At 58.9% G+C, this 90,213-nt stretch carries 78 protein-coding genes, 6 tRNA genes, 1 pseudogene and 2 riboswitches; of the genes and pseudogenes, 28 read left to right on the top strand and 57 right to left on the bottom strand.

Annotated features, from left to right (window positions below):
- The first annotated feature begins 463 nt into the window (after nucleotides 1–463).
- The 3 genes from AAAX77_RS06030 (at nucleotide 464) to AAAX77_RS06020 (ending at nucleotide 3,634) form a co-directional block, all read left to right on the top strand.
- On the top strand, nucleotides 464–1,036 hold the full coding sequence (locus AAAX77_RS06030; protein ID WP_349105283.1) for a hypothetical protein: 573 nt from the start codon (nucleotides 464–466) through the stop codon (nucleotides 1,034–1,036).
- A gap of 107 nt (nucleotides 1,037–1,143) precedes the next feature.
- Complete coding sequence (locus AAAX77_RS06025; protein ID WP_349105282.1) at nucleotides 1,144–2,895, top strand: energy-coupling factor transporter ATPase; 1,752 nt, start codon at nucleotides 1,144–1,146, stop codon at nucleotides 2,893–2,895.
- Nucleotides 2,888–3,634 carry an energy-coupling factor transporter transmembrane component T gene (locus tag AAAX77_RS06020; protein WP_349105280.1) on the top strand — a complete coding sequence of 249 codons (747 nt, stop codon included), beginning with the start codon at nucleotides 2,888–2,890 and terminating at the stop codon, nucleotides 3,632–3,634. Before AAAX77_RS06025 ends, AAAX77_RS06020 begins: the two co-directional genes overlap by 8 nt.
- Nucleotides 3,635–3,759: 125 nt before the next feature.
- On the opposite strand, the gene AAAX77_RS06015 is transcribed toward AAAX77_RS06020, so the two are convergent.
- Both AAAX77_RS06015 and AAAX77_RS06010 read right to left on the bottom strand, forming a co-directional pair.
- Nucleotides 3,760–4,506, bottom strand: coding sequence for an aspartate/glutamate racemase family protein (locus AAAX77_RS06015; RefSeq protein ID WP_349105278.1), 747 nt, complete (start codon nucleotides 4,504–4,506; stop codon nucleotides 3,760–3,762).
- A gap of 84 nt (nucleotides 4,507–4,590) precedes the next feature.
- Nucleotides 4,591–5,847: an ATP-grasp domain-containing protein gene (locus AAAX77_RS06010; protein ID WP_349105277.1), complete on the bottom strand. Its 1,257-nt coding sequence runs from the start codon at nucleotides 5,845–5,847 to the stop codon at nucleotides 4,591–4,593.
- A gap of 234 nt (nucleotides 5,848–6,081) precedes the next feature.
- On the opposite strand from AAAX77_RS06010, the gene AAAX77_RS06005 reads away from it, so the two are divergent.
- A complete protein-coding gene (locus AAAX77_RS06005) occupies nucleotides 6,082–6,714 on the top strand; it encodes an MOSC domain-containing protein (protein ID WP_349105275.1) in 633 nt (210 codons plus the stop codon).
- A 234-nt stretch (nucleotides 6,715–6,948) separates the two neighbouring features.
- Nucleotides 6,949–8,082: a hypothetical protein gene (locus AAAX77_RS06000; protein WP_349105273.1), complete on the top strand. Its 1,134-nt coding sequence runs from the start codon at nucleotides 6,949–6,951 to the stop codon at nucleotides 8,080–8,082.
- A gap of 37 nt (nucleotides 8,083–8,119) precedes the next feature.
- Here AAAX77_RS06000 and AAAX77_RS05995 read toward each other — a convergent pair whose 3' ends face one another.
- From AAAX77_RS05995 to AAAX77_RS05965, 7 genes are all read right to left on the bottom strand, one after another.
- Nucleotides 8,120–9,499: a protein kinase gene (locus AAAX77_RS05995; protein WP_349105271.1), complete on the bottom strand. Its 1,380-nt coding sequence runs from the start codon at nucleotides 9,497–9,499 to the stop codon at nucleotides 8,120–8,122.
- Between the two features lie 98 nt (nucleotides 9,500–9,597).
- Nucleotides 9,598–10,020, bottom strand: coding sequence for an XRE family transcriptional regulator (locus AAAX77_RS05990; protein ID WP_217107740.1), 423 nt, complete (start codon nucleotides 10,018–10,020; stop codon nucleotides 9,598–9,600).
- A 32-nt stretch (nucleotides 10,021–10,052) separates the two neighbouring features.
- Nucleotides 10,053–10,496: an FxLYD domain-containing protein gene (locus AAAX77_RS05985; RefSeq protein ID WP_349105269.1), complete on the bottom strand. Its 444-nt coding sequence runs from the start codon at nucleotides 10,494–10,496 to the stop codon at nucleotides 10,053–10,055.
- Between the two features lie 164 nt (nucleotides 10,497–10,660).
- Nucleotides 10,661–10,984: a hypothetical protein gene (locus tag AAAX77_RS05980; protein ID WP_349105266.1), complete on the bottom strand. Its 324-nt coding sequence runs from the start codon at nucleotides 10,982–10,984 to the stop codon at nucleotides 10,661–10,663.
- 29 nt (nucleotides 10,985–11,013) lie between these two features.
- Entirely contained in the window at nucleotides 11,014–11,355 is a 342-nt protein-coding gene (locus tag AAAX77_RS05975) for a HigA family addiction module antitoxin (RefSeq protein ID WP_055309779.1), read from the bottom strand.
- Nucleotides 11,327–11,608, bottom strand: a complete 282-nt coding sequence (locus AAAX77_RS05970; RefSeq protein WP_006234335.1) for a type II toxin-antitoxin system RelE/ParE family toxin — start codon at nucleotides 11,606–11,608, stop codon at nucleotides 11,327–11,329. Before AAAX77_RS05970 ends, AAAX77_RS05975 begins: the two co-directional genes overlap by 29 nt.
- Before the next feature lie 102 nt (nucleotides 11,609–11,710).
- Nucleotides 11,711–12,898, bottom strand: a complete 1,188-nt coding sequence (locus AAAX77_RS05965) for an N-acetyldiaminopimelate deacetylase (RefSeq protein WP_349105265.1) — start codon at nucleotides 12,896–12,898, stop codon at nucleotides 11,711–11,713.
- A 144-nt stretch (nucleotides 12,899–13,042) separates the two neighbouring features.
- Nucleotides 13,043–13,211, top strand: a riboswitch (Lysine riboswitch).
- Between the two features lie 65 nt (nucleotides 13,212–13,276).
- Between AAAX77_RS05965 and dapA the strand changes: the two genes are divergently transcribed.
- From dapA to dapD, 3 genes are read left to right on the top strand one after another with little or no spacing between them, the layout of a single operon-like run.
- On the top strand, nucleotides 13,277–15,586 hold the full coding sequence (dapA, locus tag AAAX77_RS05960; protein WP_349105264.1) for a 4-hydroxy-tetrahydrodipicolinate synthase: 2,310 nt from the start codon (nucleotides 13,277–13,279) through the stop codon (nucleotides 15,584–15,586).
- Nucleotides 15,579–16,319 carry a 4-hydroxy-tetrahydrodipicolinate reductase gene (gene dapB, locus AAAX77_RS05955; protein ID WP_349105263.1) on the top strand — a complete coding sequence of 247 codons (741 nt, stop codon included), beginning with the start codon at nucleotides 15,579–15,581 and terminating at the stop codon, nucleotides 16,317–16,319. Before dapA ends, dapB begins: the two co-directional genes overlap by 8 nt.
- Before the next feature lie 39 nt (nucleotides 16,320–16,358).
- A complete protein-coding gene (gene dapD / locus AAAX77_RS05950) occupies nucleotides 16,359–17,078 on the top strand; it encodes a 2,3,4,5-tetrahydropyridine-2,6-dicarboxylate N-acetyltransferase (protein ID WP_230317452.1) in 720 nt (239 codons plus the stop codon).
- 145 nt (nucleotides 17,079–17,223) lie between these two features.
- Here dapD and AAAX77_RS05945 read toward each other — a convergent pair.
- The 6 genes and pseudogenes from AAAX77_RS05945 to AAAX77_RS05920 all read right to left on the bottom strand — a co-directional run bounded on the left by AAAX77_RS05945 (nucleotide 17,224) and on the right by AAAX77_RS05920 (nucleotide 25,389).
- Nucleotides 17,224–18,341: pseudogene (locus AAAX77_RS05945) on the bottom strand (IS1249 family transposase).
- 231 nt (nucleotides 18,342–18,572) lie between these two features.
- Nucleotides 18,573–19,577, bottom strand: coding sequence for a nucleoid-associated protein (locus tag AAAX77_RS05940; RefSeq protein WP_349105261.1), 1,005 nt, complete (start codon nucleotides 19,575–19,577; stop codon nucleotides 18,573–18,575).
- A gap of 110 nt (nucleotides 19,578–19,687) precedes the next feature.
- The gene (locus tag AAAX77_RS05935) at nucleotides 19,688–20,848 is read right to left on the bottom strand and encodes an Mbeg1-like protein (RefSeq protein ID WP_195503304.1); all 1,161 of its coding nucleotides are present in this window, start codon (nucleotides 20,846–20,848) and stop codon (nucleotides 19,688–19,690) included.
- A 127-nt stretch (nucleotides 20,849–20,975) separates the two neighbouring features.
- On the bottom strand, nucleotides 20,976–21,926 hold the full coding sequence (locus AAAX77_RS05930; protein ID WP_022094138.1) for an L-lactate dehydrogenase: 951 nt from the start codon (nucleotides 21,924–21,926) through the stop codon (nucleotides 20,976–20,978).
- 201 nt (nucleotides 21,927–22,127) lie between these two features.
- On the bottom strand, nucleotides 22,128–23,291 hold the full coding sequence (locus AAAX77_RS05925; RefSeq protein ID WP_006234344.1) for an aminotransferase class I/II-fold pyridoxal phosphate-dependent enzyme: 1,164 nt from the start codon (nucleotides 23,289–23,291) through the stop codon (nucleotides 22,128–22,130).
- Nucleotides 23,292–23,409: 118 nt separating this feature from the next.
- Nucleotides 23,410–25,389 (bottom strand): NAD(+) synthase, encoded by a 1,980-nt coding sequence (locus tag AAAX77_RS05920; RefSeq protein ID WP_349105259.1) that lies wholly within the window; start codon nucleotides 25,387–25,389, stop codon nucleotides 23,410–23,412.
- Nucleotides 25,390–25,592: 203 nt separating this feature from the next.
- Here AAAX77_RS05920 and AAAX77_RS05915 point away from each other — a divergent pair, with 203 nt between their 5' ends.
- Together AAAX77_RS05915 and AAAX77_RS05910 are read left to right on the top strand one after the other, a co-directional pair.
- Nucleotides 25,593–26,555 carry a hypothetical protein gene (locus AAAX77_RS05915; RefSeq protein WP_349105258.1) on the top strand — a complete coding sequence of 321 codons (963 nt, stop codon included), beginning with the start codon at nucleotides 25,593–25,595 and terminating at the stop codon, nucleotides 26,553–26,555.
- A 140-nt stretch (nucleotides 26,556–26,695) separates the two neighbouring features.
- On the top strand, nucleotides 26,696–27,997 hold the full coding sequence (locus tag AAAX77_RS05910; RefSeq protein ID WP_349105257.1) for a hypothetical protein: 1,302 nt from the start codon (nucleotides 26,696–26,698) through the stop codon (nucleotides 27,995–27,997).
- 60 nt (nucleotides 27,998–28,057) lie between these two features.
- On the opposite strand, the gene ettA is transcribed toward AAAX77_RS05910, so the two are convergent.
- The 3 genes from ettA to AAAX77_RS05895 form a co-directional block, all read right to left on the bottom strand.
- A complete protein-coding gene (gene ettA / locus AAAX77_RS05905; RefSeq protein ID WP_055251458.1) occupies nucleotides 28,058–29,737 on the bottom strand; it encodes an energy-dependent translational throttle protein EttA in 1,680 nt (559 codons plus the stop codon).
- A 184-nt stretch (nucleotides 29,738–29,921) separates the two neighbouring features.
- Nucleotides 29,922–30,626 (bottom strand): SdpI family protein, encoded by a 705-nt coding sequence (locus AAAX77_RS05900; RefSeq protein WP_349105256.1) that lies wholly within the window; start codon nucleotides 30,624–30,626, stop codon nucleotides 29,922–29,924.
- A complete protein-coding gene (locus AAAX77_RS05895; protein WP_022094448.1) occupies nucleotides 30,619–30,897 on the bottom strand; it encodes an autorepressor SdpR family transcription factor in 279 nt (92 codons plus the stop codon). The genes AAAX77_RS05900 and AAAX77_RS05895 overlap by 8 nt, the downstream gene beginning before the upstream one ends.
- 179 nt (nucleotides 30,898–31,076) lie before the next feature.
- On the opposite strand from AAAX77_RS05895, the gene AAAX77_RS05890 reads away from it, so the two are divergent.
- Both AAAX77_RS05890 and AAAX77_RS05885 read left to right on the top strand, forming a co-directional pair.
- Nucleotides 31,077–31,874 carry a tRNA threonylcarbamoyladenosine dehydratase gene (locus AAAX77_RS05890; RefSeq protein ID WP_349090809.1) on the top strand — a complete coding sequence of 266 codons (798 nt, stop codon included), beginning with the start codon at nucleotides 31,077–31,079 and terminating at the stop codon, nucleotides 31,872–31,874.
- Nucleotides 31,875–31,888: 14 nt separating this feature from the next.
- Complete coding sequence (locus AAAX77_RS05885; RefSeq protein ID WP_349105255.1) at nucleotides 31,889–32,671, top strand: TatD family hydrolase; 783 nt, start codon at nucleotides 31,889–31,891, stop codon at nucleotides 32,669–32,671.
- Nucleotides 32,672–32,950: 279 nt separating this feature from the next.
- On the opposite strand, the gene AAAX77_RS05880 is transcribed toward AAAX77_RS05885, so the two are convergent.
- The 8 genes from AAAX77_RS05880 to AAAX77_RS05845 form a co-directional block, all read right to left on the bottom strand.
- Entirely contained in the window at nucleotides 32,951–33,814 is an 864-nt protein-coding gene (locus AAAX77_RS05880) for a PfkB family carbohydrate kinase (protein ID WP_006234359.1), read from the bottom strand.
- A gap of 14 nt (nucleotides 33,815–33,828) precedes the next feature.
- Entirely contained in the window at nucleotides 33,829–34,797 is a 969-nt protein-coding gene (locus tag AAAX77_RS05875) for an SIS domain-containing protein (protein WP_117800382.1), read from the bottom strand.
- A 61-nt stretch (nucleotides 34,798–34,858) separates the two neighbouring features.
- Nucleotides 34,859–35,710, bottom strand: coding sequence for a sugar phosphate isomerase/epimerase family protein (locus AAAX77_RS05870; protein WP_117629752.1), 852 nt, complete (start codon nucleotides 35,708–35,710; stop codon nucleotides 34,859–34,861).
- Nucleotide 35,711: 1 nt separating this feature from the next.
- On the bottom strand, nucleotides 35,712–37,295 hold the full coding sequence (locus AAAX77_RS05865; RefSeq protein WP_349105254.1) for an amidohydrolase family protein: 1,584 nt from the start codon (nucleotides 37,293–37,295) through the stop codon (nucleotides 35,712–35,714).
- 9 nt (nucleotides 37,296–37,304) lie between these two features.
- Nucleotides 37,305–38,768, bottom strand: a complete 1,464-nt coding sequence (locus AAAX77_RS05860; protein ID WP_195239145.1) for a putative basic amino acid antiporter YfcC — start codon at nucleotides 38,766–38,768, stop codon at nucleotides 37,305–37,307.
- A gap of 218 nt (nucleotides 38,769–38,986) precedes the next feature.
- Nucleotides 38,987–39,730 carry a GntR family transcriptional regulator gene (locus tag AAAX77_RS05855; RefSeq protein WP_349105253.1) on the bottom strand — a complete coding sequence of 248 codons (744 nt, stop codon included), beginning with the start codon at nucleotides 39,728–39,730 and terminating at the stop codon, nucleotides 38,987–38,989.
- A gap of 150 nt (nucleotides 39,731–39,880) precedes the next feature.
- Complete coding sequence (locus tag AAAX77_RS05850) at nucleotides 39,881–40,540, bottom strand: HAD family phosphatase (protein WP_040358370.1); 660 nt, start codon at nucleotides 40,538–40,540, stop codon at nucleotides 39,881–39,883.
- 63 nt (nucleotides 40,541–40,603) lie between these two features.
- Nucleotides 40,604–41,446, bottom strand: coding sequence for a Cof-type HAD-IIB family hydrolase (locus AAAX77_RS05845; protein ID WP_349105251.1), 843 nt, complete (start codon nucleotides 41,444–41,446; stop codon nucleotides 40,604–40,606).
- A 489-nt stretch (nucleotides 41,447–41,935) separates the two neighbouring features.
- Between AAAX77_RS05845 and AAAX77_RS05840 the strand changes: the two genes are divergently transcribed.
- The 3 genes from AAAX77_RS05840 (at nucleotide 41,936) to AAAX77_RS05830 (ending at nucleotide 44,804) form a co-directional block, all read left to right on the top strand.
- On the top strand, nucleotides 41,936–42,826 hold the full coding sequence (locus tag AAAX77_RS05840; protein ID WP_349105249.1) for a hypothetical protein: 891 nt from the start codon (nucleotides 41,936–41,938) through the stop codon (nucleotides 42,824–42,826).
- A gap of 63 nt (nucleotides 42,827–42,889) precedes the next feature.
- Nucleotides 42,890–43,507: an ATP-dependent Clp protease proteolytic subunit gene (locus tag AAAX77_RS05835; RefSeq protein ID WP_022094432.1), complete on the top strand. Its 618-nt coding sequence runs from the start codon at nucleotides 42,890–42,892 to the stop codon at nucleotides 43,505–43,507.
- Complete coding sequence (locus tag AAAX77_RS05830) at nucleotides 43,500–44,804, top strand: VirD4-like conjugal transfer protein, CD1115 family (protein WP_349105248.1); 1,305 nt, start codon at nucleotides 43,500–43,502, stop codon at nucleotides 44,802–44,804. Before AAAX77_RS05835 ends, AAAX77_RS05830 begins: the two co-directional genes overlap by 8 nt.
- A 141-nt stretch (nucleotides 44,805–44,945) precedes the next feature.
- Here the strand turns inward: AAAX77_RS05830 and pgi are convergent, their stop codons facing one another.
- Together pgi and AAAX77_RS05820 are read right to left on the bottom strand one after the other, a co-directional pair.
- A complete protein-coding gene (pgi, locus tag AAAX77_RS05825; protein WP_006234371.1) occupies nucleotides 44,946–46,640 on the bottom strand; it encodes a glucose-6-phosphate isomerase in 1,695 nt (564 codons plus the stop codon).
- A 199-nt stretch (nucleotides 46,641–46,839) separates the two neighbouring features.
- Complete coding sequence (locus AAAX77_RS05820; RefSeq protein WP_349105284.1) at nucleotides 46,840–47,364, bottom strand: iron-containing alcohol dehydrogenase; 525 nt, start codon at nucleotides 47,362–47,364, stop codon at nucleotides 46,840–46,842.
- Between the two features lie 223 nt (nucleotides 47,365–47,587).
- On the opposite strand from AAAX77_RS05820, the gene AAAX77_RS05815 reads away from it, so the two are divergent.
- Both AAAX77_RS05815 and AAAX77_RS05810 read left to right on the top strand, forming a co-directional pair.
- Entirely contained in the window at nucleotides 47,588–49,105 is a 1,518-nt protein-coding gene (locus AAAX77_RS05815) for a DNA repair protein (RefSeq protein WP_349105246.1), read from the top strand.
- Nucleotides 49,098–49,523: a hypothetical protein gene (locus AAAX77_RS05810; protein WP_349105244.1), complete on the top strand. Its 426-nt coding sequence runs from the start codon at nucleotides 49,098–49,100 to the stop codon at nucleotides 49,521–49,523. Before AAAX77_RS05815 ends, AAAX77_RS05810 begins: the two co-directional genes overlap by 8 nt.
- On the opposite strand, the gene AAAX77_RS05805 is transcribed toward AAAX77_RS05810, so the two are convergent.
- Nucleotides 49,520–52,072, bottom strand: coding sequence for a hypothetical protein (locus tag AAAX77_RS05805; protein WP_349105242.1), 2,553 nt, complete (start codon nucleotides 52,070–52,072; stop codon nucleotides 49,520–49,522). The genes AAAX77_RS05810 and AAAX77_RS05805 overlap by 4 nt on opposite strands.
- A gap of 261 nt (nucleotides 52,073–52,333) precedes the next feature.
- The gene (locus AAAX77_RS05800; RefSeq protein WP_349105240.1) at nucleotides 52,334–52,717 is read right to left on the bottom strand and encodes a cation transporter; all 384 of its coding nucleotides are present in this window, start codon (nucleotides 52,715–52,717) and stop codon (nucleotides 52,334–52,336) included.
- Between the two features lie 174 nt (nucleotides 52,718–52,891).
- On the opposite strand from AAAX77_RS05800, the gene AAAX77_RS05795 reads away from it, so the two are divergent.
- Both AAAX77_RS05795 and AAAX77_RS05790 read left to right on the top strand, forming a co-directional pair.
- A complete protein-coding gene (locus AAAX77_RS05795; protein WP_349105238.1) occupies nucleotides 52,892–53,596 on the top strand; it encodes a DUF3793 family protein in 705 nt (234 codons plus the stop codon).
- A 46-nt stretch (nucleotides 53,597–53,642) separates the two neighbouring features.
- Nucleotides 53,643–54,062, top strand: coding sequence for a flavodoxin (locus AAAX77_RS05790; protein ID WP_349105237.1), 420 nt, complete (start codon nucleotides 53,643–53,645; stop codon nucleotides 54,060–54,062).
- Nucleotides 54,063–54,201: 139 nt separating this feature from the next.
- Here the strand turns inward: AAAX77_RS05790 and AAAX77_RS05785 are convergent, their stop codons facing one another.
- The 7 genes from AAAX77_RS05785 to AAAX77_RS05755 form a co-directional block, all read right to left on the bottom strand.
- On the bottom strand, nucleotides 54,202–58,752 hold the full coding sequence (locus AAAX77_RS05785) for a prenyltransferase/squalene oxidase repeat-containing protein (RefSeq protein WP_349105236.1): 4,551 nt from the start codon (nucleotides 58,750–58,752) through the stop codon (nucleotides 54,202–54,204).
- A 193-nt stretch (nucleotides 58,753–58,945) separates the two neighbouring features.
- A riboswitch (cobalamin riboswitch) is annotated at nucleotides 58,946–59,073 on the bottom strand.
- 199 nt (nucleotides 59,074–59,272) lie between these two features.
- A complete protein-coding gene (locus AAAX77_RS05780) occupies nucleotides 59,273–60,025 on the bottom strand; it encodes an amino acid ABC transporter ATP-binding protein (protein ID WP_022094423.1) in 753 nt (250 codons plus the stop codon).
- 12 nt (nucleotides 60,026–60,037) lie between these two features.
- Nucleotides 60,038–61,399 (bottom strand): amino acid ABC transporter permease, encoded by a 1,362-nt coding sequence (locus AAAX77_RS05775; protein ID WP_349105234.1) that lies wholly within the window; start codon nucleotides 61,397–61,399, stop codon nucleotides 60,038–60,040.
- 117 nt (nucleotides 61,400–61,516) lie between these two features.
- A complete protein-coding gene (locus AAAX77_RS05770) occupies nucleotides 61,517–62,377 on the bottom strand; it encodes an ABC transporter substrate-binding protein (RefSeq protein WP_349105233.1) in 861 nt (286 codons plus the stop codon).
- 147 nt (nucleotides 62,378–62,524) lie between these two features.
- Nucleotides 62,525–63,391: a deoxyribonuclease IV gene (locus AAAX77_RS05765; protein ID WP_349105232.1), complete on the bottom strand. Its 867-nt coding sequence runs from the start codon at nucleotides 63,389–63,391 to the stop codon at nucleotides 62,525–62,527.
- Between the two features lie 172 nt (nucleotides 63,392–63,563).
- The gene (locus AAAX77_RS05760) at nucleotides 63,564–64,583 is read right to left on the bottom strand and encodes a Gfo/Idh/MocA family oxidoreductase (RefSeq protein WP_349105230.1); all 1,020 of its coding nucleotides are present in this window, start codon (nucleotides 64,581–64,583) and stop codon (nucleotides 63,564–63,566) included.
- 90 nt (nucleotides 64,584–64,673) lie between these two features.
- Complete coding sequence (locus AAAX77_RS05755; protein WP_349105229.1) at nucleotides 64,674–65,864, bottom strand: aldo/keto reductase; 1,191 nt, start codon at nucleotides 65,862–65,864, stop codon at nucleotides 64,674–64,676.
- 163 nt (nucleotides 65,865–66,027) lie between these two features.
- Here AAAX77_RS05755 and AAAX77_RS05750 point away from each other — a divergent pair, with 163 nt between their 5' ends.
- Together AAAX77_RS05750 and AAAX77_RS05745 are read left to right on the top strand one after the other, a co-directional pair.
- Nucleotides 66,028–66,222 (top strand): hypothetical protein, encoded by a 195-nt coding sequence (locus AAAX77_RS05750; RefSeq protein ID WP_349105227.1) that lies wholly within the window; start codon nucleotides 66,028–66,030, stop codon nucleotides 66,220–66,222.
- A gap of 116 nt (nucleotides 66,223–66,338) precedes the next feature.
- Complete coding sequence (locus AAAX77_RS05745; RefSeq protein ID WP_349105226.1) at nucleotides 66,339–67,253, top strand: ketopantoate reductase family protein; 915 nt, start codon at nucleotides 66,339–66,341, stop codon at nucleotides 67,251–67,253.
- A 109-nt stretch (nucleotides 67,254–67,362) separates the two neighbouring features.
- Here the strand turns inward: AAAX77_RS05745 and AAAX77_RS05740 are convergent, their stop codons facing one another.
- From AAAX77_RS05740 to AAAX77_RS05730, 3 genes are all read right to left on the bottom strand, one after another.
- Nucleotides 67,363–67,569, bottom strand: coding sequence for a hypothetical protein (locus AAAX77_RS05740; RefSeq protein ID WP_349105223.1), 207 nt, complete (start codon nucleotides 67,567–67,569; stop codon nucleotides 67,363–67,365).
- A gap of 187 nt (nucleotides 67,570–67,756) precedes the next feature.
- Nucleotides 67,757–68,533 carry a hypothetical protein gene (locus AAAX77_RS05735; protein ID WP_349105222.1) on the bottom strand — a complete coding sequence of 259 codons (777 nt, stop codon included), beginning with the start codon at nucleotides 68,531–68,533 and terminating at the stop codon, nucleotides 67,757–67,759.
- 311 nt (nucleotides 68,534–68,844) lie between these two features.
- Nucleotides 68,845–70,155 (bottom strand): O-acetylhomoserine aminocarboxypropyltransferase/cysteine synthase family protein, encoded by a 1,311-nt coding sequence (locus tag AAAX77_RS05730; protein ID WP_349105219.1) that lies wholly within the window; start codon nucleotides 70,153–70,155, stop codon nucleotides 68,845–68,847.
- A gap of 273 nt (nucleotides 70,156–70,428) precedes the next feature.
- On the opposite strand from AAAX77_RS05730, the gene AAAX77_RS05725 reads away from it, so the two are divergent.
- The 5 genes from AAAX77_RS05725 to AAAX77_RS05705 all read left to right on the top strand — a co-directional run bounded on the left by AAAX77_RS05725 (nucleotide 70,429) and on the right by AAAX77_RS05705 (nucleotide 73,953).
- Nucleotides 70,429–71,331, top strand: a complete 903-nt coding sequence (locus AAAX77_RS05725) for a LysR family transcriptional regulator (RefSeq protein ID WP_117757381.1) — start codon at nucleotides 70,429–70,431, stop codon at nucleotides 71,329–71,331.
- Between the two features lie 48 nt (nucleotides 71,332–71,379).
- Nucleotides 71,380–71,916: a ribonuclease HI gene (gene rnhA, locus AAAX77_RS05720; protein WP_349105217.1), complete on the top strand. Its 537-nt coding sequence runs from the start codon at nucleotides 71,380–71,382 to the stop codon at nucleotides 71,914–71,916.
- 75 nt (nucleotides 71,917–71,991) lie between these two features.
- Entirely contained in the window at nucleotides 71,992–73,098 is a 1,107-nt protein-coding gene (locus tag AAAX77_RS05715; protein WP_349105215.1) for a Gfo/Idh/MocA family oxidoreductase, read from the top strand.
- Nucleotides 73,099–73,100: 2 nt separating this feature from the next.
- Nucleotides 73,101–73,511 carry an acylphosphatase gene (locus AAAX77_RS05710; protein WP_349105214.1) on the top strand — a complete coding sequence of 137 codons (411 nt, stop codon included), beginning with the start codon at nucleotides 73,101–73,103 and terminating at the stop codon, nucleotides 73,509–73,511.
- Nucleotides 73,512–73,572: 61 nt separating this feature from the next.
- Entirely contained in the window at nucleotides 73,573–73,953 is a 381-nt protein-coding gene (locus AAAX77_RS05705) for a transcriptional repressor (RefSeq protein ID WP_172676337.1), read from the top strand.
- A 76-nt stretch (nucleotides 73,954–74,029) separates the two neighbouring features.
- On the opposite strand, the gene AAAX77_RS05700 is transcribed toward AAAX77_RS05705, so the two are convergent.
- From AAAX77_RS05700 to AAAX77_RS05690, 3 genes are all read right to left on the bottom strand, one after another.
- On the bottom strand, nucleotides 74,030–74,827 hold the full coding sequence (locus AAAX77_RS05700) for an HAD family hydrolase (protein ID WP_349105212.1): 798 nt from the start codon (nucleotides 74,825–74,827) through the stop codon (nucleotides 74,030–74,032).
- 83 nt (nucleotides 74,828–74,910) lie between these two features.
- Complete coding sequence (locus AAAX77_RS05695) at nucleotides 74,911–75,489, bottom strand: hypothetical protein (protein WP_055286914.1); 579 nt, start codon at nucleotides 75,487–75,489, stop codon at nucleotides 74,911–74,913.
- A gap of 3 nt (nucleotides 75,490–75,492) precedes the next feature.
- Entirely contained in the window at nucleotides 75,493–75,921 is a 429-nt protein-coding gene (locus AAAX77_RS05690; RefSeq protein ID WP_035138874.1) for a peptidylprolyl isomerase, read from the bottom strand.
- A 120-nt stretch (nucleotides 75,922–76,041) separates the two neighbouring features.
- On the opposite strand from AAAX77_RS05690, the gene AAAX77_RS05685 reads away from it, so the two are divergent.
- Nucleotides 76,042–77,055 carry a membrane dipeptidase gene (locus tag AAAX77_RS05685; RefSeq protein WP_349105210.1) on the top strand — a complete coding sequence of 338 codons (1,014 nt, stop codon included), beginning with the start codon at nucleotides 76,042–76,044 and terminating at the stop codon, nucleotides 77,053–77,055.
- 74 nt (nucleotides 77,056–77,129) lie between these two features.
- On the top strand, nucleotides 77,130–77,906 hold the full coding sequence (locus AAAX77_RS05680) for a SprT family zinc-dependent metalloprotease (protein WP_349105208.1): 777 nt from the start codon (nucleotides 77,130–77,132) through the stop codon (nucleotides 77,904–77,906).
- 6 nt (nucleotides 77,907–77,912) lie between these two features.
- Here AAAX77_RS05680 and folB read toward each other — a convergent pair whose 3' ends face one another.
- From folB to AAAX77_RS05610, 14 genes are all read right to left on the bottom strand, one after another.
- Nucleotides 77,913–78,398 (bottom strand): dihydroneopterin aldolase, encoded by a 486-nt coding sequence (gene folB, locus AAAX77_RS05675; RefSeq protein WP_055286920.1) that lies wholly within the window; start codon nucleotides 78,396–78,398, stop codon nucleotides 77,913–77,915.
- A 43-nt stretch (nucleotides 78,399–78,441) separates the two neighbouring features.
- Complete coding sequence (locus tag AAAX77_RS05670; protein WP_171021502.1) at nucleotides 78,442–79,023, bottom strand: HD domain-containing protein; 582 nt, start codon at nucleotides 79,021–79,023, stop codon at nucleotides 78,442–78,444.
- Between the two features lies 1 nt (nucleotide 79,024).
- A complete protein-coding gene (gene folE / locus AAAX77_RS05665; protein WP_022094399.1) occupies nucleotides 79,025–79,582 on the bottom strand; it encodes a GTP cyclohydrolase I FolE in 558 nt (185 codons plus the stop codon).
- 66 nt (nucleotides 79,583–79,648) lie between these two features.
- A complete protein-coding gene (nrdG, locus tag AAAX77_RS05660; protein WP_349105206.1) occupies nucleotides 79,649–80,230 on the bottom strand; it encodes an anaerobic ribonucleoside-triphosphate reductase activating protein in 582 nt (193 codons plus the stop codon).
- Between the two features lie 427 nt (nucleotides 80,231–80,657).
- Nucleotides 80,658–82,880: an anaerobic ribonucleoside-triphosphate reductase gene (nrdD, locus tag AAAX77_RS05655; RefSeq protein WP_349105204.1), complete on the bottom strand. Its 2,223-nt coding sequence runs from the start codon at nucleotides 82,878–82,880 to the stop codon at nucleotides 80,658–80,660.
- Between the two features lie 633 nt (nucleotides 82,881–83,513).
- A tRNA-Val gene (locus tag AAAX77_RS05650) sits at nucleotides 83,514–83,588 on the bottom strand.
- Nucleotides 83,589–83,591: 3 nt separating this feature from the next.
- A tRNA-Gly gene (locus AAAX77_RS05645) sits at nucleotides 83,592–83,667 on the bottom strand.
- A gap of 141 nt (nucleotides 83,668–83,808) precedes the next feature.
- Nucleotides 83,809–85,542, bottom strand: a complete 1,734-nt coding sequence (locus AAAX77_RS05640) for a glycoside hydrolase family 13 protein (protein WP_349105202.1) — start codon at nucleotides 85,540–85,542, stop codon at nucleotides 83,809–83,811.
- Between the two features lie 336 nt (nucleotides 85,543–85,878).
- Nucleotides 85,879–85,954 (bottom strand) — tRNA-Gly (locus AAAX77_RS05635).
- Nucleotides 85,955–85,996: 42 nt separating this feature from the next.
- Nucleotides 85,997–86,070: transfer RNA gene (locus tag AAAX77_RS05630), tRNA-Cys, on the bottom strand.
- A 34-nt stretch (nucleotides 86,071–86,104) separates the two neighbouring features.
- A tRNA-Gly gene (locus AAAX77_RS05625) sits at nucleotides 86,105–86,180 on the bottom strand.
- Nucleotides 86,181–86,285: 105 nt separating this feature from the next.
- On the bottom strand, nucleotides 86,286–87,032 hold the full coding sequence (locus AAAX77_RS05620; protein ID WP_349105200.1) for an anti-sigma factor antagonist: 747 nt from the start codon (nucleotides 87,030–87,032) through the stop codon (nucleotides 86,286–86,288).
- Nucleotides 87,033–87,110: 78 nt separating this feature from the next.
- Nucleotides 87,111–89,456 carry a SpoIIE family protein phosphatase gene (locus AAAX77_RS05615; protein ID WP_349105198.1) on the bottom strand — a complete coding sequence of 782 codons (2,346 nt, stop codon included), beginning with the start codon at nucleotides 89,454–89,456 and terminating at the stop codon, nucleotides 87,111–87,113.
- A 59-nt stretch (nucleotides 89,457–89,515) separates the two neighbouring features.
- A tRNA-Leu gene (locus AAAX77_RS05610) sits at nucleotides 89,516–89,605 on the bottom strand.
- Between the last annotated feature and the right edge of the window lie 608 nt (nucleotides 89,606–90,213).

The raw sequence follows: 90,213 nt of genomic DNA, 5'->3' as shown, positions 1-90,213 counted from the left end.
TCCGGACATGCCGTCCTCCGATCTCCCGGGGCCGGCCGGTCCGGCCCTCAGGGTATCGGGTTCCCACATTCATCCGCACATGTGCGGATGAATGTGGGAGGTGTTCGGATGAAGTTGATAATCAAGGCGGGAAACCCGCCTGAAATCTTTTCAAAAAAGATTTCCCCGCACACACTTCGCTGTGCTATAGTGCAGCGCAACAGCAACTAGGTGCGACCGCGCCACGGCATCACGAAAGGAGCCACCAACATGAAGAACACGATGAACTCTCTCAACAACTGGTGGTGGCGTGATGCGAATACGATCGGTCGACAGTGAGTCCCTCACGCCTGTTTTTGCGCTCTAGGTGATTGAAAGGCCTCCGGTTTCGACCGGGGGCCTTTTTTCTATCTCGAGCCCGATCGCATTCGCATCACGCGCCTCCGCTTTTCTCTTGCACTCCCCTTCCGAAAGGATTTTCACCATGTCTCAGAACACCACCGCCGCCCAGCCCCGCACCATCCAGACCGCCGACCGCGGCAAACTCGACGTCCGTGCTCTCGTCCTGCTCGCCATCCTGCTCGCCGCCGGCTTCATCCTCAACTTCACCGTCGGCAAGGCCATCTCGGGCATCTCGGGCGGCATGATCAGCCCCGAGTTCATCATCTCGGCCTTCTGCCTCACCATCCTGGTCGTTCGCCCCAACATCGGCCAGGCGCTCGTCATTGGCCTCATCTCAGCTGCCGTGATCCAGATCACCACCACTTCGCCTTTCGTCGATTTTGCCGCCGAGGGCATCGCCGCCATGCTCATGGCCGGCATCGTCAACGCCGCCGGCAAGAACGGTCAGGTCAAGCCCGCCATCGCCATTGTTGCAACCTTCCTGACCACCTTTGTCTCCGGCGTCATCTTCATGATCATCAAGATGGCCATGCTCGGCGTGGTCGGCGAGCTCGCCGCCGCCATGCTGCCCGTCGTCGCCATGACCGCCGTCTTTAACGCCATTCTGGTCGGCGCCCTCTACTTGCCCATCCAGAAGGCCCTGAAGCTCAACTAACTCATCGCTGCCCCACCAGCAAAGACTGTCCCAAACGACTAGCTTTTGGGGACGTTCTTAAACGACTGGTCATGTAAGAACGTCCCCAATGACTATGAAAGGTATCCATGGAAACGATCATCAACGTCGACGATGTCTCGTTCTCCTATGGCACGCAGACCGAGCAGGCGCTCAGCCACATCTCGCTCAGCGTAAACAAGGGAGATTTCATCGGCATCATCGGGCCCTCGGGCGCCGGCAAGTCCACGCTTGCCGCCTGTCTGTCGGGTGCCGTGCCCCACCACTACACCGGCACGTTCTTTGGGTCCGTCATGGTCGACGGCCACGACACCTGCGAAGTCTCGCTCACCGACGTGTCGCAAATCGTCGGCAGTGTGCTGCAGGATATCGACACGCAGATGGTCGCTTCGGTCGTCGAGGACGAGATGCTCTTTGGCCTCGAGAACTTTGGCGTTCCCCACGACCAGATCAAGCAGCGCGTGAGCGAAACGCTCGAGACCGTCGGCATCAGCGACCTGCGCGACCGCGAGATCGCCACGCTCTCGGGCGGACAGAAGCAAAAGGTAGCCATCGCCGCCATCCTCGCCATGCGCCCGCACGTCTTGGTTCTCGACGAGCCCACCGCGGCACTCGACCCCGCCAGCTCCACGTTGGTCTTCGAGACGCTGCGTGAGGCAAACCGCGCACTTGGAATCACCATCGTCGTCGTTGAGCAAAAGGTCGCCCTGCTCTCGGAGTACTGCAACCGCGTGCTCGTGCTCAACCATGGCGAAATTGCGCTGCAGGGCGAGCCACACGAGGTCTTCGCGCATACCGACGAGCTCCGTGCCATCGGCGTCGACTGCCCTCGCGTCACGCGTATCTTCAATAGCCTCGAGGCCGATGGCATGGTAAGCGGTACCCCCTGCTTGGATGTCGATGAGGCCGAGCGCCTGATTTCGGGCATCGTCGACCCCGCACGCGCGGCTATCGAAGCCCAGGCGCCCGCCGGTTCCCCGCATGCACCGTCGTTGCGCCCTCATGCCAAGGACGCCGAACCCGTACTCACCTTCGACCATGTTGAGTTTGCCTATCCCAATGGCGGCGCCGCCGTACACGACCTTAGCCTGACGCTCTATCCTGGCGAGCTCGTGGGCATCGTCGGCCAAAACGGCGCCGGCAAGACCACGCTCACCAAACTGCTCACAGGCCTGCTTAAGCCCGCCTCGGGCAGCGTGCGCGTCACGGGACTGGATACCGCAGCCGTTCCCACGAGCCGCATCGCTCGCGAGGTCGCGACCCTCTTCCAAAACCCCGACCGCCAGATCTGCAAGGACACCGTGCTCGACGAGGTCGCCTTTGGCCTGGAGCTTACCGGCATCGACCGTGCCGAGGCGCTGCGTCGCGCCCAGCTCGTCATCGACCGCTTTGGCTTGCCGGCCGACGAGGCGCCCTTCTCGCTCTCGCGCGGCCAGCGACAAATGGTGGCGCTTGCCTCCGTCGTAGTGGTTGAGCCCAAGATCGTCGTGCTCGACGAGCCCACGAGCGGCCTTGATTACCGCGAGTGCATGACCGTCATGGAAACGGTGCGCACCATGGCCGAGCGCGGTTGCGCCGTTATCATGGTCTGCCACGATATGGAAGTCGTCTCGGATTTTGCCGAGCGCATTGTGGTAATGGCCGACGGTCGCATCCTCGACCGCGGCCGCACGCACGAGCTATTCTCGAACATCGATCTCATGCGGCGTGCCTACGTGGAGCCTCCCCAGGTTATTGAACTCTCGCGCCGTCTGGCATCTTCCGTCTCGCCCGCTTTTGCGCAGGTGAGCGAGGTCACCGATGTCGTTCGAATTACCAAGGAGATGGTCCACCGTGGTTAACGTCATCGACTACATGCCGGGCGATACGCTGCTGCATCGCCTGAATCCCGTCGTCAAACTGGGCCTCGCTGCCGCCATCATCGTCGGCATCTTCTTGTCCGACACCTACGTGGCGCTGCTGGGCTTTTTGGCACTCACCCTTGCGCTGGGTGCCTATGCCGGCGTCGTCGACCGTCTGTTCTCGCTGCTCAAGTTGCTGATTCCGCTCGCGCTTATCATGCTGGTGCTCCAGCTGGCCTTTATGCGCGATGGCAACGTGGTATGGGGTTTTATCACCGACACGGGCCTCATCACAGGATCGAAGGCCTGCCTGCGCCTGCTGGGTGTGGCGTTACCACTCATCCTCATGCTCATGGTGACCAAGCTCAACGACCTTGCCAACGCCTGCGTCGAGGTGCTGCACGTACCGTATCGCTATGCCTTCACCTTTACCACGGCGCTGCGCTTTGTGCCGGTGTTTGGTCAGGAGATGAACGCCATCATGGAGGCGCAGACCGCACGCGGCGTCGAGTACGACACCAAAAACCCCATCAAGAAGCTTAAGCTCATGTTGCCACTGTGCGTGCCGCTGCTCATCTCGAGCGTGGGCAAGACCGATGCCACAGCCTTGGCGGCAGAACAGCGCGGCTTCTATCTGCGTACGCGCGCCAGCTCGTACAAGCGCTACCCCATCAAGGGCCTGGACATCGCCGTGCTCATCGTCAGCATCGTCCTCATCGCCATCGGCTTCCTGTTCTAGTTCACCACCGACAGCAACCGCCCAACGCAAAAGGCCTCGGCTCGCACCAAACGAGCCGAGGCCTTTACTGTTTCACCAGATAAAACCTACCAAAATTAACCTGTCCCTTTTTGGCAGGTCGGAAGCTAGAGGCGATAGAGAGCGCCGCTGCGGATGATGGATTCGCGCACCAGGACATCCATGGCGTCGAGGGTGATCTCGGGCATCTCTCGGTACTTCTGCAGCACCGATAGCTCGGTGCAGGCCAGAATGACACGGTCGCAGCCGCTACGGGCGAACTCCCACATCACGCGGTCGAACTTATCCATATCGGGCTCACGTCCGGCCTTCACATCATCGTAGATAAGCGACATCACATCGTTCTGACGTTTCTCGCTGGGATAGACAACCTCAACACCCGCAGCCTTACATTCGCGGCCGTAGACGCCCGCGCCCACGGTTCCGTCGGTGCCCATGATGCCAATCTTGTGCACTGGCTCGGCCGGCATACTCAGGTTGGGGTCGAACTCGCACTCCCCCATCACCGCACCGGCCAGAGCATAGCGCACCGACTCACGCGGCATATGGATAATCGGCACCTTCGTAAACGACTGGATCTGGTCGTAGAAGTAGTGCGACGTGTTGCAGGGAATGGCAATGTGCGCACAGCCCAGCGACTCGAGTGCCTGGGCACACTCTTTCATGGTCGCCAGCAGCTTGGCATGCTCGCCGGTCTTAATGGCCAACGTGCGGTCGGGCATGGTCGACTTGGAGAGCACCACCATGTCGATATGTTCCTGATCGCAGGCAGCAGCCGTATGACGCACCACCTGGTCGTAGTAATACGACGTGGCCTCGGCGCCCATGCCGCCGATAACTCCCAGCTTTTCCATCGCCGCCTCCTTGGTGACGCTTGCGCAATTGCGCGTATCATACCCGCGCCCGCCCGATGCAAACCGGACGGGCGCCGCGCTCATCTACTTGTAATACGTCTTGAACAGCTTAAAGTGGCGCAGCTTGGTGTGCCACATGCGCAGCCAGCGGTTAAAGACAAAGTCGCCCTTCATAAACGAAGGGTCGGCGCCCTTACCTTCCCTGTCCAGGCGATGCACCTTCGCACGCAACTCGGGATCCTTGACGTACTTGTCGACGACGCCCATGGGGACGACCATCCACAGGGCCTCGTCCTGAGCCGTCACAAACTCCGGCTCAAACGGACGGTTGAACACATACTCGTCCACCACATACTTGGCAACGTTAAAGCCGCTGTTGGTAACGTAGTAGTTGCTGCGGCCCTGGCGCGTGTTGAAATCGAAGAACTTAAACGAGCCGTCGCGCTCGTCGTACTTAACGTCAAAGTTGGAATAGCCCACAAAGTGAAGGTCCTCGAGCAACTTGCGCACGCCGCCCATGAGCTCGTCGTTGGGCTCGGTAATGATACAGGCATGGTTGCCAACACCGTGGGGCTGATGCTCCTCGAGCAGCACATGGCCCAGGCACATCATGCGCACCTTGCCGTTGCGGTCGGAATAGCTGGTGAGCACGCGCATGTACTCGTCGTTGCCGGGCACGCGGTCCTGCAAGATCAGATCGTCGGTGTAGCCGCTGGCATACGAATCGCGAATGACCTGTTCCAGCTCGGCGCGGTCGGCAATCTCATAGGCCTTCTTCTGACCCTCGAACTCATGCTGCCACCACATGATGCCGTCAGAAGGCTTCAGAATCATCGGGTAAGGAAAATCGATCTGGTCGAGCACTTCGGCAGGCGCCTCACCCTGGGCATTAAGCATCGCCTTGGTAAAGGTAAACGTGTGCGGATAGGGCACACCATGCTTCTCGCACAGCTCGTAGAAGATCTCCTTCTTCTGGCACTGCTCGAGCATGCTGTAGGGCGCGTAGGGAGCGACGATGTTATCCGCCAGCTCATGAGCATCTTTGGCTTGAGCCACGAGAGCGACATAGTTGTCGCCACAACCCACAAGGACAATCGTCTTGTCGGCATGCGCTTGGGCAATGCCGTTGACGGTTTTGAGCATCACGGGCATGGTGTCGATATCCACGTTGGGCGTGTAGTCGATAATCTGGCTGCGGTACGCGGGACCCGTCTGATACTTGCCAAAGACCAGACTCTTGACCTGGTACTCCTCGTAGAAGGCGCGCGCCACCGAATAGGCGTTGATGTCGCCACCAAGCAGCACGGGAATGAACTCGCGCTCTGTAAATTGCAATGCCATGGAAACTTCCTATCATGAACTGCCCACACAACGGGCGGTCTTTGCGCAACTGATTTATTCTAGCGTGCCAAGCCGCCGGCGCCCAAAGCTCCACCGTATCTATGGCAATCGACGTAATCGTCCAGCACGAAGGCCAGCACGAAGACGGCGCTCACCGTTGTATGACAATGGGCAATGAACCTACCATTGTTGTAGGATTCAGCGTATTGACATCCTCAAACGAAAGGCGCACACGTGCCCCAAGACCATCCGACCGATAATCCTATCCTCAATGCCGCGAAGCGCGAGCTGGCGGAACGTGCGAAAGCGACCGCTCCCCTGTGCACGGCAAACGACGCCTACAACGGACCCGCCCGCATCGTCTCGATCAACACGTCGGCACACAAGGGCACGCGCAAGTCGCCCGTCGCCGATGGACACGACACCGTTATAGAGCAATTTGGCCTCGCCTCCGACGCACACGCCGGGCATTGGCACCGTCAGGTTTCCTTTTTGGCCGCAGAGTCCATCCAGACGGCGCAGGCCCGCGGACTCGATGTGCGCAAGGGTGACTTCGGAGAGAACTTCACAACCCGGGGCATCAACCTGCTCTCGCTCCCCTTGGGCACACAGCTCAAGCTTGGCAGCGAGGTGCTTGTCGAAATCAGCCAAATCGGCAAGGTCTGCCACACACGCTGTGCCATCTACTATCTCGCCGGCGACTGCATCTTTCCCCACGAGGGCGTTTTTGGCGTGGTACTAAAGGGCGGAGAGGTCTACGCCGGCGACGATATCCAGGTAATCAAACTCGGCGACGGCACCTGTTCGTTCACCCCCGCCGAGGCCCTCGAAGAGATTGAGCAGGCTCGCCAGAAGGGCACGCTGTAGTTATAAAACCCCACGTTGAGATGGCTTTTACAGCCCAAAACCCCTCTCAAACAGAGCTCTGTAACGTTAAAGTTGAACTCTATGGTTTCTCAACAATTCATCATAACTGCAGGTCAAAGCCAAAGCCTCAAGTTCAACTTGACCCTTTGGAACCTTTAAGGTTCAAGTTGGGGTCGAAAGCAGTAGTAGAATACCGTTCGAACCATAACCTACGATTGATTGCAGAGGGACTGGATGCAGCATTCGAATCATCGCACCGCAGCGCTCATTGCGTCGAAGCCGGCTCGTATCATCACGAGCGCCGTGCTCGCCGTTGCGCTGACGGCCACGCCGATGCTCTCCCCCGTTGCGGCGTATGCCGCCTCGCAGGCAACGCAGGACCAGCTTTCCGCAGCCCAGCAGAAGATTGAAGCCGCCACGAGCGCCTACAACGACGCCCGCACCAAACTCGATGACCTGCAAAAGCAGATTGATTCCAATGAGGCAAGCATCGAGGAAATCGAGGCTAAGCTTCCCGAGCAGCAGGCCAAGGCAAGCTCCGCCATGCGCGATCTGTACAAGTATCAGAAGGGCACCAATCCTATCGTGAGCTTCCTGGTCAATGCGCAGAGCCTGGGCGAGTTCATCACGACTTGCAAATACACCAACCAGATCACGAGCTCGAGCGTCGACGAGATCGAAGAGCTCAATAACATGCAAACCGAACTCGAGCAGAACAAGGCTGAGCTCCAGCAGGCCAAGTCTCAGCTTGAGGCAGAGCAGAAAAACGCCGAGGATGCGCTGGCGCAGGCCCAGCAGCTCCGCAGCGAGGCACAGGCAAAAGCCGAGCAGGAAAATGCCGCCGAGCTTGCCAAGCTTGAGGCCGATAAGGCCGCTGCCGCCGAGAAGCTCTCGGGCGAGGGCGTAAGCGGCAGCAATTCCAGCAGCCAGGCCACCAACACCAACACCACCATCGACACCACGGTGAACAGCTCCAATACTGGTAGCTCCGATTACGATTCGTTCATTAATGAGTGGACAGGCCGCATCGACAATTATCTCGCCGGCTCCCCCATGGCAGGCCAAGGCTATAACTTTGCCGTCGCCGCTTGGAATACCGGTGTCGACCCCCGTTGGTCCCCCGCCATCGCCTGCATCGAGAGCACCAAGGGTGCTTATTGCGCCAATTCTTACAACGCCTGGGGCTGGAGTGCACGTGGCGGCGGTTGGCGCAGCTTTGGCAGCTGGAGCGAGGGCATCTCCGCTCACGTTGCCTATCTGGGCGCCAACTACGGCTCCACCCTTACCCCGGCAGCGGCCAAAAAGTACTGCCCGCCCACGTGGCAGGACTGGTACAACAAAGTCGCCGCTCAGATGAACCGCATCTAAGTGCAACTGCAAAGGGCCCCAATGGGGTCCTTTTCTTTTAGGTGGCGGAAGTATCGACGACGCCGGTCGCATTGGCAACCGCGACTATGACAATCATGCATAGGAGCAGCACACCCAATGCCTTGAGCCAGAGTTTCGCGAGTTTCTTGCCGCGATAGCTGTCGAGCAGTGCGAATCGCCGACGAAGACGGCGCTTATCGAGCAGCGCAAAATGCATAAGCACCATAAGGCCATCGACAAAGAAAAAATACTCGATTATGAGAAGCCACGTCGGGTAGCTTTGGTTTGCTCCGGTGGGGTGAAAGACGGCAAAGTGACTTCCGGCAAAGAACACAAGCAGCGAGAAGAAGACGAGCGTATTCCAAATGCGCCCCAGAGACTCCGGAACGCGAGAGAGCAGACCGCATGCAGTGGAGGCGGCAGGCCTAGGAAGCCCTGTGGGGTTCTGGAGCCCTTGGGGCGTCAACACCGTCTCCGAGGCCGGAGTACGGACAAGCACAGGCGCAGGAGGCCGCACGGGGCGACTTAGATCGTATGCCGCGCGCGTCGCCCGTCCCAACGCTTCCGCGCTCGCAAAACGCTTGGCCGGGTCGAGCGCCATCGACATGCAGACGGCATCGGCAAGTGGAGTGGGAATGCCGCATGCCTCGCATTGCTCACGCATGTCGAGCCCTGGTTTAGGGTCGACTCCCGTCAAGCAGAAGAACAACAGAGCGCCAAGTGCGTAGACGTCGCTGCGCACACTCGTCTGCCCAAACCCATACTGCTCGGGCGGCGCATAGGGTCGCGTGCCAAACTTGACGGTGTCAGCATCGGCGCCATCGCGCCATACGCGCGCGATCCCCAGGTCGATAATCACCAGCGATGAAAATGCCAGGCCGTCATCAGGCGTATAGTTGGCACCTGTCACGATGATATTCGACGGCTTGAGGTCGCGATGGATCACCGGCGCCGACGTCTCCCCCGCCATTGCAAAACCGGCATGGAGCTCGCCCACGGCATCGCATAGGGCAGGATACAATTCACGCGCATAATCGGGGGTGGCTCCCAGACGGTCCACCAGCGCCCCGAGTGTCTCCCCTTCGATGTATTCCATAACCACGTTGAGCTCGTCGCCCACACGACGACAATCGACGATTCTGGGCAGGTGCTCAAAACGCCTGCCTGCCCGCTGAGCGGCAAACAGACGCTCGTATGCCCCGCCGATTTGAGCCGAAGCATCGATGCGTTTACGAACAAAGGGACCGAGCGAACCACCGCCGGTTCCTTCAAAGTACACGAGCTCGGTTGTTTCGACGGACGAGCGCTTAAGTACACGCTCCACGCGATAGCTGTCGTCGCGATCGAGCGACGCCAGGTGCTCGGCAAGCGCTGCGGTCAGCTCGTCATCGGAATATGTTGGGCTCTGAGTATCCATAGCCTCCATCATAGCGCAGGGCGCAGACACCCCATGGCATCTGCGCCCCGTTCGCTTGCATCGTTGTTCGGCAGCTCCGCCGGCTCAGATATCAGCCGCTAACTCACCGTCTCCTCGCCAAAGCGATACAGCTCCTCGTTGACCTTTTGGAGGCTGCACCCGCGATCGATGCAAAAAATGATAATCGCATCGCGGCGGTCCTTGCAGTTAAGGACGCTTACCCCGGCAGCCGTCAGCGCACGGTTGGTCTCTTTGAGCGTCAGCGCCATCGCAAAGGCAATCTGCAGCACCTTATTGCGGCTCGGATGCCGCGCACCGGTAAAGATCTGATAGCCAAAGGTCTCATTGAGATCGGCCATACGAACCACGCGCGAGCGCTCCAAGCCCTTTTCCTGCAGTAGCTGCTTCAGGTAGTCCGAAAGCGACGGGGCGGCAAAGTCGTGTTCTTTGATATAGCCATCGATGTTTGGCGCGTCGAGAAGCTCATTGAGTAACTCGTCAGTCAGCTTTTTATCGGGCATACGACTTCACCTCCCCCAGTGCATACAACATGCTAGAAACCGCTTACGTCCGAACGCTCCCAACTGGCGACCTGATCGGGAGACACCGTGCCCAGCGCCTCGAACTTCCAGGAGCCGCCCGCCTTCAGATGATTGGTGTTTGCAAGAGCCGTTCCAACCTGGTTGCCATCAGCATCATACAGAACATACTCAATCTGAATGTAGCTCTTTTCCTTGTCCGTGTTATTGGTCAGCGTCCCCGTGATCTTATAGGCAAACTGATTGGAAGTGTCTTCAGCCTCGTCAGCAATGGTATACGGTTCTTGCGGTTCTTTTTGCTCCTCAGCCTGCTGTGTCGTCTCGGCAGGTTTTGCCGAATCGCTCGCAGACGAATCGGTTGAGTTGCCGCCCATAGAGCCCACGGCACCGACAATAACCAGCACCACAATGATGCCTAGGACAATCTTGCCGATCGGCTTCTTTCCCTCTTTTGCCATTATTCATCCTTCCTACGATCCGGCTACCGTGCCGGCACACAGCACATCGTAGGAAGGATTGAACTTGAATTCATTAGCTGAGAGCTAAGGTTGCGATAAACGGCCAATGCAGTTATCCAAACGCCGAGCAAACGCACTTTGCGCGACCGTCTGCCGGCAGCGCATCAACCCACCGTGACGGATTCCCCGGTAAAGGCACTGACCATCAACAGGACAAAGAACACCAGGTAGCTGACACTCAGCGGGTACGCAATGACCAGGAATACAACCCAGCCGACATTGGCTTTACCGCCGGCACGGCGTCGCTCGCGATTGCGGCAGAGCCAAATCGTCACGCCGATGGCAGTGATAAACAGTACGAGTGCCGCCGCAGCCAGCCCAGCAAGCGCAAACATCACGCCAATGCTCACAGCAATAACCGGAAGCAACAACAAGCCGCATCCACACCCACCGGGACTATAAACGGCAGACTGTCGGCGTCGTTCCATCGTCACTCCAACCTCAATATCTTTGAGCACTACAACGCAGCGGCCTGCTGGACAGGAACGATCTTATTCAGCTCCGGTTCGATCCGCCTTTTCTCGGCCTCAAGGTCAAACGCCACCTGAGCGCGCAGCCAATAACCATCCGTCAGGCCAAAATAACGGCAAAGACGGAGGTCGGTGTCGGCCGTCACGCGACGTTTTCCCAAGACAATCTGCCCGATACGCTGAGCCGGAATCCCAGTCTCTTTCGCAAGGCGATATTGAGAAATGCCCATGGGAACAAGAAACTCCTCTTTGAGAAGCTCACCAGGAGTCACCGGCGACAGCAAATCGGCCGAAGTCTCATCACTTGTGATAATCGACGATTTCGACATTCCAAGCCATCTCCTGTCTCCACTCAAAACAGACCCGATAGCGCTCGTTAACACGGATGCTATATTGACCGGCACGATCGCCCTTCAAAGCTTCCAGGCGGTTGCCCGGTGGAACGCGAAGATCATCAAGCGAAGCACAAACCTGCAGTTGGCGAATCTTCCTCAACGCAACACGCTCAAAGGGCACGAACCTCCTGACCCGCACACCCATGGCAAAGCGTTCGGTATCCTCATCTTTATACGATGCAATCATAGTATCGCCTTACGTTAGTAACGTCAAACGTTTCTATAGACTTACATCTCTATTATATCGTACGTTTGTTCGTGTTTTCTAGAACAAATAGTCCTTTGCGCCTTAGTCAAGCAAAAGCAATCGTTTGTAGACATCGAGGCCTTTGAGAAGGATTTCCTCGTCGAAGAGCATGCTATCGGTATGCAGAGCGCTTGTGGCATAGGCGGGACAGCCATCCGAATCACTCGGGTTGTCTTGGTCCTCTGGCATACCCGTGCCCAGCAGGAAAAACACGCCCGGCAGATGGCGTTGATAGAACGCGAAATCCTCGGCGATCAGCAGCGGTTCCTCCACAAGCTGCAGCCCGGGCAAGGCAGGCGCGACGCTGGCAAACAACTCGGGGTCGTTGTCGACCGGCGGATAGCCCTCGGCAAAGTCGAGATCATACGTGCAGCCCGTTGCGGCACAGGCATCGTCCAGCACGCGGCGCACGCCTTCGCGCGCCCGGTCGAACATGTCGTCCGTAAACACACGCAGGCTGCCGGCAACATGGGCCTCCCCCGCCACCGCATTGCAGACGGCGCCGGCCTGCAGCAGGCCGAACTTACCAATGCAGGGCTCGTCGGCACCCAGCTCATCCATCAGTTCGCGCTCGGCAACCAAGAACTTGGCAGCCGCCAGCGCCGCATCGTGCGACTCCTCGACCGGAACGCCATAGGTCTTAGCGATATGGATGCTCGTCCCGTGAATATGGATATGCGTCTCACTCGAACGCGCCAGCAACGGACCGGGGCAGCTCGCCAACGTGCCGGCGGGCAGATCGGGCCACACGTGGAAGCCGAAGATGCGATCCGCCCCGTAGCGCTCGAACACGCCGCTCTCGCATACCGTCTTGGCACCACCGGTCGTTTCCTCGGCCGGCTGGAACACAAAGAGAACGTTGCGCCTAATGGCGCCCGGTTGCTCGCGAATCGTACGGTCGACATACGTCGCGGCCGCAAGCGCCATGGCCATGTGTCCGTCATGTCCGCAAGCGTGCATCTTGCCGGGATGGGTCGAGGCAAAGGCCGCTCCCGTCGCCTCCGCGATGGGCAGCGCATCCATATCGGCGCGAATCGCCGTGGCACGCGCGGCACCAACGCCAGCGTCGAAGAAAGCGCAGACGCAGCTGGGACACGGATGGGTCACCTCGCATGCGAGCGGCGCCAACACGCCCTCGATATAGGCGATAGTCTGCGGAAGATCGAAATCGAGCTCCGGAATACAATGGAGATCGCGGCGATAGCGACGGAGTTCTTGGAGCTCGGTCATAGAGAATCCCTTCGTAAGGCACATCTGTTGCAACTTATTGTGATACAGGATTGTGGCGCACATGTTTCCAGCATATCCCTGCATTTTTTAAACGTTATATACGAATACTCTTGTTTGGTAAAGTGTAACGTGATAGGGTCTTTACCACTTGATAGAGGCGCGGGCACGAAGATCCGCGGGCGAGCCGGCAGGCTTTGACCCCGTGGGGAGGCGAAACCCGCCGAACTGGGTTTTTCGGGCACGAACAACCTGGTGGGCCTGTGGGAAACACCCACAGGACTGTCTGCAGCAATGCGGGAGCGCTATCCGGACATTGGGTCCACGCTATGCGGATTCGATGCGCAGATGGCGCCGTCTGGATAGCGAGGTTTACGGGACATGGCATTGACCCCCAACGAGGCATATGCGGCCAAGCAGCCGTTTGTGGACAAGGAGACACTCGAGCATATCGTCGAGCAGTTCCCCACGCCGTTTCATCTATACGACGAGGCGGGCATCCGCCGCAACATGCAAGAAGTACGCGACGCCTTTGCATGGAACCCGGGCTTTAAGGAATACTTTGCCGTCAAGGCCAACCCCAACCCGGCGCTCATCTCCATTCTCAACGAATACGGCTGCGGCTGCGATTGCTCGAGCTATACCGAGCTTATGATCGCCCGCTCACTGGGTATCACGGGACACGACATCATGTTCTCGTCCAACGACACGCCGGCTGCCGACTTTAAGCTCGCCGACAAGCTGGGTGCCATCGTCAACTTTGACGACATCAGCCACATCGAGTTCTTTGAGTGCGTTGCGGGGCCCATCCCCAAGACGGTCAGCTGCCGCTTTAATCCAGGCGGTCTGTTCCAGCTCTCCAACGGCATCATGGACAACCCGGGCGACTCCAAATATGGCATGACCACCGAGCAGCTCTTTGAGGCCTTCCGCATGCTCAAGGCCAAGGGCGCCGAGAATTTTGGCATCCATGCCTTCCTTGCCAGTAACACCGTCACTAACGACTACTATCCCAAACTCGCACGCATCCTCTTTAAACTTGCCGTGCGCCTGGAGCGCGAGACCGGCGCACATGTCGCCTTTATCAATCTGTCCGGCGGTGTGGGTATCCCCTACCTGCCCGAGCAGCAGGCTAACGACATTCACGCCATCGGTGAGGGCGTACACGCAGCCTACGACGAGATTCTGGTCCCCGCCGGCATGGGCGATGTGGCGATCTGCACCGAGATGGGTCGCTTTATGATGGGCCCCTACGGATGCCTGGTCACCAAGGCCATCCACGAGAAGCAGATCTACAAGGACTATATCGGCGTGGACGCCAGTGCCGTCGATCTGATTCGTCCTGCCATGTATGGCGCTTACCACCACATTACGGTGATGGGCCAGCCGGGTGGCGACGACAAGACCACAGCGCCCGTCACTGACACCTACGACATCACGGGCAATCTGTGCGAGAACAACGACAAGTTCGCCATCGATCGCGAGCTGCCGCATATCGACATGGGCGACCTGCTTGTGATCCACGATACCGGCGCGCATGGCTACTCCATGGGCTACAACTACAATGGACGCCTGCGCTCCGCCGAGGTCCTGTTGCGCCCCGATGGCTCGGCCGACCTCATCCGCCGCGCCGAGCGCCCGGGCGATTACTTTGCCACGCTCGACGTGCTGCCGAGCGGCCGAGAGCTGTTGGCCAAGTCGCGCGCCGAAAGTGCCCGCCGTCGCGCCCAAGACGAGCGCCTGGCAGTCGCCGCCCAATGGAACAAACGCATCCAAATCGCGGACGCGAAGGAGAAGAACATGGACATCCGCAATCTCGAGGGCTCAATCGTCGCCCTCGTCACGCCGTTTAAAAAGGATGGCAGTGTCGACTTTGACGCACTCGAGCGCCTTATCGATTTCCACCTGCAAAACGGCACCGACGCCATCCTCACCCTGGGCACCACCGGCGAGAGCGCCACGATGACCGACGACGAGGATAACTCCGTCGTCGCCGCCGTGGTCAAGAATGTTGCAGGACGCGTCCCCGTCATTGCCGGCTCGGGCTCCAACTCCACGCAGACCATGCTCACCAAGTCGCTTACTTACCAGGGCTTGGGAGCCGACGGCCTGCTGCTCATTACCCCCTACTACAACAAGTCCAACGAAGAGGGTATCTATCAGCACTTTAAGACCGTCGCCGATGCCGTGGACATCCCCTGCATCCTGTACAACATCCCCGGCCGCTGTGGCTGCGGCATCAGCGAGCGCAACGTAGAACGCCTGGCCGCGCACCCCAACATCATGGGTATTAAGGAGGCCTCGGGCAACGTCGCCTACGCGGCCAAGATCGCCCACCTGCTGTCAGACGACTTCCGCATGTACTCGGGCGAGGACGCGCTTACCGTACCGCTCATGAGCCTGGGCGCCTCGGGCGCCATCAGCGTGTGGGCAGACGTTCAGCCGCAGCTCGTGCACGACATGTGCCGCGCCTATCTGGACGGTGACGTGGCACGCGCCCGCGATATCCAGATTGCCGGCCAGCCGCTCATCAATGCCCTCTTTAGCGAGGTCAACCCCATCCCCGTCAAGGAAGCGCTCGCCCAGATGGGCATGATTGAGGCAAACTACCGTATGCCGCTGTGCCCCATGGCAGATGACACGCGAGCCGCACTTACCGATGCTCTGAAGGGAGCTGGTCTGCTTGATTAAGACCGTCATTATGGGAACGGGCCGCATGGGCTCGCTCATCCGCACCACCGCCGAGGGCGTTGTCGACGCCGGCGGGCAGCCCGTTTTTGATATCGTCGCCCAGATCGGTTTTGATCTGTCCGAGCTCGAGAGCGCCCCGGCGGCCGACGTTATCATCGACTTCTCGAACGTCGTGACCTTCGATGCCGTCGTCGCCTATGTCGAGCGCACGGGCGCCGCGTTGGTCTCGGGCACCACGGGCTATACGCCCGAGCAGATGGACCGCCTGCGTGAGCTGGGCCAGAACACCCGCGTTATGCACTCGGGCAATTACTCCATCGGCATCGCAGCCCTGCGTCATCTAGTGGCCCAGGCCACGCGTGAGCTGCCCGGCTTTGACTGCGAGATTGTCGAGACTCACCACAACCAAAAGGTCGACGCCCCCAGCGGCACCGCCAAGCTGTTGCTCGACGCCGTAGTCGAGGCCGAACCCGAGGCAGGCTACCACCCCGTCTACGGACGCGAGGGCATGTGCGGCGCGCGCGACCCCAAGGAAATCGGTATGCACTCGCTGCGCGGCGGCACCGTCGCCGGCGTGCACGAGGTGAGCTTCTTTGGCCAAGACGAGGAGATCACGCTCACGCACCGTGCCACGAGCCGCCAGATCTTCGTCAACGGCGCCCTGGCCGCCGCCCAGAAGCTCGTCGCCCGCGAACCCGGCTTCTATACGTTCAACCAGGTCATGTTTGCCTAACCAGGTATCAACCGAATCCGCCCAAAGGAGAGATAGCAAATGAGCAACGCAGCCGAGATGGATGCACAGGAGATTATCAACTACATCGCCACCGCGCCCAAAAAGACGCCTGTCAAGCTGTACGTGCGCGAGAAGCCCGGCATGAAGGTTGCCTGGGGCGACGCACATGTCTACGGCGGCCGTCGCGGCAAGACCGTCTTTGGCGACTGGGATGAGCTTAAGGCCATCCTGGACGCCAACGCCGATTCCATCGATTACTACGACGTGGAGAACGATTGCCGCAACTCCGCCGTGCCCATGCTCGACCTTAAGGGCATCAACGCCCGCATCGAGCCGGGCGCGATCATCCGCGACCGCGTCGAGATCGGCGACCGTGCCGTCATCATGATGGGCGCCATCATCAACATCGGCTCCGTTATCGGCGAGGGTTCCATGATCGATATGGGCGCCGTGCTGGGCGGTCGCGCCACCGTGGGCAAGAACTGCCACATCGGCGCCGGCACCGTGTTGGCGGGCGTCGTGGAGCCCGCAAGCGCCACGCCCGTCATCATCGAGGACGATGTCATGATCGGCGCCAATGCTGTGGTCCTGGAGGGCGTGCACGTGGGCAAGGGTGCTGTAGTTGCCGCCGGCGCCGTGTGCGTCGAGGATGTCCCCGCCGGCGCCGTCGTGGCCGGTGTCCCCGCCCGCGTCATCAAGATGCGCGACGAGAAGACCAACAGCAAGACCGGCCTGGAAGAGGGCTTACGTCAACTTTAATAGTTACGCGGTTTTGACAAACCGCGTTTTCGCTGACGTATGCTCAACCTGCGGGATAATTCATCCCCAAACAAAAAGGCCGAAGCCCTCATCCGAGGCTTACAGGACAAAATGTGTGTCCCGATAGAACACCCGTTTCCATCCATTAATCCAGCCAGAACGGGTACGGGTCCCTGTGGTGGAGGTCCTCCCACACGGCCCCGTCGCCCCACTCCGGCCCTCCGTCCTCGCGCGACGGCGAGGCGGAGTAGACGCTGAACAGGAAGTCGATGTCCGCGTCGGTCGGCATCGCGGCGAGCTTCCCGCGCGCCGTCCTCGCGTCCCCCGAGTGCGCGTGGCACCACCAGAACACCGCCTTCACGCGCTTGACCGACGTCAGCCCCCGGTGGTTGCGCAGGACGGCCCCCGGCTGCGAGTTCACCCCTCCCTCGATCATGTTGTTGGTCGACGGCAGCGGGCCGGCCTTGGCCAGGGCGGGATCGAGGTAGGTAAACGGCGTCCCCGCCGACACCGGCGACGACAGCGACGAGCGCGCCCGCCTCAGCCTCTCGTGGGTGTAGACCCTCCTGCCGTCCACCACGGTCCTGTCCTCCAGGAAGTCGGCCCAGAACCCGCACCAGTCGAGGTAGCGCTCGACCCAGAGCTCGGCCCGGTGCAGCGTCTCGATGCCCATGAGGTCGCGCGCGATGAGGTAGAGCTCGCGCCCCGCCTGGAGCTTCGGCCGCGTCGTCGTGTAGCGCTTGACCTGCGAGAAGGCGTGGAAGGTGCACCTCTGGACCCTGGTGCGCGGCCAGGTCTCGCGCACGGCCTTGGCGAACCCGCTCCCGCCGTCGGTGACGACCACCTCGGGCGCCGGGATCGGCGACATGGGGCCGACCACGCCCTCGAGTTCTCCGACCTCGCCATGTACCAGGAGACCACCCTCTCGCCGCTGCAGCATATGAGCACCACGAGGTCGCGCGCGACCCAGATCCCGTCGACGTGGAGCACGCGGTGCAGCTCGCCGTCGGGGGCGGGCATCGGCCAGACCTCCCAGAACTCGGCCGTCCTGCGCCTGAAGGACCGCCCGCCGCCCGGCATCGCCGCCTGGGAGTCCTTGGAGAGGAGCCACCCGAGGAACTCGTCCAGCCTTGCCGCCGTGTCGTCGTACCTCACCGTCGTCGACGCGCCGCAGGCCGTGCACCTCCACCGCTGGGACCCCGATGAGGTCCTGCCGTTGCGCTTGGTCCGACCGCCGCAGTAGGGGCAATAAACGGCCTTCATGGGCACCTCTTCCGAAAGGGTATTAAACGGTTCCGGAAAAGGTTATCTACCTGCGGGAACGATAGGCAACCGGACACACATTCTGTCCGAGCGGTTAAAAGCGGGCACGGAATTTAAACGGCTGAAAAGGGGGCATCGACCTGCGCCGATGCCCCAAAGTAGACACACATTTTGTCCTATAAGCCTCATCCGAGGCTTCGGCCTTTATTTTTTGCAGCGTCCAAGCTCAGTTTATCGATTCTCAATTGACCCGATGTTTTTGAGCTCGATGGAAATGAGGCCGTTGGGCTCGTTGACGAACTCAATGTACTCGGAGTTCGAACCCATCTCGGCCGGGAAGCTGATCTCGATACCCGTGTCGGTACGGATCTTGTGATTGCGCACGGCCGCGCGCTCGACCTGCTTGCGCTCCACGGGCACACGCTCAGGCACCTTCTCCTCGGTCAGTGCCGCGCGCACGCTCTCCTTGATGACCGGCTCGTCCTCAAAGACCTCGTCGACGATATCCCAAGGCGGCAGCTCCTCGTCATCCTCGACCTTCTCGGCCACAGCGGCCTTAACCTTTGCGAGCGCCACGGCCGTGTTGGCACCGTGCTCCCCGGCGACTTCCTCGACCACACGCGTCACGGTGTCGATGACCTCCTTGCCCGATACGCCCGTGTCGCACTGCAGCAGGCCATCGGGGATAAGCATACGGTCCTCGCCGGCGATCTTGCGTTTCTTGTCCACATAGCCGATCTCCATGGTGCTCGCGCGCACGATGGCATAGCTCGGCACCTTTTGCGAGGGGTTCGGCAGAATGGCGTAGTGGCGCGAGATGTCGTTGCGCACCTCCCCTTCCTCGCGGCCCACTTCGTGCATAAAGGCCTGCTTGGAGCCCAGCAGCATCATGGCAAACCAGCGGGCATCCTCATCGTCGTCAAAATCAGCCACGAGCACGTCGGTGGACTCAGCTTTCTCGGCCTTGGTGAGTTCGGAAGAGATGAACTCCGCAATCTGCTGCGACAGGTCCACGAACTCACGCTCACCAAAGAAATAGCTCTTGAGCTCGCCGCCGAATGCGGAGTTCTCGGCAAACGTGGCACGCTTGTTATCGGCCGAAGTGCGCGCGCGACGCAGATGTGTGGTCACGAAGTTGCGGACAGTACGGCTTTCGATATCCAACTCGCGCTGGCTCATGACGTTGACGGCAGAGTCAAAGTCCAGGATATGCAGAATCGCGTGATTGATTTTCATATACGGCATTCCGTTCTAGATCGATTTCGGCACGAATCAGTATAGCGGTCGAGCCCGCCCCAGGCGCTTCGAAGATTGGTGCATCGGGGACAGGTTGCTTGCACCAATGGTTAGCGCAGGAGCTCGGACTGCCAAGCCTCGAGCTGTTCTGCCAAACTCTTGCCGGCAGCGGGCACGTCGATCTGGGGTCGTTTGGGCAGCAGCGCACACTTAAGAATCGCAACGATGGTCTGCGAGACAAAGCGTCGTGTATCCTCGTCAAAGCCTTGCGCAGCCTGGAGCATCACGGGCAGGCTCTCGCGCAGATTCCCAGCGATATCCGCAAACCGCTCAGCACCCGTAGCCTCAAACACGGAGAACAACGCATCTACAAAACGCTCGCGTTCGCTAGGCGACACTGCAAGCAGCATCTCACGAATGGAACCATCAACGTATCGAGCACCGGCAGACAGGCGCTCACAGTACACGAAGTCGTGACCATCAACCACCCAGCTAAAGGGATTGTGCTGCAGCAGGCTGAACTCGGTGCTCTCAACGATGGCATAGTCCTCCTGTGTCTCGAACATCATGCCAAAGATCGACGACCGAGGTAGCGTCTTGTCGATTCGACCGGAAAGATCGGCAAAGGCGTCGCCGTTCAGAAACTCCTCGACGAAGCCCGGGCCATCATGGGAATACGCCCGTTCGATTCGTTCACGGGCAACATCGGAGCACATCGCTGCACCGTACACCGCAAGGTTTCCACCCTTGGAATGACCCCCGCACAAAAGCGGCCCGCCAATCGCATCCGCCGCCTCGTCCACATAACGTGCCGCGGATTCCTGGGCCGGCACAGGACACCGGAACGCCATGTTAAAGTCTTCTTTCCAGCCCACAATCGTACTATCGGTCCCCCGGAAGGAAAGATAACTAAACCCCGCCGGAAACCGGAACGCCATGGCTGCAAACTGCTCCGTCGCCACCATATCGCTCACAGCACGATAGCCGCAAACGTGCACGCCACGGTAGCGAGGACTTGCTGCCACGGCCTCCAACAAGGCCCTGCTCCCCTCCGGGTCCCACAAGTCGTCAATCATGTCCCGGTAGCACTCGGCACGCAGCAGCTCGCGTACGTCTAGGCCCTGCCAGTTCGTCAGCTCCGCCATATCACCCGGCAAACGCAAATAGGACAACCACGCAAAGACGAGGCTATCCACCGCGCAGAACGGCCGCTCCTCAAACGGATCAAACGCCGTCTGGGCATAGGTCAAAAAATTAGGCGAATCCGACATGGCCCTCCCATCAACTATGGTGCATTGGGATGGTGCATTGGGGTCAGGTTACTTTGCACCAAAAAGGCGCCCGGACCGTGTGGGCCCGGACGCCTTCATTGTAGCTTTTCGCTCTAGCGAGCTTGATTTAGCAGGAGAAATCGACGCTGTCGATGATGTCCTTGAGGGCCTTGGCGGAGACGGTGAGCTCATGCTGCTCGTCGTCGTTCAGCGGCACGGGGACGCGGCAGACAACGCCGTCGCGGCCAACGACGGTCGGCATGGAGATGGCAAGATCGGACAGGCCATACTCGCCCACCATGAGCGAAGAGACAGGCAGAACGGTCTGCTCATCGCGCATGACGGCGGTGCAGATGCGCTTGACGGCCATGGCGACGCCATAGTAGGTGGCGTGCTTCTTCTCGATGATGGTGTAGGCGGAGTTCTTGACGTCCTCGGCGATGCGCTTCTCGGCAGCCTCATGCTCCAAGTGGCCGTGAAGCTCACAGAAAGTGTTCAGCGGAACGCCGGCAACCTGAGCGCTGGACCAAGCGACAAACTCGGAGTCGCCGTGCTCGCCCATGACATAGGCCTGGACATCGCGCGGGTCAACCTCGACGTGGGCACCAAGCATCTGCTGCAGGCGGCCGGTGTCGAGCACGGTACCGGAACCGATGACGTGGCCCTCGGGCAGGCCGGACATCTTGATGGCGGCGTAGGTCAGGACATCGACCGGGTTGGAGACGATTAGCAGAATGCCGTCGAAGCCGGACTTCTTAATCTCGGGGATAATGGACTTAAAGATGCTGACGTTCTTGTTGACCAGGTCCAGGCGGGTCTCACCGGGCTTCTGGGCAGCGCCAGCGGTGACGACGATCATGGCGGCGTCGGCGACATCGGAATAATCGCCGGCGTAGATCTTCATCGGCTCGGCAAACGTCATGCCGTGCGCGATATCCAGGGCCTCACCCTCGGCACGGTTCTTGTCCACGTCGATGAGGACCATCTCGGAGAACAGACCACTCTGCATCAGAGCGAACGCCGAAGACGAACCGACGAAACCGCAGCCGACAATAGCGACCTTCTTCTCGTTAACCATTAGAAACTCCCATCTCTCTCCACAAACAAGCCGCCCGGGAACGACCCGAGCGGCTTGCCGTAATCCCAATACATCCAATCGGGACTTTGATTATGCTCCTATTCGCAGCCAAAAATCGACCGTTTACCGAAATTGTTTGCAGAATTCGTAAAATAACTGCACGAAATCGGTTTCGAGCTATTGACGTGTCGAAATAGGTCTCTAATACAGGCCCGCCTCGCGAATGGCCTCGACAGCCAAAGCGATCTGGTCGGGCGGTAAGACCAGTGCCATACGCACGTGCCCCTCGCCCGAAGGGCCAAAGCTCGCGCCCGGCGTTACCACAACGCCGGCCTTCTCCATAAGCTCCTCGCAAAACGCCATAGAATCGGTGCGACCACCGGGAAGCTTGGCCCACACAAACATAGAGCCATGCGCATTGGGACGCTCCCAGCCCAGGCCCTCAAGACCGTCGCACAGGGCATCGCGGCGCTCCTGGTACTTCAGACGCTGCGCCTCGACCTCATCGCGCGGACCGTTCAGGCAGGCGATGGCAGCCTTCTGGATCGGGAAGAACATACCGAAGTCGATCTGGCCGCGCAGCTTGGCAAAGGCCGAGACCACATCCTCGCGACCGACCAAAAAGCCGATGCGGGCACCGGTGACGTTAAACGACTTAGAGAGCGAGAAGAACTCCACGCCCACCTCAAGCGCACCGGGATACTGCAAGAAGCTGCCGCCGGGCTCGCCGTCAAACACGATGTCGGAGTACGCGTTGTCATGAACGATCAACAGATCATGCTCGCGGGCAAAGGCGATAATCTCCTCGTAGACCTCGGGCGTGCCCACCGAGCCGACCGGGTTCGCGGGCAGCGACACGATCATATACTTGGCACGATCGGCCACCTCGGGATCGATACCCGCCACATAGGGCAGGTAATTATGCTCGGCAACCAGCGGATAGTATTCGAGCTTGGCATCGGCAATCTTGGCACCCGCCTCAAAGACCGGGTAGCACGGATCGGGAACCAGAATGGTGTCACCCGGATCGAGCAGGGCCAGGCCCAAATGGCCCACGCCCTCCTGCGTGCCGTTGCACGACTGCACCATAGACGGCGTAATGCCCGAAACGCCAAAGCGACGCTCATAGTAATCGCACACGGCCTGCTTGAGTTCGGGCAGGTCGCGCAAGGCATACTTCCACATCTCGGGATCTTGGGCTGCCTGCGTGAGCGCCTCGACCACATGGTCATACGGCTTAAAGTCGGGCGTGCCCACGCTCATGTTGTAAATGGTCTTGCCCTGAGCCTTCAGCGCGAGAAGCTTGTTGTTGAGCGAGGCGAAGACCTCCGCGCCAAAGCGGTCGAGACGCTGCGATGCCTGCATGGTGCCACCTTTCGATATAAAAAACGCGGCGCTCCGACAAGAGCGCCGCGCGATACGGGCCATCAGATTGCAAAAGTGTAACGCTTGCAACCCCCGTATTGGTTCAATTTAGCCAACCTTAGTCAACTGGATTGAGCGCGTCGATCTGCGCAAGCCACAGACGCGAGCTAGCGTCACTCGGCATACGCCAATCGCCGCGCGGGCTGAGCGTCACCGAGCCCACCTTGGGACCATCGGGCAGGCAGCTGCGCTTAAACTGCTGGGCAAAGAAGCGACGGTAGAACGTACGTAGCCACGTGTGGACGGTCTCAGCGTCGTAGACGCCCTCGAAGCTCTTGAGCGCCATGCGGTAGATCTTGCCCGGCTCAAAGCCAAAACGCAGCAGATAGTAGAGGAAGTAGTCGTGCAGCTCGTACGGGCCCACCAAATCCTCGGTCTTCTGTGCAATCTCGCCGTCGCCCGTGGGCGGCAGAAGCTCGGGGGACACCGGCGTATCGAGGATATCGAGCAAGACCTCGGCAATGCGCCCGCCAAAGACATCGGCGGCATAGCGCACCAGATGGCGCACAAGCGTCTTGGGCACGCTCGCGTTGACGGCGTACATGCTCATGTGGTCGCCGTTATAGGTAGCCCAGCCGAGCGCCAGCTCCGACAGGTCGCCCGTGCCAATGACAAAACCGCCAGCCTGGTTGGCCAAATCCATCAGAATCTGCGTACGCTCGCGCGCCTGGCTGTTCTCGTAGGTCACGTCCTGCACGGTCGGATCATGCTCGATATCCTTAAAGTGCTGCTCCACGGCAGCATGGATCGAGACCTCGCGAAAGCTCACGCCTAGGTCGCGAGCGAGCGACTCGGCATTGGACTTGGTGCGGTGCGTCGTGCCAAAGCCGGGCATGGACACGGCCGTGATACCGGTGCGCGGCAGGCCCAAGGCGTCGAACGCACGCACGGTCACGAGGAGCGCCAGCGTGGAATCGAGGCCGCCCGAAAGGCCGATGACGGCCGCCTTGGTACCCGTGTGGGCAAGGCGGGTCTTGAGGCCCGCAGTCTGCAGATCGAGGATCGTCTCGCAGCGCTCGGCCAAGTCGCCATGGTCGGCCGGCACAAAGGGCGCGCGCGGGAAAACGCGGTCGATATCGCAGGCATCGCGCAGGACAGGTTCTTCGGCCAGCACGCCCTCAAACGAGAACTCGACGGTCACGGCCTCCGGCGCATCGTCCGAGCGCGTCCATGTCGTCGAGCGACGGCGCTCGGCAACCAACCGGTCAAGATCGACATCGGCCACCGCCATATCGCAGGTAAGCAGTTTAGTGGCGGCGAGCTTGGATCCGTTTTCGTAGATAAGGTTCTCGCCCGCAAAGACCATGTCGGTCGTGGACTCGCCCTCGCTCGCGTCTGCATAGGCATAGGCACAGTACAGGCGCGCGCTCTGATTGGAGATTAGGCTGCGGCGGTAATCTGCCTTACCGATAATCTCGTCCGAGGCCGACGGGTTGAGAATCACCGTCGCACCGGCAAGCGCCATCTCGGTCGAAGGGGGCGCCGGCACCCACAGGTCCTCGCAGACCTCAACGCCCAGCACCATATCCTCGGCACCCTCATCACAGCAGCGGTAGACAAGCCCCGAACCCAGCGGAACCGGACCCTGACCGGCAAATTCAACCCACACGGGATCCGCAGGCGACGGAGCAAACCAGCGACGCTCATAGAACTCGCCATAGTTGGGCAGATACTTCTTGGCCGTGAGGCCCAAAAGCTCGCCCGCGCAGCACACGGCGGCACAGTTGTAGATATTCTCGGCAACCGCAACGGGAAGACCGATGGTAAAGACGATCGGCAGCTCACGGGTTTCATCGAGGATATGCACCAGAGCAGCCTCGCAGGCATGCAGCAGTGTGCGATTATGGAACAGATCGGCCGCGGTATAGCCAGTCAGATTAAGCTCGGGCAACACCAACGCGCGAACGCCACGCCCGGCAGCATCGCGAACAGCCGCCAGCGCAACCTCGGCATTGCCCTCGACATCGGCCACGCGAATCCGCGGCGAGGCCGCCGCCACACGCAAAAAGCCATCAGACTGAGAAAGGTGAAGATTCATAAGAATGCTCCCGTGCGTAAACGCTATTCAACACAATTAGCAAGCCCTATTGTAGTTCAACCGCCGGGTGGAACCGCATCCCACCAACTTGGTGAGCAATTGATGAGTTGATGGTATCTGTTAAATGTCACGTACGATTCACATCTGGTGGGTACCCTGATGGCTACACGAAACGAAGCAGATTTACACCGGGAGGACCCCGTATGACAACCAAGTACACCGACGCGCCGCGCACGCGCGTCATGACGCCGGCATCGCTCAACAACGGCGTACACGAGAACCATTCCATTGGACAGACCATGGCCATCGCGCCCAAAAAGGGCCTGTTCGACGACATTTCCATTCCCCAGATCATCGCCGGCGCCGCAGCTGCCGCCACGAGCGTGGCGCTTGCTTCAAAGATCGGCATTGCCGGCTCGGTGATTGGTGCCGCTGTGAGCTCAGTCATCACTGTTGTGTCCTCGCAGGTCTATCGCCACTTTATCTCCGCCAGCGCCGAAGCAATCAAGGGCACGCACGCCGACGTCGACTACCCCGCCGGCGCCTATGAGCCCGTTGAGCCCAATGTCGAGGAGCACCTAGGTGGCGCCGCGACCACGCAGGAGATGCGCCAGGTTGCGGGACGCGCGACCACGGCGCGCGTCGCCCCCAACAGCCTGCGCGCCAAGGCGGCGGCAGAGCGCAGCCAGACACAAAAGAAGGTCATCGTCTTCTCGATCGCCATCGCCATCGTCGCGGTCATCGCCTGCGCCGGCGCCATCCTTATCACCACTGCCGGTGAGGGTCTGGGCGAGCGTCCCGAGCCAATCCTGTCGTCGCGCACGACCGAGAGCGATGCAAATGGCAACACTCAGCCGCAGGATCAGCAGGCACAGACGGACGACACGCAAGACAGTTCTACCTCTGCCAATTCGTCCTCGAACGCCCAAAACCAATCGCAGGGCACCGATTCCTCTACGGCCAACAGCAGCACGCCGTCCGGCACGACCGACTCAAGCCAAACGACTGACGGTTCGCAGCCGAGCACGGGCGGCCAGACGAGCGACACCACGTCGGGAACGGGCACAACAGACAGCAGCAACACCAACAGCTCGAACAGCTCGAGCGGAACCGCGTCCGGCACGGCATCTGACAACTCGAGCCAAGGCACGGCATCGGGCAACTAAGCACATTTGCCTCTCATAGATAACCGACCTGTATAACGGGCGCGAATCGACAGCGGTTCGCGCCCGTTTGCCTTGGGCGCCGCCATGGCGAACGCTATGCGATGGTAAGATGCTTTACATGTGTAAAGAGGAGATTTGCCATGAGCAAGACAATAGTTAGGCCCACGCTTTCGCTGGGCAACCACATCTATCTGTATCGCCTGCTACGCGATGCGATTGGATGCGGCAAGCAAACGTTTATGACGCAGGTCGAGGAGGCGCTCGCCGCAGGCGACATGACTGCTTATGACCTGGGCTTTGAGTCCACGCGCGAGCTGCTCGAGGAACTTAACGACTGCATTAAGCTGACCGTCTTTAAAGGCGGCCGCCTGTATGCCACCGTCATCGCCAACGAGGCCTGGGATGCTGCGCTTGCCAAGGGCGAGGACAAGCCCAAGACCGCCAAGGGCGCCAAGCAGTCCTACAAAAAGAAAAAGCGCGGTGAGAAGGACCTCAAGGCCGTGCGCCCCAAGCACGTTAAGCGTCCCGAGCCCGAAGCCATGGTTGAAGCCGCGCCGGAACCCGAGCCCGAGACAGAGATCGAAGTCGCTATTGAGGTAACGGCAGAAGCCGAAACCGAAATCGCCGCCACGACCGATTCCGAAGTCATATCCGAGCAGGAAGCCACTGTGGAGCTCAACGAAGCGCCCAAGTCGACAACCGAAGAAGCCGCTGACCAACCCGAGACGCCTGCGTTCCAAAACAGCGATGTCTTTGGCAACGAGACCGAGGACAATCAGCCCGACGAGTCCGCTGATCAAGACGCTACCGAGTCGGCGCCGGAGCCCGAGATGCCGCAGCCCGCCATCTCGCTCACGGTCGTCTATGACCCCGAGAACGCAAACGCCGGCATCACCACCATGGCATCCACGCCCATCGAGGCAAAGTCGAGCGTCGAGAATGAGAGCGCGACGCAGGTTGAGCTCGACACCGCGACCGCAGACGCACCCGCTATCGTCGAGCCTGCAGGTTCCGCGGCGATGCCGAAAGTGGGCACCGAATCAGTACTCGGCACCGAACCCGTGCCCGTCGTCGAGATGACGCCCGTCAATGAGCAGGCCTTCGCACCGGCGATGGTACCGGCCCCCGCACCCGTAGCGCCCGCCATCCCCGAGGACTTCCCCGTCGATTTCGCAACCGAGGTCTTCTGCCCCGGCCCGCTTCTGCACCAGCTGTCGACCTATCTCCCCTACGGCGCCGATACCCTCGGCATTGTCGGCGAGTACTACTGGATCGCCCGCGAGCGCGGTACCATCGAGGCCGCGCGAAACCGCGCAAGCTTCCCCCTGCGCTACACGCAGGCCGGCGAGCGCCGCGAGGTTGCCGTGCGCATCCGCCGCAATACCACCGGTGGCCTCGGATCCACCTGGGCCATCGATAAAGTCGAGCCTTCTACCAAGTAACAAAAAGGGACGATAACCCCAAGGTTATCGTCCCTTTCTCGTTAGGTCACCTGAGCTCGACTAATCGCGCGTCAACTTGCGGTGGATACGATGCGGCTGGGCTGCGTCCTCGCCAAGGCGCTCGATGCGGTTGGCCTGATAGGCCTCGAAGTTGCCCTCAAACCAATACCAGTTGCCCGGATTCTCGTCGGTGCCCTCCCACGCCAGAATGTGCGTGGCGACGCGGTCCAGGAACATACGGTCGTGGCTAATGACCACCGAGCAGCCCGGGAACTCGAGCAGCGCCGCTTCGAGCGAGGACAGCGTCTCGACGTCGAGGTCGTTCGTGGGCTCGTCGAGGAGCAGCAGGTTGCCGCCCTGCTTGAGCGTAAGCGCCAAGTTCAGACGGTTGCGCTCGCCACCGGAGAGTACACCGGCGCGCTTCTGCTGGTCCTGGCCTTTAAAGCCAAAGCTCGCCACATAAGCACGGCTCGGAACCTCGGTCTCACCGACCATCATGTGGTCCAGGCCATCCGAGACGACCTCCCACAGGTTCTTATCGGGGTCGATGCCGGAACGGTTCTGATCGACATAGGAGATCTTGACGGTCTCGCCCACCTCGAGCTCGCCCGAAGTCAGCGGCTCCAGGCCTACGATGGTCTTGAACAGCGTGGTCTTGCCCACACCGTTGGGGCCGATGACACCCACGATACCGTTGCGCGGCAGGGTGAACGATAGGTCGTCGATGAGCACACGGCCATCGAACTCCTTGTGCAGGTGATGGGCCTCGAGCACCTTGTTGCCCAGACGCGGGCCCACGGGGATGCGAATGTCGGTCCAGTCGAGCTTCTGGCTTGCGCGGGCCTCGGCCTCCATCTCCTCGTAACGAGCCAGACGGGCCTTGTTCTTGGCCTGGCGAGCCTTGGGCGAGCTGCGTACCCACTCGAGCTCGGCCTCCATGCGCTTGGCGAGCTTGGCGTCGCGGTTGCCCTGCGCCTCGATACGGGCGGCCTTGGTCTCCAGATACGTGGAGTAGTTGCCCTTGTAGGGATAAAGGTGGCCGCGGTCGACCTCGCAGATCCACTCGGCAACGTTATCCAGGAAGTAGCGATCGTGCGTGACGGCAAGCACCGCGCCCTGGTAGTTGTGCAGGAAGTGCTCGAGCCACAGGATCGATTCGGCGTCCAGGTGGTTCGTGGGCTCGTCGAGCAGCAGCAGGTCGGGAGCCTCGAGCAGCAGCTTGCACAGGGCCACGCGACGGCGCTCGCCGCCGGAAAGTACGTTGACCGGCATGTCGGAATCGGGCAGCTGCAGGGCGTCCATGGCCTGGCCGAGCTTGGAATCGATATCCCAGCCGTCGGCGGCGTCGATCTCGTCCTGGAGCTTTCCCATCTCGGCCATGAGGGCGTCCATGTCGCAATCCGGGTCGCACATCTCCTCGCCGATCTTGTTGAAGCGATCGACCTTGGCAATCATGTCGCCAAACGCCATGCGCACGTTCTCGATGACGGTCTTGTCATCGTCGAGCGGCGGCTCCTGCTGCAGGATGCCCACGGTGTAGCCGGGAGTGAGCCTGGCATCGCCGTTGGAGACCTCCTCGATGCCGGCCATAATCTTGAGCAGGGTCGACTTGCCCATACCGTTGGGGCCCACGACGCCGATCTTGGCACCGGGGTAGAAGCTCAGGGTCACGTCGTCAAGGATCACCTTGTCGCCATGGGCCTTGCGAGCCTGATACATCTGGTAGATAAACTCTGCCATTTGCCTGTTCTATCCTTTCTACCTGCTGTTTCCCTATTCTTGATTCGCTTTAGTGGAAACGAAATGAGGGAACCAGCTCTGAAACGTAACGAAAAAGGGGCATGGTTGCCCACACCCCCTAATACTACCTGGGAAAAGTCCCCCGGAACATACTATGAACTGCGTACGCTAGTTTTCCGCAACCTTAACGAGCGGCTCGCTGCGATTTGCGCCACAACAGATACGAGTAGACGTAAACGGCTCCAACCGAACCAAACGCCAGAGCCGCAATCACCGCGGCGACGACTTCACTCGAAAGCACGCTGCCTGCCACGCCCATCACAATCAGGCCAATACCCAGCACCATAAAGCCGGCGCCGCCAAAACGCTGCGTACGGCGCCAGTTCTCGGGATCGGCAAGCGCCCAGGGTGTCTTGATACCGAGCGTATAGTTCTGCTTCACACGCGGCAAGTAGTTGCCTACGCCGATGAACAGCAAACCGACAACACCGGAAATCAGCACGTTAACCGAACCGACCGCCGGCACTACGCCCCAGACCGTAAGCTCTCCCAGCCAGCTTATGGCGCACATGAACAAGGTAAAGGCGATTACGAAGCCCTGGTAGAACTTGCCCGAGGTTCGATATGCCTCACCTTTGGGGTCGATGCGCGGCACCATGCAGAACATTGCGAGAAGCGCCAGAGGCAGCACGCCGAGCGCGGAGGCCATCCAACTAGGACCCCAACCGTCGACGGCGCCGTTCGCGCCCCAGTGCGTGGGAATCTGTGCAGGCAGGCTCGGCATCACCATGAGGTGCGCTACAACATTAATAGCGCAGACCACAACAAGCATGGCCCACACGCGCGACGATACCCCCGTGGCGTGAATGCCCTTGTTTTCGTTATTCATCCTTATCACCTTCCGTGTTTGTAAAGCCCATAAACCAACCGATCAAGTCCTGCATGACGGTGGTGTTTAAGCTGTAAACGATGTTTTGGCCATGACGTTCGTCGGTCACCAACCCGGCGTTTTTGAGCGTCGCCAAGTGATGGCTCAGCGACGGCTTACTGATATCGAAATGCTCGGCAAGCTCCCCCGCCGTGCAATTGCCCTCGCGCAGCAACTCCAAAATGCGCCGTCGCGTTGGATCGGCAAGCGCCTTAAAACCCTCTCCCGGCATAAGACCTCCTCTCATCATCTCTCATGACGTGCACACTATACTCAATATTTAGATGTTTGTCTAACTATCTAATCGCAATGCTTCAACCCACATCAAAGCAAACGCCATCGCAACCTATGGGCGATTACCTATAATGGCGATAGCTAAAACACGACCTGCTTCCCCATCGGAGGATATTTATGACCGAAACCGCTGCCGCAGCCGCCATCGAGACACGCGACACCAAGCTCGAGATTATCATGGGCCGCGAGGCACTCGATAAGCTCGCCGATGCTACGGTGCTAGTGCTCGGCTGCGGAGGCGTGGGCTCCAACTGCTGCGAGGCACTCGCCCGCGGCGGCATCGGTCATTTCGTCATTCTGGATAAGGACATCATCGCGCCCAGCAATATCAATCGCCAGGCCATCGCCTTTCACAGCACCGTCGGCAAGCGCAAAGTCGACGTCATGGAGGCTATGATTCACGACATCAACCCTACCGCTACCGTCATCAAGCGCACCGAATACCTGCTGAGCGACAACATCGATGATTTCTTCGCGAGCGTTTTGGAGCAGACGGACGGCAAGCTCGACTACGTCGTCGACGCCATCGACACCATCTCGGCCAAGCTCACCATTGCCAAATATGCTCAGGACCACGACATTCGTTTGGTCAGCTCCATGGGCGGGGCCAACAAGCTCCATCCCGAGTGCCTCCGCTTTGCCGACATTTTCGATACGGTACGTGACCCCATGAGCCGCATCATGCGCAAAGAATGCAAGAAGCGCGGAATCAAGAGCCTGCATGTACTGTTTAGCTGCGAGGAATCGGTTAAGACACAGCCCCGCGACCCTTCCAACATCCACGAGCGCACCGAGCTGGGAACCGCCAGCTTTATGCCGCCCATCATGGGCCAGATGATTGCCGGCGAGGTTATCCGCCAGATCAGCGGCCGCGGCACTGAGCGCGTACGCTCCGATGGCCAACGTCTGGACTAGCGGAGCGCACCGAGATGGAGCCCCGGCTATTTGATGCACACTGCCATCTTGATTTAATGGCTCACCCGGACGCCGTTGCCGATGAGGCGACGGCGCTGGGCTTGGGTCTATTTGACTGCGGCGTCAATCCGCGCGACTTTTCGGCCGCAAACGAGCGCGCCTGTCGCCAACCAGGCATCATCGCCGGCGTTGGGCTTCACCCCTGGTGGCTCGCCGATGGCCACTGCGGTTTTGTCGAAGTCAATCTGCTTTGCGAAGTTGCTGCCCAAGAACGCTACATCGGCGAAGTCGGACTCGACTTTTCCGCGCGCTTTGCTGGAAGCGAGCCGCTACAAATACAGGCACTTAACCGGCTCTGCGATGCGCTCGTGCAGCATCCTCTTACCGGGCGCGTGATATCAATTCACGCCGTTCGTTCGGCAGGAGCCGTACTGGACGTCCTCGAATCGCATGGACTACTCATCCCAAACCCCGACTCCCCCGTTATCATCTTCCACTGGTTTAGCGGTACTTCGGACGAACTCGTCCGCGCGCGTAATGCGGGCTGTTATTTTTCCGTCAACGAACGCATGCTCGCATCTAAACGAGGACGCGAATACGTACGACAAATTCCACTCGATCGTTTACTGCTCGAGACCGATGCACCAGCGGAGGCAAACGCAGAAATAAGCGCACAGTCACTCATCAGATCGCTCGAAAGCGCCTCAGAACACGTCGCCTCGCTCAAAAAATGCGACGCAAAGCATATTGAGTCGGCGGTTTTAGCGAATGCACGCTCTGTTTTTAGCCTCCGCTAACCCCTGTGGTCAAAAAACGTCAAATATGAGTACTGCTAGCGAAATGGATACATTACTCTGAGCTTTCCGACCACCAGAATAATCTACGATTGTCCATTAACTTACACTTTTACAGTCACTCATCCTGCATTTTCGCAATCTTAAACCCCTCCAAACGCTCAAATCACGTCTGAAGGGGTCGATTTTGCTGCGACTAAATTAGTCACAGTACTCATATTTGGCTTTTTTTGACCACCGAGTCACGGGAAGGCACCAATACAGCTCCCCGGGACAGCTCGGCTATTCGACGATTGGTGCTCCGTGGCCCCAAGAACCTTCCATACCGCACACGGTCGAGGCAAACCCGGCAGCAAAGTCGAGCGCGCGTTCGATGGCCTCGGCGCCATCCTCACCACGCTTGGCGGAATCGAGATAGCACATCAAAAACGAGGTGAGGAACGAGTCGCCCGCCCCCATGGTGTCCTTCATGTCCGTTACCGGTTTAGCCAGCTGGCGGTAATAGCGCTCGCCGTCGTAAGCAATGCAGCCCTCGGCGCCCGCCGTAGCCGACACAAAACGCGGACCCAGGCCCTTCACCCATGCCAGACGTTCGCGAATCTCGTCCTCACTCGCGGCATCCGCCGCACTAAAGAAAGCGAAATCGACGTAGGGCGCAATCTGCTCGTAGTACTCGTCGGTGGAGTCGTCCGAAAAGTCAAAAGAGACCGTGACGCCCGCAGCCTTCAACTTGGGCAGCTCGCGCTCGGTGAAGCAATAGTTGCCCGAATGAACCACATCGAACTGCTTCATGTACGCAAGGTCAAAGCGATCGAGGACATAGCGCGCATCGCCACGGATACCGCCCTCGTTGGAGCCAAGGAAGACACGGTCACCGTCAACGACGGTCACGCGAGCCGCTCCGTTCTCGCCAATCATCTGCTCGCACTTGTCAAGCTCGATACCCTCATCCTCGAGGCTTGCAATGACATGCTCGGCAGCGGCATCATTGCCAAAAATGCCCATGTATGCGGAGCGTGCGGCACCGCATTTCTTGGCATAAACGGCGAAGTTCACCGCATTGCCGCCGGGATACATGGTGTGGATATGCTCGTAGCGATCGACGACGTTGTCGCCAAATCCGAGCGCATTAACGTTAAATGCCATGGCCTTTGTCCCTTCTAGTACTCGACAACACCCATATAGCGACGGAAATCGGGGTCGTGATCAAACACCTTGCCGCGTGCAGCACGCAGCTCGCAGTTCATGGCGTAGAACAGCACCGGGTCCAGATAGGCACGGACGCTCGCCGGCACGGCTTCCATACCGTACTCCTTGGCATCGAGCACCATCAGCGTATCGGTATGCGTCTTAAGGAACGCCAGGGCGCGCTCGTCCATAGCACGGCACTCGCTGGAGCCCATCTGCAGGAAGTAAAAAACGCCATCCTGAGTAGCCTCGAAGGGGCCATGGAAGTACTCGGCAGAGTGGATGTAGCTGCAGTGCTGCCACTGCATCTCCATAAGAGAGCAGATAGCGAAACCGTAGGTCTGGCTAAAGTTGGGACCGCTGCCCAGAATATAGAAGAACTCGTGCTCCTGGCAAAGCTTGGCAAAGCGATCGCCCAGCTCGGCATTTACCTTCTCGCGTGCCGGGGGAAGAATCTTATCCATCTCGGCGATACCGGCATACATATCGGCAAGATCGGCGTAACCCTCCTGCTGATCGAGCAGCTCTGCCGCAAGCGACAGCGAAATGCCAGCGGGGACCTCGGCCTGCGGCACGCCCTCGCCCCACGGGTAGACCCACGTGGTCCATTTACCGGTGTCGATCTTAGATCCAGCGTTGTCGGTCTGGGCGATCACCGTAGCGCCGGCAGCAAGGGCAATCTCGCAGCCCTCGACGACCTCAGGGGTGTTGCCACTGTGGCTACAAGCGATGACCAGGGACTTCTCGCCCAGACGACGCGGACGCATGATATCGAACTCGCGAGCCGTATAGATATACGAAGTGAAGGTGGTTGCCTCGCGCTGCAGAAGCTCATGGGCCGGGATCAAATCGATCATGGAGCCACCGCAAGCAATCCAGTAGACGCTGTCGAACTTGCCCTTCTCGGCAATTGCCTCTTTGATCAGATCGTGTGCGTTCATATCCAGTTCCTTTCTTGTTTGGCCGCAATCAATGACGTTGGCTGCGTGGCCGATAGTTGTTTTAGTCAATCAGATATTTCTCGAATGCGGCCATGTTCTTGGCATCTGCCGCCGCCGGATCATCGTAGTAACGACCGTCCGTGATTTCCTGGCCCAGCATGCCGTCGAAACCATGGGCGTTGAGCGTGGCGACGAAGGCGTCCATATCGTGCTTGCCATCGCCCCACACCAGATGGCCATACGGGTCACCGTCGATAAAGTGCATCTCGTGAATTGCCCCATCACCAAAGGCGGCAAACCAGTCCTCGAGCGTCTCGCCTGCAACGCCCATCGCGGTTGTATCAACCATGGGCTGTAAGTACGGGCTCGCGACCTCGTCAATCATGCGCTTCGCATCGGAAACCGTCGTCACAAGGTTGCTCTCCTCGGGACGCAGACTTTCCATCGTAAGCACCAGACCGTGCTCGCCGGCATACTCCGCCAGAATGGACAAGTGCTCGCGGCTGCGCTTCCAGGCTTCCTCGCGGTCCTCGTCCCAGTCGCCCCAGCCCGAGTTGACGGACATACGGTCGCACCCAAGTACCTCGGCAAGCTCAATGCCGTGCTTAAAGTACGCCAGGCTGCGCTGTTCATGCAGCGGTTTGCGTGCGCAGTACTGCCAAGGATAGACAACGTTCTCGGGGCACAGAGTACGATACCTAAGCCCACGGTCTGCAGCCTTTTTCGCCAGGACCTCAGCCTCAAAGTAGCCCGTGTGGTCGAGCGTCACATGCGGCTCTGCACACCACAGCTCAATGGACTCAAAGCCCAAACGCTGCTGCACATCAAGGAAGTAATCGAGCGACCACATGATGTAGTGGATATTCATGCCCGCAATCTGCTCGCGGCGCAGCGTCGGTTTGGATTCAGACATCTTATGCCTCCTTATTTCGATCGAACACGATTTGTCCGTCCGACATCGTCATATCAACCGCAAGATCGCGTGCGTCGCGATAATCGAGGTCGAACACATCCCGATCGAGCACGCAGATATCGGCAAGCTTGCCAACCTCAAGCGTACCCAGCTCGTCCTCGCGCATCAGATCGTACGCGCCCCCGGCAGTCCAAGCGCGCAAGAGCTCGACAAGCGTCAGCGTGTTGACCTCATTCACGGGCAGTCCGTCGGCGAAGAATCCGCCGCACGCGCTGTAGATTGACTCGCCCAGGCTCGGAATCAGCAGCGGCAAATCCGTGCCGCAGCACACTGTGCATCCGGAATCTTCCATGCCGCGGCGATTCCAGCTGTGCAAAAGTCGCGTCTCGCCAATTTGTCGACGCATCATCGACAGGCAATCCTCGCGCCGGTCCAGCGTCAGAATCTGCGGATAGACCTCGCAAATTCCACCTAACTTGCCAAACTCGACAAGGTCGGTCGGGTCAGAGTTCTCGAGATCGGTAATCGCATGGCGGCGAAGCATCCGTCCATGCTCGTCTCGAGGCAGCGAGGCATAGAGCGCCACGGTGCGACGAACGGCGCCATCGCCCTGGCAATGCAAGGAATATCGGAAGCCGTCAGCATCAATTGCACGCAGCTCGTTCTCAATCAGATCCCACTCTGGCTCCTCGACGACCGTCTTGCCGGCAGCGCCCGCATCGGCCGAGTCCTCATAGGGGTCTATCATCTCGGCAAGCCCCGCCCATACGCCGCGATCGGTCATACGGTTGAAGCCAGAAAAACGAACGAACGGTCCCCGGAAGCGCTCTCGCGCCTCGCGGGCATATGCCAGATTTGCACCGGCGCCCACCGGCTGCGACATCATAGAGACGCGAACCGTCAGCTCACCAGATTCCTCACGGCGAGCCATTTCGTCGGCAAAGCCGTAGTAGTCATCAAACGCCATCTCCTTGATGGCGGTAACGCCACGCTCGTTAAGCATGCTCATGTAGTCCGAATACCCGGCACGCACCTCGGGCAGCGCGAGGAAATCGCTCATCATGCGCCAGATCTTCTCGGCATAGCACGCCTGGGGTGTAAAGCCGTATCGCGCACTGGCGGCAGCATTGAGAACGCAGGTCTCCGCTCCCGGTGTAAAGCAGACGACAGGGATATCGCCAAAACAATCGTCAAACACAGCTGCCGTATTTGCGTTCTCGGCATCCGATGCCAACGTTTCGGGTAGGTTGTGGCCAAAAACCGCCGCGCAATCCGGATGATCTTCTTTCCACGCACGCAAGAGCGACACAGCCTCTTTGGCATCAGCGATGCCGGACAGATCAGAACCCAACGTCCGCAGCGCCCAACCTGTATAGAAGGTATGCACATCGATCAGGCCAGGCATGACAGTGCGGTCGCCCAGGTCAACTACCTCGTCCGCCTGGGTCAAATACGAAGCTACCTCACACTTGGTGCCAACAGCCTCAATTCGATTGCCACGGACCGCTACGAAACCTTCAAACGGCAGGTCCCCCGTACCGGTAAAGACGCTCTTAGACGTCAGGACCGTCAAACGATCAGACATCACAACCACCTACACCGGAAGCATGCCAGAGATTGCCGTTACAATCACGCCAAAGACGACCATGAAAATGAAGAACTTCCAAATGGTCTTCCACCATTGGCCAAACGAAATCCTAGCCACGGCAAGACCGGCGACCGTCATGCCCGCCACGGGGCTGATGGTGTTGATGGTCTGGTTGGCAAACTGGAGCGCGGTGACGGCTGCCTCGGGATTGAGGCCCATGAGCTCGGTCAGGGGGCCCATAACGGGCATGGTGAGCGCCGCCAGGCCAGAACTCGAGGGAACCAGCAAAGAGAGCAGGCCAAGGACGATATACATAAACGTGGTGTAGACGGCGGCGGGTGCACCGGCGAGCGCGGTAGCGAGCGCCTGGAGGATGGTGTCGATGATCATGCCGCCCTCGGCGATGACCAGAATACCGCGAGCGATACCGATAACGATGGCAGCGTACGCAAAGTCGGCGAGACCCTTAACGAACTCCTCTGCGATTGTCTGCTGGTCAAGACCGCCCAGGATACCGGCAAGCAAGCCCATGCCAAGGAACACGGCGGAAATCTCATTCATGTACCAGCCCTGGGTAACAAGACCCCAGACGATAATGCCCATACCGCAAGCAAAATCGATGAGCACGAGCTTCTGACGGATAGTGAACTCTTCCTCGATGGAGGCATCGGTCACGGAAAACTCAATACGCTTGAGCTTATCGTCTTCGTACACAATGGACGACTCGGGGTTTTTCTTGACGCGCATGGCGTAGCGCATGGCCCATGCGATACCGACGGCAGTGAAGATAACCCAAGAAACGGCGCGCAGCCACAGTTGCGGATTACCCTCGATGCCAATGATGCCTTGGGCGATCAAAACATTAAACGGGTCGATGGTCGAAGCACAATATCCCAGGTTAGGACCAAGGAAGCAGATGATGAATGCCGTCATCGAGTCATAACCGATACCCATCATGATGGGAATGAAGATGGCATAGAACGGCAGGGCTTCCTCAGACATACCAAACGTAGTGCCGCAAATGGACAGCAATGTCATCGTGATGGGAATGATGAGGATGTCCTTGTTCTTGAGCTTTTTAATCACACGGCTCATGCCGGCATTCAAAGCGTTGGTCTTGGTGATGATCGCGAACGATCCGCCAATCAATAAGACGAACGCAACGACGTCGGCAGCCTCCTGGATGCCCTTGGTGGGCGCTTGCAGAACCGCGAAGATATCCTGGCCCAGATTGATGGTCTCGCCGGTCTCGGAATCGGTGTAGTTCTTATCGACCTGTTCATAGGTTCCAGCAACGGCGACTTCACGCTCGCCCGCCGCTGTCGAAATCGTCTTGCGCTGATACTGACCAGAGGGAACGATCCAAGTCAGGACCGCAAAGACAACGATCAGCAAGAACATGATCGTATAGACATGCGGTAATTTGAACTTAAAACGTCTGTTTGTCTTCTTCGCCTTCGTATCTGACATAGATACCTCCAAAGAACTCGAGACTGCATCGCATCTCGCTTCAACGTTTGCACAATGCAAACGTTCTATGACGTTCCATAGATTACCAGCAGCTTTTTCCTTCATCAAGATAATTTCAAACTGATTGCCGCAACGCGGTTGAACGGTTGCGTTTGCGCCGTGAACGGTATGGAAACGCCCGGTGAGATGATCCACCGGGCGTTTCCATTCGCAATGTCCTAGATGTCAAAAACGTAGCGAGACCCAACGATCCGCTGACGACCGATGATAAACGGCCGCCGCTGCTCATCGAAAAAGAAGGCTTCCATATAAAACAAGGGCTCGCCAACGGGAACTGCCAACAGTCGAGCGACCTCGGGCGACGCGCACGCGATCTCGAGCGTGCACGGGTCGGTAAACGCGGGCGTGCGGCCCGTCCGGTTGCGCACGAACTCAAAAATGGATTGGTTAGATAGAGGTGCCGTTGATAGATAGGCGTTGTCCTCGTAAACATATATGTTGTTCTCGAGCATGACAGGGACGCCATCGGCAGTGCGCACGCGCTCAACGCAAATCAAGTCAGTTCCAACGGAAACACCAAAGAACTGTGCTTCGGTGGAATCCGCCGGCAGTATCTTTCTCGAAATGACACACGCCCCCGGTTCCACTCCGTTAACGCGACATGCGTCCGAAAAACTCTGGACGTCATCCTTCTGGCGAATCTTGCGCTTAAGCTTGGGGGCATTGACAAACGTGCCTTTCCCCTGCCGCTTCGTTAGATAGCCCTGCTGGACGAGCTCCTCAATAGCGCGTCGCACGGTAACGCGGCCAACTTTATAGCTCTCAGCCAATTCGAATTCGTTGGGTATCCGCGCGCCCGCCTTGTAGGCGCCGGAGTTGATTTCGTTTTTGATGATATCAATAACCTGTTGGTACAGCGGTATCGCTGCTTTACCGTCAGTTGGCCCTTCAGTCGGTGGCATATACCCTCTCCCAGCACAATTAATTCTAAAACGGGCTTAAGGGCATTCAACAAGCCCTTAAGCCCGCATTAGCTTAAAGTATGCTAGGTGTCGCACCAAAATGTTGGCTATTTACTCATCAGACCCGAAAAACGCGCAACTACCGCGCTCCTAAGAAAGCGTGAGCAGCTCCGGCAGCTGGTCGATAATCTTGTCCGCGGCATCCTGACTAAAGCCAAAGCGCTCCTCGCGCTTGGCAATGACTGTCAGGCCGGCTCGCTTGCCGGCAGTGATGCCAGGCACCGAATCCTCAACGCAGCAGCAGCGATTCGCGGGCAGCCCCAGCAGGTCCAGCGCATGCAGGTAGATGTCGGGCTCGGGCTTGCTCTCCTTAAACTGCTCGCCGCTCACCACATACTCAAAGGCATCCGACAGCCCGCACGCATTGAGCACTTCCTCGATGCTATCCATGGGAGACGAGCTGGCAAGCGCCACGCGAACGCCACGGCGCGGCAGCTCTCGAATCGTATCCACGGCGCCTGGGTTAATCAAAGCCTGATAGTCGCGCGGACGCTTATGCGCCCACTCGTCCCAACGGATCAACGCTTCCTCGCCAGTTAAATGCCCCTTCCCGGCGCGCTCAAACCAATCGACCAGCATACGCAGGAAGAACTGATGCGAGGTACCAACCTGCCCGTTCAACTCCTCTTGAGTCAGGTTAAGCCCAAGCTCCTTGGCAAACGCGGCAGTCTCGCCCAGGTAGTAATACTCGGTATCGACAATGACGCCGTCCATGTCAAAGATAACGGCGTCGAACGGAAATGCGGACACGGCACCCTCCCTAACAAAAGGGCGCCCGCAAGCGGACGCCCGAGCCATGCACTATCGGCGATTCTAACCCAGCAGCTTATCCAGCGCCACCGCAATACCATCTTCGTTGTTATTGGCGGTCACCATCTGGGCCACAGCCTTAACCTCATCGACGGCGTTGCCCATGGCAACACCGGTGCCGGCCCACTCAATCATGGACTTGTCGTTCTGGCCGTCACCAAACGATACGACCTCGTTGGCATCGATGCCGAGCTTGGGCAGGGCACCCTCGAGCGCGCGGGCCTTGTCGATACCGGGCGCCGTGTACTCAAAATACCAGTCGGCCGTAAACATGCCCGAAAGCGTCTGCTTAAAGGGCGCATACATCTCCTCGTAATGCGCCTGCAGGTAGGCCGGATCGCCCGCCGTCAGCAGCTTGTCCACGGGATAAGCGTCCACAACCTCATGCAAGCTCTCGACCTCGCGGATCTTAAGATCGCACGCATCGCGCTCATACTTGACGATATTCTTCTGCGAGCCGTCAGGCAGCGTGATCATGCAATGGTACGAATCCTCGACGTGCAGATCGCGACCGAGCGAAATCATAGGGATCACGTCAAAATTACGCAGGTGATCAATCAGGCGATGCAGCTCGTCAGCCGGCATGGCCTGGTCAAAAAGGACCTCATCGGTCTGAGCGTCGACCACATGCGCGCCATTAAAGGCGACTAGCAGACCGTCATGGTTTTGGAGGTCGAGCTCCTGCGCCAAGGCGTGCAGCCCCCATGCGGGACGGCCCGAAGCCAAAATGAGCTTAATGCCCGACTCCTGCGCCGCGAGCAGCTTCTCGCGCGTACGCGGGCTAATCACTTTCTGGTCGTTGGTGAGCGTACCGTCGATATCCATTGCGATGGCTTTGATTGCCATATGTGCCTCCTTGCATCGTTTTTATCGCGCACTATCTTATCCGAGCCGGGGCACGTTCGCACAGCGCGCGCATGACGGTTGCAAAACCACCCCATTTGAAACAAAGGCAAAAAAGTACTTGCAAAGACGCGTTCCGACATATAAGTTGATAAAAGACCGCCGTTGCGGTATTAAGTAGATCGAGCATATGAAGTTTGAGTTTCAGCGTGTAAGAGAAAGAAGATCGGCAAAGTACAACCCCAAACGCAATGACAACTTAATGAGGTAACTGCCACATGTGAGGCACCCAGGGCATTGCTGTCTCGATTTTGAGCACGATGCCTTCCGCCTTGCATGGGCCGTTCCATCCCGCCCCTGCAGCAACTGCCTCACGGGCTCATTGAAAACCGCATAGCACCCCAACGTCAGCACATCACCCACGGCAAGCACATCACTCACGACAACCAACACATCAACAAACAGCACGAACATCAACCGATTGGAGAAGCTATGACAAACCACCACGCTGAAGACGGCGATAAGAAAAGCATTCTGGATGCCCGCATTGAGCGAGCATATGCAAACGAATATGACGCCGCCTTTGCCGCCGCGACCATCAAGAACTACGCGTCGCTACCGCTCGCGACGATCTTGGCCGGCAAGCCTCAACTGCTGAAGCGCTGCACAAAGATCATGGGCGACCCCGACATTCGCAAGCTGACAGACCCCTATGCCCCAAAACGCGACAACGATTCGTACGTTCTTACCGTAGGCTGCCTAGCCCATATGCTTACGGCGCTCGACACGAAACTCAAGCTCGAATGGGAACCCGACGAGCGTCATGAGCTCGAAAGCAAGCGGAACACCCTGCGCACCGCACTGTTCCTTCCGTTGGACGGCCTCAAGCGCTGCAACGTCGAGCTCAATACACAGGCGCGGCAAAAGCCCGGAACCACGGGGCAGAAAACTCCAAGACCCCATGCGGCCATCGTCGACCGCAACCGATATAACCGCATGACCGCGCACTTTTCCGCCGAGGGAGCAGCCATAAGGACGCTGATCGATCTGCTGTGCCTCCTGAGCATCAACGAGCTATTTGAGGGCTATCTCGCCCTTGTTCCCGCGACGGCACCCAAGTTGGTAGCAAAGATCATCGAGACCTGCAGACGCCAGTTTGAGCGCCATCGCACTGGCAGCGAGATGAACGCCAGCATCGCGCAGTACTACGCGGCTCATTACAAAAATGACGGATGTGCCCCTGTCGAGCATCAGCTGCGGCTCGCCTACACCACGCCCGCCGCAACGCTCCATCGCTTTGGAGCCCTTGGCGCTTGCGAGCCGCACGAACAGGCAGCCTGCCCCACAACCGAGCTCGATCTCAGGCTCGGACGAACCCTGTAGCCCGCCAGCCCCTCCGCGGGCAACAATCCTATTCCACAACACAACCAACAGAAAGGAGTCCTCATGGACACCAATCATTCCCCCATCATCAGCCCCCTCACCATGCGTGAATCCGCCCGAGGTATCACGCTCACCAGCATTTACGATGAGATGCTCGCCCGTCGCGAGCTCTCCGTCATGGGAAACATCGAAACCCCGATGGCCCACGACCTATGCCAGCAGATCCGCCTGCTCGATGCCACCGACCCCAGCCGCCCCATCACCATATTTGTCGCCAGCGCCGGCGGAAGCGTGCGATCGGGTCTTGCGATCTATGACGCCATGCGCCTCGCATCGTGCCCCATCCGCACCGTCTGCCTGGAATTCGCCGCGTCCATGGGCGCTGTGATCTTTATGGGCGGCGACGATCGCCGTATGGCGCCCCATGCAGAGCTCATGATTCACGACCCGCTGATCCCCCAGGGGGCAGGCGGCTCGGCACTTGCGCTGCAGGAAACCAGCCGGCGTCTCATGCAGACCCGCAAGACCCTCACGCAAATCCTCTCGGACCGCAGCGGCCTCACGCCCAAGCGCATCCAGTCCCTCACTGCAAAAGACACCTACCTTTCGGCCGAGCGCGCCGTCGAGCTCGGCTTTGCCCACGAAATCCTCTCGACCACCAAGGAGGTCGCCCATGTCTAACCTCGCCAGCCGCCTCGCCGCATCTGAGTCCGCATCGTCCACCATCCTCGCCAAGGATCGAACGCTTTCCTGCGACACCCGCCAAACGGGACTCAACAACAATGCACTTGTGATCGGCCCCTCGGGAGCCGGCAAGACCCGAAACGTCCTCAAGCCCAACCTGCTGCAAATGAACGCAAGCTACATCGTGCTCGACACCAAAGGCACGCTCTGTCGCGAAGTGGGACCCGTGCTGGCAGCCCACGGTTACCGCGTGCAATGTCTCAACTTCGCCGACCTCAACACCGTCCCGGCCCTTGCGCCCGGCATCGAGCGCTGCGGCTACAACCCCCTGAGGCACATTCGCCGCAAGGCGGACGGCAGGCCCAACCAGCAGGACATCCTCTCGGTGGCAAAGGCCATCTGCCCCATCGAGGACAACAACCAGCCTTTTTGGGATCATGCGGCGGCAAACCTGCTGTCGTGTCTTATCGCCTACGTCACCGAACAGCTACCCGCCGACGAGCAGACGATCAGCTCGGTCATCAAGCTGATCGAGCACCTGCAGGACGGTGCCACGGGTCGATTGTTTGACGACCTGATCACGATCGACCCCCAAAGCTATGCCCTCTCGCTATGGCGGCGCTACGCCATTACGCAAAATGCCGAGCGCATGCACGCGAGCATCGTCGGCATCCTTGCCGAAAAGGTCATGTGTCTGGGATTCGACGGTGCAGCACAGCTCTATCGTGAGTGCCATCAGGTGGACTTCGCTTCCATGGGACACACCCCCTGCGCCCTATTTGTAACCGTGAGCGATATTGACCGCAATCTCGATCCGCTGACCGGCCTCTTTATTTCGCAGGCGTTTATGGGCCTCATTCGTGAGGCCGATAGGCAGCCCGACGGCAGCCTGCCCGTGCCCGTGCGCTTTATGCTCGATGACTTCGCAAATCTGCAGATCCCCCAGATCGACAACGTGCTCTCGATTATCCGAAGCCGCAACATCTGGGCAACGCTGCTGCTGCAGTCGACCAACCAGCTCGATGCGCTCTATGGCGAGGCGCGCGCACGCTCCATCATGGGCAACTGCGACACGCATCTGGTGCTGGCGTTCCAGGATCCCGAGAGTGCCCGGGTATTTTCCGACCGCGCCGACGCGCTGCTCAGCACGCTCATGGCGACGCCGATCGATCGCTCGTGGCTCTTTGTACGCGGTCGCACTCCCGAACAGGTCGAGCGCTTTAGGCTCGAAGACCATCCGCTCTATGGGGAGCTGCCCGAGGCGCAGCGAGGCCATGCGGAGGCCAAGATCTAGGCGCAGGGTTCTCGCAGCGCGCGGCGCCCCGGCGATGTTCCACAAAGGCCGTGCGCCCCGGGACCACGGCAAAGCAAAGGGGCCCGCATCCGATAGGATACGGGCCCCTGACTATAAGGCGCGATGCGTTAACAGCAGCGGCTACTTACGGTGAGCGCGATAGAACTCGATAAGCGCCTGGGTCGAAGCGTCCTGCTCGGCCTTGGCGGCGTCGTCGTGGAAGGCCGGGGTAATCTGCTTGGCAAGCTGCTTGCCCAGCTCAACGCCCCACTGGTCGTAGGAGTCGATGCCCCAGACCGTGCCCTCGACAAACGTGATGTGCTCGTACAGTGCGATGAGCTCGCCGAGTGCGAACGGGGTCAGCGTGTCGCCAAAGATCGAGGTCGTCGGACGGTTACCCTCAAAGCAGCGGGCCGGGACGATCTGCTCGGGCGTGCCCTCGGCACGAACCTCATCGGCCGTCTTACCAAAGGCGAGCGCCTTGGTCTGGGCCAGGAAGTTGCCCAGGAACAGCTCGTGGACATCCTGGCCGCTGTCGGTCGCAGGGTTGGCAGTGTTGGCGAAAGCGATAAAGTCGGCCGGGACCACCACAGTGCCCTGGTGCAGCAGCTGATAGAAGGCATGCTGGCCGTTGGTGCCGGGCTCGCCCCAGAAGATCTCACCGGTATCGGAGGTCACAGCGCTGCCGTCCCAGCGGACGTGCTTGCCGTTGGACTCCATGGTGAGCTGCTGCAGGTAGGCCGGGAAGCGGTGCAGATACTGGCAGTACGGAAGCACGGCGTGGCTCTTGGAACCGAAGAAGTTGACGTACCAGACATTGAGCAGGCCCATCAGCGCGACGGCGTTGTTCTCGAGCGGCGTGTTGCAGAAGTACTCGTCGATGGCGTGGAAGCCTTCGAGGAACTGCTGGAAGCGCTCGGGGCCGAGCACGACGATCAGCGACAGGCCCACGGCGGAGTCGACGGAGTAGCGGCCGCCGACCCAGTTCCAGAAGCCGAAGGCGTTGGCGGGGTCGATACCGAAGGCCTCGACCTTCTCGAGTGCGGTGGAAACGGCGACGAAGTGCTTTGCCACGGCCTCGGCGTTCTGCTCATCGGAGCCGTCGATGGCGCCCTGAGCCTTGAGCTGCTCGAGCATCCAGGTCTTGACCTCGCGGGCGTTGGTGAGGGTCTCGAGCGTGGTGAAGGTCTTGGAGACGATGATTACGAGCGTGGTCTCGGGATCCAGGCCCTTGAGCTTCTCGGCCTGGTCGTTGGGGTCGATGTTGGAGATGTAGCGGCAGTCGATACCGGCGTCGGCATAGGGACGCAGAGCCTCGTAGGCCATGACCGGGCCCAGGTCGGAGCCGCCGATGCCGATGGACACCAGATGCTCGATCTTCTTGCCGGTAACGCCCTTCCACTCACCGGAGCGCACGCGCTCGGCGAAGGCATACATGCGGTCGAGGACCTCGTGCACGTCGGCGACGACGTCCTGGCCGTCGACGATGAGCTGGCCCTTCTCGCTTGCCGGGCGGCGCAGCGCGGTGTGCAGGACAGCGCGGTCCTCGGTAGTGTTGATGTGCTCGCCAGAGAACATGGCGTCGCGGCGCTCCTCGAGCTTCACCTCGCGGGCAAGATCGCACAGCAGCTTGACGGTCTCATCGGTCACCAGGTTCTTCGACAGATCGAAGTGCAGGTCACCGGCGTCAAAGCTCAGCTTGTTCACGCGGTCGGCGTCAGCAGCGAACCAGGCCTTGAGGTCGATACCTTCGGCCTCGAGCTTCTCCTGATGAGCCTCGAGCGCCTTCCAAGCGGCAGTCGACGTAGCATCGATAGGTGCGGCAACAGTTGCCATAGAGTCCTCCTCAGCATACGGGCGCACGCCTCCATGCGCCCGGACATTCAGATGCCACTATTCTAGCGCAGGTCAAGACTACAATCAGCGAGCGTTGCCAATCGGCCCCCAAACGGCAACCGATCAAAAAGGGACAGGCTTATTTTGGCAGGTCAAACGCTTTACCAACCAAAAATAACCCGTCCTTTTATGGCAAATATTAGGCCGCGGCGCAGACGCTGCCGAGTAACTCACGCAGAGGAGACCCGATGCCCTCCAGCAGATCGGGCGCGATAATGGCAAAAACGGGAACCTCGCCGGTGCCCACGACAGCAGGCACCTTGCCCTCCGAGACAATGCATCCATAAGGCACAAAGCCGTCTTCGCCGGCATCGAGCGCCGCCATGCGACGCGCGAGCTCGCGCGCAAAGCCGGCAGTATCGGCATCGCCAATCGCCAGGACAAAGTCCACGCCTTCGTCGGTCGCCAGGGCCACGGCTTCGTCGATCAGTTCGTCTCCCCCGTCGCCCCCAACCGAGCCGCAGCGGAAAAGCACACGCTCGAGTAGGGCTCGATCAAGCGAGCCAAGTGCCGCCGAGACAAGCTCATCGCGCGTATGCTTGTCACCGCCCAACACGACCAGCGCCTTGGTGCCACCGTAGTGAGCGACCAATCGTCCGCACCAGCGAGCCACGTCTCCATCCGCAACAAGGCGCGTCGGCATACCAAACCCATAATTGACCATCTTTCCCACAACCCTTCCGTGCGCGTAGGCGGTATCAATCGTTAGGCTCATGCTACGAAGCGAGGTTTTCCGAGCTGTTTCGCACTCTTTAGAGCTGCGTTAAAACCAGATCCAACCGCACGACCATACCTACCAAAACAAACCAGTCCCTTTTTGACAGGTTTTGACGACGTCCGGACGAGCGGGTATTATCGAACAGATATTCGATAAGAACATGTGTTTGATGGGAGGACGCGTGGGGCACGAGCGTCACACCTATATCTGCATCGACCTCAAGACGTTTTACGCTAGCGTCGAGTGCGTCGACCGCGGACTCAACCCGCTCACCACCAACCTGGTCGTTGCCGACGAATCGCGCGGGCGCACGACCATCTGCCTCGCCATCACACAGGCCATGAAGGACTTAGGGATTCACAATCGCTGCCGTCTGTTTGAGATTCCCGACGGCATCGACTACATCAAAGCCGTACCGCGCATGCAGCACTACATGGAAGTGTCGGCGCAAATCTACGGCATCTATCTGGAATACGTGAGCCCGCAAGACATTCACGTCTATTCAATCGACGAATGCTTTATCGACGTGACGCCCTATCTAGACCTCTACCATACCAATGCCAAAGGCTTTGCCTGCATGTTGCGCGATGAGGTCCTCGCGCGCACCGGCATCACGGCAACGGTCGGCATCGGCCCCAACCTATTCCAGGCCAAGGTAGCGCTCGATATCACCGCCAAGCACGTACCCAGCCGCATCGGCATACTCGACGACGAGACCTTTCGCAAAGAGATCTGGCCCCATCGTCCCATCACCGATATCTGGGGCATCGGCCCCGGCGTGGCAGCACGACTCGAAAAGTATGGCGTCTACGACCTGATGGGCGTCGCCGCGCTCGACGAGAACCTGCTCTACGACGAGCTCGGCGTCAATGCCGAATATCTCATCGACCACGCCTTTGGGCGCGAGCCGACAACCATCGCCGATATCCAAGCCTATCGCCCGCAAGCAACTTCGACCACCACAGGACAGGTGCTCTCGAAGGGTTATGCCTACGAGCAGGCCTACACCGTCTTGCGCGAGATGGTCGACAACGCCGTGTTGGACTTGGTCGATAAGCACGTGGTCTGCGACAGTATCTCGCTCTTTGTGGGCTACGCGAGCGAGCGCGCTGACATACGCAGGCTTGATGCCAGCGGTACTGCACAATATGTGGACGGATGCGGACACCTGCGCTCGAGTACGTCGAGCATCGAACCCACCGCAACCGCCGGCCCCGAGCTCGCGCCCCGTGCTCCCAAGCCCGTCCAGCGCGATGACGAACGGCACCGCCTGGTGCGCGAAGCACAGGCAATCGACGGCATCTTTGTGGGAGAGCACGGCGGCAAACCGCGTGGTGGCTATGCTGCGCTGTTCGCACATTCCAATGCATCCCGCAAGCTGCCCGAGCGCACCAATTCGTTTAAGAAGATCATGGGCTATTTCGATGAGCTCTGGGCGCAGACTGTCGATCCCAAACGACCGGTCAAGCGCATCAACCTGGGATTTGGCAACCTCATGCCCGAGGAATTTGCCACCATCGATCTGTTTAGCGATGTTAAGGCCGATGAGCGTGAGCGCGACCTGGCGCGCGCCGTCCTGGCCGTAAAAGGCAAGTACGGCAAGAACGCGCTCGTCAAGGGGCTGAGCTTTACCGCCGGCGCCACCGCACGCGAACGCAACGATCAGGTAGGAGGACATCGTGCCTAAATCCCAACAACAGCCGATGCGGCCACCGACACCCTTTGAACGCCTAGCGGACCCCGAGGGAAGACGTCGCTCCGCCGACTCAAAGCTCACCGCCAACGGCGCCGTCCGTGCCGGCCGTGCCGCGCAGTTTATGCCCTTTGCCGCCCTCACGGGATACTACGAACTCGTGCGTAAACAAGAGATCACCGCCGAGCCAAAATGCGAACTCACGGAAGAAAAGGCCCTCGAGCTTTCGGAAAAGCTCGAGGGCCTCAAACGCGGCGACCTGGTGCGCGTCACCTATTACGATATGTACGGCTATCGTAGCCGCACGGGCATTCTCGACGAAGTATTACCCGCATTCAAGCTGCTCAAACTCAGGGATATCGCCATCAACTTCGACGATATCCAAGGCATCGAGCTGCGTGGTCGAGCCTAGCGACGAGAACGCTTGCGCAAAACGAGAGCAATGCCAAGCACTGCGGCAGCTGCAACCAGCAATCCCAAGACCAGCGCGAGGGTCGAGTCGCCAGCGCGAGGCAGCAAGCCGTCCTTCGGAGTCTTCTTAGCGGTCGTCGTGACGGTGGTCGTGGTGCTGCTCGACTGGTCGTTGCCGCCCGTCTGGCTGCCACCAGGCTGATCGCCGCCACCCGGCTGCGAAGGATCGGTGGGTTCCGTCGGATCCGGAGTACCGGGATCAACCGGATTCTCCGAATTCTCCTTGCGCTGGATCCAGACCTGGCAACCATAGAACGGGTTGGCGGTACCAAGGCACAGACCCTGGTTGGTCACCGCAAAGGTGCGCAGACCATGGTTATACGGATCGTTAAAGCCATTAGTCGTCAGCGTCGTAAAGTTCACGCCGTCCTCGGTCACATACATATCAAAGCCGCGCTCGGCATCGCGCAGGTAACACATGCACGTAAGAACACTCTGCAACTTCTTGAGGTTCTCCTCGCTCAGCAGCTTATCGAGCGCATCCTGAATATCGCTCGGCAGCTCGGTGCCATAGGCATCCTCGTACTGCTGCTTAAGGCTCTCATAGCTATCGAGCATGTCCTGATACTGGTCGGCAAAGGACTTGAAGTACGCGATCTCGCCATCGATCTTCTGGACATAAGCGGCGTCGTCCTCAAAGTCCTGGGACATCGTCGCGGCCTGATCGCAAAGACCGCCCGCGGCATCCTCCAGCGCATCGCTCAGATCGCCAAAGCCCTTAGCAACCTCGGTCTTCTCGTCATCGACATCGACGGCCTTGTTTGAATCATCAACCTCGGCAGCTTCGTTCGAATCATCGACCTCGACGGCCTCGTTTGAATCATCGTCCGCAAGCGTGTTCACGGGAACGATGGGGTCGTCAGGCGATTTCTTGTCGAGCAGGTGATCGAGCAGGTCCCTAAGGCGCTGAACCTGAGAGTCCCACTCCTCGGGCGTCATATCGATAATGTCGCCATTGGAGAACTGGCCGATCGGCTCAAGCAGGCTCGCGGTATCAAAGGTACCGATATACAGCTTGCCGTCGAACTTCTGCATGCGCCAAATGTACTGGTTCTCGTTTCGGCCAAAGCCCGAAGTCAGGCCGGAAATACCGCCCTCGGGGAACATGTCGGTGCGATCGCCAACGACGAGCTCCATGTTCTCGTCCTTGTCCATGCGATAGATGTTAACCGACTGCTCAAGATTGGCATTCACAAACGAGCAGTCAACGCCGCCCATGCCGCTCTTACCGCCCTCTTCGGTGTTGGATTTGTTGAACAGGATGCGCTCGAGGGCAATCTCCTCGTCGTTGTATTCACCGATATAGAGGTAGTCGTTGTAGACGATGAGGTTGGCAGCGCCAGAACGGGTACGGGCAGGATCGATGCCAAAGCAGTACTTTGCACCGTCCGTCTTCTGATCGCCGACAATGGGAGTCCACGAATAGCTGCCGTCGGCATTCTTGTCGCCACGGACCATGGCAAACGACTGCATGGAATTATCATCGGGAGCGTTCTCGGGCGTACCGGTGCAGATGGTCGCATAGAGATGGCCATTGTACGAGACCATATCCCAAATGGCGCCGCCGTAGATGCTGTCCTTATAGCGAATCGCCGGATAGCCAAACAGCGTCTCCGAGTTGGCAATCTCGGTGAAGCTGTCCTGGCCCTTCGAGGGGTCAGACGACGTCAGGATTGTCGACACAAAATTACCGTTCGCGTCTTTACCCACATTACTGATGACGAGCTGGCCATCATGGACGCACATGCCGCGGATACCGGTAGAAATGCCCTGCTTGTAGGCAGCACCGTAATCCTGCATGCTCGAAAGGCCTTGATAGACAACTTTGTACTCATCCGTCTTAGGATCGATCTCGTATACAGCAGGCAGGCCGCCTTTGCCGCCATTGGTCCTGACGCTGCCGCAGAAATAGAGCTTACCCTTATAGCTCACGGCATTGCGGAACAAAGGAGCGACGCCGTTGAGCGATTCAGAGAGTAGCAGCTTGGTCTCACCGGTCTTGGTATTGATCTTGACCAAGATGCCGCCGCTGTCCTTGTCGGCCGTGCCGTCCTCCTTCTGCTGTCCATAGAAGAAGGTACCGTTAAACATGGCCTCCAGCGTCAGGCGCATGGTTTCGACATCAAAGGAATCGCCCAGCGTGCTGTTCATGAGCGTCAGCGTGTTGCCCATCGCCGCATAGCAGGTGCCCACATAAAGCCAGTCACCATAGCTCGCGGCCGCCCAAGTGTAGCTCTGGCCGCGATCGCCTTCGTTGTTGGCCGTGTTACCGTCGGCGCCCGGAACGGCAACGGCACCGTTACCCTGGTAGTCGACGATGCCATCCGGCTGCGACGTTCCTACCGAAGGATGCGAGAGCTTCTCAAAGGAATACCCCATTCCCGCATTGTAGGTAACGGCACCCGATGCGTCTTCGGCGTGCGCCGGCAGCGGCGATACCAAGATAGCGGCAAGCGCTGCCACCAAGCCAAGTGTTCCCACTCGTCTCATAAGGTTATAGCCCCCCCTGTCCTAAAGCCCAGTTTTAGCATTCTTCATTTCTGTCCACGGTTAATTGCAATCTGAGCACAGCAATAATCGGCGTATAAATATACACCTGTAATGTTAATAGATGTTCGATTGGTAGCGAATTCCGCGCAAACCGTCACCAAACTCCACTTTTGCCGCATCTAAAGGTTATTTTTGCGCAAATTTTTGGATGCCGATAGTCACAATGGGCAGGAGGCTGGTTCCCACCGGAGAGGGCAACGCCTACATTTTCATAACGTAATAGCCCGCACCCCTCACCGCCGTCTCGAGTGCGTCGCGATCAACCGGGCGCTTCGAGCGCACGCGTGCCGTGTGGTCCGTATACGTCACCGTTGCCCACACACCATCAAGCGTATTGAGGGCATTGGCTACGTTCTGAGCGCAGCCGTCACAGCTCATGCCGCCGATGAGCAGCTCATCGCTATAGGGATAGTGTGACGCATCGGTATCCACCACAACAACCTTTTTGGCCTTCTTGCCGCTCGCACCGTCGCTGCAGCAACTCTTCCCGTGTGTCGAAGCGGCAATGCGACGCAGTCCAAAAAACATGCCGACGGCAATGACGGCCAGCACGATGATATCTGCAGGGTTGAACAAGTCACTCATGCGTTCCCCTTTCAAGTAGCCCTATCTAGATACCCCCATGGGGTGTCTCCATCTTAACCCAAAATCATGTCCGTTCGGTCAATTAGTTTCCCTATTCAAACTTTTTAGTTGACCAAGGCTTACTTTCGTGTATAAGTTTTCCTAGGCTAACAGTTTAGATCCGTAAGGAGCGCCGTGACCCGAACCATAGACATTCCAACGTTTCAGGCAGCGGTCGTGCGCAACTGCTCTCCCACGCTCGCGGGCATCAAGCCGGCATCGCTCTTTACCTATCCAGGCACCTACGCCCACGGGGACAGCTCGACCGCAACCGAAGCCATCGCAGAACGCCGAGCACGCCTGCTCAACGTTATCGCCCAGTGCAACCGCGAGCTTGACCCGCTCGGCATCCACCTGAGTGTTTTGGTCTGGCGGCCTTGCGGAGCGCTCGTGTACGTGTACCGAGCCAAAAGCCTCACCACCTATTTCGAAGACTCTCGCGCCCAAACGGCGCTCGCCTCGGAAGGCTACGACACGAGAGACCTTTCGACATGCCTTGTGCATTTGGCATCACGCATCACGCTCGCGAGCAATAACGTCGCAGAATGCGCCTGCAGCCAGACTCGATGCGCACTACCCCAGCAAGCTAGCTGCAGCAAAGACTGCACCTGCGAGTTCCCCCACGAAATTGGCTATTTTTTGGGCTATCCCTACGAAGATGTCCATCAGTTTATCGTCCAGCACGGCGAAAACTATAAGGTCTTTGGCGCATGGAAGGTATACACAAACGTTGAGCAGGCGCTCACGACCTTCGATTCCTATCGCGCATGCACGCAATACCTTACCTACATCTATCAACAGGGCTGCACCCTGGAACAACTTGTCCAGGCAACCCGATAGAGCATACAAAACGCGGCCGCACGCCGCACAACCGAAAGGAAAACATATGAGCAAGATCGCAGTCGTCTACTGGAGCGGCACAGGCAACACCGAGGCCATGGCAAACTTCGTTGCCGAGGGCGCAACCGATGCCGGCGCCGAGGCAGAGGTCATCCCCTGCGCCGATTTCTCCGCAGACAAGGCCGCCAGCTATGACGCCATTGCCTTCGGCTGCCCCGCCATGGGCTCCGAGGAGCTTGAGTATGACGAGTTCCAGCCTATGTGGGACGAGGTCAAGGAAACCCTCAGCGACAAGAAGGTCGTCCTCTTTGGCTCCTACTCATGGGCCGAGGGCGAGTGGATGGACAACTGGAAGGCCGATGCCGACGAGGCGGGCATCAACGTCGTCGATTCCGTCATTTGCTATGATGCGCCCGATGATGAGGGCGAGGCGGCCTGCAAGGCTCTGGGAGCGGAGCTGGCATAAACCAACCATTGACACGACAGATGCAACGCAAACGGGCTCCGGGTCGTCTTAACCCGGAGCCCGTTCATCTATAAAGCCACGACACGAACGGCACAACTCACCCGCGTATCAAACGACGGACGTTACAGGCATCGAGTCGCTATGCGTTCTTACGGGAGCGCACAAACCACGCACCAATAGCCGCAAGGCACACGATACCGACAACAACACCGGTAACAGCAACCGGATTAACGCCGCCTCGCCCATCCAAAGAACCCTTGCGTGATGCAGCAGCAGACGTCGTTTTCGAACCGGAAGACTCGTCGGAGCCGGACTTCTTATCGGACTCGCCCTTGTTGGCATCCACATTCTGCGACATCTCCGACTTCGAGCCATCCTGCGAAGCACCAACTTCCTGCATTCCAGAACCGCCCTGCTTATCGCCGGAGCCATCGCCCCCCTGTGAACCGGTCGGCATGACCGCGGGCGTCGGATTCTTCGTCGGGACCGTAGGAACGGGTACCTCGGGCGTCACGGGTTTTTTCGAGCCGCCCGGTTCGACGACACCGGCTTTTACGCCACCGATCTTGGACCAGCTCACACCGGACCCTGCGGACTTATAGGCCGAAAGGGCCCGTAAGGCCTGTACAGTCGCAAGCGCATTGGCATTGCCGGGCTTACCGTCGGATCCCATGGTATGGGCATAGCCCTTGCCGTCGGCAACCTCGTAGGCGCAGATTGCAGAAATCAGGCTATTCGCACCCGTTGCAAAACCGTTCTTGGTATTTACGGGATCCTTGCCAAGAGCCACAAGAGCAAGCAGCACCTGGGCATTAGACTCGACAGACCCAAAATCGCAAAGGCCGTTCATCTGGCCCCTAAGGAAGCCGAGCGCATTGTCGACAGCAGATGCAACAGAAGGTTGGCCATTCGAGGCCAGGGCGACGGCGCACGCGTCATCATCGACATAGGGCGCAAGCGCCTGAAGTGCCATAGCGGTCATATCGACGTTGCTCGCACCGCCCGCATCGATGGTGAAACCGCCGTCGGAATTCTGGAACGAAAGCAGCGCGCAAACAAGCTGAGCGCGTGTCCAAGAAGAGCCGGACGCACGCAACGCCTCATTCGAAATGCCCGCCTCGTCAAGGGCAATCAGCGCATAGACCACGTTGTTCGCCGAAGCCACAAGATCTTCGTGAGAGCAAATGTCGGCAATGAGATTCACGCCATCGAAAGAGGTGATATCCTCGCCAAGCGCGGTTAACGCAAGCGCAACTCGCTCGTAATCAGTCACCTTGGCGGTGTTGCCCGACCACTCGGCCTTATGAACGGTAAGGGACTTCTTGTAATTCGCGATAAGTGCGTCGTCAATCTTGCGCCCCGACGTTGCGAAGGCGTAAATCTCCCATTCTTGACCATAGGCGTACGCATCAATCGTACGGTTGATGTCAAAGTACTTGGCAGCGGAAAGGGCGCCTTCGTCGGCCTTTGCCTCGTTATCCGGCGAGGCAACGATTCCGTCAACCGTAATCTCAAAGGAGATGGCCTGGGCACCGGCAGTCTGATCGATCGGCGTACCGGTCACCGTATAGGTACCGGCCTTGTTCGCCGTCAGGACATAGGCGCCGCTCGCCACAAACAAGCCGTCGTCAGGAGCACCGTCGACGTGCTTCCAATCACCAAGAGCGCGTCGGTCGATACTCACGGCATCCGAGGCATCCCGACCTTCCTCGGTCGTCACACTCCATTTCATACCGGGCTCGGAAACACTCCAGCCCTCGGCATCGTTCTCACCCGTATAACCCAGGTTGAGTTCGACGGTCTTGCCGGCCTTAACGGACGCGGGGACATTCGTGATTGTCACTGACTTCAGTGGGTTCCGGTAAGCGTAGGTAACCTCTCGCTTACCGGAGGAAATGACGCTGCCGTCCTGGTTTTCGACCGTCGCCTCAAATGTCGTCTTACCGGCCTTATACGGCGTAAAGCCAATCTCGCCACTCGTAGTGTACTCGGCAACCGCAGAATCACTCGAGGTGACCGTATAGCAAGCGCGATCACTCGCGTTTTCGGGCCCCACAACCGGCGCAGCCTTATCGGTCAGGAAGGCGCCTTTGGCAAGCGGATTGCGACCGTGCAGATAGACAGTCTCGCCGTCCTCGTTATAGCCAAGCGAGACGCTCGTCGCTGGCACATAGCTCGACGTGACCGTCACGCTCTTGGAGGCGATATCGAGATTTGCGCGTGAAGATACCCGAATCGTGGCCTCGCCCGGCTTCTTAAAATAAAAGCAGGCGGATCCGGGATTGGAGTAAAGTACGTTCGCAGGCGTGCCGACAAAGCGAAAACGCGCATAGGAAACAGGAGTGTACTCGCCCTCGGCGGCATCGGTGTAATGAACACGGACTTCAAGATTCTTGACCTCGGAACCCGCAACCGCAATAGTGCCGCCCGTCACGTTTGCGCCGTTATACCAAATCTGAAAATCATCGATCGGTTTGGACACCGCCTTGACCACAACGGTCGCGACGTTCTCGGTAGTGCCGTCGTCCTTGTGGAGTGTGGCGGTTACCGTACCTACGGCGTCGTTATACACGTGCAACAGGCCCGTTTCCTCGTTAACGGCGATATCACCCCTGTTGGCATCTGGGGTACCCCAGGTCACCTTGGCATCCTTGGGCAGGCCATCGAGCTCAAGTGTGCCCGAAACGCAGGCGGCACCGTTCTCGCCCACCACAACGTCGTCGGGAGACGGGCAGAGCACACCATCGGCAGCAGTTACGGTCTTGCCGGTACGGGCAGACGTGAACTTCACCTCGTACTTATTGCTTGCAGCAGGGCTCTTGGAAAACTCGTAGTCTAGATTCTCACCGAAGTGCGGAAAGCCATCAGACCCCATACCCCACACGCTACCGTTTTTACCACGATTGGCGTTGAGATTTTCGACAAAGGTCGCCGTCTTCATGTCATCGGTATCGACAGCATAGGAGTTAACGAGCGCGTCCGCGGGAAAGACGACCTTGTTGGTAAGGCCCTCCTGCCAGTACGTATTGATGAGCTGTCCGGAGTCGTAGCTCGCAAAGAGCACGCCGCCGGTCGAAGCGGCGGTGGACATGCAATTGGAGATCACGCCGCCCTTGAGCGTACGGCCAAAGCCAGCAACGCCCTTACCTGTAACGGACGTGGAGCAATTAATGACAGAGCCCTTTACCTGATTGCCAAGCGGACCAAACGACTTGCCGTCCATGGCCTGTTTGAGCTCACCGGCAAAAGAGACATTCTGGATGACGCCGGTGGAGCCAACGCTCTCAAACAGAGACTTAACGCCTCCCTTGTTGTCAAAGGTAATAGTGTGACCCTGTCCGTCAAACGTGCAATTGAGCTCGCCTGTGGGTCCGAAGAACCATTCGTCATCAATCACAATGTCGCTATCGAGCACATAGTAGTTGCTCGCATCCTTGACGTTCATAGACATGAAGTCATCCTGCGACGAGATGTGCCTGACGCTCTCCGGCTGGGCGACGGGAGCCGTCGGCTTCTTTTTCTCAAGCGCATCCGAGGCATCCTTGAGCGTCTTGACCGCCGCATTTACATCGGACTGAGATGCATCGTCGTTATCGTTGACGATTTTGGCGTCAGCAAGAGCAGCGGCAAAGGCGGACCAGGAATCCGTTGTGTAGTCGGACTCATTGAGCGCCTCGGCGGCCGTGATAGCCGCGACGAGCGCGTCCTTATTGACAACGACGGGGGCAGAGCCGCTCACAAGCAAGGGCAGGCCACCGTTGGACACCCAGGAAAAGCCAGTCGACGGCACATCGGTATTGAGCACGTCGAGCGATTTAGCAGAAGAGAGGTCGGCGGCTTTAGCCGCGTTTCCCATATTAAAGCCATCATAGTTTATCCCGGCAGGCGACCAGCCTACGGTATATAAGCAGTTCAACAGCGATCCGGCCTGAGCCTCACCGACCAGGCCACCGTTCATCTCAACGCCTGAGCCGGCAAAATAGGAATTGACGATCTTTCCGGACGTCATGCTGCCGACCAGACCACCGGCACAGCCCAACCAGTCGCTAAGGTTCACACTCGCCGTGGACCAGCACATCTGGATGGTGCCAGAAAGTTTCATGACAATGGAGCCTACTTTGTCGGCGCCGGAGACCGAGCCTGTCACGCCCAGGTTCTGAATCGAGCCGGTCACATTATTCGCAACGGCCTTGCCGTTAATGGTGACCGTATGGCCCTGACCATCCAAGGTGCCGTCAATGGTCTCGATCTGCTGGTCAGCGCCCATCGAAATATTCGCGCCGAGCTTGACGGTCGCACCCGCCTCAATGGTCTCAGGCATATCGGCCGCATCGTTGACGACCACCGTCTCGCCCGAGTGCACTACCTTGGCGAAAGAACCTGCTTCTTCGACTTGTGCAGCCGGTATCGTTTCCTCGGACGCAATAGACCGCACGGCAACACCGGAGCTTTCCTGCTCCTGTGTGCTGCCGCCATCTGCCATGCCGGTTTCAGCGTCGGCAGAAGGCTCATCTTCATCAGGACTGCCCTGCCCAGCATCGCCCGCCGCGGTGACCTGATCGGCCGCCGCGGCTACGCCCGTGCTCACCTCCTCGGCAAACGCGGTCATTCCCGTGCTCGAACTGGCAAAGATAAACGCCATGAGCACGACGAGGAATTTCCTCGTACCTGTTCGGATGTTGTTGAGCATCCTTTCCCCCTTGGTCCGGAAGATCACTACCCCAATAAGAATCGAGGCCGACCATGTAAAGGGAAACGGGACACAGCGAAACGCCCGCACCTGACAGCATGCGGCAATGCCCCCCGCATCGCATACGGAATGCTTGGAGCAAATATGATGTCATCTTCTGCTCACCGGAATCCAGCGGCTCCCAAAAGACCCTCGACACGAGAAGACCGTGGGCAAGTAATCTGACTCGCGGGACAGCCCCGCACACAGTAACCGCCTTGTCTGGGATTCCCACCCAGTTCCCTTTTATGCGCCAAGCGCACCCATGGTCCGGCTTCTTTTCAAACAGCATGTAATTGTATGGAAGACCAGGCAACAAGCGTCCGCCGATATCACGCACACATAATTCACCGAAAATGTGGTTGAAAATCCGCCAGGGCAGCGACGAGACCTTTATCCGAAATGCAAAACGGGGCCGCAGCATCATTGCCACGGCCCCGCCCGCTCAAGCAAACTCTCATTCCGAGACGCTGCTGATCATCTATGAGATATTGCCCAAAAACGCCTTGGTGCGTTCGCTCTTGGGATGGTCGAAGACCTCGCTCGGCGTACCCTCTTCCACGATAACGCCACCGTCCATAAAGACGACGCGGTCGGCGACGTCGCGGGCAAAGCCCATCTCGTGCGTCACGACGATCATGGTCATACCGTCACGTGCCAGGTCGCGCATGACGCCCAATACATCGCGGACGAGCTCGGGGTCAAGCGCCGACGTGGCCTCGTCAAAGAGCATGACGTGAGGGTTCATCGACAGGGCGCGAGCGATGGCCACGCGCTGCTGTTGACCGCCCGAAAGCTGACTCGGCATAAAATCGATGCGCTCGGCCAGGCCGACCTTGGTCAGCTCCTCGACGGCAATCTTCTCGGCCTCTTCCTTGCTGCGCTTGAGCACCTTTTGCTGCGCAAGCATGACGTTCTTTTTGACCGACAGGTGCGGGAACAGGTTGAACTGCTGAAACACCATGCCCAAGTGCGTACGCACCTTATTGAGGTCAACGCCCTTGGCGCACACATCCACGCCCTCGACGACAATCGAGCCACTCGTGGGCTCCTCGAGACGGTTAATGCAGCGAAGCATCGTTGATTTACCCGAGCCCGAGGGTCCCAGAACGACAACGACCTCGCCCTTGTGCACATCAAGATCGATGTCGCGCAGGACTACGTTATCGCCAAAGGCCTTCTGGAGATTCTTGATGCTGACGACGACCTCGTTCGAGTTATTGGTTTCGCTCATGATAGAACCTCCTTACAGGCCAGCGATATGGTCGGCAGGCGTCGCGACAACCTGTCCGGCGCTCTTGGTGGGACGCTTCTTTTTGGTTTCGGCCGTACCCAGCAGCCTCGCCTCAAGACCGCTCACCAAGCGCGCAAGCGGCAGGGTAATGACCAGATAGAACAAGGCGGCAACCACGTACGGCGTAATGGAGCCCGTCGTGGCCACGATGGTGCGGGCGTTCATGACGATCTCGACCACGCCCACAGCGGCAAGCAGCGACGTATCCTTGTAAAGCAGGATAAACTCGCTGGTCAGCGTAGGCAGGACATTGCGGAACGTCTGCGGAATCATAACGTAGAGCAGCGTCTGGAAGGCATTCATGCCCAGCGAGCGAGCAGCCTCGTTCTGGCCCTTGGGGATCGATTGAATACCGGCACGGAAGATCTCGCACAGGTACGCAGACGAGTTCATGGCCATGACGATAACGCCCAGGACATAGTCGTCCACTTTGACGCCGGCAAGCGGCAGGCCAAAGAATGCAATATAGATCTGCAGGAACGCCGGCGTACCGCGGATGATATTCACATAGATGCCGGCAAGACAGCGCAGGATGCGCGACTTGGAGATGCGCATAAGCGACAGGGCAAAGCCAAAGGGGATCGCCAGCGGAAACGCCACAAGCACGATCGAGAGCGACATGAGGAAGCCCTTAAAGACGATCGGCAGGCTCTGGACCAAAATAACCGGGTTCAAGAACAGGCGCAGGAACATATTGGAGTTCCAGGCCTCGACCCACGGCTGCTCCTTAAGATCGGCCAGGAAGTTATCGAACGCCGTCACGCCCTTGATCTCGACGGAAGGAATCTTGGAAATCTTCTTGGTCGAACCGTCGGCGAGCGTATAGGTGCCGCTAAAGGCCTCTTCGCCGCCCTCGACGGGAAACGCCACGCCGTAAACCTCGACACGGAAAAAGCCGCCGGCAGGCGCCGTCTCGCCAAAGTCAATCTTGAGCGTCTGGCCGTCAGCCTTGCACGTGGGCTTCATGGGCGTACGATCCATGAGGTCCTCGCCCGAGAGCATCGTCAATCGCGTGTCATCGGTACCAAAGGTCGTGCCATCGGCAAACGTCAGCGAAAGACCGCTCAGTTCCTCGTCGGCATCGGCCTGGACCTCCCAGGTGATGCGGGTCTCGGTGCCACCGACCACGTCGCTGCCCGAACCGGTATTGGGTCGGGCGGTAATCTTTGCGGTCTCAAGCGCCTGGGCGGTCGTGGGCGCATATGCCCCCGCGCACACCAGCGCGAGCGCCACGGCCATGACGCAGGCTAGCTTTTGGAGCAAGGCGGGCAGTGGAAAACGCTGCTCCGCGGCCCCTTCATTCAATCGAGACAAGGTGGCTCCTATCGTAGAAGTTGCCGGCAAAACGAGACGGAAACGCTCTCCGTCAAGAGAAGCACAAAGGCCCTCTCCGCAAAACGGAAAGGGCCCGCGCGCAATCAAGTAGTTATTTTACTTGATGTTGTACTTAGCCATGAGGGCGTCGACGGTACCGTCATCGGTCAGGTCCTTGATAGCCTGGTTGATGTCGTCCTTGAGCTTGGTGTTGCCCTGGTTGATGGCGATGGCGTACTCCTCGCCGGTGCTGATCTGCTTGATGGTCTGGCAGGTGTTGAACTGCTCGGCGGTCAGCTGGCTGGCAACGGAGCGGTTGGTGACTACGGCGTCGCCCTTATCGGACTGCAGGGCGCTGAAGCACTCGGTAGCGTCCTTGTAGGGGACGATCTTGGCCTTGGGGAAGTTCTCCTGGGCAAAGGCCTCGGCGGTCGAACCAGACTGGACGATGATCGTGGCGTCAGCATTGTTGAGCTTCTCGCTGTAGTTGTCGGCCGTGATGTCGGTGTTATCGACCTTGGTCACGATAGCCTGATCGTCCATGTAGTAGGAATCGGAGAAAGTGACTTCCTTCTCACGCTCGGGCGTGTCGGTGATAGCCGCGATGGAAACGTCATACTTGGCACCCGAAGCGACGCCGGGGACGAGCGTGTCGAAGTCGTTGTTGACGTACTCGACATCCAGGCCCAGCTTGTCGCCGATAGCCTTGATGAGCTCAAGGTCAAAGCCTTGATAATCGCCGTTGTCATCCTTGTACTCAAACGGAGCGTACTCGGCAGAGGTGCCGACGGTCAGCGTACCGTCCTTGACGAGCGCGTACTCCTTGGAGCCGTCGACCTTCTCGACCTTAGCGTCGTCAGAGCTGCTGGAGCCGGCATCAGAACCAGAGGTGGCGTTGGACGAGCCGCAGCCCGTCAGTGCGAGGGCGAGCGCCATGGCACCCGCGGCGGCAAATGCGCCAAGCTTCTTGAGCTTCATAATCAGTCTCCTTCCGGTGACCCCGTTTGATTCAGAGGTCTGCAAAAACTGTTGGCTATTATGCACCCGTAAGTGCGAATCTGCAATTAGAAAACTGATTGAAACAAACCCATAACGTGAATGGAGCACTCCACTTTATGACAGCCATTACTGCTGCAACGACCTTAACAGTTTGATTTCAGCCGCATAACCTGCAAGTTCGTTCGGTGTCTCCAGAATGAATGGCAATGCGCGCAAGCGGCCATTCGATACAATATTCTGCATAACCTGCATACCGCCGCCAAACTCTTCACTACCCAGGTAGCCCTTGCCGATGCACTCGTGGCGATCTTTATGGGCGCCGCAGGGGTTCTTGGAGTCATTGATATGCACGGCGCGCAGGCGCTCGATACCCACCACACGATCGAACTCGTCGAGCACACCGTCAAGATCGTGGACGATGTCATAGCCGGCGTCATTCACATGGCAGGTGTCCAGGCAAACGCCCAACTTGGCCGACAGCTCGGGGCGCTTGTCGGCAACGCCCTCGATGATGAGCGCCAGTTCCTCAAAACTGCGGCCCACCTCGGTGCCCTTGCCGGCCATGGTCTCGAGCAGCACCGTCGTCTGCTGGCCCTCAAACATGACCTGGCACAGGGTGTCGACGATCATCTGAATGCCGGCGTCGGAGCCCTGCCCCACATGCGCGCCGGGATGGAAGTTGTAGCAGTTGCCGGGCAGTGCTTCCATGCGCCGCAGGTCCTCCGCCATGGCTTCCAGGGCAAACTCGCGCGCCCGCTCTTTGGCCGAGCAGGGGTTGTAGGTATACGGGGCATGAGCCACGAGCGGGCCAAAGTCGTTTTGCTCCATAAGCTCGCGCAGGGCCGCCACGTCATCCATGTCAAGGTCTTTCGCCTTGCCGCCGCGCGGGTTGCGCGTAAAGAATGCAAAGGTATTGGCGCCAATAGACAGCGCCGTCTTCCCCATCGCCCGATAGCCCTTCGTCGTCGAAAGATGGCACCCGATCGTCAGCATCCCCAGCTCCCCCTCATCAGTTGCGGTGAAATAGTTCCTGTTTGGCCCCTATTCTGCCGCAAACGGGAACTATTCCGCCGCAAGTTATAAAAGAGGCATCAGAGATGCGGGCCACCAAGCACTACGACCACGGACGCCGGCGTCATGATCCCCTACGCGTCAGCGTCAAGCCCTAGAGGGCTAGACGGATTGCATCGATAATGCGCGCGCAGCGCTGTGTGGCGGCAAGGGGCATGACGGGACTCTCGAGTTTCCCCGACCGGATGAGCTGGGTCGCATGCTGGATTTCGCCGTAGAAATCATCGACCTCAAACGGGGCATTTATTTCGAGCATTCGTCCGTCGGAGTACTTCACATGGGCGAGCTCGGGGCGATGGAGGCGCTCGATTTCCAACGAGCCCCACTCGCAGGCAATCGTTAAGCGGCTTTCATATGCTGCTTTGCCGTCGCACACCATACGAATGGGTATACCGCCGACACTCATATGGATCTCATCGGCCCAATCCACGCGGCCGCCCGATACGTCACGCCAGCGAACTTCACGAGACGAAACATCGCAAGCGCCCGCAAGCAGATCCTCAAACCACCCGACCGCATAGCAGCCCATGTCATATAGACAGCCACCCTGCAACGGATCGAGCAGATAACTCGAAGGGGGCTCACCATAATCGAGTTTTTGCACGCTTTCGATCGAAACGATACGGCCGAGCTCGCCCGACGCAAGCAAGCCCTTCACGCGAGTACGCATCGGACAAAACCGATTTTTCATCGCCTCCATAAACGGCACGCCGCACTCACGGGAAACAGAGGCGATCGCACGGGCCTCTTCTTCATTCAAAACGGCCGGCTTTTCGCACAGTACGGCCTTTCCCGCGCGCAGTGCCCGACAGACCCAATGCGCATGCATGCCATGTGGAAGAGCCAAGTAGATTGCGTCGACATCGGGGTCGGCAATCAGCGCATCATAAGCCGCATCGCCGTTATCGTCAGCCGTGGCATAACTGTGCGCGGCATCAATCGAAAACGCCCTGCAAAACTCCTCAACATGCAAAGGAGTGCGACCGGCGGCAGCCACAATCCGTGCCCCGTCCACCTCCTTGAGCGACGATGCAAATCGATACGAAATGTGTCCAGCGCCCAAAACGCCCCAACAAACCTCACGCAAATCATCACATGAATCCCGATGGCCCACGACAGCCCCCTTCAGTTGCGGTGGAATAGTTCCTGTTGGTGCCTTATTCTGCCGCAAACAGGAACTATTCCACCACACGTTATAAAAGGGTCATGAGGAGCGCGTTTTGCCGAAGGCCTTAAGCACCGCCGTCACGGGGCCAGGCTGAAAACGGCGGCGTACGTCGTCCAAGCGACCGGGGATATCGATGTGCTGTGGGCAGTGCCGCGCGCATTTGCCGCACTTGACGCAATTGCTCACCAGCTTGGGCTCGCTCGTGCGCACCGCGCTCGCCGTAAAGTACTGCGATAGACCCGTAAACCAGCTGTGCGCATAGCTCGCGTTGTAGGCGGCAAAGCAGCCGGGAATATTGATGCCCTTGGGACATGGCATGCAATAGCCGCATCCCGTGCAGGGCACGCGGTTCGATTTTTCAAACTCATCCAGCACGTGCGCGATCGTGTCGAGCTGGTTGGCAGTCATCGAATTCGGCAACGCGAGGTCTGCCAGTGACGAATTCTCATCCACTTGCGCGGTATCGGTCATACCAGAAAGCAACATGGTCACCTGGGGATGATTCCACACCCACGAGAGCCCCCAAGCGGCAGGCGTATGCAAATGCCGGTCGCATGCACCGTCGAGAACAGCGCGCGCCCGCGGCGGCAGCTTGCCCGCCAGACGCCCGCCCAAAAGCGGCTCCATCACAAACACCGCGAGCCCGCGCTCCGCAGCCGTCATGAGTCCTGCCGTTCCCGCTTGGTAACGCTCGCCGGCATAGTTGTACTGTATCTGGCAAAAATCCCAGTCATATGCGTCAAGCATCGTCAAGAAATCCGCCGCGCTGCCGTGATACGAAAAACCAATCTGACGAATGCGCCCCGCCGCCTTTTGACGCGCGATCCAGTCCTCGATGCCCAACGCCACTACACGTTCCCACTGGGCGGGCGAGGTGATGTTGTGCATGAGGTAATAGTCGATATGGTCGGTTCGCAGGCGGCGCAGTTGTTCGTCGAAAAACCGGTCGAAATCCTCCGCGCACTTGCACGAAGTATGCGGCAGCTTAGTCGCCAGCAACACACGGTCGCGCAGCCCCAAGCGCTCAAGTGAGGCACCCACGCACGCCTCGTTACCGGGATAGAGATATGCAGTATCCAGATAATTAATCCCCTGATCCACCGCACGGGAAATGATGGCATCGGCTGTCTTCGCATCCGGACGTCCCGGCGCACCGGGAAATCTCATGCAGCCCAGACCCAGAGCGGATATTCGGTTACCACTTTTGGGGTCAACGCGGTATTGCACGGCCCCTCCCTTCGCCATCAGCGCCCCGGCAAGGCGAAACACAATGGTCACGCGGCCGAAACATCGTGGAATCGCAATCGAGAACGTATCGTAACGCAGCAGAAATCGAGCTGTCACGGCACCGCTTTAACATCAGCAAAAAGCCCGATGAAAGGAGGCGAGCGTGACCACACGCGAGGATGCCTACCCCTACCCCGGCGAACAATACATCCTCTCGGTCAACCGTTACCAGATCGAGGTCATGGACCATCTGGACGAGCTTCCCGCCACGGGCGCCGTCATCTTCTGCACCTTCCCTAAGGTCCGCGATGGTGTCGGATACCCCGCACGCGTTTTTGCAGTCTGCCCTGCAGCGTAAGTTCCCATGCGTTTGTTCTTCTAAATTCAGCCTCCGGTGCACGCTTCATACCCCAGCGGCATACAATCCATCAGGCGCCCCGCACGCGGGCGCCTTTTTGTGAGGAGATGATTCACATGCAGATCAACAAGGTCGCCTTTATCGGCAAGGGCGGCGTCGGCCTGCTCTACGGCAGTATGATTGCCAAGACCCTCGGCAACGATGCCGTCGAATACGTCATGGATGATGCTCGTTTCGAGCGTCACGCGAACGACGCGCTCACCATCAACGGCGAACCCTGCGAGCTCACGTCCGTCCGCGCCAGCGAGGCAACGCCTGCCGATCTGGTCATCCTGACGGTCAAGACCACCGGTCTCGACCAAGCACTCAAGACTATGGAGCGCGTCGTGGGACCCAACACGCTCATCGCCTCGCTGTGCAACGGCATCACGAGCGAGCAAAAGATTGCCGAGCGCTTTGGCTGGGAGCATACCGTCCTGGGTATCTGCCAGGGCATGGACGCCGTGTTCCTCAACGGAGAGCTCACCTTTACCAACACTGGCGAAATCCGCTTTGGCGCGGCGGCCGGTACGGATCCCGCAACCATCACCGCAATTGACGAGCTCTACACGCGCTGCGGTATTGCCCATACCGTCGAGAGCGACATTGCGCACCGCATGTGGGCCAAACTCATGCTCAACGACGGCATCAACCAGACCTGCATGGCCTACGGCGGGACCTACGGAAGCGCCACGGAGCCCGGCTCCGAGCAGCGTCGCTGCTTTGTTTCCGCCATGCGCGAAACGCTTGCGGTCGCCAACGCCGAGGGCGTTAAGCTGACCGAGGCAGACCTGACGCAGATGGTGCATCTCATCGAGGGAATCGACCCCGCCGGTATGCCCTCGATGGCTCAAGACCGCATCGCAAGGCGCAAAACCGAGGTTGACGAGTTCGCGGGCACCATCTGCCGCCTCGCAGCCAAACACGATATCCAGGCGCCGCAAAACGAGTGGCTCTATCAGCGCATCCGCGATATCGAGAAAAGCTGGTAGCGCCAACGCGCTGCATTTAACAGCCTTAACAGCAAAGCCGCCGCAAGGGAACCTTTCCCCTGCGGCGGCTTTTATCTTCGTCTATGACCAGCAGCCAATCTCACGACAGTTAGCGTTGCGACTCCGGCACCACGTCCTCGTCATCGCGGCAAAGAACCACGCCCCCGCTTCCCAGCAGTGCGGCTGCGATCAGCGCGCCAACCACGAATGGAGCAGCCCCGCATGACCCCTGCATGCCCGCAATGAGCGCGGCCATAGGACCAAGGCAACCAAGCACCAATGCGACGGCGGCAACGGCAATATCTCGAGCGTTCACAAGATCACTTCCTCCAAGAGAAAGACCTTATTTCTCATGAACCAGTGTGCCCTGCGCCCATATGCGCGGCGTACTGCCACGGTAAGCGCTCTGTTAGCTCAAGCATGCACAAAAAGCGTACGCCTTTACGTTGCCCAAAGGCTCGGTAAAGACGCCCGCCCATCATTTCCTATTGGCTTATGGCAGATTACCAACCGGTATAGTAATCGGTGGTTCCGGCTGCGCAGCCGGAGTCATAGACCTTGCACTCGCCCTTGGAACCGGTAAACGTGGAGCCCTGAGCCTTATCGCCCGCGGCCACGACGTAGTAACCATCGGAATCGCGCCAAAAGCCCTCGGCGTCCTGCGTCCACTCGCCCGTGCGGTGGTGATACAACACGTTGCTGCTGTAATAAGTCTCGCGGCGGCCGTTATAGTTATTGACGCCGCTCGAGCGCGTCAGGCCCGAGCCGTTCGCGTAATACGCAGCTGCCGTATAGGATGGGACGTAGCCTGCGTTGCCATATGACGCCTGGGCGGCCTCGGCAGCTTCTGCCTCGGCGGCCGCAGCCTCGAGCGCCTCGCGCTTAGCATCCTCGAGCGCGGAGCGAAGCTCGTCGAGCTCGGCCGACTTCGCGTCGACCTCCTCCATCGTCAAAAGACTGCCCGCACCGTCGATACAACCTTGCAGTACAGCGCGCTCGTCATCGGTGGCATAGTCACCGTACATGTTCATGATGATCTGGGCGCGGACCTCTAGGGAATCGCGCTTGGCCCCCATAGAGGCGTTCCACTCCTGCATGGAGCCAAAGCCGTCGCCGCGATAGTCGACGGGCTGCATCAGCGTCGCCTCGGACGGCATGGATCCGACCGTGTCGGACAGTGTTGCCGCGTGGGCATCGGTTGCGCCGGCGCCCGCCAAAAGTGCCACGGTCAGAGCGGCGGAAAGGGCGGCGGCTTTCGGTTTTCGTGAATCGATCCTCATGTAGCTGGAAACCTCCGTAGTGCGTTTTTGCTGCGTTTGAGCTGTGTGCGATTCGATCGCGCTGCATAGTACCCCGAGCAAATCGCGACCTGCGGTTTTTCTCAAAAGGTGCACGTCATTTGCGTAAAACTCACATCCTCTCAACAGGAGTTTTCCACATCTCGATTGCATAAAGCATGCCAAAAACCCTGTAATAGCACCCTCCCTATGCAAAAAGTCACCTGCGCAACCATTGCTTGCGCAGGTGCCTTGAGCAGGCATTTTATGCAGTTATAGCTATCGAGTCGCAAGGAGTCCTTGCACAAGTCGCCCTACTCGTCCAGTGCGGCAAAGGCCTGCTTCAGGTCCCAAATGATGTCCTCGGCGTTCTCGGTACCGATGGAAAGACGGATCGTGGAGGGCGTGATGTTCTGCTCGGCGAGCTCCTCGGCAGAGAGCTGGGAGTGCGTAGTCGTAGCCGGGTGCACGACGAGCGACTTGACGTCGGCCACGTTGGCGAGCAGCGAGAACACCTGCAAGTGGTCGATGAACTTCCATGCAGCCTCCTGGCCGCCCTTGATCTCGAAGGTGAAGATCGAGGCACCGCCGTTGGGGAAATACTGCTTGTAAAGCTCATGGTCGGGGTGATCGGGCAGGCTCGGGTGGTTCACCTTGGCAACGTGGCTGTCGCCGGCAAGGAACTCAACGACCTTCTTGGTGTTCTCGACATGGCGATCAACGCGCAGCGAAAGCGTCTCGGTGCCCTGGAGCAAGATCCAGGCGTTGAACGGGCTGATGCAAGCGCCCTCATCACGCAGCAGGATGGCGCGGACATAGGTCGCGAAGGCGGCGGGGCCGGCAGCCTCGGCAAACGAGACGCCATGGTAGGATGGGTTGGGCTCGGCGATCTGCGCATACTTGCCGCTCGCCTTCCAGTCAAAGTTGCCGCCATCGACAATCACGCCGCCCAGCGAGGTGCCATGGCCGCCAATGAACTTAGTTGCGGAGTGAACGACAATGTTGGCGCCGTGCTCCAGCGGACGGAACAGATACGGGGTGCCGAAGGTGTTATCGACGACGACCGGAAGACCATGCTTCTTGGCAATCTCGGAGATGGCGTCGATGTTGGGGATATCGGAGTTGGGGTTGCCGAGCGTCTCGAGGTAGATAACCGTGGTGTTGTCCTTGATGGCACCCTCGACCTCGTCCAGGTTATGGGCATCGACAAACGTGGTCTCGACGCCAAACTGCGAGAGCGTATGCTCCAGCAGGTTGTAGGAACCACCGTAGATGGTCTTTTGAGCCACCACGTGGTCACCGGCCTGGGCAAGAGCCTGCAGGGTATAGGTGATGGCGGCGGCACCGGAGGCGACGGCGAGGCCGGCCACGCCGCCCTCGAGTGCGGCGATACGGTCCTCGAAGACGCCCTGGGTGGAGTTGGTCAGACGGCCGTAGATGTTACCGGCGTCGGCAAGGCCAAAGCGGTCGGCAGCGTGCTGGGAGTTGCGGAACACATAGCTCGTGGTCTGGTAGATAGGCACGGCGCGGGAATCGGATGCGGGATCGGCGCTCTCCTGGCCAACGTGAAGCTGCAGGGTGTCGAAACCAAAGGTGTGCTCGGGGTTGTTGATAAACTGGCTCATGATGATCTCCTTGATCGAACAAAAGTAATAAGCGTAAGAGAAGTAAGTCGCTGTCTCCTGATCACGCCGACGGGCGCAAACAGGAGCCCGGCATTCGTCTTGGTAAGCAATTCATATGCGGGCCTCCTTTCGCATCCCGGTTCCGTGGTTGGCTTAATTACCTACCGCCTTTGTGTGTTTTGAATAGTACGAGCATCGTCTCCCCGGGTCAATCACTTAAAAGCGCTAACCTGTTATCTGTTTTTTAGATAACTATCGAAAGGACGGGCGCCGATGACCCTCCAACAGCTTCGCTTTTTGATCGCCGTGGCAGAGTCCGGCTCAATCAACGCCGCAGCCCAGCGCCTCTATACCGCTCAGTCCAACATCTCAAACGCCGTCAAAAGCCTGGAACAGGAGCTCCATCTGGAGATCTTTACGCGCTCCAGCCGCGGCGTCACGCTCACCAACGACGGCACCGAGCTTTTGGGCTATGCGCGCCAGGTCGTAGAGCAGGCCGACATGCTCGAGGCACGCTACGAGGACGGCGGCACCCCGCAAGCCCGCCTCGCCATTTCCGCCCAGCACTACGCCTTTTCGGTCGAGGCCTTTGTCAACGTGGTCGAGCGCTGCCGCGACAGCAAGTTCGAGTTCATCATGCGCGAGACCACCACATCGCAGATCATCGATGACGTCCGTGCGTTTCGCAGCGATATCGGCATTCTGTATCTGGATGACTTTAACGCCCGCGTTCTGCAGAAGGCCTTCGCCGATGCCCGTGCAAGCTTCCATCCCCTATTCGACGCGACGGTCCACGTCTTCGTTAGCGAGCGCCACCCACTCGCACGCCGCCCCCAGCTGTCCCTTGCCGACCTCACGCCCTATACGCGCTACAGCTTTGAGCAGGGAACCTCAAACTCCTTCTATTACGCCGAGGAACCTTTTAGCTATATCCCTTGCGACCGCAACATACGAATCTCGGACCGCGGAACACTTACTAACTTACTTATCACGTCGAACGGTTACACCCTGTCGACCGGCGTCCTCTCCAATGAAATGCAATGGGGTATGGCATCGATCCCGTTAGCAGACGCCCCAACGATGCGCGTAGGCTATATCATGCACGACGAGCGCAAGCCCTCTCCCCTCTTGCAGCAATACCTCGACGAGCTCAACCGCATCATCCATGCCAACTAACTGTCGGAAGACGGGGTAGAAATCGTAGATTGCTAGCCCCCGGCGGGCATGGCGCTACAATGGTCACTCACACGAAACGTACCCAACGAAAGGAACCATGTGAAGGTCATCATCTATACCGACGGCTCGGCCCGATCAAATCCGGGACGCGGTGGCTACGGCGCCGTGCTCACATACACCAACCCCGCCGGCAAGACCTTCACCTCCGAGCTTTCGCGCGGCTACGCTAAGACCACCAACAACCGCATGGAACTCATGGCCGTCATCGTGGCGCTCGAGGCGCTCAACCGCCCCTGCGATGTCGAAGTCCATTCCGATTCGCAGTACGTTGTTAACGCCTTCAACAAGCACTGGATCGACGGCTGGAAAAAACGCGGCTGGAAGACCGCCAACAAGCAGCCCGTTAAGAACCGCGATCTGTGGGAGCGCCTACTCACCGCAAAGAGCAAGCACAAGGTGGAGTTCATCTGGGTTAAGGGCCACGCCGGCCATGAGCTTAATGAGCGCTGCGACGAGCTTGCCACCACGGCGGCCGACGGCAGCAACCTCGATATCGACACCGGCTTTAACGAGAGCGACCTGTAACGGCGTTTTCGCACGCTATTTCCTGCCCCCTCGCGCTACACTCATCCTGTAAACCGAACGGCACGAGGGGGATATATGCTGCGTATAGCGACCATCGGCACATCCATGATTACCGACGACTTTATCCAGGTCGTCAACGCCAACGACCAAGCCGCGTTTGTGGGCACGCTCTCGCGCGATGCAGATCGCGGCGCCGCCTTCACCACTAAGCACGGCGGCGAGCGTTACTTCACCGCGCTTGACGAGCTTGCGTCCGCTGCCGACGTCGACGCCGTCTACATCGGCAGCCCCAATGCGCTCCACTACGAGCAGGCGCTCGCCTGTATCGCCGGCGGCAAGCACGTTATCGTCGAAAAGCCCTTTTGTGCCACCGAGGCGCAGGCGCTCGAGGTCTTTCGCGCAGCCGAGGCGGCGGGCGTCGTAGCCCTCGAAGCCATGCGCCCGCTCCATGACCCCGCTTTCCACGCCGTCGAGGACGCCCTGGGCGAGATTGCGCCCATTCGTCGTGCATCGTTGCGCTTTGGCAAGTATTCTTCGCGCTACAACGAGGTTCTCGCGGGGCGCGCCACCAATATCTTTGACTGCAATATGGCATCGGGTTCCCTCATGGACATCGGCGTCTACACCGTCGAGCCCATGGTCGAGATTTTCGGCATGCCCTCCGGCCTTACGAGCATGGCTACTCTGCTCGACCCCGCCACACGACAGCTCACGCACGGCCCCATCGATGGCTGCGGTTCCATCCTCGCCAGCTACGGCGGTGGCCGTATCTCCGTCGAGCTTGCGCACTCCAAAATTACGAATGACCTGCTGCCCTCGCAGATTGAAGGCGAGCGTGGCACTATCCAGATCGACCATCTGTCCACGCCCCGCAACGTCCGCATCGACTATCGCGGCGACGTCGTACGCGGCTCGGCGACCGAGGTACCGCGCGAACAGGGCGACAACGGCCGCGTGCTCGACCTTCCCAAATCGAGCAACACCATGGAATACGAACTCACAGACTTTATCACCGCCATCGGCGGTATCGATAACGTTAAGGAAGAGATTTGGGAGACCCCGGCGGGACGCCACGAGCTCGGACACTACCGCGATGTCACGCTCGTCTCACTGCGCATCATGGATGCCGTACGCCAGCAGGCCGGCATTACCTTCCCGGCCGACGTAGACAAGCAGGCCTAGCGATGAGCTTCTTCGATACGTTCTTCTCCAGCGTCGCCGGCGGCAGCCGCGAACCCCAAAAGCTCTCTGGCGTCGAGCTCGAGCTGCGCCGCAGGCTCACCGTGCTCGCAAGCGACGAGGCCACTCAAGACGCCCCGCAGCGCTATTTCCTGCGGTGGGAGGGGCAAGTCCAGGGCGTCGGTTTCCGCTTCACCAACACCAACCTCGCACAGGCGCGCTCCCTCACCGGCTGGGTGCGCAATATGGAAGACGGCTCGGTTGAGATGGAGCTACAGGGCACGCCGGCAAACATCGTGTCTCTGCTCGAGGCGCTTCATGCCTCCTATGAGCGCATGGGGACACGTTTTCGCCTTGTAGACGCCCAAGCTCGCACCCCGCTTGCCAACGAGGATAGTTTTAGCCCTCGCTATTAGTATTGTGTTCTAAATAAGGTATCATTTGCTTCATGCCGTTTACAGAAAAGAGGCGAGGCGCATGGCGGTGCAAAGAAGGAATACCAGGCAGCGAAAGCTGGTTCTTGACGCTGTGCGCCAAAGCTATAACCATCCCACCGCCGACGAAATCTACAATGTCGTACGCGAACAGGATGACAAGATCAGCCGCGGCACTGTCTACCGCAACCTCAATCTCTTAGCCGACGCCGGCGAGATTCTCTCTATTAAGACGCCGGGCGGCAGCCGCTTCGATCGCACCATCGAGCCGCACGCACATATCATCTGCACCTCGTGCAGCCGCGTCATCGACGTGCCGCTCCCCTTCGATGCCCAGCTCGACGCCAGGGCATCCGAACAAATCGGATGGAGCGTCAGCTCGCACTACACCATCTTTGAGGGACTCTGCCCCGACTGCCGGTAGCCTTTGGGGCATGCCTGCAAATCTACTTTCCCATCCGTTACAGCAAACAGTACATTTCTAGGCATGTCCCGAAAACCTACTCGGCGAGCAGGCGGCGCAGTTCTTCTTCGACCGTGTGCACGTAACGGACGCGATCGTTGATACCGCGCATGGTGGGGTTGCAGCTCTCCATCAGATAGGGATGGCCCACGACGTTGAGCATGTCGCGATCGTTCTCATTGTCGCCAAATGCCATCATCTCATCGGGCGAAATCCCCAGGACACGACCGTAATCGGCAAGCGCGGAGCCCTTGCCCGAACCGAAACCGATAAGGTCCGTCCATGCGGTTCCTGACGTCATCACATTGACACGGTCGCCAAAGAGGCGCTCGAAATACTCCCGGGCCGCCGGATAATCCACCTCGGGCGTCTGGAAGCCAATCTTAATGACATCCTCGTCGATGTCCTCGGGACGGTCGACCACCGCCACATCGCAGTGGACCACATAGCGCAAATGGTCGACGAACGCATCGTTGCCGCTCATGGTGTAGATGTGCCCCTCACACGAAAGGGTCATGTCGGTATGGGGATACGCAACCACGGTATTCGCGATAACCATAGCAAGGCTACGCTCCATGGAACGCTTGACGACGGCACGCCCCTCGCTCATCACCAGGGTTCCGTTTTCGCATACATAGGCGAGCTCATCGGCCACCGGGGCAAACAGGTAGCGCAAGCTCGCATATTGACGGCCACTCGCCGGCATAAACACGATACCACGACGATGCAGCTCATCGATAAGCTCAAAGGCCTCGGAACGCAGCTCGCGCTCCCCCGGATGCAGCAACGTGCCGTCCAAATCGCATGCAATCAGTTTGATTCCCTCAAGACCCATATGCTTCCCCCAAAGCCTCATATCAACAGCAAGACGGACCTTGATCGGTCGCCCCTCAAAGCCCGTCTTGCGCATACGCGCGCTTAGCCGCGCGCCTTTTTTACGATGGTAAAGTCGGGAGCCATGCTCACGACGACCTCCGCCGCACTCGACGCAAAGCGCCGGTCCGCATCGAGTTCACGGGTAACCAGCGAGAGCCGAACACCCTCGACACCCCGGAGCATGCGGCCCAAAACAGGCTGCACCGGCGTATACATGCGCACAGTATGCTCGTCCGAGTCGCCCCGGAAGAGCGGCGCATGCATGTTGCCGATCTCCCAGCACGAATGCGCGAGCGCAATCGGGTCCATGCGGTCAACTTCGACCAAATAAACCTCGGCGCTGCGCAAGCGCACGACAACCGCCACGGGCACCATGCCCGAACGGTCAATGGCGAGCACGTCGCCGTCGGCAAGACGACCGCCGTCGGCAGTATCCAGCCGAACATCGACCGTGCGCCCCAGCTCCGTCACGCCCACAAACGCGTATACATCAGCCTGGTCCCAATCGAGCAGTAGCTCGTCAACTTCAAAGACGCCGCCCAACTTCCGGCGAAGCAGGAGTTCATAGGACGGATCGTTGAGATTTCCCAAGCATGTCGTCGAAACCAAGCGTTCAGGCATACTCTAACCCTCGACCTCGACGAGCTCGATATCAAAGTTGAGGTCCTTACCGGCCAGCTCGTGGTTGGCGTCGAGCGTCACGGCCTCGGGCGTTACATCGATGACCACGGCGGGGACGGGCATACCGCTCGGCGTGGACAGGAAGAGCTTCATGCCCTTCTCAATCTGCTCGATGTTGGGAACCTGTTCGGCCGGGAAGGTCAGAACCATCTCGGGATTGTGCTCGCCGTAGGCATCGGCAGCAGGAATGTGCACGGTCTTCTTCTCACCCACCTGCATGTCGACAACAGCGGCGTCGAAGCCCTTGATCATCTGGCCGGCGCCGCAGGTGAACTCCAGCGGCTCGCCGCGATCGTAGGAGCTATCGAACTGCGTGCCGTCGTCGAGCGTGCCGCGATAATGAGTCTTGACCTTCTTGCCCTGGTTGGACATGGAAACCTCCGTGATAAGGGCGGCGCACAACACGGGCCGCCATGAACATATGGCGCTAACTATACCCTAGTCATACAATTTGAAGACAGTTTGCAAAGAAACGCTGCAACCGGAGGAACCATGGCATATCCCGTATTTGACCTACACTGCGACACCGCCGACCGAATCGGCTGGGCCACGCTCGATCTCGACCTGCGCTTTACCGCCGGCACCGACGGTTATTTCCCCGGCGACGAAACGCATCCGCAAGATTTCGACCTCATCGAGGGTAACGCCTGCGCCATCTCGCTCGCAAAGATCGGCAACACGCCGTGGGCACAGTGCTTCGCTACGTTTGTCCCCGACGAGATCCCCACCGCCCACGCCGCGCGCTTCCAGGCGCAAATCATGGCGCATATGAGCGGCCAGGCAATGCTCAACCACGACCGCATGGTCAACGTGCGCAGCGCCGCAGACATTCGCCCCGCGCTCAAGGACGGCAAGATCGCCTGTATCCACACCATCGAAAACGCCACGTTCTTTGCCGAGGACCCCGCGCTGATCGAGGTGCTCAAGAGCCTGGGCGTGCTTATGTCGTCACTCAGCTGGAACGCGCAGGGACCGCTCGCGAGCGGCCACGACACCCACGCCGGCCTTACCGCCGCCGGCGTCGAGGCACTTACGCAAATGGAGCACGCCGGCATGGTACTCGACGTCTCCCACCTCAACGATGAGTGCTTTGACGAGGTTGTCGCCCACGCCACGCGCCCCTTCGTCGCCAGCCACTCCAACTCCCGTGCGGTTTGCGGCGTCAAGCGCAACCTTACCGACGACCAGTTCCGTACCATTCGCGACATGGGCGGCATCGTCGGCCTCAACTACTGCAGCGAGTTCCTTTCCAACGACGCAACCGACAAAACCGCCGCAGACGTCACCTTCGACCAGCTGGCGGCACATATCGAGCACTGGCTCGACCTGGGCGGCGAGGACGCCATCGCGCTCGGCGGCGACTGGGACGGTGCCACGGTGCCCGCTTTCCTCTCCGATGCCAGCAAGATGCCCGAATTCCAGAACATGCTCTCCAAGCACTTTGGCAAGACCGTGATGCAAAAGCTCTGCAGCGACAACGCGCTTGCCTTCTTTGAGCGCTATTAATTTCACATCCCTTGAGCGGGCCGGCATGCCGAACGGTCGACATGCCGGCCCGTCCCCAATCCAAAGGACCGCTTTTGACGCAGCAGTTTACGATTTCCGTATCCCGACCGGATGGGACGCCCATCCCCGTCGTCGTTACCAAAAAGCGCGTCAAGAACTTCAACCTACGTGTCACATCGAGCGGTGAGGTCCACGCCAGCGCACCGCTCGGCGCCAGCCGCGAGCGTATCGAAGCGTTTGTGAAGCGCAACAGCGCCTGGATTATCAGCCGACTTGCCCAGCGTGAGCAACGTCAGGCGACAGTGCGAGAGCCGCTCAGTCCCTCGTCCATCATTGCACTTTGGGGCAAGCCCATCACGGTACAGGACGCACTCGATCACAACTTTGCATCACCCGCACCGCGACCCAAGCAGGCCACCTTCGCAAGTTTTATGGGTACCGATGAATCGGACGAAGGCCTACAGGCCAAGCGGCACGCAATCCTCGACGACCTAACGTCCGATGAGCTCCAGACCCGCATCGACCAACTCTATGCATCCGAGGTCACCACGGCGCTGCGCGATATGGTACGCGCGTACGAAATCGCAATGGGTGTCGCCGTTTCCCGCGTTTCCGTACGTAGCATGAAAACGCGTTGGGGCTCATGCACGCCCAAATCCGGTGCCGTTCGCATCGCACGCGAACTTGCCGCCTATCCCATCGAGTGTCTCGGCATGGTTGTCGCCCACGAGCTCGTCCACCTGCTCGAGCCAAGCCACAATCAGCGGTTTCACGCCCTGCTCGACACGTACTGTCCCAACAATAGAGCTCTATCGCAGCGGCTCAAGCAGCCGCCCATAGAGACGTATTAGAACCGGTTAGCGCACGCGCTCGATCTCGACGCCGCAGCTTGCCAGGGGAAGACCGACGGGAGCCCAAGGCTTATCGAGCTTAACACGCACGCCAAGCAGCAAGGGGTAACGACGCAGCAGCATCTGGGCCACACCCTCGGCTGCCGCCTCGATGAGTTTAAACGTATGCTCGCGCAGATAGCCATCGACATCGTGGCACACCGAGCCGTAGTCAATCGAAGCGTCCAGGTTATCGTGCTCCCCCGCTGCACGCAGGTCGGCATAGAGCACCAAGGACACGATGAACTTCTGGCCCAGCGCATTCTCTTCGGGATACACGCCGTGGTTGGCAAAGACCTCGAGACCGTCGATAGTAATGCGGTCAGCATGGCGCAGATCGTCATAACTCACGTGGGGCACCGCCGTTGCGGTGGATATATCGCCCCTTCCACGGCGGGCGAGCTCGGCGCCTTCAGTCTTGGTTGCATTCTCGGGCAGTTTCTTGTTGCTCATCGCGATCGTCTCCTTCGTTTAGAACCCCGACCGCGCAAACTAACTACACGCGAATCGACAGGTTCTTTTTATCATCGCTCCAGTTGCAAGCATTGCGCGCGGGGCATGCAAAGCAGGCGCGCGACGCTTTGTCGGCTGCATAGAGCAGACGCTCAAGCGGTTGGCTGTTCACACGCAGCTTTCGATGGCCCAGAATGGCCGTCTTAATGGCTGCGGCATCGGCCGGCTCAAACGCCACATCATCGGGCATGCCGCCGAGAATCGCATCAGCGACGCGTTCGCTTGCAACATCATGGGATATACCCGATTCATACTGTTCATCTTTGCCGATATCGTGAAGAAGTGCCGTGGCGTAGATGACCTCACGGTCAAATTCGAGCTGTTCCTCGAGATTCTTGATCCACATAATGCGAGCGACATCGAGAAGATGGTCAATACCGTGGCGGCAGAAGATGCGCCCCGATTCCAACTGTGCAATGTTACCCAGGTGCCGCCGGAACAGCCCGTTGGCGCAAATGTAATCAATGCGAGGCATGGCACCAAAGGGAGCCAAGCCCGAAGCCATAAAGCCGCGACGCGACGTCCCCTCATCGGTCTTCGATGTAAAGTCGTTGACGACCCTCATGCTAACGGCCCAGCATCCTAAAGAACCGCTCCTCGAGCGCGGGATCAGTCTCAAAGACGCCGCGGCGAGCGAGCGTCACGGTCTTGGTGCCGGGCTTTTGCACGCCGCGCATGGTCATGCACATATGCTCGGCTTCCATGAGCACAATCGCTCCCTGGGGAGCGAGATAATCCATGAGAGCGTCGGCAACCTGCGCACACAGCTGCTCCTGCAGCTGCAGACGGCGGGCATAAACCTCAACCGTGCGGGCGAGTTTGGAAAGCCCAGCCACCCGACCGTTAGGGATATAGCCAATGGCGGCCTTGCCATAAAACGGCAGCAGATGGTGCTCGCACAGCGAGTAGAACGTGATGTCGCGCTCGATAACCAAATCGTTCGAAGCGACGGCAAAGGTTTTGGACAGGTGCTCCTCGGCACTCTGGTCCATACCGCCGGCGATCTCACCATACATACGGGCAACGCGCGCCGGGGTCTCCAGCAGGCCCTCACGAGTTGGGTCCTCGCCTATGCCCTCAAGCAACAGCTTAATGGCGGCCTCGACTTTTTCCTGATCGACCATCTGGGCCTCACTTTTCCGATTTTGCGTTCGCGCTATGGTACCACGCCCTCCGGCATCGGCCACAAGCTACATAGTATGGGTCGAATAGACCGGATCGTCCCGCCAAAGCTCCACGGCGTCGCAAAGCGCAACGTTCTCACGTGCAGCACGAGCGCGCGTGGCGTTCATGTCGATCACGCGCTGATTGATCGAGCCCCTAAAGCGCAACGAGATATCGTACAGATCCTGAACGAACGGGCCGTCCACCAACATGTCGAGGCAGGCCAGGATACGGTCCGTCACCTCGGTATGATGACGGCCACCCGGCATAAGCTCCTCGAGCACGTCACCGGTAAAGCACCAAATGGTCTTGCCCGACCCCGCAGGATAGGCCGCACGCACGCGTTCGATAAAGTCAACAAGCCCCGCCTGATTCTCGGGCTCCATAGGCTCGCCGCCCAGAATCGTCAGGCCGTCAATAAAGGGATGATCGAGGCTCTCGATAATCTTGTCCTCGACGGCACGATCGAACGGCTCGCCCGCGGCAAAGTCCCACGCGACAGAATTAAAGCAATTCTTGCACCCGCGACGGCACCCGCTCACAAACAGAGAAGTACGAACGCCCTCCCCATCAGCAATGTCGAAATACTTAATGTTCGCGTAGTTCATAAGTAACTCTCCCGGGAGGCCGGGACATATCATCCCGTCCTCAAACATTCTCGGCCTTCGGCCTGCAAAACTGCGGGCGGGACGATATGTCCCGGCCTCATGCAAAGGGTAACTCAATGAACGAAGAGAACATCGAGTATAGGGTTCGAGGTCCAATAAAAACCTTGTTGCAACTCAACCGCCATCGCAAGCAAAGCGTTGTTGCAAGTCAACTCATTTCCGCTTAGAACTTCGAGGAGTGAGCAGACCGCATGCCGCATCTCAGCTACGTCAACTTGGCTGAGCCGAGAGGGCCGCTTGGGCTTTTGATCGATATGAGTTCCGCACGCAAAGAAGGCCACTTAATGTGGCCTTCGTCTTGCGCAGGACTGTCCGAAATAGCGAGCAAATGCCCAAGCGGCCCTCCCGGCTCAGCCCCGGAGCGGTATTAGAGATGCAGCACGCGGTCGCGAATCTCCTCGGTTCGGCCCTGATTCCAGAATTGGGTACCGATGTAGCCGCACGTACGACGGGCGACGTTCATCTTCTCCTGATCGCGGTTGCCGCAGTTGGGGCACTCCCACACCAGCTTGCCGTCATCCTCGACAATCTTGATCTCACCGTCGTAGCCGCACACCTGGCAGTAGTCGCTCTTGGTGTTGAGCTCGGCGTACATGATGTTGTCGTAGATGTACTGCATCACGCGAATGACAGCCTTGAGGTTGTCCTGCATGTTGGGAACCTCGACGTAGGAGATGGCACCGCCCGGCGAAAGCTGCTGGAACATACCCTCGAACTTGAGCTTGTCGAATGCGTCGATCTCCTCGGACACGTGGACGTGGTAGCTGTTGGTGATGTAGCCCTTGTCCGTCACGCCCGGGATGATGCCAAAACGACGCTGCAGGCACTTGGCGAACTTGTAGGTCGTCGACTCAAGCGGGGTACCGTACAGCGAGAAGTCAATATCGCTTTCGGCCTTCCACTCGGCGCACTTGTCGTTCATGCGCTGCATGACGGCCATGGCAAAGGGCGTGCCCTCCTTCTCGGTGTGGCTGTGGCCCGTCATGTACTTGACGCACTCATACAGGCCGGCATAACCCAGACTAATGGTGGAGTATCCGCCCACGAGCAGCTTGTCGATCGTCTCGCCCTTCTTCAGACGGGCGAGGGCGCCGTACTGCCACAGAATCGGTGCGGCGTCAGAAAGCGTACCCATCAGGCGCTCATGACGGCACAGCAGGGCACGGTGGCACAGCTCAAGGCGCTCATCGAAGATCTTCCAGAACTTGTCCATATCCTGATGCGAGCTCAGTGCGACATCAGGCAGGTTGATGGTCACGACGCCCTGGTTAAAGCGACCATAGTACTTGGGCTTCTTCGGGTCGTAGTTCAGCGCGTTGGCAACGTTGTTAAAACCGTTGCCCGAGCGGTCGGGCGTCAAGAAGCTGCGGCAGCCCATGCAGGTATAGCAATCGCCGTTGCCGGCGGTCTCGCCCTTCGACAGCTTGAGCTCGCGCATCTTCTTCTCGGAGATGTAGTCGGGAACCATGCGCTTGGCGGTGCACTTGGCAGCCAGCTGGGTCAGGTAGAAGTACGGGGAATCCTCGTGAACGTTATCGTCCTCGAGTACATAGATGAGCTTGGGGAATGCCGGGGTAATCCAAACGCCGGCCTCGTTCTTAACGCCCTCGTAGCGCTGGCGAAGCGTCTCCTCCACGATCATGGCAAGGTCGTGCTTCTCCTGAGGCGTACGGGCCTCGTTAAGATACATAAAGACCGTCACGAACGGCGCCTGGCCATTGGTGGTCATAAGGGTCACGACCTGATACTGAATCGTCTGGACGCCGCGACGAATCTCATCGCGCAGGCGATCCTCAACAACCTCGCGGACCTTTTCGGGAGATGCGGAAACGCCGAGCTCCTCGAGCTCGCGGGCGACCTCGCCGCGAATCTTTTGACGGCTCACCTCAACAAACGGAGCAAGATGGGTCAGCGAAATCGACTGGCCGCCGTACTGGGAGGAAGCAACCTGAGCGATGATCTGCGTCGCGATGTTGCAGGCGGTCGAGAAGCTGTGCGGCTTCTCGATCAGCGTGCCCGAGATAACGGTGCCGTTCTGGAGCATGTCCTCCAGGTTCACCAGGTCGCAGTTGTGCATGTGCTGAGCAAAGTAATCCGAATCGTGGAAGTGGATCAGGCCCTCATTATGGGCGTCCACGATCTCCTGGGGCAGCAGCACGCGCTGGGTCAGGTCCTTGGAAATCTCGCCGGCCATATAGTCGCGCTGAACGGAGTTGACGGTCGGGTTCTTGTTGGAGTTCTCCTGCTTGACCTCTTCGTTATTGCACTCAATCAACGACAGGATCTTGTCATCGGTCGTGTTCTTCTGGCGCTTCAGGCTCTGAACATAGCGATAGATGATGTAGTGGCGGGCAACCTCGTAGCAGTCGAGACGCATGATCTCGTCCTCGACCAAATCTTGGATCTCCTCGACCGAAACGGTGTGGCCCGCGTTCTCGCATGCCTCGGCGACGTTTTGCGCCGCATAAACCACCTGGCGGTCGGTTAGACGAGAGCTCTCCTCGACCTCCAAGTTGGCGGCGCGGATGGCATTGACGATCTTATCGATGTCAAAGACAACCTCGGTGCCGCTGCGCTTGATGATCTTCATCCTCTTGCCTCTTTCGCGTCGTAACCTCATTGCGCTTCAGAGCCAAACGATGCCCGGCAGGGCTTGCCCCTGTCTTGCGGCGCCGTCGCGCAATCTGTGTTCTCGATAAACCATAAGTCCTCATGCGGACAATCCTCGCGGCCGATCAAGCGGCTCAAAGGCGTGTCCAAATGGGACGAATAAGGTCTTCGTTCTCTGTCCGCCATCTATCATACGACAAAGACGCATCTATATCCTGTATTCTTTTTTTAGTTCAAACACAACATATAGTGTTTCAGCAGGTCAAAGCAATTAGTCATTTTGCAGACGCATTAATTATGAGGGGTTCTTGGCAAGTCGGTAAAACGTTACCAACACGGCTACCTGCATGGCAGTTATAAAACCCCCTTAGTCAAGCCGCTGACAAATCCTACCAAAACCAAGCCGCTCACGCCAAAAGAATCCAAAAGATTGTGCTTGACCAACATGTTGCGGTCACGATCGGCCAGGACGTATGCAATCTGCCGGCACCCCTACGGGATGCGAAGACCATCGCGTACAGACCTTGGATCAATATTTGGTGGTTATTTGGCGGCGTGCTTGGCGGCATAAAACAAAACAGCCCAGAGACATAGCCTCTGAGCTGCGAACATTTGGTGGGCGTTAGAAGATTTGAACTTCTGACCTCTTCCGTGTCAGGGAAGCGCTCTCCCCCTGAGCTAAACGCCCAAATGGAGCGGACAACGGGGCTCGAACCCGCGACCCCAACCTTGGCAAGGTTGTGCTCTACCAACTGAGCCATGTCCGCCTGCGAGGATTTAATATACGGGATGATCCACCCAAATGCAAGAACTTTTTTAAAAAAGTTTTGCGGCGCCCTCGCGAACCTCGCGAGGACATCAGCCACCACGGAAGGCGCAGGCAAACGCAAACTCGCCGCAAGAGGCCCCTACATCTCACCGAGCATGATCCAGGCAGAGCTGTCCTGCGCGAGCCTGCCGTCTGCAAGCGGTGATGAGGTGAGCAGGACCCTGCCCGCCGGCAGCTCCACGGGTGCTGCACCGAAGTTCGTCACACACGCCCAGCCGTTATCGCGGCGATAGGCGATGACGCCGCCCTCAGCGCCCTCGGCACCATCCGCAAGACCGGTGCGCCCGTCAAGATCGAGCCACGCAAGATCGTTGGCGCACCCGCGCAGCTTGCGCCGCAGCCAGAGGGCGTCACGATAGAGCGCAAGCATCGATGTCGGGTCCACTTCTTCCCTATCGGCAGCATAATCGGAAAACCATGCAGGCTGCGGCAGATGGGGCGCCGCATCGGCGTCTGCCGGCGAAAACCCAAACGATCCGCCATGCGCGGGATCGTCCGCCGCCACCCACGGCAGGGGCACACGACAGCCGTCGCGCCCCTTCTCACGCTTCGGTCCGTGCGTATTGGTCGCACTGGGATCTTCGAGTGCGGCCCACGGGATATCAGCCACCTCAAAAAGGCCGAGCTCCTCACCCTGATACACGTATGCCGAGCCCGGAAGCGCCAGCTCAAGCAAAAGGGCCGCCCGCGCGCGGCGCTCGCCGAGTTCACGGTCCTCGTCATAAGACGACCCGTCGCGCAAGAGCCAGTCGAGCGCAATCTGGTGGTAGCGCGTCGCCTTGATTTGCGGCAGGGCATAGCGTGTCGCCACGCGCGGCACGTCGTGGTTGGAGAGTACCCAGGTCGAGGCGGAATCGGATTCGACGGCTGCCTTCAAGCCCTTCTCGATTGCAGTGTGCATGTCATCATAGGTCCAAGTGGCCTTGGCAAACTCAAAGTTGAATGTCTGGCCAAGCTCGCTGGGACGCGCGTAGAGATACTGGCGCTCGGGCAGCACCCACGCCTCGGCAACGGCACTGCGCGGCGGATTATAGCGGTCGAACACGCGGCGCCACTCGCGATAGATCTCGTGGACCTCATTGCGGTCCCACAGCGGATGGGTGCCGTCGTCAACCATGTCATCGCCCTCGGCGAGATGCCACCGGTCGAGGTCATCGCGGTCGAGATCCTTGGCGAGACCCTGCGCCACATCAATGCGAAAGCCGTCGACGCCTCGATCGCTCCAAAACGCCAGGACGTCGCAAAAGAGCGCGTGAACCTCAGGGCATGACCAGTCAAAGTCCGGCTGCTCGGGCGTAAACATGTGCAGATACCACTGACCGTCCGCAACACGCGTCCATGCGGGGCCGCCAAAGTTGGCATTCCAATTGGTGGGAGGCAGCTCGCCATGCTCGCCGCGACCATCGCGGAAGATATAACGGGCGCGTTCGGGCGATCCGGGGCCGGCGGCAAGAGCGGCTTTGAACCAGGGGTGCTGGTTGGATGAATGGTTGGGCACGATGTCGACGATGACCTTGATGCCGCGCGCGTGAGCCGCAGCGATCATGTCATCGAAGTCGTCAAGCGAGCCGAGACGTGGGTCGACATCGCAGTAGTCCGCCACATCATAGCCGCCATCGACAAGAGGCGAAGGGTAAAACGGGCTCAGCCAGATGGCCTCGATACCCAGCCGCTCAAGATAGTCCATCTGCTGGGTAATGCCCGCGATATCGCCCAGACCCGAACCAGTCGAATCCTTAAACGAGCGCGGGTAGATCTGATAGATCGCGGCATCGGACATCCATGAGCGCGAAGAAGACTTTTCTGTAGCCATGGGGCGTATCTCCCTTGCAACGAGGTTATGCGAGATGCCCACGATGATACGCCCAAAGCGCACATTCGCAGCAAACAACGCCACAGCCACGCCCCAAAACGCTCGCTCCCTCTCGGGTTCGAACCTCCCGGGACGAATCGACCGATTAGTGAAAAGAACGGAAGACCCACTTTCCCGGCCACGACAGCGAGCGGGCTCCGGGTGCCCCAGGTTGCCGCGAAAGAGGAGGGAAGCGTACTTTATGTACGCGACCGACGATTGAGGGGCAAGATGGGGTGTCCGGGGCCCGCGCAGCGTCAACAAAAAACGCGGTTCGTTAGAACCGCGTAAGATAGTTGGAGCGGACAACGGGGCTCGAACCCGCGACCCCAACCTTGGCAAGGTTGTGCTCTACCAACTGAGCCATGTCCGCATATGTAAAACAAAACGGGCGCCGGAGCGCCCGGATGTTGCCTGGAGGCGAAGCCCGGATTCGAACCGGGGGTAAAGGCTTTGCAGGCCTCTGCCTTACCACTTGGCCACTTCGCCGAAAAAGGACCGCCTAAACGGTCCGGAAATGCAATGGAGCGGACAACGGGGCTCGAACCCGCGACCCCAACCTTGGCAAGGTTGTGCTCTACCAACTGAGCCATGTCCGCTTGCGGGTTATTAATTTACGCGAGTTGTCCAAAAGACGCAAGTACTTTTTTCAAAAAACTTGTCTGCCGCATGTTCTTAGTAGCTAAACGCGCTAAAGCGATTGGCTAGGCACACGATTCCAGCGCTCCGCTAAACAGCTTCACCATCTGCACGCGCGTGCCGGCGCCGTCCGTACGACGAGCAACCTCCACGTTATCGACGAGCATACGCATAAGCTTGATGCCACGGCCACGCTCCTCAGATGCGACCGGTTCGCTCGTTTCATCGATAGAATAGCCGACACCTCGATCAAGCACCTCAACCACAACGCGATCGCCATAGGCCTGAACCGTCAGGACGCACCCGATACCACCCGCATGGTCATAGGCATTACCCAGCGCCTCCCCCGACGCCAATGCGACATCGTAGCGCTCGTCACGGCGCAACGGAAGCGATTCAAGGAGTTCGGCGATGCGATGTCGGTAGTATGGAAGATTCTCGATACCCTGACGGACCTCGACGCTCTTACTCCAGCGAGGCAGCTCCCCCACCGGAATGGCAGGAATTGACTCCCGTGCCGGCCCCGCGACATGAAGGATATCGACAAGACGAGCAATCTCCAAAAAGCGAACAACTTCACCTGATGCATTGACGAGCGAAAGCAGGCCTTCTCGCCTCATGAGCTCACGAGCGCGCGTAAGCAGGAATGCCAAGCCCGTCGAATCGATAAAGCTAACAGTCTGACAGTTGATGACGACACGACGCACGCCGCGGCCAATCAAAGCATCCAGCCGCCGACGCAGCGCAGGCACCGTGGCGATGTCGATATCGCCTGGTGGCGTCAAAACCGCTATGTCATTCCACTCATTCATACGACCATGGTTCCCCAAAAAAGCCCACTCGATGCATTCGTTTCCCCAACCGTGCGGATTCAACCCGCCCAGCGTCGTCTATGAACGACCCCGTAAAAACTCAAGGGACACCAATGCAATGTCATCGTCCAGCGCCGAATCGGTAAATCGGTCAAGCTCGCCCAAGACCTTGCCGCAAATGCCCGACACGCCCTCCGCCGAAACAGAAAGCAGAAGATCGCGCAAGCGCTGCTCGCCAAAGAACGCTCCGGTGCGGTCACGGGCCTCAATCGTTCCATCCGTATACATAAAGAGCATATCGCCGGGGGCGAACGTAAAGGCACCCGTCTCGTACACCATGCCTTCGAATGCGCCGATTACGCCCGATTGGCATCCAAGCAGTTCGACCTCTCCCCCACGGGCCTCGCCGCCACCCAGCGGCATCGACTCTGGCCTGATGACCATGGTCGGAGGATGGCCCGCCGAACAATACGTTGCGCGTCCGGCTTTAAGGTCAATCTTGGCGATAAAGGCCGTCACGAACGTCTCGACTCTCGAAAAGCCCATGAGCATGCTGTTAAGGGAGCGTGCCATGCGGGCGGGCCCCGCACCCTCCCAGGCATAGGCCGTCAGGGCCGTCTTGACGAGCGCGGACATCGATGCGGCCTCAATGCCTTTGCCAGACACATCACCCAGAATCATGACGGCGCAGTCGTCGGGAAGTCGGATGAGCGTATAGAAATCGCCGCCGACCAACGCCGAGTTCGTGGCCGACAGGTATACCGAATCGGTTGCGATACCCGGAACATCCCCCAGGGAATTTCTCATGCCGATCTGGAGGGTCTGAGCGATATGGCGCTCCTCGCGCTTTTGAGATTCGCCTTCGTAGATCAGTTCAAAGTCATGCGCCAAGTGCACCAAGTAGTCATATTCAAGGTCATCAATCGGCTCTTGGCTGCCATCACGAAGCAGCAGTGCGCGCGTCGTCGGGCCCTTCGCAACAGAAGCAGGAACAATCGCGTCGTTACTGTGCTTGCCATCACCCTCAGAGCGCGGGCGCCCCGCCTCGATGCCGAAGTCGACGTAGAGACCCTGGCAAGGCAGACCATGCGTCCTAAGCCAGCCTCCCATAGGCATCGATTCATCAACGCGAGTTATACGGACGTGCTTAAGGTCCTCGGCACTCGTGCCGCCCAAAACAGATGCCTCAAAGCCATCAGGGCCAGCTCCCAGACGTGCCGCCGGCGCCGTCATAGAAAAGAAAAGCTTCTCGGGATCGTCCGGCAAAGCAACGCGACTGCCGCCTTCAAAATCTATGACATAGGAGTCCAGACTGGCGTCATACTCAACAGGGCAAAAATGGCAGTTGAGCATATTGCAGATCTCGGACGATACCGCCTGGGTAGCCGCGGCGGAATCGTCTAGAAAGGTAAACAGCTCATCACGTAAGACATTGAGCGAGCGGCCAAGCTCGGCCGTGCGACGAGAGCGAAGGCTCGATGCCATTCCGACCAGCTGGATAGACAGGTAATCGCAAATGACCTCAAGTACATTAACGTCATAGGCGAGCGGTGCCTGGGGGCGTTTCCAACCAACTTCCAACACGCCAAGGATCTGCGTACCGTAAAAAACGGGAAGACAGATCTCGCTGCGGTACGGAGGCATATCCTGCATGCGCAACAGGTGCTTAGAACGATTATCCAGGTCCATGAACATACCGGAGGCGGCCCTATCGCCCTCAAGGTCCTGCTGAATCGACAAGCGACAGGCACGCGACTCGCGAAGAACATACGTCGGAATGCCAGCGCCATACGGCAAAAACTCGGGCAGGTAGCTGTCGTGCAGCTCCTTGGAGACACCGCGAAGCTTAAAACCGCCGCTCTCAGAAAAATAGATAGCGGCACCCGAAGCATCGAGCGTTCCTACAAGTTGGTTTAAAACGGTATCAAGCAGACTGGGTAACTCATCGGAGCCCACAGTGCTCATAATGACCGAGAGCGTGCCTGAGAGACGCTTGTTCGCCACTCTGAGCTCCGATAACGCACGCTTGAGTTGACGGTCGTGAGAATACTGCTCCTCGATACTGTGAAGTGCCACCAGGACGCGTGGCGCTCGGCGCCCAAAGATGCGTGGAGGCGTTACGGAGCCTGCACGAACCAAGACGGGGATAAAGGAGCCGTCACTCAGCTTGAGCATCAGTTCGCTCTCGGAGCCATCAGTTTCAAATGGCAGACGATGTTCCGTCGCACGTTCAAAAGCGGACGAATACAGGACGTCTTTAACATCTCCACCGACGACATCGGCGCGTTCTTCGCACATCAAACCAAGTAAGCGATTATTCACATGCAGAATGGTTCCGTCGAGCTCGCAGATGATGACAGCATCGCTCGTGATCTCGACTAGTTGGGCAACGTCTGCCCACTCGTTGCGTTCAAGCGTTTCCATCGTGGCCCCCACCGTCTATCGGTAACAAAAAAGCCTCCGAAGAGGCTTCTCAAATGCGATGGTGTCGGAGGCGGGACTTGAACCCGCATGACCAAAAAGCGGTCACTAGCACCTCAAGCTAGCGCGTCTGCCAATTCCGCCACTCCGACATGCTATGTTGTTGATTCACGGTTCGTTTTGTTGGACCCGCGCGTTCAACGAGGAAGATAATAACCTATGATTCGAGAACTGTGCAAGCACTTTTTTCAAAAAAGTTTACGAATTTGTAAATGCGCTGGTAGATCTATATGTTCGGCCCCGAATCGGTGTTGCCTCCCGGCGCGTCCTCGGGCATGAGCGATATTTTGTTGCGCACTTCGTGCTGCAAAATATCGCTCCCCCTGCGGAATGCGCCGGGAGGCAACACCGATTCGGGGCCTGCAAATACATACTTCAGGCACAGTTCTCAAACATGTTCTGGGGGCTGATGTAAATTTGGTGGCTCGGCTTTGCCGAGCCCTTATATGGGGAGGCCGGAGCTAAAGCTCCGGCCTCACTAACTTTCCTATTAGATTAAGTGAGCGATCGAGGAATCGCACTCCCCCTGCCGAGTTACCGCAGGGCCCGCCCTGAAGTTACTTTTCAGAACACTCCGCACTGATATTTTCTGTATTGAAGACGTCGATGATGCACCCGTATACCATTGACGTCGACACCATCAGATGCGGACCGCGCGGTGACCCCACATTCCGCTGGCGCCCACAGGGCTGCCCTCGTT

Origin of the sequence: Collinsella sp. CLA-ER-H6, assembly GCF_040092305.1 — a bacterium.
GTDB lineage: Bacteria > Actinomycetota > Coriobacteriia > Coriobacteriales > Coriobacteriaceae > Collinsella.
This window is presented reverse-complemented; position numbering and strand designations above follow the sequence as displayed.

Coding starts and splice junctions, on each gene's coding strand:
- AAAX77_RS06030 (WP_349105283.1), top strand. CDS start 464: ATGTCTCAGAACACCACCGCCGCCCAGCCCCGCACCATCCAGACCGCC.
- AAAX77_RS06025 (WP_349105282.1), top strand. CDS start 1,144: ATGGAAACGATCATCAACGTCGACGATGTCTCGTTCTCCTATGGCACG.
- AAAX77_RS06015 (WP_349105278.1), bottom strand. CDS start 4,506: ATGGAAAAGCTGGGAGTTATCGGCGGCATGGGCGCCGAGGCCACGTCG.
- AAAX77_RS06010 (WP_349105277.1), bottom strand. CDS start 5,847: ATGGCATTGCAATTTACAGAGCGCGAGTTCATTCCCGTGCTGCTTGGT.
- AAAX77_RS06000 (WP_349105273.1), top strand. CDS start 6,949: ATGCAGCATTCGAATCATCGCACCGCAGCGCTCATTGCGTCGAAGCCG.
- AAAX77_RS05995 (WP_349105271.1), bottom strand. CDS start 9,499: ATGGATACTCAGAGCCCAACATATTCCGATGACGAGCTGACCGCAGCG.
- AAAX77_RS05990 (WP_217107740.1), bottom strand. CDS start 10,020: ATGCCCGATAAAAAGCTGACTGACGAGTTACTCAATGAGCTTCTCGAC.
- AAAX77_RS05985 (WP_349105269.1), bottom strand. CDS start 10,496: ATGGCAAAAGAGGGAAAGAAGCCGATCGGCAAGATTGTCCTAGGCATC.
- AAAX77_RS05980 (WP_349105266.1), bottom strand. CDS start 10,984: ATGGAACGACGCCGACAGTCTGCCGTTTATAGTCCCGGTGGGTGTGGA.
- AAAX77_RS05975 (WP_055309779.1), bottom strand. CDS start 11,355: ATGTCGAAATCGTCGATTATCACAAGTGATGAGACTTCGGCCGATTTG.
- AAAX77_RS05970 (WP_006234335.1), bottom strand. CDS start 11,608: ATGATTGCATCGTATAAAGATGAGGATACCGAACGCTTTGCCATGGGT.
- AAAX77_RS05965 (WP_349105265.1), bottom strand. CDS start 12,898: ATGACCGAGCTCCAAGAACTCCGTCGCTATCGCCGCGATCTCCATTGT.
- dapA (WP_349105264.1), top strand. CDS start 13,277: ATGGCATTGACCCCCAACGAGGCATATGCGGCCAAGCAGCCGTTTGTG.
- dapD (WP_230317452.1), top strand. CDS start 16,359: ATGAGCAACGCAGCCGAGATGGATGCACAGGAGATTATCAACTACATC.
- AAAX77_RS05940 (WP_349105261.1), bottom strand. CDS start 19,577: ATGAAAATCAATCACGCGATTCTGCATATCCTGGACTTTGACTCTGCC.
- AAAX77_RS05935 (WP_195503304.1), bottom strand. CDS start 20,848: ATGTCGGATTCGCCTAATTTTTTGACCTATGCCCAGACGGCGTTTGAT.
- AAAX77_RS05930 (WP_022094138.1), bottom strand. CDS start 21,926: ATGGTTAACGAGAAGAAGGTCGCTATTGTCGGCTGCGGTTTCGTCGGT.
- AAAX77_RS05925 (WP_006234344.1), bottom strand. CDS start 23,291: ATGCAGGCATCGCAGCGTCTCGACCGCTTTGGCGCGGAGGTCTTCGCC.
- AAAX77_RS05920 (WP_349105259.1), bottom strand. CDS start 25,389: ATGAATCTTCACCTTTCTCAGTCTGATGGCTTTTTGCGTGTGGCGGCG.
- AAAX77_RS05915 (WP_349105258.1), top strand. CDS start 25,593: ATGACAACCAAGTACACCGACGCGCCGCGCACGCGCGTCATGACGCCG.
- AAAX77_RS05910 (WP_349105257.1), top strand. CDS start 26,696: ATGAGCAAGACAATAGTTAGGCCCACGCTTTCGCTGGGCAACCACATC.
- ettA (WP_055251458.1), bottom strand. CDS start 29,737: ATGGCAGAGTTTATCTACCAGATGTATCAGGCTCGCAAGGCCCATGGC.
- AAAX77_RS05900 (WP_349105256.1), bottom strand. CDS start 30,626: ATGAATAACGAAAACAAGGGCATTCACGCCACGGGGGTATCGTCGCGC.
- AAAX77_RS05895 (WP_022094448.1), bottom strand. CDS start 30,897: ATGCCGGGAGAGGGTTTTAAGGCGCTTGCCGATCCAACGCGACGGCGC.
- AAAX77_RS05890 (WP_349090809.1), top strand. CDS start 31,077: ATGACCGAAACCGCTGCCGCAGCCGCCATCGAGACACGCGACACCAAG.
- AAAX77_RS05885 (WP_349105255.1), top strand. CDS start 31,889: ATGGAGCCCCGGCTATTTGATGCACACTGCCATCTTGATTTAATGGCT.
- AAAX77_RS05880 (WP_006234359.1), bottom strand. CDS start 33,814: ATGGCATTTAACGTTAATGCGCTCGGATTTGGCGACAACGTCGTCGAT.
- AAAX77_RS05875 (WP_117800382.1), bottom strand. CDS start 34,797: ATGAACGCACACGATCTGATCAAAGAGGCAATTGCCGAGAAGGGCAAG.
- AAAX77_RS05870 (WP_117629752.1), bottom strand. CDS start 35,710: ATGTCTGAATCCAAACCGACGCTGCGCCGCGAGCAGATTGCGGGCATG.
- AAAX77_RS05865 (WP_349105254.1), bottom strand. CDS start 37,295: ATGTCTGATCGTTTGACGGTCCTGACGTCTAAGAGCGTCTTTACCGGT.
- AAAX77_RS05860 (WP_195239145.1), bottom strand. CDS start 38,768: ATGTCAGATACGAAGGCGAAGAAGACAAACAGACGTTTTAAGTTCAAA.
- AAAX77_RS05855 (WP_349105253.1), bottom strand. CDS start 39,730: ATGCCACCGACTGAAGGGCCAACTGACGGTAAAGCAGCGATACCGCTG.
- AAAX77_RS05845 (WP_349105251.1), bottom strand. CDS start 41,446: ATGGCAATCAAAGCCATCGCAATGGATATCGACGGTACGCTCACCAAC.
- AAAX77_RS05840 (WP_349105249.1), top strand. CDS start 41,936: ATGACAAACCACCACGCTGAAGACGGCGATAAGAAAAGCATTCTGGAT.
- AAAX77_RS05835 (WP_022094432.1), top strand. CDS start 42,890: ATGGACACCAATCATTCCCCCATCATCAGCCCCCTCACCATGCGTGAA.
- AAAX77_RS05830 (WP_349105248.1), top strand. CDS start 43,500: ATGTCTAACCTCGCCAGCCGCCTCGCCGCATCTGAGTCCGCATCGTCC.
- pgi (WP_006234371.1), bottom strand. CDS start 46,640: ATGGCAACTGTTGCCGCACCTATCGATGCTACGTCGACTGCCGCTTGG.
- AAAX77_RS05820 (WP_349105284.1), bottom strand. CDS start 47,364: ATGGTCAATTATGGGTTTGGTATGCCGACGCGCCTTGTTGCGGATGGA.
- AAAX77_RS05815 (WP_349105246.1), top strand. CDS start 47,588: ATGGGAGGACGCGTGGGGCACGAGCGTCACACCTATATCTGCATCGAC.
- AAAX77_RS05805 (WP_349105242.1), bottom strand. CDS start 52,072: ATGAGACGAGTGGGAACACTTGGCTTGGTGGCAGCGCTTGCCGCTATC.
- AAAX77_RS05800 (WP_349105240.1), bottom strand. CDS start 52,717: ATGAGTGACTTGTTCAACCCTGCAGATATCATCGTGCTGGCCGTCATT.
- AAAX77_RS05790 (WP_349105237.1), top strand. CDS start 53,643: ATGAGCAAGATCGCAGTCGTCTACTGGAGCGGCACAGGCAACACCGAG.
- AAAX77_RS05785 (WP_349105236.1), bottom strand. CDS start 58,752: ATGCTCAACAACATCCGAACAGGTACGAGGAAATTCCTCGTCGTGCTC.
- AAAX77_RS05780 (WP_022094423.1), bottom strand. CDS start 60,025: ATGAGCGAAACCAATAACTCGAACGAGGTCGTCGTCAGCATCAAGAAT.
- AAAX77_RS05770 (WP_349105233.1), bottom strand. CDS start 62,377: ATGAAGCTCAAGAAGCTTGGCGCATTTGCCGCCGCGGGTGCCATGGCG.
- AAAX77_RS05765 (WP_349105232.1), bottom strand. CDS start 63,391: ATGCTGACGATCGGGTGCCATCTTTCGACGACGAAGGGCTATCGGGCG.
- AAAX77_RS05745 (WP_349105226.1), top strand. CDS start 66,339: ATGCAGATCAACAAGGTCGCCTTTATCGGCAAGGGCGGCGTCGGCCTG.
- AAAX77_RS05735 (WP_349105222.1), bottom strand. CDS start 68,533: ATGAGGATCGATTCACGAAAACCGAAAGCCGCCGCCCTTTCCGCCGCT.
- AAAX77_RS05730 (WP_349105219.1), bottom strand. CDS start 70,155: ATGAGCCAGTTTATCAACAACCCCGAGCACACCTTTGGTTTCGACACC.
- AAAX77_RS05725 (WP_117757381.1), top strand. CDS start 70,429: ATGACCCTCCAACAGCTTCGCTTTTTGATCGCCGTGGCAGAGTCCGGC.
- rnhA (WP_349105217.1), top strand. CDS start 71,380: ATGGCGCTACAATGGTCACTCACACGAAACGTACCCAACGAAAGGAAC.
- AAAX77_RS05715 (WP_349105215.1), top strand. CDS start 71,992: ATGCTGCGTATAGCGACCATCGGCACATCCATGATTACCGACGACTTT.
- AAAX77_RS05710 (WP_349105214.1), top strand. CDS start 73,101: ATGAGCTTCTTCGATACGTTCTTCTCCAGCGTCGCCGGCGGCAGCCGC.
- AAAX77_RS05705 (WP_172676337.1), top strand. CDS start 73,573: ATGGCGGTGCAAAGAAGGAATACCAGGCAGCGAAAGCTGGTTCTTGAC.
- AAAX77_RS05700 (WP_349105212.1), bottom strand. CDS start 74,827: ATGGGTCTTGAGGGAATCAAACTGATTGCATGCGATTTGGACGGCACG.
- AAAX77_RS05695 (WP_055286914.1), bottom strand. CDS start 75,489: ATGCCTGAACGCTTGGTTTCGACGACATGCTTGGGAAATCTCAACGAT.
- AAAX77_RS05690 (WP_035138874.1), bottom strand. CDS start 75,921: ATGTCCAACCAGGGCAAGAAGGTCAAGACTCATTATCGCGGCACGCTC.
- AAAX77_RS05685 (WP_349105210.1), top strand. CDS start 76,042: ATGGCATATCCCGTATTTGACCTACACTGCGACACCGCCGACCGAATC.
- folB (WP_055286920.1), bottom strand. CDS start 78,398: ATGAGCAACAAGAAACTGCCCGAGAATGCAACCAAGACTGAAGGCGCC.
- AAAX77_RS05670 (WP_171021502.1), bottom strand. CDS start 79,023: ATGAGGGTCGTCAACGACTTTACATCGAAGACCGATGAGGGGACGTCG.
- folE (WP_022094399.1), bottom strand. CDS start 79,582: ATGGTCGATCAGGAAAAAGTCGAGGCCGCCATTAAGCTGTTGCTTGAG.
- nrdG (WP_349105206.1), bottom strand. CDS start 80,230: ATGAACTACGCGAACATTAAGTATTTCGACATTGCTGATGGGGAGGGC.
- nrdD (WP_349105204.1), bottom strand. CDS start 82,880: ATGAAGATCATCAAGCGCAGCGGCACCGAGGTTGTCTTTGACATCGAT.
- AAAX77_RS05640 (WP_349105202.1), bottom strand. CDS start 85,542: ATGGCTACAGAAAAGTCTTCTTCGCGCTCATGGATGTCCGATGCCGCG.
- AAAX77_RS05620 (WP_349105200.1), bottom strand. CDS start 87,032: ATGAATGAGTGGAATGACATAGCGGTTTTGACGCCACCAGGCGATATC.
- AAAX77_RS05615 (WP_349105198.1), bottom strand. CDS start 89,456: ATGGAAACGCTTGAACGCAACGAGTGGGCAGACGTTGCCCAACTAGTC.